This is a genomic window from Pseudomonas sp. WC1, assembly GCF_050586565.1.
Classification (GTDB): domain Bacteria; phylum Pseudomonadota; class Gammaproteobacteria; order Pseudomonadales; family Pseudomonadaceae; genus Aquipseudomonas.
The window spans coordinates 1-103,202 of the sequence record NZ_JBOBDQ010000017.1 but is presented as its reverse complement, the minus strand read 5'-3'; the positions used below and the strand labels follow the sequence as shown (position 1 = coordinate 103,202).

At 64.0% G+C, this 103,202-nt stretch carries 91 protein-coding genes and 2 tRNA genes; 46 read left to right on the top strand and 47 right to left on the bottom strand.

Annotated elements, in window-relative coordinates:
• Window positions 1-141: 141 nt before the first annotated feature.
• From msrQ to mrcB, 9 genes are all read right to left on the bottom strand, one after another.
• Window positions 142-750 (bottom strand): protein-methionine-sulfoxide reductase heme-binding subunit MsrQ, encoded by a 609-nt coding sequence (gene msrQ / locus ACQ4OD_RS10645; protein ID WP_430944259.1) that lies wholly within the window; start codon window positions 748-750, stop codon window positions 142-144.
• The gene (gene msrP / locus ACQ4OD_RS10640; protein WP_430944258.1) at window positions 750-1,763 is read right to left on the bottom strand and encodes a protein-methionine-sulfoxide reductase catalytic subunit MsrP; all 1,014 of its coding nucleotides are present in this window, start codon (window positions 1,761-1,763) and stop codon (window positions 750-752) included. Before msrP ends, msrQ begins: the two co-directional genes overlap by 1 nt.
• A 77-nt stretch (window positions 1,764-1,840) precedes the next feature.
• Window positions 1,841-2,692, bottom strand: a complete 852-nt coding sequence (gene pssA / locus ACQ4OD_RS10635; protein WP_028691215.1) for a CDP-diacylglycerol--serine O-phosphatidyltransferase — start codon at window positions 2,690-2,692, stop codon at window positions 1,841-1,843.
• Window positions 2,693-2,842: 150 nt separating this feature from the next.
• Window positions 2,843-3,859 (bottom strand): ketol-acid reductoisomerase, encoded by a 1,017-nt coding sequence (gene ilvC / locus ACQ4OD_RS10630; RefSeq protein WP_027917653.1) that lies wholly within the window; start codon window positions 3,857-3,859, stop codon window positions 2,843-2,845.
• Window positions 3,860-3,913: 54 nt separating this feature from the next.
• Window positions 3,914-4,405 carry an acetolactate synthase small subunit gene (gene ilvN / locus ACQ4OD_RS10625; RefSeq protein ID WP_003250040.1) on the bottom strand — a complete coding sequence of 164 codons (492 nt, stop codon included), beginning with the start codon at window positions 4,403-4,405 and terminating at the stop codon, window positions 3,914-3,916.
• Between the two features lies 1 nt (window position 4,406).
• A complete protein-coding gene (locus ACQ4OD_RS10620; protein ID WP_102683220.1) occupies window positions 4,407-6,131 on the bottom strand; it encodes an acetolactate synthase 3 large subunit in 1,725 nt (574 codons plus the stop codon).
• A 407-nt stretch (window positions 6,132-6,538) separates the two neighbouring features.
• Window positions 6,539-6,871, bottom strand: a complete 333-nt coding sequence (locus ACQ4OD_RS10615) for a YqcC family protein (RefSeq protein ID WP_430944257.1) — start codon at window positions 6,869-6,871, stop codon at window positions 6,539-6,541.
• Window positions 6,868-7,647, bottom strand: coding sequence for a tetratricopeptide repeat protein (locus ACQ4OD_RS10610; RefSeq protein WP_102683216.1), 780 nt, complete (start codon window positions 7,645-7,647; stop codon window positions 6,868-6,870). The genes ACQ4OD_RS10615 and ACQ4OD_RS10610 overlap by 4 nt, the downstream gene beginning before the upstream one ends.
• Before the next feature lie 26 nt (window positions 7,648-7,673).
• On the bottom strand, window positions 7,674-9,995 hold the full coding sequence (gene mrcB / locus ACQ4OD_RS10605; RefSeq protein WP_102683215.1) for a penicillin-binding protein 1B: 2,322 nt from the start codon (window positions 9,993-9,995) through the stop codon (window positions 7,674-7,676).
• 117 nt (window positions 9,996-10,112) lie between these two features.
• Between mrcB and ACQ4OD_RS10600 the strand changes: the two genes are divergently transcribed.
• The 3 genes from ACQ4OD_RS10600 to ACQ4OD_RS10590 all read left to right on the top strand — a co-directional run bounded on the left by ACQ4OD_RS10600 (window position 10,113) and on the right by ACQ4OD_RS10590 (window position 12,681).
• Window positions 10,113-11,675, top strand: a complete 1,563-nt coding sequence (locus ACQ4OD_RS10600) for an AAA family ATPase (RefSeq protein ID WP_102683214.1) — start codon at window positions 10,113-10,115, stop codon at window positions 11,673-11,675.
• 100 nt (window positions 11,676-11,775) lie between these two features.
• Window positions 11,776-12,129 carry a pentapeptide repeat-containing protein gene (locus tag ACQ4OD_RS10595; RefSeq protein WP_102683213.1) on the top strand — a complete coding sequence of 118 codons (354 nt, stop codon included), beginning with the start codon at window positions 11,776-11,778 and terminating at the stop codon, window positions 12,127-12,129.
• A gap of 267 nt (window positions 12,130-12,396) precedes the next feature.
• Window positions 12,397-12,681, top strand: coding sequence for a TfoX/Sxy family protein (locus ACQ4OD_RS10590; RefSeq protein ID WP_046854091.1), 285 nt, complete (start codon window positions 12,397-12,399; stop codon window positions 12,679-12,681).
• A gap of 171 nt (window positions 12,682-12,852) precedes the next feature.
• On the opposite strand, the gene ACQ4OD_RS10585 is transcribed toward ACQ4OD_RS10590, so the two are convergent.
• The 4 genes from ACQ4OD_RS10585 to ACQ4OD_RS10570 are packed head-to-tail and all read right to left on the bottom strand — an operon-like array spanning window position 12,853 to window position 16,444.
• Complete coding sequence (locus ACQ4OD_RS10585; protein ID WP_430944256.1) at window positions 12,853-13,746, bottom strand: ChaN family lipoprotein; 894 nt, start codon at window positions 13,744-13,746, stop codon at window positions 12,853-12,855.
• 12 nt (window positions 13,747-13,758) lie between these two features.
• A complete protein-coding gene (locus ACQ4OD_RS10580) occupies window positions 13,759-14,526 on the bottom strand; it encodes a heme ABC transporter ATP-binding protein (protein ID WP_198754612.1) in 768 nt (255 codons plus the stop codon).
• Window positions 14,526-15,509, bottom strand: coding sequence for a FecCD family ABC transporter permease (locus ACQ4OD_RS10575; RefSeq protein WP_430944261.1), 984 nt, complete (start codon window positions 15,507-15,509; stop codon window positions 14,526-14,528). The genes ACQ4OD_RS10580 and ACQ4OD_RS10575 overlap by 1 nt, the downstream gene beginning before the upstream one ends.
• 50 nt (window positions 15,510-15,559) lie before the next feature.
• The gene (locus ACQ4OD_RS10570) at window positions 15,560-16,444 is read right to left on the bottom strand and encodes a heme/hemin ABC transporter substrate-binding protein (RefSeq protein WP_139673673.1); all 885 of its coding nucleotides are present in this window, start codon (window positions 16,442-16,444) and stop codon (window positions 15,560-15,562) included.
• A gap of 162 nt (window positions 16,445-16,606) precedes the next feature.
• Here ACQ4OD_RS10570 and ACQ4OD_RS10565 point away from each other — a divergent pair, with 162 nt between their 5' ends.
• Window positions 16,607-16,924 (top strand): Rieske (2Fe-2S) protein, encoded by a 318-nt coding sequence (locus ACQ4OD_RS10565; protein ID WP_139673676.1) that lies wholly within the window; start codon window positions 16,607-16,609, stop codon window positions 16,922-16,924.
• On the opposite strand, the gene sfsA is transcribed toward ACQ4OD_RS10565, so the two are convergent.
• Together sfsA and ACQ4OD_RS10555 are read right to left on the bottom strand one after the other, a co-directional pair.
• Entirely contained in the window at window positions 16,914-17,627 is a 714-nt protein-coding gene (gene sfsA / locus ACQ4OD_RS10560) for a DNA/RNA nuclease SfsA (protein WP_430944255.1), read from the bottom strand. The two genes, ACQ4OD_RS10565 and sfsA, sit on opposite strands and share 11 nt — an antisense overlap.
• A gap of 3 nt (window positions 17,628-17,630) precedes the next feature.
• Window positions 17,631-18,803: a pyridoxal phosphate-dependent aminotransferase gene (locus ACQ4OD_RS10555; RefSeq protein ID WP_198754610.1), complete on the bottom strand. Its 1,173-nt coding sequence runs from the start codon at window positions 18,801-18,803 to the stop codon at window positions 17,631-17,633.
• A gap of 213 nt (window positions 18,804-19,016) precedes the next feature.
• On the opposite strand from ACQ4OD_RS10555, the gene dksA reads away from it, so the two are divergent.
• From dksA to ACQ4OD_RS10475, 16 genes are all read left to right on the top strand, one after another.
• On the top strand, window positions 19,017-19,463 hold the full coding sequence (gene dksA, locus ACQ4OD_RS10550) for an RNA polymerase-binding protein DksA (RefSeq protein WP_046854085.1): 447 nt from the start codon (window positions 19,017-19,019) through the stop codon (window positions 19,461-19,463).
• 99 nt (window positions 19,464-19,562) lie between these two features.
• Entirely contained in the window at window positions 19,563-20,450 is an 888-nt protein-coding gene (gene gluQRS / locus ACQ4OD_RS10545; RefSeq protein ID WP_430944254.1) for a tRNA glutamyl-Q(34) synthetase GluQRS, read from the top strand.
• A 211-nt stretch (window positions 20,451-20,661) separates the two neighbouring features.
• A complete protein-coding gene (locus tag ACQ4OD_RS10540; RefSeq protein ID WP_003250005.1) occupies window positions 20,662-20,838 on the top strand; it encodes a hypothetical protein in 177 nt (58 codons plus the stop codon).
• On the top strand, window positions 20,822-23,797 hold the full coding sequence (locus ACQ4OD_RS10535; protein WP_172670868.1) for a sensor histidine kinase: 2,976 nt from the start codon (window positions 20,822-20,824) through the stop codon (window positions 23,795-23,797). Before ACQ4OD_RS10540 ends, ACQ4OD_RS10535 begins: the two co-directional genes overlap by 17 nt.
• A gap of 4 nt (window positions 23,798-23,801) precedes the next feature.
• Complete coding sequence (locus ACQ4OD_RS10530) at window positions 23,802-25,244, top strand: sigma-54-dependent transcriptional regulator (RefSeq protein ID WP_139673688.1); 1,443 nt, start codon at window positions 23,802-23,804, stop codon at window positions 25,242-25,244.
• A gap of 746 nt (window positions 25,245-25,990) precedes the next feature.
• Window positions 25,991-27,385 (top strand): polynucleotide adenylyltransferase PcnB, encoded by a 1,395-nt coding sequence (locus tag ACQ4OD_RS10525; RefSeq protein WP_046854081.1) that lies wholly within the window; start codon window positions 25,991-25,993, stop codon window positions 27,383-27,385.
• Window positions 27,386-27,387: 2 nt separating this feature from the next.
• Window positions 27,388-27,867, top strand: a complete 480-nt coding sequence (gene folK, locus ACQ4OD_RS10520) for a 2-amino-4-hydroxy-6-hydroxymethyldihydropteridine diphosphokinase (protein WP_139673693.1) — start codon at window positions 27,388-27,390, stop codon at window positions 27,865-27,867.
• 250 nt (window positions 27,868-28,117) lie between these two features.
• Window positions 28,118-28,918: a 3-methyl-2-oxobutanoate hydroxymethyltransferase gene (gene panB, locus ACQ4OD_RS10515; RefSeq protein WP_139673697.1), complete on the top strand. Its 801-nt coding sequence runs from the start codon at window positions 28,118-28,120 to the stop codon at window positions 28,916-28,918.
• The gene (gene panC / locus ACQ4OD_RS10510; RefSeq protein ID WP_198754608.1) at window positions 28,915-29,778 is read left to right on the top strand and encodes a pantoate--beta-alanine ligase; all 864 of its coding nucleotides are present in this window, start codon (window positions 28,915-28,917) and stop codon (window positions 29,776-29,778) included. Before panB ends, panC begins: the two co-directional genes overlap by 4 nt.
• Window positions 29,779-29,968: 190 nt before the next feature.
• Entirely contained in the window at window positions 29,969-31,633 is a 1,665-nt protein-coding gene (pgi, locus tag ACQ4OD_RS10505; protein WP_038706862.1) for a glucose-6-phosphate isomerase, read from the top strand.
• Window positions 31,634-31,789: 156 nt separating this feature from the next.
• Window positions 31,790-33,724 carry an acetate--CoA ligase gene (gene acs, locus ACQ4OD_RS10500; protein ID WP_139673700.1) on the top strand — a complete coding sequence of 645 codons (1,935 nt, stop codon included), beginning with the start codon at window positions 31,790-31,792 and terminating at the stop codon, window positions 33,722-33,724.
• Window positions 33,725-33,803: 79 nt separating this feature from the next.
• A complete protein-coding gene (locus tag ACQ4OD_RS10495; RefSeq protein WP_023631021.1) occupies window positions 33,804-34,106 on the top strand; it encodes an ArsR/SmtB family transcription factor in 303 nt (100 codons plus the stop codon).
• A 170-nt stretch (window positions 34,107-34,276) separates the two neighbouring features.
• The gene (locus ACQ4OD_RS10490) at window positions 34,277-35,260 is read left to right on the top strand and encodes a zinc-dependent alcohol dehydrogenase family protein (protein ID WP_430944253.1); all 984 of its coding nucleotides are present in this window, start codon (window positions 34,277-34,279) and stop codon (window positions 35,258-35,260) included.
• Between the two features lie 35 nt (window positions 35,261-35,295).
• The gene (locus ACQ4OD_RS10485; RefSeq protein ID WP_430944252.1) at window positions 35,296-35,649 is read left to right on the top strand and encodes an antibiotic biosynthesis monooxygenase family protein; all 354 of its coding nucleotides are present in this window, start codon (window positions 35,296-35,298) and stop codon (window positions 35,647-35,649) included.
• A gap of 31 nt (window positions 35,650-35,680) precedes the next feature.
• The gene (locus ACQ4OD_RS10480; protein WP_139673706.1) at window positions 35,681-36,550 is read left to right on the top strand and encodes an oxygenase MpaB family protein; all 870 of its coding nucleotides are present in this window, start codon (window positions 35,681-35,683) and stop codon (window positions 36,548-36,550) included.
• 79 nt (window positions 36,551-36,629) lie between these two features.
• Window positions 36,630-39,566: a DUF748 domain-containing protein gene (locus ACQ4OD_RS10475; RefSeq protein ID WP_430944251.1), complete on the top strand. Its 2,937-nt coding sequence runs from the start codon at window positions 36,630-36,632 to the stop codon at window positions 39,564-39,566.
• Between the two features lie 40 nt (window positions 39,567-39,606).
• On the opposite strand, the gene ACQ4OD_RS10470 is transcribed toward ACQ4OD_RS10475, so the two are convergent.
• Window positions 39,607-40,020 (bottom strand): VOC family protein, encoded by a 414-nt coding sequence (locus ACQ4OD_RS10470; RefSeq protein WP_046854071.1) that lies wholly within the window; start codon window positions 40,018-40,020, stop codon window positions 39,607-39,609.
• Window positions 40,021-40,081: 61 nt separating this feature from the next.
• On the opposite strand from ACQ4OD_RS10470, the gene ACQ4OD_RS10465 reads away from it, so the two are divergent.
• Window positions 40,082-40,384: a putative quinol monooxygenase gene (locus ACQ4OD_RS10465; protein WP_430944250.1), complete on the top strand. Its 303-nt coding sequence runs from the start codon at window positions 40,082-40,084 to the stop codon at window positions 40,382-40,384.
• Window positions 40,385-40,479: 95 nt separating this feature from the next.
• On the opposite strand, the gene ACQ4OD_RS10460 is transcribed toward ACQ4OD_RS10465, so the two are convergent.
• From ACQ4OD_RS10460 to rlmE, 16 genes are all read right to left on the bottom strand, one after another.
• Window positions 40,480-40,830: a BON domain-containing protein gene (locus tag ACQ4OD_RS10460; RefSeq protein ID WP_102683196.1), complete on the bottom strand. Its 351-nt coding sequence runs from the start codon at window positions 40,828-40,830 to the stop codon at window positions 40,480-40,482.
• Window positions 40,831-41,090: 260 nt separating this feature from the next.
• Window positions 41,091-43,196, bottom strand: a complete 2,106-nt coding sequence (gene pnp, locus ACQ4OD_RS10455) for a polyribonucleotide nucleotidyltransferase (protein WP_023629334.1) — start codon at window positions 43,194-43,196, stop codon at window positions 41,091-41,093.
• A gap of 248 nt (window positions 43,197-43,444) precedes the next feature.
• A complete protein-coding gene (rpsO, locus tag ACQ4OD_RS10450) occupies window positions 43,445-43,714 on the bottom strand; it encodes a 30S ribosomal protein S15 (RefSeq protein ID WP_023629335.1) in 270 nt (89 codons plus the stop codon).
• A 150-nt stretch (window positions 43,715-43,864) separates the two neighbouring features.
• Window positions 43,865-44,782, bottom strand: a complete 918-nt coding sequence (gene truB, locus ACQ4OD_RS10445) for a tRNA pseudouridine(55) synthase TruB (RefSeq protein ID WP_046854068.1) — start codon at window positions 44,780-44,782, stop codon at window positions 43,865-43,867.
• Between the two features lie 3 nt (window positions 44,783-44,785).
• Window positions 44,786-45,184, bottom strand: a complete 399-nt coding sequence (gene rbfA / locus ACQ4OD_RS10440; protein ID WP_023629337.1) for a 30S ribosome-binding factor RbfA — start codon at window positions 45,182-45,184, stop codon at window positions 44,786-44,788.
• Window positions 45,185-45,301: 117 nt separating this feature from the next.
• Window positions 45,302-47,833, bottom strand: coding sequence for a translation initiation factor IF-2 (gene infB, locus ACQ4OD_RS10435; RefSeq protein WP_102683195.1), 2,532 nt, complete (start codon window positions 47,831-47,833; stop codon window positions 45,302-45,304).
• 27 nt (window positions 47,834-47,860) lie between these two features.
• Window positions 47,861-49,342 (bottom strand): transcription termination factor NusA, encoded by a 1,482-nt coding sequence (gene nusA / locus ACQ4OD_RS10430; RefSeq protein ID WP_038706865.1) that lies wholly within the window; start codon window positions 49,340-49,342, stop codon window positions 47,861-47,863.
• A gap of 59 nt (window positions 49,343-49,401) precedes the next feature.
• Complete coding sequence (gene rimP, locus ACQ4OD_RS10425; protein ID WP_038707604.1) at window positions 49,402-49,860, bottom strand: ribosome maturation factor RimP; 459 nt, start codon at window positions 49,858-49,860, stop codon at window positions 49,402-49,404.
• Window positions 49,861-49,989: 129 nt separating this feature from the next.
• A tRNA-Met gene (locus tag ACQ4OD_RS10420) sits at window positions 49,990-50,066 on the bottom strand.
• A gap of 98 nt (window positions 50,067-50,164) precedes the next feature.
• Window positions 50,165-50,250, bottom strand: a tRNA-Leu gene (locus tag ACQ4OD_RS10415).
• A gap of 20 nt (window positions 50,251-50,270) precedes the next feature.
• On the bottom strand, window positions 50,271-50,663 hold the full coding sequence (secG, locus tag ACQ4OD_RS10410) for a preprotein translocase subunit SecG (protein WP_430944249.1): 393 nt from the start codon (window positions 50,661-50,663) through the stop codon (window positions 50,271-50,273).
• 3 nt (window positions 50,664-50,666) lie between these two features.
• The gene (gene tpiA / locus ACQ4OD_RS10405; RefSeq protein ID WP_430944248.1) at window positions 50,667-51,422 is read right to left on the bottom strand and encodes a triose-phosphate isomerase; all 756 of its coding nucleotides are present in this window, start codon (window positions 51,420-51,422) and stop codon (window positions 50,667-50,669) included.
• 66 nt (window positions 51,423-51,488) lie between these two features.
• Window positions 51,489-52,829: a phosphoglucosamine mutase gene (glmM, locus tag ACQ4OD_RS10400; RefSeq protein ID WP_110701750.1), complete on the bottom strand. Its 1,341-nt coding sequence runs from the start codon at window positions 52,827-52,829 to the stop codon at window positions 51,489-51,491.
• Window positions 52,830-52,845: 16 nt separating this feature from the next.
• Complete coding sequence (folP, locus tag ACQ4OD_RS10395; RefSeq protein WP_430944247.1) at window positions 52,846-53,697, bottom strand: dihydropteroate synthase; 852 nt, start codon at window positions 53,695-53,697, stop codon at window positions 52,846-52,848.
• Between the two features lie 8 nt (window positions 53,698-53,705).
• The gene (gene ftsH, locus ACQ4OD_RS10390) at window positions 53,706-55,613 is read right to left on the bottom strand and encodes an ATP-dependent zinc metalloprotease FtsH (protein ID WP_038706866.1); all 1,908 of its coding nucleotides are present in this window, start codon (window positions 55,611-55,613) and stop codon (window positions 53,706-53,708) included.
• Window positions 55,614-55,816: 203 nt separating this feature from the next.
• Window positions 55,817-56,443: a 23S rRNA (uridine(2552)-2'-O)-methyltransferase RlmE gene (gene rlmE / locus ACQ4OD_RS10385; protein ID WP_011532133.1), complete on the bottom strand. Its 627-nt coding sequence runs from the start codon at window positions 56,441-56,443 to the stop codon at window positions 55,817-55,819.
• 102 nt (window positions 56,444-56,545) lie between these two features.
• Between rlmE and ACQ4OD_RS10380 the strand changes: the two genes are divergently transcribed.
• Complete coding sequence (locus ACQ4OD_RS10380) at window positions 56,546-56,854, top strand: YhbY family RNA-binding protein (protein ID WP_102683191.1); 309 nt, start codon at window positions 56,546-56,548, stop codon at window positions 56,852-56,854.
• Between the two features lie 24 nt (window positions 56,855-56,878).
• Here ACQ4OD_RS10380 and ACQ4OD_RS10375 read toward each other — a convergent pair whose 3' ends face one another.
• The 8 genes from ACQ4OD_RS10375 to grpE form a co-directional block, all read right to left on the bottom strand.
• Window positions 56,879-57,316: an MFS transporter gene (locus ACQ4OD_RS10375; RefSeq protein ID WP_102683190.1), complete on the bottom strand. Its 438-nt coding sequence runs from the start codon at window positions 57,314-57,316 to the stop codon at window positions 56,879-56,881.
• Complete coding sequence (gene greA / locus ACQ4OD_RS10370) at window positions 57,294-57,776, bottom strand: transcription elongation factor GreA (protein ID WP_011532131.1); 483 nt, start codon at window positions 57,774-57,776, stop codon at window positions 57,294-57,296. The genes ACQ4OD_RS10375 and greA overlap by 23 nt, the downstream gene beginning before the upstream one ends.
• A complete protein-coding gene (gene carB / locus ACQ4OD_RS10365) occupies window positions 57,773-60,994 on the bottom strand; it encodes a carbamoyl-phosphate synthase large subunit (RefSeq protein ID WP_031314636.1) in 3,222 nt (1,073 codons plus the stop codon). Before carB ends, greA begins: the two co-directional genes overlap by 4 nt.
• A 105-nt stretch (window positions 60,995-61,099) precedes the next feature.
• Window positions 61,100-62,236, bottom strand: a complete 1,137-nt coding sequence (carA, locus tag ACQ4OD_RS10360) for a glutamine-hydrolyzing carbamoyl-phosphate synthase small subunit (RefSeq protein WP_430944246.1) — start codon at window positions 62,234-62,236, stop codon at window positions 61,100-61,102.
• Between the two features lie 226 nt (window positions 62,237-62,462).
• Window positions 62,463-63,269 carry a 4-hydroxy-tetrahydrodipicolinate reductase gene (dapB, locus tag ACQ4OD_RS10355; RefSeq protein ID WP_102683187.1) on the bottom strand — a complete coding sequence of 269 codons (807 nt, stop codon included), beginning with the start codon at window positions 63,267-63,269 and terminating at the stop codon, window positions 62,463-62,465.
• Between the two features lie 13 nt (window positions 63,270-63,282).
• Window positions 63,283-64,407, bottom strand: coding sequence for a molecular chaperone DnaJ (dnaJ, locus tag ACQ4OD_RS10350; RefSeq protein ID WP_102683186.1), 1,125 nt, complete (start codon window positions 64,405-64,407; stop codon window positions 63,283-63,285).
• Window positions 64,408-64,619: 212 nt separating this feature from the next.
• On the bottom strand, window positions 64,620-66,545 hold the full coding sequence (gene dnaK / locus ACQ4OD_RS10345; protein WP_102683185.1) for a molecular chaperone DnaK: 1,926 nt from the start codon (window positions 66,543-66,545) through the stop codon (window positions 64,620-64,622).
• Between the two features lie 101 nt (window positions 66,546-66,646).
• Window positions 66,647-67,201 (bottom strand): nucleotide exchange factor GrpE, encoded by a 555-nt coding sequence (gene grpE, locus ACQ4OD_RS10340; RefSeq protein WP_050706997.1) that lies wholly within the window; start codon window positions 67,199-67,201, stop codon window positions 66,647-66,649.
• Window positions 67,202-67,383: 182 nt separating this feature from the next.
• On the opposite strand from grpE, the gene recN reads away from it, so the two are divergent.
• A complete protein-coding gene (gene recN, locus ACQ4OD_RS10335) occupies window positions 67,384-69,057 on the top strand; it encodes a DNA repair protein RecN (RefSeq protein ID WP_430944245.1) in 1,674 nt (557 codons plus the stop codon).
• An 82-nt stretch (window positions 69,058-69,139) separates the two neighbouring features.
• Here recN and fur read toward each other — a convergent pair whose 3' ends face one another.
• Entirely contained in the window at window positions 69,140-69,544 is a 405-nt protein-coding gene (gene fur, locus ACQ4OD_RS10330; RefSeq protein ID WP_110701757.1) for a ferric iron uptake transcriptional regulator, read from the bottom strand.
• Between the two features lie 97 nt (window positions 69,545-69,641).
• On the opposite strand from fur, the gene ACQ4OD_RS10325 reads away from it, so the two are divergent.
• Window positions 69,642-70,160 carry an outer membrane protein assembly factor BamE gene (locus ACQ4OD_RS10325; protein ID WP_046854057.1) on the top strand — a complete coding sequence of 173 codons (519 nt, stop codon included), beginning with the start codon at window positions 69,642-69,644 and terminating at the stop codon, window positions 70,158-70,160.
• Between the two features lie 88 nt (window positions 70,161-70,248).
• On the opposite strand, the gene ACQ4OD_RS10320 is transcribed toward ACQ4OD_RS10325, so the two are convergent.
• On the bottom strand, window positions 70,249-70,683 hold the full coding sequence (locus ACQ4OD_RS10320) for a type II toxin-antitoxin system RatA family toxin (RefSeq protein ID WP_046854056.1): 435 nt from the start codon (window positions 70,681-70,683) through the stop codon (window positions 70,249-70,251).
• 161 nt (window positions 70,684-70,844) lie between these two features.
• On the opposite strand from ACQ4OD_RS10320, the gene smpB reads away from it, so the two are divergent.
• Complete coding sequence (smpB, locus tag ACQ4OD_RS10315) at window positions 70,845-71,327, top strand: SsrA-binding protein SmpB (protein ID WP_023629355.1); 483 nt, start codon at window positions 70,845-70,847, stop codon at window positions 71,325-71,327.
• Window positions 71,328-71,445: 118 nt separating this feature from the next.
• Here smpB and ACQ4OD_RS10310 read toward each other — a convergent pair whose 3' ends face one another.
• Window positions 71,446-72,213, bottom strand: coding sequence for an FCD domain-containing protein (locus tag ACQ4OD_RS10310; protein WP_102683182.1), 768 nt, complete (start codon window positions 72,211-72,213; stop codon window positions 71,446-71,448).
• Window positions 72,214-72,473: 260 nt separating this feature from the next.
• On the opposite strand from ACQ4OD_RS10310, the gene ACQ4OD_RS10305 reads away from it, so the two are divergent.
• The 11 genes from ACQ4OD_RS10305 to ACQ4OD_RS10255 all read left to right on the top strand — a co-directional run bounded on the left by ACQ4OD_RS10305 (window position 72,474) and on the right by ACQ4OD_RS10255 (window position 89,078).
• Window positions 72,474-74,144 carry a lactate permease LctP family transporter gene (locus ACQ4OD_RS10305; protein WP_198754602.1) on the top strand — a complete coding sequence of 557 codons (1,671 nt, stop codon included), beginning with the start codon at window positions 72,474-72,476 and terminating at the stop codon, window positions 74,142-74,144.
• A gap of 63 nt (window positions 74,145-74,207) precedes the next feature.
• Entirely contained in the window at window positions 74,208-75,353 is a 1,146-nt protein-coding gene (lldD, locus tag ACQ4OD_RS10300; protein WP_198754601.1) for an FMN-dependent L-lactate dehydrogenase LldD, read from the top strand.
• A 71-nt stretch (window positions 75,354-75,424) separates the two neighbouring features.
• The gene (locus ACQ4OD_RS10295; RefSeq protein WP_430944244.1) at window positions 75,425-78,235 is read left to right on the top strand and encodes an FAD-binding and (Fe-S)-binding domain-containing protein; all 2,811 of its coding nucleotides are present in this window, start codon (window positions 75,425-75,427) and stop codon (window positions 78,233-78,235) included.
• Between the two features lie 256 nt (window positions 78,236-78,491).
• On the top strand, window positions 78,492-79,370 hold the full coding sequence (gene prmA / locus ACQ4OD_RS10290; protein ID WP_198754599.1) for a 50S ribosomal protein L11 methyltransferase: 879 nt from the start codon (window positions 78,492-78,494) through the stop codon (window positions 79,368-79,370).
• 43 nt (window positions 79,371-79,413) lie between these two features.
• The gene (locus tag ACQ4OD_RS10285) at window positions 79,414-80,745 is read left to right on the top strand and encodes a DUF3426 domain-containing protein (RefSeq protein ID WP_139673733.1); all 1,332 of its coding nucleotides are present in this window, start codon (window positions 79,414-79,416) and stop codon (window positions 80,743-80,745) included.
• A gap of 205 nt (window positions 80,746-80,950) precedes the next feature.
• Window positions 80,951-81,964, top strand: coding sequence for a tRNA dihydrouridine synthase DusB (gene dusB / locus ACQ4OD_RS10280; RefSeq protein ID WP_102683176.1), 1,014 nt, complete (start codon window positions 80,951-80,953; stop codon window positions 81,962-81,964).
• On the top strand, window positions 81,961-82,281 hold the full coding sequence (gene fis, locus ACQ4OD_RS10275; protein ID WP_011535876.1) for a DNA-binding transcriptional regulator Fis: 321 nt from the start codon (window positions 81,961-81,963) through the stop codon (window positions 82,279-82,281). The genes dusB and fis overlap by 4 nt, the downstream gene beginning before the upstream one ends.
• Window positions 82,282-82,359: 78 nt before the next feature.
• Entirely contained in the window at window positions 82,360-83,967 is a 1,608-nt protein-coding gene (gene purH, locus ACQ4OD_RS10270) for a bifunctional phosphoribosylaminoimidazolecarboxamide formyltransferase/IMP cyclohydrolase (protein WP_430944243.1), read from the top strand.
• Between the two features lie 181 nt (window positions 83,968-84,148).
• The gene (gene purD / locus ACQ4OD_RS10265) at window positions 84,149-85,441 is read left to right on the top strand and encodes a phosphoribosylamine--glycine ligase (protein ID WP_198754597.1); all 1,293 of its coding nucleotides are present in this window, start codon (window positions 84,149-84,151) and stop codon (window positions 85,439-85,441) included.
• A gap of 136 nt (window positions 85,442-85,577) precedes the next feature.
• The gene (locus ACQ4OD_RS10260) at window positions 85,578-88,352 is read left to right on the top strand and encodes a hybrid sensor histidine kinase/response regulator (RefSeq protein WP_102683175.1); all 2,775 of its coding nucleotides are present in this window, start codon (window positions 85,578-85,580) and stop codon (window positions 88,350-88,352) included.
• A 129-nt stretch (window positions 88,353-88,481) separates the two neighbouring features.
• Complete coding sequence (locus tag ACQ4OD_RS10255; protein ID WP_023633040.1) at window positions 88,482-89,078, top strand: MarC family protein; 597 nt, start codon at window positions 88,482-88,484, stop codon at window positions 89,076-89,078.
• Between the two features lie 12 nt (window positions 89,079-89,090).
• Here ACQ4OD_RS10255 and cobJ read toward each other — a convergent pair whose 3' ends face one another.
• From cobJ to cobG, 4 genes are read right to left on the bottom strand one after another with little or no spacing between them, the layout of a single operon-like run.
• Window positions 89,091-90,791, bottom strand: a complete 1,701-nt coding sequence (cobJ, locus tag ACQ4OD_RS10250; protein WP_430944242.1) for a precorrin-3B C(17)-methyltransferase — start codon at window positions 90,789-90,791, stop codon at window positions 89,091-89,093.
• On the bottom strand, window positions 90,779-91,513 hold the full coding sequence (locus tag ACQ4OD_RS10245; RefSeq protein WP_102683173.1) for a precorrin-2 C(20)-methyltransferase: 735 nt from the start codon (window positions 91,511-91,513) through the stop codon (window positions 90,779-90,781). The genes cobJ and ACQ4OD_RS10245 overlap by 13 nt, the downstream gene beginning before the upstream one ends.
• A complete protein-coding gene (locus ACQ4OD_RS10240; protein ID WP_046854044.1) occupies window positions 91,510-92,136 on the bottom strand; it encodes a precorrin-8X methylmutase in 627 nt (208 codons plus the stop codon). The genes ACQ4OD_RS10245 and ACQ4OD_RS10240 overlap by 4 nt, the downstream gene beginning before the upstream one ends.
• Window positions 92,129-93,454: a precorrin-3B synthase gene (gene cobG, locus ACQ4OD_RS10235; protein ID WP_430944241.1), complete on the bottom strand. Its 1,326-nt coding sequence runs from the start codon at window positions 93,452-93,454 to the stop codon at window positions 92,129-92,131. Before cobG ends, ACQ4OD_RS10240 begins: the two co-directional genes overlap by 8 nt.
• 111 nt (window positions 93,455-93,565) lie before the next feature.
• Between cobG and cbiE the strand changes: the two genes are divergently transcribed.
• The 10 genes from cbiE to ACQ4OD_RS10185 all read left to right on the top strand — a co-directional run bounded on the left by cbiE (window position 93,566) and on the right by ACQ4OD_RS10185 (window position 103,163).
• Window positions 93,566-94,777, top strand: a complete 1,212-nt coding sequence (gene cbiE, locus ACQ4OD_RS10230; RefSeq protein ID WP_430944260.1) for a precorrin-6y C5,15-methyltransferase (decarboxylating) subunit CbiE — start codon at window positions 93,566-93,568, stop codon at window positions 94,775-94,777.
• Window positions 94,770-95,864 (top strand): cobalt-precorrin-5B (C(1))-methyltransferase, encoded by a 1,095-nt coding sequence (locus tag ACQ4OD_RS10225; protein WP_430944240.1) that lies wholly within the window; start codon window positions 94,770-94,772, stop codon window positions 95,862-95,864. Before cbiE ends, ACQ4OD_RS10225 begins: the two co-directional genes overlap by 8 nt.
• Window positions 95,861-96,580 (top strand): cobalt-precorrin-6A reductase, encoded by a 720-nt coding sequence (locus ACQ4OD_RS10220; protein WP_198754593.1) that lies wholly within the window; start codon window positions 95,861-95,863, stop codon window positions 96,578-96,580. Before ACQ4OD_RS10225 ends, ACQ4OD_RS10220 begins: the two co-directional genes overlap by 4 nt.
• A gap of 117 nt (window positions 96,581-96,697) precedes the next feature.
• The gene (locus tag ACQ4OD_RS10215; protein ID WP_023631113.1) at window positions 96,698-97,135 is read left to right on the top strand and encodes an NfeD family protein; all 438 of its coding nucleotides are present in this window, start codon (window positions 96,698-96,700) and stop codon (window positions 97,133-97,135) included.
• Window positions 97,136-97,162: 27 nt separating this feature from the next.
• The gene (locus tag ACQ4OD_RS10210) at window positions 97,163-98,017 is read left to right on the top strand and encodes an SPFH domain-containing protein (protein ID WP_023631114.1); all 855 of its coding nucleotides are present in this window, start codon (window positions 97,163-97,165) and stop codon (window positions 98,015-98,017) included.
• Window positions 98,018-98,241: 224 nt separating this feature from the next.
• Window positions 98,242-98,631, top strand: coding sequence for a DUF2946 domain-containing protein (locus ACQ4OD_RS10205; protein ID WP_258599775.1), 390 nt, complete (start codon window positions 98,242-98,244; stop codon window positions 98,629-98,631).
• A gap of 47 nt (window positions 98,632-98,678) precedes the next feature.
• Window positions 98,679-99,158, top strand: a complete 480-nt coding sequence (locus ACQ4OD_RS10200; protein ID WP_430944239.1) for a copper chaperone PCu(A)C — start codon at window positions 98,679-98,681, stop codon at window positions 99,156-99,158.
• A gap of 20 nt (window positions 99,159-99,178) precedes the next feature.
• The gene (locus ACQ4OD_RS10195) at window positions 99,179-99,604 is read left to right on the top strand and encodes a DUF2946 domain-containing protein (protein WP_102683975.1); all 426 of its coding nucleotides are present in this window, start codon (window positions 99,179-99,181) and stop codon (window positions 99,602-99,604) included.
• A 69-nt stretch (window positions 99,605-99,673) separates the two neighbouring features.
• Window positions 99,674-101,740: a TonB-dependent copper receptor gene (locus tag ACQ4OD_RS10190; RefSeq protein WP_430944238.1), complete on the top strand. Its 2,067-nt coding sequence runs from the start codon at window positions 99,674-99,676 to the stop codon at window positions 101,738-101,740.
• 58 nt (window positions 101,741-101,798) lie between these two features.
• Window positions 101,799-103,163, top strand: a complete 1,365-nt coding sequence (locus ACQ4OD_RS10185) for a PepSY-associated TM helix domain-containing protein (RefSeq protein ID WP_430944237.1) — start codon at window positions 101,799-101,801, stop codon at window positions 103,161-103,163.
• Window positions 103,164-103,202 lie beyond the last annotated feature (39 nt).

Sequence of the window (103,202 nt, the reverse complement as noted above, 5' to 3'; positions counted from 1 at the left end):
CAGATGACCGAAGCACTTCCGATACCACCTGAAACACTCAACTTATTGATTAACAAGAGGTTTTGCGTTTCGACTACGTCGGAAGTGGGGCGCATTATAAGGGGTTCTGAGAGGGCGTCAACCTTTTATTAAAGAAAGATTTCAGGCCGCCCTCCCCCGCCCCACCAGCCGTGGAACACGCCGCCACACCGGGGGGATACGCAGCACCAAGAGAAAGACCCCGATAGCGGCGTACACCGCCCACTCCTTCAGGTCCGAGCGTACTATCCACAGGAAGTGCAGCAGTCCAAGCCCGAGAATCACATAGACCAGCCGGTGCAGCTTCTTCCACCGCGCCCCAAGGCGCCGCTGGCTATACCGGTTGGACGTGACCGCCAGCGCCAGCAAGCCAAGAAAACCCAATGCACCGACAATGATGTAAGGCCGCTTGCGCAGCTCGACGCCAAACTGCCCCCAGTCCAGCCCCAGGATGAACACCAGGTACGCCGTCAGGTGCAGCACTATATAAGCAAAGCACCACAGCCCCAGTTGCCGCCGTACCACGATCCACCCCGACCACCCCGTCAACCGCTGCAGCGGTGTCATGCTCAGGGTGATCAACAGGAAGACCAGCGCCCCCAGGCCAAGGCGATCGACCATGATCTTTCCCGGATCCGGGCCGAGCGAACCCATGGCTGCCTCATACAACCACCACACGGGAAACAGGCACCCGATCACGAAGATCGCCAGGCGCAGCCGCGGATAGCGCATCAATAGTTCTTCCGCAGGTCGAGGCCGGTATACAGCGACGCCACTTCATCGGCATAGCCATTGAACATCAGCGTATCGCGCACATTGGGGCTGAACAGCCCGCTGGGCAGGCGCCGCTCGCGGGCCTGGGTCCAGCGCGGGTGGTCGACCGTCGGGTTGACGTTGGCATAGAAGCCGTACTCGTCCGGCGCCAAACCCTGCCAGGTAGTCGCAGGCTGCTCGGCCACCAGGCTGATGCGCACGATCGACTTGATGCTCTTGAAGCCGTACTTCCATGGCACCACCAGGCGCAGCGGCGCGCCGTTCTGGTTGGGCAGCTCACGGCCATACATGCCAACCGCCAGAATCGCCAGCGGGTTCATCGCCTCGTCCAGTCGCAAGCCCTCCACATACGGCCAGTCGATCAGGGCGAAGCCGGAGCGCTGCCCAGGCATGCTCTTGGAGTCTTCCAGGGTTTCGAAACGGATATAGCGCGCCTTGGAGGTTGGCTCGACCTGCTTGAGCACCTCGGCCAACGGGAAGCCCAGCCAGGGAATCACCATCGACCAGGCCTCCACGCAGCGCAGGCGATAGACGCGCTCCTCAAGCTGGTAAGGCTTGACGAAATCCTCCAGCGCATAACGCCCGGGCTTGGCCACTTCGCCATCGACCACCAGGCTCCACGGCTCGGTCTTCAGGCTGCCGGCATTGGCCGCCGGGTCGCCCTTGTCGGGCCCGAACTCATAGAAGTTGTTGTAGTGGGTCGCGTCCTTGAACGGCGTGATCGCCTCGCCGCTGACGGTGACCGCCTGCCAGCGCGTGGCGCCGAGCTTGTCGGTGAACCAGCCTGGGGCGCTGCCCGCCTCGACATCGGCATAGCGGGAAACCTCCGCCGCGGCGCCCAATCGGGGCAAGGCGCCCAGGGCTGCACCTGCAAGGCTTGCGCCCAGCAGCTTGCGACGGGAGAGGTAGAAACCTTCGGGGGTGATCTCGGACGACTTGCAGTCGCTGGATCGGGGAAGCTTGATGAGCATGGCGGCTCCACAGTACGGGTAACTGATGTACACGTAAGACTATGGAGCCGGCAGGTTATTCCGCGATTAAATCCTTGTCAGGATTTGCGACGGCGTGCCCGCAACAGAAACTGGATCGGCCCCGATGCAGCATAGGCGAGGAAGATCAGCAGCAGGATGCGCGGCGGATCGCTGAACACCACGGCGAACACCAGCACCACGGCGAGGATCGCGACAAAGGGCACGCGGCCCTTGAGGTCGAGCTCCTTGAAGCTGTTGTACTTGATGTTGCTGACCATCAGCATGCCGGCGGCAGCCACCAGCAAAGCCACCAGGAACGACAGCTTGGAACCCTGGATGCCGTAGTCGCTGAACGCCCAGACGGTACCGGCCACCACGCCGGCCGCCGCCGGGCTGGCCAGGCCGATGAAGTAGCGCTTGTCGGCGGTGCCGACCTGGGTGTTGAAGCGCGCCAGGCGCAGGGCCGCGCCGGCCACATAGATAAAGGCGACCATCCAGCCGACCTTGCCCATGTCGCCCAGGGCCCAGCCGAACGCCAGCAGCGCTGGGGCCACGCCGAAGGCGACCATGTCCGACAGCGAGTCGTACTCGGCACCGAAGGCGCTTTGCGTATTGGTCATGCGCGCCACGCGGCCGTCGAGGCCGTCGAGGACCATGGCGACGAAGATGGCGATGGCGGCGAAGGCGAAGTACTTGCTCGCCTCGCGTGGATCACCCGCGCTCAGGGCGCTCTGCGCGCTCATCGAGCTGATGATGGAATAGAAGCCGGCGAACAGGTTCGCGGTGGTGAACAGGTTGGGCAGCAGATAGATACCGCGGTGACGCACCTTGCGCCCTTCGGCGTCGTGGCCTTCTTCAACGTGCTCATCGACAGGTAGCAGGCTTTCGGCGTCGGAGGGCTTGTTCGGCTCTTCGGGACGTTCGCTCATGAAAAGTACCTTGCAACAGGGTGGAATATGTTCGACATGGGCTCTGCAAAACGGTTCTGACAGCGAGCCACTGGTCGCTTTATACCAGAAGCTGACCGCGCAAACGAAAAAACGCGGCCGAAGCCGCGTTTTTCATTATCGACGCAAGACTCAGTTCTTGGTCTTGTCGACGATCTTGTTGGCCGAGATCCACGGCATCATCGAACGCAGTTGCTCGCCGATGATCTCGATGCCGTGAGCGGCGTTGTTGCGACGCTTGGCGGTCATCGAAGGATAGTTGGTGGCGCCTTCGCTGATGAACATCTTCGCGTACTCGCCGTCCTGGATGCGCTTCAGAGCGTTGCGCATGGCCTTGCGGGATTCTTCGTTGATGACTTCAGGGCCGGTGACGTACTCACCGTACTCGGCGTTGTTGGAGATCGAGTAGTTCATGTTGGCGATACCGCCTTCGTACATGAGGTCAACGATCAGCTTCAGCTCGTGCAGGCACTCGAAGTAGGCCATTTCCGGGGCGTAGCCCGCTTCGACCAGGGTTTCGAAACCGGCCTTGACCAGCTCGACGGTACCGCCGCACAGAACGGCCTGCTCACCGAACAGGTCGGTTTCGGTCTCGTCCTTGAAGGTGGTTTCGATGATGCCGGTACGGCCACCGCCAACGCCAGCGGCGTAGGACAGGGCGACGTTCTTGGCGTTGCCCGAGGCGTCCTGGTAGATGGCGATCAGGTCAGGGATGCCGCCACCTTTGACGAACTCGGAGCGCACGGTGTGGCCCGGGGCCTTCGGCGCGATCATGATCACGTCGAGGTCGGCACGCGGTACGACCTGGTTGTAGTGGATCGAGAAACCGTGGGAGAAGGCCAGGGTGGCGCCTTTCTTGATGTTCGGCTCGATCTCGTTCTTGTACAGCTGGCCCTGGAATTCGTCCGGGGTCAGGATCATGACCAGGTCGGCGGCAGCGACGGCGGTGGCCACGTCGGCTACTTTCAGGCCGTGGGCTTCTGCCTTGGCAACGGTGGCCGAGCCTTTACGCAGACCGACGGTAACGTCCACACCGGAGTCCTTCAGGTTGCACGCCTGGGCGTGACCCTGGGAGCCGTAGCCGATGATGGCGACTTTCTTGCCCTGAATGATGGAGAGGTCGCAGTCTTTGTCGTAGAAAACTTTCATGAAAATACCCCTGGTTATATCTCGGCCCCTGTGGAGCCATCGCTATTTTTGAAGTTAGATGCTGAGCACTTTGTCGCCACGGGCAATGCCGGTGACGCCACTGCGCACGGTTTCGAGAATCGATGCGGTGCCGATGGCCTGGATGAAGCTGTCCAGTTTGTCGCTGGTGCCGCTCAGTTGCACGGTGTACACGCTGGCGGTCACGTCGACGATCTGGCCACGGAAGATATCCGTGGTGCGCTTGATCTCGGCGCGCTGGGCACCGGTGGCCTTGACCTTGACCAGCATCAGTTCGCGCTCGATGTGGGCGCTTTCCGACAGGTCGACAAGCTTGACCACTTCGACCAGCTTGTTGAGGTTCTTGGTGATCTGTTCGATCACTTCGTCATGGCCAACGGTGGTCAGCGTCAGACGCGACAGGGTCGGGTCTTCGGTCGGCGCCACGGTCAGGCTTTCAATGTTGTAGTTGCGCTGGGAGAACAGGCCGACCACGCGAGACAAGGCACCGGGTTCGTTTTCCAGCAGCAGGGAGATGATGTGCCGCATGTCAGGTACGCTCCGTCTTGCTCAGCCACATGTCACGCATCGAGCCGTCCTTGATCTGCATCGGATAGACGTGCTCGGTCCGGTCGACCGCGATGTCGATGAACACCAGGCGGTCCTTCATCGCGAAAGCCTCTTCCAGTTTCGGCTTGAGGTCTTTCAGGCTGGTGATGCGAATGCCCACATGGCCATAGGCCTCGGCCAGCTTGACGAAGTCCGGCAGCGACTCGACATAGGAGTGCGAGTGGCGACCGTTGTAGGACATGTCCTGCCATTGGCGAACCATGCCCAGCACACCGTTGTTCAGGTTGACGATCTTCACCGGCAGGCCGTACTGCATGCAGGTGGACAGCTCCTGGATGTTCATCTGGATGCTGCCTTCACCGGTGACGCAGGCCACGTCCTGGTCGGGGAAGTTGAGCTTGATGCCCATGGCCGCCGGGAAACCGAAGCCCATGGTGCCCAGGCCACCGGAGTTGATCCAGCGGTTGGGTTTGTTGAAGCGGTAGTACTGCGCCGCGAACATCTGGTGCTGGCCCACGTCGGAGGTGACGAAGGCATCGCCCTTGGTCACTTCGCACAGGGTCTCGATGACCTGTTGCGGCTTGATGATGTTGCCGTCGCCCTTGTCGTAGGGGAACAGCTCACCGTCGCCACGCCATTCGTCGATCTGCTTCCACCAGGCGTCGAGCGCCGCCTTGTCGGGCTGCTCGCCGATTTCCTTGAGGATGCCGAGCATTTCGCTCAATACGCTCTCGACCGGACCGACGATCGGTACGTCGGCCTTGATCATTTTCGAGATCGACGCAGGGTCGATGTCGATGTGGATGATCTTGGCATTCGGGCAGAACTTGGCCGGGCCGTTGACCACGCGGTCGTCGAAACGCACACCGACAGCGAAGATCACGTCGGCGTTGTGCATGGCCAGGTTGGCGGTGTAGCTGCCGTGCATGCCGAGCATGCCGAGGAACTGGCGGTCGGTGCCCGGGTAGCCACCAAGGCCCATGAGGGTGTTGGTGACCGGCAGGTTCAACGACTTGGCGATTTCGGTCAGGGCTTCGGAGCCGCCGCCGAGAATGACGCCGCCGCCGGAGTAGACCACCGGGCGCTTGGCCGCGAGGAGCATTTCGGCTGCCTTGCGGATCTGCCCGGAGTGGCCGCGCAGGGCCGGGCTATAGGAACGCAGCTTGACCTTTTTCGGGTAGATGTACTCGAACTTCTCGGCCGGGTTGGTCATATCTTTTGGAATGTCGACCACGACCGGACCGGGACGGCCGGACTGCGCCAGATAGAAGGCTTTTTTCAGGACTTCGGGGATTTCCGAGGCGTGCTTGACCATGAAGCTGTGCTTCACGATCGGCCGGGAGATACCGATCATGTCGGTTTCCTGGAACGCATCGGTGCCGACCATGGTGCTGGGCACCTGGCCAGACAGGATGACCATCGGGATGGAATCCATGTAGGCGGTGGCAATGCCGGTGATGGCATTGGTCGCGCCTGGGCCGGAAGTCACCAGTACCACACCGGCCTTGCCGGTGGCACGGGCGTAACCGTCCGCCATATGGGTGGCGGCCTGCTCGTGACGAACCAGGATGTGCTGGACTTCCGGTTCCTTGAACAAGGCATCGTAAACATGAAGGAGAGCACCGCCAGGGTACCCGTAGATGTGCTTAACGCCTTCGTCGCGCAAAAAGCGGACGACCATTTCAGCGCCGGATAAGAGCTCCACGTTGTTCACCTCTAAAACGCCAGAATACCGCCCTCACTGAGCGGGTCTTATTAGGTTTACTGCCAAGCAGAGCATGAGCGAACGTCAGCACTGACTGAGCAAGTATTGGGAATACCCTGGTGTGTTGCGGGCCTTCCCACCCAGCGCGAGGTAACGCGTTGCGGGGTGTTACAAGTCGGCGCGGGTGTGCGCCTCATGATCTGCTTAGCGGGTCTGCTTCTGGCAGTCCCTCTACAGCGGAATCTGGATTCTTGTGATTCGGCGCTCACAAGTCAAGAGAAATTATTGCCAATTTTTCATCAAGATGAATTCTCACCACCACTAATGGCGCGAGCAGCAGCAGGAAAAATAAGATTTCCATAAAAAAGGGCCACAATCTGCGGCCCTTGAAGGAAAAACGGTAGAAATCAGGCGGAAGGCGCGATCAATTGGTCGAAAGTTGCGAGCAAACGCCGTAGCTCGCGGCTTTGTTCCGGGCGGTCGACGAACACCGTCTCGACCATCACCAAAATGCCCGAGGCGTTGGGCAACGGGTGCCCGTGCTCGAGGATCAGCTTCATGCGCGGCAGGAATATCCACTGCAACCACTGTTCGAAGGCCATGCGGTCCACCGCGAACGGTTCCACGCTGGCCAACGCCTCGGCACTGGGGGTGGCGTCGCTCCACCAGCCCTGGACCTTGAGCTCCTGCTCGATCAACAGCAACTGGTCGGCAATATCGAGAATACGCTGCTCCATCACAGGTTGACCCGCGCCTTCTGCCGCGCCAGGGCGGCACCTGCGCTGTCACCCTGTTTTTCACGGGCCTGGGCGATGGTGTTCCACAGCTGGGCCTGCAGGTCTGGGCGACCGTTGGCGTAGGTCAGGGCACGGCGCGCCAGTTGCTCGGACTGCGCGGCATCGCCCTGGGACAGACGCACCTGGGCCAGGCGGAACAACACCTGCGGCTCACGCGGGGCAATGCGCTGGGCACGCTCCAGGCTCGACGCAGCACCGTTGAAGTCGCCGCTGCCCTGCTGCTGCTGGGCAGTGGTGAGCAAGGCCAGCACCGGGCCGTCTAGCTGCTCGTCGGCCGACAAGCCACCACTGGACGCGTTGCCACGCGGAATACCGGTCGGGGCGCTGGTCACCGGCGCCGGGTTGCTCATCGAGGCGATGTCGAACGGTTCGTCGGCAATCGGGTTGGGGTTGGTCGTGATCGGCCCACTGCTGACCGGGCCCGGGGTGATCGGACCGGTGCTGATCGGTGCGGGGCCCGTGCCTGCCGGGAACGACTGGATCGGCGCCCCGCCTGTCCCTTGCGGGATCATCACGGTGACGCCGGAGTCTTCCGGCAATGACTGGGCCTGGCTGCTGCCGCCGCTGGTCGGATAAGCCGACGTGCGGTTGGCCGAGACGCGCTCGCTGTTGGAGACCCGGGTGCTCGAATCGACCACCGGAATATTGCCACGCGGGACGCTGGTACAGCCGTGCAGAACGGTCACTGCCGCCACGGCAGGAATCCACCACTTGTTCACTTCACACCCTCTTCAGAAGCTCGCGCTCAATTCATCCAGCCCTTGACCCAGTCCATCACCTCTTCGGCCGGGTTCTGCTCGCCGCCACAGGCGGCGCCTGCGGGCGGTTCACTGCCACGAATATACGGCATCTGCACCGCTCCCGGACAGCTGCCGTCGGAACCCTGGCCGCTGTAAGGGTCGATCCAGGCCTGCACCACGTTGTCCGGCTGCGGCATGTCCAGCGGCAGCGGGTCGGCCTTCTTCATGAAGCTGGTCCACACCTGCAGCGCGCCGGTGGCTCCGGTGAACGGCGTCTTGCCGTTGTCGTCGCGGCCCAGCCAGACCACCGCCAGCAGGTCCTGGCTGAAGCCGGAGAACCAGCTGTCGCGCGAGTCGTTGCTGGTGCCGGTCTTGCCGGCCAGGGTCAGCGAACTCGGCAGCACGCTGTATACCGAGCGCCCGGTACCTTCGCGCATCACCCGTTGCATGGCGTTCTGCACCAGGTAGATCGAGCCTGGGTCGAAGGTCTGCTGGATCTGGAACGGGTAGCGCTTGAGCGGCTCGCCTTCGGCGGTGAGCACGCTGCGGATACCGCGCATCGGCGTATTGAAGCCGCCGTTGGCGATGGTCTGGTACATGGTCGCAACCTGCATCGGCGACATGCCGCCGGCGCCCAGCAGCATCGACGGGAACGCTGGCCAATCGACCTGCACGCCCAGCCGACCGATGGTCTTGATCACGTTGGGCACGCCCACTTCAAGGCCCAGCTTGGCGGTGGACAGGTTGTAGGAGTTGGCCAGGCCCTGGTACAGGTAAATGGTGCCATGGGGGCGGCGGTCGTAGTTCTGCGGCCGCCATACCTGGCCATCGGCGCCCTTGACCGAGAACGGCTCGTCCTGCACCCAGCTGGTGAGGGTGAACTTGCTCGGTTGCTCCAGCGCGGTCAGGTAGACCGCCGGCTTGACCAGCGAACCGATCGGCCGCACCGCGTCGATGGCACGGTTGAAACCGGCGAAGCCCGACTGGCGGCTGCCGATAAGCGCCTGCACCTCACCGGTTTCCGGGTTGGTGACGACCATCGCCGACTCGACTTCGTCGGCGCCCTTGCGCCCGGCCAGGCGTTTGAAGGTCTCGCTCATGGCGGTTTCGGCCTTCATCTGCAGGATCGGGTCGAAACTGGTGAAAATGCGCAGGCCTTCTTCGGTAAGGTCTTCGTCGCGGTAGTCCTGGCGCAGCTGACGCTTGACCAGGTCGAGGAAGGCCGGGAACGAACTGTCGGCCAGGCTGCCACGCTTGGTCACGCCCAGGGGCATCTTCTTCGCCGCGTCGACCACGTCCTGAGTGGCCACGCCTTGCTCGGCGAGCAGGTCGAGCACCAGGTTGCGCCGTTGCAGGGCGCGCTCGGGGTGGCGGCGTGGGTTGTAGTAGGACGGGCCCTTGACCATGCCCACCAGCAGGGCGATCTGGTGCAGCTTGAGCTCCTGCAGCGGCTGGCTGAAGAAGAACTGGCTGGCCAGACCGAAGCCGTGCACGGCGCGCTGGCCGTCCTGTCCGATGAACACTTCGTTCAGGTAGGCCTCGAGGATCTCGTGCTTGTCATAGTGCACTTCCAGGAGCAGCGACATCATCGCTTCGGTCAGCTTGCGACTGAGACTGCGCTCGTTGGTGAGGAAGAAGTTTTTCACCAACTGCTGGGTCAGGGTACTGCCGCCCTGGCGCATGGCGCCGGACGAGGTGTTCACCCAGACGGCCCGGGCGATGGACTTGGGCGACACGCCGAAGTGGCTGTAGAAGTCGCGGTCCTCGGTGGCGATCAGGGTTTCCACCAGATACGGCGGCACCTGATCGATCTTGATCAGGATGCGGTCTTCGAGGTTCTTCGGGTAGATGCCGCCGATCATCAGCGGCTCAAGGCGCACCACGTCGAGCTTGCCGCCGTTGGCACCACTGAGGCCCGCGACATAATCGCCGGAGAAGCGCACGCGCACGAACTGCGCCGGCTCCATGCCCTCGTAGAACTGGAAGCCACGGGTATTGAGGTCGACGGTATTGCCGTTGACCGACGCCGCCCCCGGGCCGTTGGCCGCGCTTTCCCGACGGTAGCCGAGGGCATCGAGCTCGGTGAGGAAGTCGTTGCGGCTCAGCTTCTGGCCGACGAACAGCTCCAGCGGCCGGGCATACACCTTGGCCGGGATGGTCCAGCGCTTGCCGGAGAACTTCTCCTGGACAGTGGCGTCGAGGTAGACCGCGAAGCCGGCGATCAGTACCAGGCCGACCAGGCTGAGCTTGAGCGCCCAGCCCAGCCAGGCACGGGCACGGCCGGTCGGGCGTTTTTTAGGAGTGCGGGAATTTCGGGTACGAGTCATGGCGGCGGATTATACGCACTTTGGAAAAGGGAGGCAGACGCCCCTCGGCGGTTTGCAGGGACGGCACCATTGACCATAATGTTCGATTCGAATTCCCTGACCCCTGAAGGATGATCCGTGAGCCAAGCCCTGATCAGCGCGCTACAGAACCCCGCCCTCTATCCGCACCCTGTCGCGGGCTTCGAGCTCATCGAGACGCATATCTCCTGGGTCCTGCTTACCGGCGAGTTTGCCTACAAGATCAAGAAACCGATGAACTTCGGCTTCCTCGACTTCACCGGCCTCGACCAGCGCGGGCATTTTTGTAACGAAGAGCTGCGCCTGAACCAGCGCCTGACCGAAGGTCTGTACCTGGAAGTGCTGCCGATCACCGGTAGCGTCGAAGCGCCGCAGATCGACGGCGAAGGCCCGGCGATCGAATACGCGCTGAAGATGCGCCAGTTCCCCCAGGGCCAGATGCTCAGCACCCTGCAGGCCAACGGCGAGCTGAACGCCGGCCATATCGACCAGATGGCCCGGCAGATCGCCGAGTTCCACCTGCAGGCGCCCAAGGTGCCGGTCGAACACCCCCTGGGCACCCCGGACGCGGTGATGGCACCGGTGGAGCAGAACTTCGAACAGATCCGCCCGTTCCTCAGCGACAAGGCCGACCTGCAGCAACTGGACGCACTGCAAGCCTGGGCCCAGGACAGCTTCAAGCGCCTGCACGGCCTGCTCGAAGCGCGCAAGGCCAATGGCTTCATCCGCGAATGCCACGGTGACATCCACCTGGGCAACGCCACCCTGATCGACGGCCAGGTGGTGATCTTCGACTGCATCGAGTTCAACGAGCCCTTCCGCCTGACCGACGTCTACGCCGACGTCGGCTTCCTGGCCATGGACCTCGAGGACCGCGGCCTGAAGTGCCTGTCGCGGCGCTTCATCAGTCAGTACCTGGAGCTGACCGGCGACTACCAGGGCCTGGAGCTGCTGAACTTCTACAAGGCCTACCGTGCCCTGGTGCGGGCCAAGGTCGCGCTGTTCAGCATGCCGGCCGAAGCCGATGGCGTGCAGCGCGCCACCACCCTGCGCACCTACCGCAACTATGCCAACCTGGCAGAGAGCTACAGCGCCATCCCTTCGCGCCTGCTGGCCATCACCCAGGGCGTCTCGGCGGTGGGCAAGAGCCACGTGGCGATGCGCCTGGTCGAGGCGCTCGGCGCAGTGCGCGTGCGCTCGGACGTCGAGCGCAAGCGCCTGTTCGGCAAGCAATCGGCGGCCGATGCCGGTCATCTGGAGGCCGGCATCTACGACAAGCAGGCCAGCGTTGCCACCTACCAGCGCCTGCACGAGCTGGCAGCGATCATCCTGCACGCCGGGTTCCCGGTGGTACTCGACGCCACCTACCTCAAGCATGAGCAGCGCAAGGCAGCGGCCGAGGTCGCCAGCGAGACCGGCGTGCCGTTCCTGATCCTCGACTGCCAAGCCCCGGACGCGGTGATCGCCAGCTGGCTGGCGCAACGCCAGGCCGAGGCCGTCGACCCGTCGGACGCCACCTTGGAGGTGGTCAAGGCGCAACAGGCCAGCCGCGATCCGCTGGATGCCGAGGAACTGGCGCAAAGCACCCGCGTCGACACCCAGGACGCCAACAACATGAACAAGGTGATCGAGCAGATTCGTCAACGCCTGCCCGGCCTCTGACCCGCCAGGCGTGAAGCAGTCGACAGTTCACGCCTGAAGTCCGGCGCCCCTCCAGTGATGGCATTACAATATCATCACACCCCACGGAGGAGGCGCCGCCATGAATCAACCCCGTCAGCTGGACAACGTACTGTTTGCGATGATCCGCGACGAGAAGATCGCGGCGTTCAACCGCGAGAAGCCCACCGACTCGCTCATCGACTTTCGCGGCGGTGATTTCCGTGGCCTGGACCTGCGCGACCTGGATGTGCGTGGCATCGACTTCACCGATGCCTACTTCCGCGCCGCCGACCTGCGTGGGCTGGACCTGCGGGAAAATGGCCTGGAAGGGGCGAGCCTGGCGCATGCGCAAATCTCCGGGACGTATTTCCCGGCCGAGCTGAGTGCCGACGAGATCCTGATGTCGGTGAAGTTCGGGACGCGGATGCGCTATCGCAGCCCACGCCACGGGTAAGCGCCTGGCCTGCACAAGGCTGTGGCCACGAGCCTTGCGGAACGGATACACGTGGGAGCGGGCTTGCCCCGCGATAGCATCAGCCCCTGCGATCGCCGTCGCGGGGCCAGCCCGCTCCCACGTTTGCCCGCTCCCGCTCAGCCAGAACGCTACATCCCGTCGGCCCCGATGGCAAAAGGCCGCGTAATCCACAACCCCCGCTACACTCCTCATTGACCTGCTCGCGATTTATCCCCACGACCCGTTCAGCCATCGCCAGGAGGCTCGATGAACGATGAATTGCAGCATCTGAAAAACCTTGGCAAGACCTCCGCGCAATGGCTGCATGCTGTCGGCATCCACAGTGCATCGGACCTGCGCCGGCTTGGCGCGGTGGGTGCCTATCAGGCCGTGAGAACGCGAGGGTTCCGGGCTTCGAAGGTGTTGTTGTATGCCATCGAGGGCGCCCTGCTGGACATGCACTGGAATGACCTGCCGGTCGAACGCAAGCAAGCGCTGAACCAGCAGCTCGATGCCAAATGCCCAGCCCAATCACAGAAGAACGAAAAATAATTCTGCAAAAGCATTGACTCCGAAATGAGAATCGTTATGATTATCACAACTGGTCGCGAGACCGGTTGGGTAACCTGAATGCTCCTTGGTTCGGACGCTCAGATTATCTCCTCATCAGGCTAATCACGGTTATTGACCCGGCTTTTTGCCGGGTCTTTTTTTGCCTGCGATTCAGTGGCCCTTGCGCAGTTGGGCGCAGTAGTCCTGTTCCGGTGTCGCCGGTGTGTACCAGACGAAGTCAGCCATGGCCGGCTCGACCGTTTCCCCCACTTCCGCCAGCAACAGCACCCTGTCTTCAGGCTTGGCGTCGAGGTCGGCCAGGTGCAGCGGCACGCCGAGATCCTTGCGCGCATGGTAGCTGCCGGTAAGCAGCAATGCCGGTTGCGGCGCGGCCAGCAGCCGCTCGGCGATGCGCCGGTCGCGCTGCTGCTGCACCGCCAGCATCGCTGGCAGCTGGCTTTCCGGCAGCAGGTTGCAATGCCCGGCACGCACCTGCGCCAGCAGCGCCTGCACCACTACCGGCGCATTGGAGCGCTCGCCAGGTGGTTTCGCTGGCTGGCGATAGGCCTGGCGGACCTCATCGGGCGACAGGTTAGCCGCCAGTAGCGGGTATGGCTGGCCCAGGGCCTCGCGCACGATCGGCCCGTACAGCGCCCAATCCCAGCCGGGCTGCCAGGCGAGCGCCTTCGGTAGGTCTGCTGCAGGCGTTACCTTGCCCTTCTGCGCATCGACCAGCGCCTGCTGTTGCGGCTCAAGCATTTCCAACAGCAGGCTGCCCTGCGCGCGGCGGCTCTCAAGGGCGCGCAGCAACCAGAGCTGCAGGCGGTGGTGGTCGGGGTTGTCGTGCTTTTCACCCACCAGCACGCGTGGCGCATCGGCCAGGCGCTGGACCAACTGCCCAGGGCTCAATGCCTGGCCGGTGGACAACTCGATGATCTGCCCCAACTGGACGTTGTCGCGGCCTTCGACCCCCTGCCAGGCAGGCACGGGTGGCAGGCTCGCCTGGCAACCGCCGAGCGCCAGCGCCAGGCAGATGGACAAGCCGGACAGCAAGGGATAGCGCATGGCGAATGGCTCCTAGCGAGTGATGATCAACGGATGGCCGCGCTCCGGGTGAGGTTGCACCAGGACGTCGATGCCGAACACCGCCCGCAGCGCCGTCGGTGTCAGCACTTGTTGCGGTGTGCCCAGTGCATGGCTGCGGCCCTGCTCCAACAAGAGAATATGGTCACAGTAGCGCGCCGCCAGGTTCAGGTCATGCAGGATCACCAGCACCGACGCGCCACGGTCGGCGAAACTGCGTACCGCCTGCAGCGTGGTGTGCTGATGCAGCGGGTCCAGCGCAGAAGTGGGTTCATCCAGCAACAGCGTGGTGCCGGGCTCGCCCGGCCACAGCTGGGCCAGCACCCGCGCCAGGTGCACGCGCTGGCGTTCCCCACCGGACAGCGCCAGGTAGCTGCGCTCGACCAGGTGCTGGGCATCCGCCGCCTCCAGCGCCGCCTCGATGATTTCCCGGTCGCGCTGACGGCCGCTGGCATGGGGCAGGCGGCCGAGGCCGACCACTTCCGCGACACTGAAGGCAAAGCCAAGGCTGGACACCTGTGGCAATACCGCCAGGCGTTGCGCCCGCGCCTGGCCCGACCAGGCGTCCAGTCCGCGCCCATCGAGCTGCACGCGCCCGGCGCTGGGCGCCAGTTCGCCACACAGGGCGCCGAGCAGGCTACTCTTGCCGGCGCCATTGGGCCCGAGCACACCCAGCACCTGCCCTGGCCGCAACGTGAGGTTGATGTCGTGCAGCACCTGGCTGCCACCGCGCTTGAGGGACAGCCCTTGGACGTCGAGCATCAGTTGCGCACCTTCACCAGCAGGAACAGGAAGAATGGCGCCCCGATAAAGGCGGTGACGATGCCGATCGGCAACTCCGCCGGGGCCAGGGCCAGGCGCGCGACCAGGTCGGCGAACAGTAGCAAGGTACCGCCCGCCAGCAACGAGGCCGGCAGCAGCACCCGATGATCCGGCCCCGCCACCAGCCGCACCAGGTGCGGCACCACCAGGCCGATGAAGCCGATCAGGCCGGCGGCGGCGACCGCCGCCCCCACGCCGAGCGCGGTGCAGAACACCAGCTCGCGCTTGAGCTTTTCGACCTCGATGCCCAGGTGCCGGGCCTCCGACTCCCCCAACAGCAACGCGTTGAGCGCCTGTGCCCGGCGCGGCAGCCACAAGGCCACGGCTGCCGCCATCAGTAGCAACGGCCACAGCCGCTCGTAGCTGGCGCCGTTCAGGCTGCCCAGGTTCCAGAAGGTCAGGGTGCGCAGGGTGGCATCGTCGGCCAGGTAAGTGAACAGGCCCACCGCCGAGCCGCCCAGCGCGGTCATCGCGATACCGGCCAGAAGCATGGTCGCCACGTTGGTCTGGCCGTCGCGCCGCCCCAGGCGATAGACCATCGCGGTCACGCCCAGACCACCGACGAAGGCACACAACGACAATAGATAAGGCGCGAACCAGTCAGGAATGCCGCCCAGCCAACTGCCGCCGACGATCGCCACCGCGGCCCCCAGGGCGGCGCCGCTGGCGACACCGACCAGCCCCGGATCGGCCAGTGGGTTGCGGAACAACCCCTGCATCGCCACGCCGGACAACGCCAGCACGGCGCCGACCGCCAGACCCAGCAGGGTTCGCGGCAGGCGGATCTGGCCGAGGATCATCTCGGCCTGTTCCAGGCCCTCGCCACTGACCGGCAACCCGACCAGGCGCAGGCCGGCGCGCAGGGTATCGAACAACGGCAGGCTGACCGGCCCCAGCGCCAGCGACAGCCACACCGCCAGCAGGCACAACAAGGCCAGGGTAATGAACAACGTACGTGGACGAACCCGCGGCATCATGGATTGAGGCTGGCCTTGGCGGCGGGATAGAAGCTGGCTGCCAGCTCATGCAGGGTGGCCGGCAGGCGCGGGCCGAGGCCGCCGACCAGCAACGTCGGGTCGAGCGACAGCAGGCGCTTGTCGCGCACCGCGCGGGACGTCGCCAGGGCCGGGTTTTCCTTGATCAGTGCCTGCAAGGCCTGTTCACCGCTGAGGGCACGGTCAGAGAACACCACCACGTCCGGATTCAGCGCGGCGAGGGCTTCCACCGAGAAGTTCTTGTAGCCCTGGTGATCGGCAAGATTGCGCCCACCCGCCTGGCGCAGCACCCAGTCCCCGGCAGTGCCCTGCCCGGCGATCATCGGCTTGGCGCCGGCATGCCCGACCAGCAGCAACACCCCAGGCGCCTTCTGCCCGGCCTGGGCCTGCTCGACCTGTTTGTGCAACGCCTCCAGCTGCTGACGGTAATCGGCAGCCAACGTCTTGGCCTTGTGCTCGTCGCCGAGCAATGCCCCCAGGTGCTTGAGGTTCTCGTCAACCGCGCCCACTTCGGCCTTGCTGGAGAACAGCTCGACCCGCACCCCGGCCTTGCGGATCTGCGCCAGCACCGGCGGTGGCCCCATTTCCTCGGTGCCCACCAGCACGTCAGGACGCAGGCTGAGGATGCCTTCGGCCGACAACTGGCGCTGGTAACCGATGCTGGGCAGCGCCTTGAGCGACTCAGGATGCTGGCTGGTGGTGTCGACGCCGACCAGGCGCTGCTCACCGCCCAGGGCGCTGATCCACTCGCTCAAGGCACCGCCGGCGCTTACCCAGCGCTGTGGCAGCTCGGCGGCCATGGTGTGGGTAGACAGGGCAAGAGCGGCGCACAGGGCAATCAAGGCAGCGGGACGGCGCATCATCGGATTCCTTTGCAGAGGGCGGGCAGCACACCTTGTGGCGGGCGGCACAAGTGCGCACCATAGACAGCCTGGCGCGACGAATGCGGGCAATTTGATAATTATTCGCATTGAAGCGTCAAGCCATCCCTTTGTCACACGGCTTAACCGGAAGACTCCGCTGCGATGCATTTTCTCTGCGCCTCCAACGACCTCGCCGAGGGCCACGGCCGCGCCTTCAGCGTAGCCGGCATAGCGCTGTTCGGCGTGCGCCGCCAGGGCACGGTCCACCTCTATCGCAACCGCTGCCCGCACCGGGGCATCCCGCTGAACTGGGCGGCGGACAGCTTTCTCGATGACAGCGCGAGCCTGATCCAGTGCGCCCATCACGGGGCCCAGTTCCTGATAGAAAGCGGCGAATGCATTACTGGCCCCTGCGCGGGCGAATGGCTGGATGCCCTGGACTGCCGGGAAGACAGCCAGGGCATCTGGCTTACGGATTGAGCAAAACCGGCAGCGGTCGGTCGATGACCAGTTGTTGGGCATCCAGGCGCGTGCCGTAGGCCAGCACCTCGACCCCTTCCGCCACCGCGGCGCGCAGCGCCTGGGCGTAGGCGGCGTCGATCTCCTGGGCCGGGCGCACGGCCTCGATGCCGGTCAGGTTCACGCAATACAGCTGCACTGCACGGATGCCCTGGCGTGCCAGGGCGGCCAGCTCGCGCAGGTGCTTGGCGCCGCGCTGGGTGACAGCGTCGGGAAACGCCGCCACGGGGGTATCGGGATAACCGAGGGTCACGCTCTTGACCTCGACGTAGGCCTTGTCGCCACTGGCGAACTCCAGATAGAAGTCGATACGGCTACGTTCCTCGCCATACGCCACTTCGCGCTTGAGCGTGGTGAACCCGGCAAGCTCCGTGATCACCCCGGCCCGCAGCGCTTCCTCCACCACCGCATTGGCGCGCCCGGTGTTGACGCAGGCCAGCCGCCCCTGGGGCGTTTCGCTGATCTCCCAGGTACCGGGCAGCTTGCGCTTGGGATCGTTGGAGCGGCTGAACCATACGTGCCCGCCCTCGCGCATGCAATTGAGCATGGAGCCAGTGTTGGGGCAGTGAATGGTCAACTGCTCGCCAGTTGCCAGCTCGATGTCGGCCAGGAAGCGTTTATAGCGGCGTAGCAGTCGCGCCCGTTCCAGTTGCGGAAACAGCATCCGTCAGCCCTGCCAGCTTTTCAGGCCACGGGCGATGCGCTGCACCGCCTCCTCCAGACGTGGCAGGCTCTGGGTGTAGGCAAAGCGCACGTGGTGGCCGGCCTGGTAACGACCGAAGTCCAGCCCCGGGGTGAATGCCAGGTGCTCGGTTTCGAGGAAGTGCCTGCAGAACGCGAAGGCATCGCCGCCGAACGCGCTGATATCGGCGTACAGATAGAAGGCGCCTTGCGGCTCCACGGCGATGCCGAAGCCCAACTCGCGCAACGCCGGCAACAGGTAGTCGCGGCGGCGGGCAAACTCGGCGCGACGCTCCTCGAGGATGGCCAGGGTTTGCGGCTCGAAGCAGGCCAGCGCGGCATGCTGGGCCATGCTCGGAGCACTGATGTAGAGGTTCTGCGCCAGCTTTTCCAGGTCCGCCACCGCCGACGGCGGCGCCACCAGCCAGCCCAGGCGCCAGCCGGTCATGCCGAAATACTTGGAAAAACTGTTCAACACGAAGGCCTCATCGTCGACTTCCAGCACGCTCGGCGCCTCCATGCCGTAGGTGAGGCCGTGGTAGATCTCGTCCACCACCAGATGCCCATGGCGCTCGCGGGTGGCCTTGGAAAGGCTGGCCAGCTCGTCGCGGTCGAGCACCGTGCCGGTCGGGTTGGCCGGCGACGCCACCAGGGCACCTACCGTGTCCTTGTCCCAGTAACGATCGACCAGATCGGCAGTCAGCTGGTAATTGACCTCCGGCCCCACCGGCACCAGCTGCGCGCCGCCTTCGACCAGGCGCAGGAAGTGGCGGTTGCACGGGTAGCCCGGATCGGCCAACAGCCAGTGCTTGCCCGGGTCGACCAGCAAGCTGCTGGCCAACAGCAAGGCGCCTGAGCCACCCGGGGTAACGAGAACCCGCTCGGGGTCGAGGTCCACACCGTAGCGCTGGCCATAGAACCCGGCAATCGCTTCGCGCAGTTGCGGCAGCCCGCGGGCGGCGGTGTAGCGGGTGTGACCATCGGCCAATGCCTGCTGGCCTGCGGCGACGATGGGTGCGGCGGTGGTGAAGTCCGGCTCGCCGATCTCCAGGTGGATCACATCATGACCGGCGGCCTGCAGCTCGTTGGCGCGCGCCAGCAGGGCCATCACGTGGAAGGGTTCGATGGCGCGACTGCGCGCACTGTGTGGCTGAGCCATGGGCCTTCTCTCAATTGGGTCTAAACTGGTGATTCTACCTGTGCGCCGCAGCGAACGTGCCGCCCGCCCTGCTGTCAATAGCAGGAATAGGGCGGGGTAGCGCACCCCGGATCTATCTGGTAAGTTCGGCGGCTCGCAGTCGCAGGGCCGGCGGGTGCCGGCGATGGAAGCAAGCCTGCGCATTGGATCAGATGAGTGAGAGGCGGTCTATTCATGTCCACCGTAGAAAAGCAAAAAACCAGTCAGTCCATGTACGGTGTAGAGCCCTATAAAGAAACCAAGGGCGAAGAGTACATGGGGGAGCCCATGCGCAAGCACTTCACCAAGCTTCTGGGAGCATGGAAGCTTGAGTTGATGACGAGCGTGGACCAGACCGTGACGCACATGAAGGACGAGGCAGCCAACTTCCCAGACCCGGCTGACCGTGCCAGCCAGGAAGAAGAATTCGCCCTGGAACTGCGCAACCGTGATCGTGAGCGCAAGCTGATCAAGAAGATCGACAAGACCCTGCAGAAGATTCAGGACGAAGAGTACGGCTGGTGCGACTCCTGCGGTATCGAGATCGGCCTGCGCCGCCTCGAAGCCCGCCCGACCGCCGACCTGTGCTTCGACTGCAAGGAAATTGCCGAGAAGAAGGAAAAGACTGTCGGTAAAGGCTGATTCCAGAACCTCGCAGACGGGGCGTACTGGTTGTGGAGGCGGGCTTGCCCGCTCCTGCAATCGGTACGCCCCGTCTTCATTTATATAGCTGTGCAATCCATGAATGACTCCCGCTACATCGGCCGCTTCGCCCCCACCCCCAGCGGCTTTCTGCACTTCGGCTCGCTGGTGGCCGCCCTCGCCTCCTGGCTCGACGCCCGCGCGGTCGATGGCCGCTGGTTGCTGCGCATGGAAGACACCGACCCGCCCCGGGAAATGCCTGGGGCACGCGATGCGATCCTGCAGACCCTGGAGCGCTACGGCCTGGAGTGGGACGGCGAATTAGTGTTCCAGAGCCAGCGCCACGAGGCCTATGCCGCCGTGGTCGACCGTTTGTTCAGCATGGGCCTGGCCTATGCCTGCACCTGCTCGCGCAAGCAACTGGAAGGGTACGACGGTATCTACCCAGGCTTTTGTCGTAACGCCGGGCATCCCCGGCAAGGCGCGGCCATTCGCCTGCGCGTGCCGGAACTGATCTACCGCTTCACGGATCGCGTCCAGGGTAGCTTCGAACAGCACCTGGGACGCGAGGTGGGCGACTTCGTCATCCAGCGCCGTGACGGGCTCTATGCCTACCAATTGGCGGTGGTACTGGACGATGCGTGGCAGGGCGTTACCGACATCGTGCGCGGCGCCGACCTGCTGGACAACACGCCCCGCCAGCTGTACCTGCAGGAGCTGCTGGGGTTCTCGCAGCCGCGTTACCTGCACATTCCGTTGATCGTGCAGCCCGACGGGCACAAGCTGGGCAAGTCGTATCGCTCGCCGCCGCTAGAGGCCGACCAGGCGACGCCGTTGCTGTTGCGAGCCCTGCGGGCATTGGGGCAGCAGACCGATCCGGCACTGGCGGGGGCCAGCCCGGCCGAGGTGCTGGCGGTGGCGCGCCAGCAGTGGCGGCCGGAGCACATTGCGCGGCAGATGACGGTGCCCGAGGCTGATTTGCGCTGAGGCAGTAGCGGCCCTATCGCGGGGCAAGCCCGCTCCCACGCAATCCACTTCGCGGGCTTGCCCTGCGATAGGGCCAGAACAAGCAAAACCAGGCTCAAAAGCCCAACAAATTCAAACCCTTGGCTAACAGCCCCGATTCCCGCTAGCATCGCCCCAGCCATTTGCGCCAATAATAAGTCCAAACCGCAGCGCCCAACCCATCGAGGCCAGCATGTACATCTATCGTTTGGTCCTGCTTCTGGTGGTGGGGATCTACCTGTTCTCCCCCGCCATCATGGACTGGTGGATCGAGCCGACCGGTGCCTGGTACCGTCCCTACCTGCTCTGGCTGATCCTCATCGTCGTCACCTTCATCCTGCAGAGCCAACGAGATGCCGATGAGCTTTAGCCTGACCCAGATGATCCTGATCAGCGCCGCCTACCTGCTGGTGCTGTTCAGCGTGGCCTGGATCAGCGAGCGCGGGCTGATCCCGCGGGCGATCATTCGCCACCCCCTGACCTACACCTTGTCGCTGGGCGTCTACGCCAGTGCCTGGGCCTTCTATGGCTCGGTCGGCCTGGCCTATCAATATGGCTACGGCTTCCTTGCCTGTTACCTGGGGGTGTCCGGGGCCTTCCTGCTGGCCCCGGTGCTGCTCTATCCGATCCTCAAGATCACCCGCACCTACCAGCTCTCCTCACTGGCCGACCTGCTGGCGTTTCGCTTCCGCAGCACCTGGGCCGGCGCGCTGACCACCATCTTCATGCTGATCGGCGTGCTGCCCTTGCTGGCCCTGCAGATCCAGGCCGTGGCCGATTCGATCAGCATCCTCACCGGCGAGCCGGTCAAGGCGCGGGTGGCGTTTGCCTTCTGCGTGCTGATCATCCTGTTCACCATCTTCTTCGGCTCACGCCATATCGCCACCCGCGAAAAGCACGAAGGCCTGGTGTTCGCCATCGCCTTCGAATCGGTGATCAAGCTGTTGGCGCTGGGCGGTATCGGCCTTTATGCGCTGTACGGCGTGTTCGGTGGCCCGCATGGGCTGGAGGTCTGGCTGCTGCAGAACCAGACCGCCCTCGCCGCCCTGCACACCCCGCTGCAGGAAGGCCCCTGGCGCACCCTGCTGCTAGTGTTCTTCGCCTCGGCGATCGTCATGCCGCACATGTACCACATGGCCTTCACCGAAAACCTCAGCCCGCGCTCGCTGGTCAGCGCCAGCTGGGGCCTGCCGCTGTTCCTGCTGCTGATGAGCCTGGCCGTGCCGCTGGTGCTGTGGGCCGGCCTGCGCCTGGGCGCCAGCACCAACCCCGAGTACTTCACCCTGGGCCTGGGCATCGCCGCCAACAACGAAGCGCTGGCGCTGCTGGCCTATGTCGGTGGCTTGTCGGCCGCCAGCGGGCTGATCATCGTCACCACCCTGGCGCTGTCGGGCATGGCCTTGAACCACCTGGTGCTGCCGCTGTACCAGCCGCCGGCCGAAGGCAATATCTACCGCTGGCTGAAGTGGACGCGCCGGGCGCTCATCGTTGCAATCATCACCGCCGGCTTCGTCTTCTACCTCACCCAGAACAACCACCAGAGCCTGGCCAACCTGGGCATCGTCGCCTTCGTCGCCACTTTGCAGTTCCTGCCCGGGGTGCTTTCGGTGCTGTACTGGCCGACCGCCAACCGACGAGGGTTCATCGCCGGCCTGCTGGCCGGCATGCTGGTGTGGATGGTGACCATGCTGCTGCCGCTGCTGGGCAACCTGCAGGGCTTCTACATCCCGTTGCTGGACATGATCTACGTGCTGGACGACACCAGCTGGCACATGGCGGCCATCGCCTCGCTTGCGGCCAACGTCCTGCTGTTCACCCTGATCTCGCTGTTCACCAATGCCAGCAGCGAAGAGGTCAGCGCCGCCGAGGCCTGCGCGGTGGACAACGTGCGCCGCCCGCAACGCCGCGAACTGCATGCCGCCTCGCCCCAGGAGTTCGCCACCCAGCTGGCCAAGCCGCTGGGCGCCAAGGCTGCGCAAAAAGAGGTGGAGCAGGCCCTGCGCGACCTCTACCTGCCCTTCGACGAGCGCCGCCCCTATGCCCTGCGGCGCCTGCGCGACCGCATCGAGGCCAATCTGTCCGGCCTGATGGGGCCGAGCGTGGCGCAGGACATGGTCGAGACCTTCCTGCCGTACAAGTCCGGCAACGAGAACTACGTCACCGAGGACATCCACTTCATCGAGAGCCGCCTCGAGGACTATCACTCGCGCCTGACCGGCCTTGCCGCCGAGCTCGACGCCCTGCGCCGCTATCACCGCCAGACCCTGCAGGAACTGCCCATGGGCGTGTGCTCGCTGGCCAAGGACCAGGAGATCCTGATGTGGAACAAGGCGATGGAGGAGCTCACCGGCATCGCCGCCAAGCATGTGGTCGGCTCACGCCTGGTGACCATCGCCGAACCCTGGCGCGGCCTGCTGCAAGGCTTCATCAACGTGCCCGACGAACACCTGCACAAGCAGCGCCTGGTCCTCGATGGCCAGCCGCGCTGGCTGAACCTGCACAAGGCGGCCATCGACGAGCCGCTGGCCCCGGGCAACAGCGGCCTGGTGCTGCTGGTCGAGGACCTCACCGAGACCCAGGCGCTGGAGGACAAGCTGGTGCATTCCGAGCGCCTGGCCAGCATCGGCCGCCTCGCCGCGGGCGTGGCCCACGAGATCGGCAACCCGATCACCGGCATCGCTTGCCTGGCGCAGAACCTGCGCGAAGAACGCGAGGGCGACGGCGAGATCATCGAACTGTCCAGCCAGATCCTCGAGCAGACCAAGCGCGTGTCGCGCATCGTCCAGTCGCTGATGAGCTTCGCCCACGCCGGCGGCAGCCAGCAGAACAGCGAGGAGCCAGTGTGCCTGGCCGAGGTGGCGCAGGATGCCATTGGTCTGCTGGCGTTGAACCGGCGCAATTTCGAAGTACAGTTCTTCAACCTCTGCGACCCGCAACACTGGGTCGAGGGCGACCCGCAACGCCTGGCCCAGGTGCTGATCAACCTGCTCTCCAACGCCCGCGACGCCTCGCCGCCCGGCAGCGCCGTGCGCGTGCGCAGTGAAATCAACGAGCACACCGTCGACCTGGTGGTCGAGGATGAAGGCAGCGGTATTCCGAAAAGCATCATGGACCGCCTGTTCGAACCCTTCTTCACCACCAAGGACCCGGGCGAAGGAACCGGACTGGGGCTCGCTCTGGTCTATTCCATCGTGGAAGAGCATTATGGGCAAATCACCATCGACAGCCCGGCCGACATCGAGCGCCAACGTGGTACCCGGATCCGCGTGACCCTGCCCCGGCATGTCGTAGCGACGTCCCCTGAAATTCGAGACCGTCGAGAGAATTGAATCAATGCCGCATATTCTGATCGTCGAAGACGAAACCATCATCCGCTCGGCCCTGCGTCGCCTGCTCGAGCGGAACCAGTACCAGGTCAGCGAAGCCGGCTCGGTGCAGGAAGCCCAGGAACGCTTCAGCATTGCCACCTTCGACCTGATCGTCAGTGACCTGCGCCTGCCGGGTGCCCCGGGTACCGAGCTGATCAAGCTCGGCCAGGGCACGCCGGTACTGATCATGACCAGCTACGCCAGCCTGCGCTCGGCAGTGGACTCGATGAAAATGGGCGCGGTGGACTACATCGCCAAGCCCTTCGACCACGACGAGATGCTCCAGGCCGTGGCGCGTATCCTGCGCGACCGGGTGAACGCCCCGGCCTCGGCGCCGGCCGGCGAGCCCCGGACCGCCAATGGCAAGGCCAGCACGGACAAGGCCAGCCCCGCCGCCGCCAACGGCGAGATCGGCATCATCGGCTCCTGCCCGCCGATGCAGGACATGTTCGTGAAGATTCGCAAGGTCGCGCCAACCGACTCCAATGTGCTGATCCAGGGCGAGTCCGGCACCGGTAAAGAGCTGGTCGCCCGCGCCCTGCACAACCTCTCGCGCCGGGCAAAGGCACCGATGATCTCGGTGAACTGCGCGGCGATCCCGGAAACCCTCATCGAGTCGGAACTGTTCGGCCACGAGAAGGGTGCCTTCACCGGCGCCAGCGCGGGCCGTGCGGGGCTGGTCGAAGCCGCCGATGGTGGCACCCTGTTCCTCGACGAGATCGGCGAGCTGCCACTGGAAGCCCAGGCCCGACTGCTGCGGGTGTTGCAGGAAGGCGAGATCCGCCGGGTGGGTTCGGTGCAATCGCAGAAGGTCGACGTGCGCCTGATCGCGGCCACCCACCGCGACCTGAAGAACCTGGCCAAGGCCGGGCAGTTCCGTGAAGACCTGTACTACCGCCTGCATGTGATCGCCCTGAAATTGCCAGCCCTGCGCGAGCGCGGCAGCGACGTCAACGAGATCGCCAATGCCTTCCTTGCCCGCCAGAGCGCACGGATCGGCCGCGACGACCTGCATTTTTCCCACGATGCCGAGCAAGCCATCCGCCATTACAGCTGGCCGGGCAACGTGCGCGAGCTGGAAAACGCGGTGGAGCGCGCGGTAATCCTCAGCGAAAGCGCGGAAATTTCCGCCGACCTGCTGGGCATCGACATCGAGCTTAGCGACCTGGAAGACGACGACATGCTGGACAACCTGCCGGCGCTTGCCAGCAGCAACAGCGCCAGCCATGAGCCGACCGAGGACCTGTCGCTGGAGGATTACTTCCAGCACTTCGTGCTCGAGCACCAGGACCACATGACCGAAACCGAACTGGCCCGCAAGCTGGGCGTCAGCCGCAAATGCCTGTGGGAACGCCGCCAGCGCCTGGGCATCCCGCGGCGCAAGAGCAACGCCACCAGCGACAACTGATTCTGTGTAATCCGATCGCGGGGCAAGCCCGCTCCCACAGCGCGTGGGGGCAGGCTTGCCCCGCGGTCGTTTGGGGGTAACACATCAGTTACCGCAAAAATCTGTTACCTACCCTGCCGGGCGTAACATCCCCCGAGGCGTAAGGTAACGAAATTTCTACATTTGCCCCGCGGCAAAACCTGCCTGAAACGCTGAACCCCCCGATTTCATTGGGTTTTCAAAAGTTGGCACGGCACCTGCTATATGTCTGGTACAAGAACAATAACAAGCACTGCAACTCAGAATAAGAACAAGACGAAACGGCTCACGCACAATAAAAACAAGACGGCGGAGGCGCAGCTAACTGATTCTTTTGGAGAGGCGTTGTGTTTGGGGCTTGCCCCACGATCAGGCAGAGAACAACAAAAACTGCACTCAAAAGCAGCACCTGAACTGATTGGATCGACAGATCAGCATCAACTCGGCGACCAAAGCAATCCGTTTGCTCTTCACCCCCGGTTTGGGGGTCGTCCACAAGCTTCGAGATTTGTGGACAGGGCATTCAACAAAAACAAGAAGCCCGGCAGAAGAACAATAAGAGCACGCAACGACTTGATGGGGAGCTTCGGCTCCCCATGTCGTTTCTCACTTCTGCATCACGCTTGGCACACCGCCTACACCATTCCCCCAGTAAATGCTAGAATCCCCGCCCATCATGCGGCCATTCTCCTATCCTTGGCCGATCATTCCTTCAAACAGTGCATCCCATGCTGAAGAAGCTGTTCCAGTCGTTCCGCCCGCCCGTTCGTGGCCAGCACCACAGGCGCACCACGCCTGAAGTGATCAACAAGAGCCAGCACTCGCTGCAGCGCAGCCAGTTCAGCCGCCATGCCGTGGGCATTGTCGAGCGCCTGCAGGCGGCCGGTTACCAGGCTTATCTGGTCGGTGGCTGCGTGCGCGACCTGCTGCTGGGCATCACGCCCAAGGACTTCGACGTGGCCACCAGCGCCACCCCCGAGCAGATCCGCGCGGAGTTCCGCAACGCCCGTATCATCGGCCGGCGCTTCAAGCTGGTCCACGTGCATTTCGGCCGTGACATCATCGAGGTCGCCACCTTCCGCGCGCCCCACTCCGATGACGACCAGTCCGATAGCCACCGTTCGTCGCACAATGCCAGCGGTCGCATCCTGCGCGACAACGTGTACGGCACTTTGGAAGAAGACGCGCAACGCCGCGACTTCACCATCAACGCCCTGTACTACGACCCGGTCAGCGAGCGCATCCTCGACTACGCCAACGGTGTCCACGACATCCGTAACCGGCTGCTGCGCCTGATCGGCGATCCGACCCACCGTTACCAGGAAGATCCGGTACGCATGCTGCGCGCCGTGCGCTTCGCCGCCAAGCTGGACTTCGGCATCGAGAAGCACACCGTGCAGCCGATCCGCGAGCTGGCGCCGATGCTGCGCGACATCCCACCCGCGCGCCTGTTCGAGGAAAGCCTCAAGCTGTTCCTCAACGGCCAGGGGGCGATCACCTTCGAGATGCTGGTCGACCTGCAACTGTTCGAGCCATTGTTCCCGGCCAGCAGCCATGCCTTGGAAGAACGTCCGAGCTACACCCACAGCTTGATCAGCCAGGCATTGGCCAACACCGACCTGCGCGTCAAGCAGGGCAAGCCGGTGACACCCGCCTTCCTGTTCGCCGCGCTGCTCTGGCCAGCCCTGCCAAGCCGCGTACTGTACCTGCAGAGCCAAGGCGTGCCGCCGATCCCGGCCATGAACGGCGCGGCCCACGACCTGATCGCCGAACAGTGCGCACGCATCGCCATTCCCAAGCGCTTCACCCTGCCGATCCGCGAGATCTGGGACATGCAGGAGCGCCTGCCAAGGCGCAGCGGCAAGCGCGCCGACATGCTGCTCGACAACCCGCGGTTCCGCGCTGGCTACGACTTCCTGCTGCTGCGTGAAAGCGCCGGCGAGGAAACCGACGGGTTGGGCCAATGGTGGACCGACTACCAGGACGCCAACGACAGCCAGCGCCGCGACATGATCCGCGAACTGGGCAACCGTGACGACGCTGCTGGCGCCGGTGCCGGCCCACGCAAGCGCAAGCGCAGTGGCGGCAAGCGCAAGCGTGACGACGAGCAGGCGTGGGACTGAGCATGACCACCCGTGCGTACATCGGCCTGGGCAGCAACCTGGATGAGCCCGCCGAGCAGCTGCGCAGCGCCCTGCAGGCGCTGGACCTGATCGCCGAGACGCGCCTGACGGCGGCCTCGGCGCTCTACACCAGCGATTCGCTGCTGCCGGGCCAGCCACGCTACACCAACGCCGTGGCGGCCATCGACACGGCACTGACACCGCTGGACCTGCTGGACGCCCTGCAGGCCATCGAAAACAGCCAGGGCCGCGTACGCAAGGAGCGCTGGGGCCCACGCACCCTCGACCTGGACATGCTGCTGTTCGGCGACCAGGTCATCGATGCGCCGCGCCTGAAAGTGCCGCACTACCACATGCACGCCCGCCCCTTCGTGCTGTACCCGCTCGCCGAGCTGGTGCCCGCCAGCTTCCGCCTTGCCGACGGCCGCCCCCTCGCGCAACTGCTCGAGGACTGCCCGTTCGTCGGCCTGGAACGCCTGTAAATCGGGCGTTTCAGACGGCGGTAACGCCAGTAACACCCACGCCGTAACAATGCGGTAACACGGCTGGTTGACTTCCCCCACCTCGCTCACGACTATAGGCGTCCCGCGGCGCTACTGTGCCGCAATCACCCATTTAGGCTCGGACGGATCTGTGCCCGAACATCACGACCGATGATGTGCCGCTCCGGAAGATGAATACACGCGTTGTACGCAGTTGTTGTTCACAGCGCCTGAACGAGGACTCCCCTACATGCCTGAAGTAACCCTGACCACCCTGCACGGCCTGAAGGCCAAGGGTGAAAAAATCACCATGCTGACCTGCTACGACGCGACCTTCGCCAAGGCAGCCAGCCAGGCCGGCGTGGAAGTGCTGCTGGTGGGCGACTCCCTGGGCATGGTCCTGCAGGGCCATGACAGCACCCTGCCCGTCACCAACCGTGACATGGCCTACCACACCGCCTGCGTCAAACGCGGCAACGATGGGGCGTTGATTCTCGCCGACCTGCCGTTCATGGCCCACGCCACACCCGAGCAGGCTTTCGCCAACGCCGCCGAACTGATGCGCGCTGGCGCCCACATGCTCAAGATCGAAGGCGCCGCCTGGCTGGGCGAGACCATCCGCCTGCTGGCCGAACGCGGCGTGCCGGTTTGCGCGCACATGGGCCTGACCCCGCAGACGGTCAACGTGCTGGGCGGCTACAAGGTCCAGGGGCGCCAGGAAGCCCAGGCACGGCAGATGCGCGCCGACGCCATCGCCCTGGAACAGTCCGGCGCGGCCATGCTGTTGCTCGAGTGCGTACCCAGCGAGCTGGCCGCGGAAATCTCCCAGGCCGTGAGCATTCCGGTGATCGGCATCGGTGCCGGCAATGCCACTGATGGCCAGGTGCTGGTGCTGCACGACATGCTCGGGCTGTCGCTGAGCGGCCGCGTGCCGAAGTTCGTGAAGAACTTCATGGCCGGCCAGCCGGACATCCAGAGTGCCCTGGCCGCCTATGTCCGCGCGGTCAAGGAAGTCAGCTTCCCCGGCAGCGAACATGGGTTCAGCGCATGAATACCGTCAAGACCGTCCGTGAGCTGCGCGCCGCCGTGGCCCGCGCCCGTGGCGAGGGCAAGCGCATCGCCTTCGTGCCGACCATGGGCAACCTGCACAGCGGCCACGCCGCCCTGGTGACCAAGGCCGCCCAGCGCGCCGACTTCGTGGTCGCCAGCATCTTCGTCAACCCGTTGCAGTTCGGCGCCGGCGAAGACCTGGACAAGTACCCGCGCACCCTCGCCGCCGACCAGGAGAAACTGCTCCAGGCCGGCTGCCACCTGCTGTTCGCCCCTACCGTCGAGGAGATGTACCCCGATGGCATGACCGTGCAGACCCGCGTCAGCGTGCCGCAACTGTCCGAAGGGCTGTGCGGCGCCAGCCGTCCTGGCCACTTCGAAGGCGTGGCGACCGTGGTCAGCAAGCTGTTCAACATGGTCCAGCCGGACCTGGCCGTGTTCGGCGAAAAGGATTTCCAGCAACTGGCGGTGATCCGCGCCATGGTCCGCGACTTGAACATGCCGATCCAGATCATCGGCGAGCCGACTGTGCGCGCCGAGGATGGTCTGGCGCTGTCATCGCGCAATGGCTACCTGACAACAGAACAGCGTGCCGCCGCGCCGGCGCTGTACCGTGTGCTGAGCGCCATGGCCGACGCCTTGCGCCGCGGCCAGCGCGACTACGCGGCGCTGATCGCCGAGGGCCAGGCACAACTCGAAGCCGCCGGGTTCCGTAAGGATTACCTGGAAGTACGCCACGCCGTCACCCTGCGCCCGGCTCAGGTCGATGACCGTGACCTGGTGGTGATCGCCGCAGCTTACCTGGGCAACACCCGGCTGATCGACAATCTCTATCTGCACCTGGAAGAGCAGACCGCCTGAGCTCGACGCGTGGGAGCGGCTCAACGTCGCCCCACGCGTGCCCTGGGTATCAGGCCGGTGACAATTTTTAATCCGCGCCGCCCGCCTCCCCCCATTCCCGCCTTGGCGCCAATGCCTATAATGTCCAGCTTGCAACCGGCAATGACTGCCGCTGTCCAAGCCTGACCATGCAACAAGGAAACCACCCGCAATGGCGTATTACCGTACCCCCCACGATGTGACGGCGCTGCCCGCCTGGCAGGCGCTCCAGCAACACCGCGACGCCATGCAGGGCTTCAGCATGCGCGAAGCCTTCGCCGCCGACGGCAAGCGCTTCGACCAGTTCTCCTTGAGCAGCTGCGGCCTGTTTCTCGACTACTCGAAGAACCTGATCACCGAGCAGACCCGAGACCTGCTGGTCAACCTGGCCAAGGAAGTCGACCTGGAAGCAGCCATCAAGTCGATGTTCAGCGGCGAGATCATCAACGCCTCCGAAGGCCGCCCGGTGCTGCACACCGCCCTGCGCCGCCCGGTCGGCGACAAGCTCAGCGTGAACGGCGTCAACGTGATGCCTGAAGTGCACAAGGTGCTGAACCAGATCACCGAACTGGTCGGGCGCATCCACGACGGCCTGTGGCGCGGCTACAGCGAGAAGCCGATCACCGACGTGGTCAACATCGGCATCGGCGGCTCGTTCCTGGGCCCCGAGCTGGTCTCCGAGGCTCTGCTGCCCTACGCCCAGCGCGGCGTGCGCTGCCACTACCTGGCGAACATCGACGGCAGCGAGTTCCATGAACTGTCGGCCAACCTGCGCGCCGAGACCACCCTGTTCATCGTGTCGTCGAAGTCGTTCAACACCCTCGAAACCCTGAAGAACGCCATGGCCGCGCGTACCTGGTACCTGGCCCAGGGCGGATCGGAAGCCGAGCTGTACCGCCACTTCATCGCCGTGTCGAGCAACAAGGCCGCGGCCGTGGCCTTCGGCATCCGCGAAGAGAACATCTTCCCGATGTGGGACTGGGTGGGCGGGCGTTACTCGCTGTGGTCGGCCATCGGCCTGCCGATCGCCCTGGCCATCGGCACCGCCAACTTCAAGGAGCTGCTGTCCGGCGCCTACACCATGGACCAGCACTTCCAGACCGCGCCGTTCGAGAAGAACATGCCGGTGCTGCTGGCCTTGCTGGGCGTGTGGTACGGCAACTTCTGGGGCGCCCGCAGCCACGCGATCCTGCCGTACGACCACTACCTGCGCAACATCACCAAGCACCTGCAGCAGCTGGACATGGAGTCCAACGGCAAGAGCGTGCTGACCGATGGCACGCCGGTGCAGACCGAAACCGGCCCGGTGATCTGGGGCGGCGTCGGCTGCAACGGCCAACATGCCTACCACCAGTTGCTGCACCAGGGCACCCAGCTGATCCCGGCCGACTTCATCGTGCCTGTAGTGAGCTTCAACCCGGTGGCCGACCATCACCAGTGGCTGTACGCCAACTGCCTGTCGCAGAGCCAGGCACTGATGCTCGGCAAGACCCGCGAGGAAGCCGAGGCCGAACTGCGCGCCAAGGGCCTGAACCAGGACGACATCGCCAAGCTGGCGCCGCACAAGGTGATCCCGGGCAACCGCCCGAGCAACACCCTGGTGGTCGAGCGCATCAGCCCGCGCCGCCTTGGCGCGCTGGTGGCAATGTACGAACACAAGGTGTTCGTGCAAAGCGTGGTCTGGGGCATCAACGCCTTCGACCAGTGGGGCGTGGAGCTGGGCAAGGAACTGGGCAAGGGTGTGTACCAGCGCCTGGTCGGCGCCCAGGAAGACAGCGCCGAGGATGGCTCGACCCAAGGCCTGATCAACTACTTCCGCGGCCGTCATCGCGGCTGATCGACCTGTAGCTGTCAATCGCGGGGCAAATCGCATCGGTGCGCCGATGCGGCTTGCCCCGCGATGCTTTCCGCCCGGGAACACCCCCACCTTCTACACTGTCCATCGAATAGCCGTTGCAGTCCCTCGCCCCTAACAAGAGCAGGACCACCCGCCATGTTCGATATCCGCGACTATCCCGAGGCATTGGCCGTCAGCCAGGCCGCTACACCCTCCGACGCCGACTACCGCCGCCTCTATCGCCAGTCGGTGGACGACCCCGACACCTTCTGGACCGAGCAGGCCAAGCGCCTGGACTGGATCAAGCCCTGGTCGAGCGTGCAGCAATGCGACCTGAAGACCGGCACGGCACGCTGGTTCGACGGCGCCCAGCTGAATGTCAGCCATAACTGCATCGATCGCCACCTGGCCACCCGCGGCGAACAGACCGCCCTGCTCTGGGAGGGCGACGATCCCAAGGACAGCAAGGCCATCAGCTACCGCGAGCTGCACCGCCAGGTGTGCCGGCTGGCCAATGCCCTGAAAGCCCGGGGTGTGAACAAAGGCGATCGGGTGTGCATCTACATGCCGATGATCCCCGAGGCCGCCTACGCGATGCTCGCCTGCACCCGCATCGGCGCCATTCACTCGGTGGTGTTTGGCGGTTTCTCCCCCGATGCCCTGCGCGACCGCATCCTCGACGCCGATTGCCGTACCGTGATCACTGCCGACGAAGGGGTGCGCGGCGGCAAGCGCATACCGCTCAAGCAGAATGTCGACAAGGCGCTGGCCAGCTGCCCGGCCGTCAGCAGCGTGCTCGTGGTCAAGCGCACCGGCGGTGACGTCGGCTGGAGCGAAGGCCGTGACCTCTGGTACCACGAGGCAACGGCAAAGGCCGACGACGACTGTCCGCCCGAACCGATGAGCGCCGAGGACCCGCTGTTCATCCTCTACACCTCCGGCAGCACCGGCAAACCCAAGGGCGTGCTGCACAGCACCGCCGGCTACTTGCTGCAGGCCACGATGACCTTCAAGCTGGTGTTCGATTACCGCGACGGCGAAGTGTTCTGGTGCACCGCCGACGTCGGCTGGGTCACCGGCCACAGCTATATCGTCTATGGCCCGCTGGCCAACGGCGCGATCTCGCTGATGTTCGAAGGCGTGCCCAACTACCCCGACACCTCGCGTTTCTGGCGAGTGGTGGACAAGCATCAGGTGAACATCTTCTACACCGCGCCCACCGCGTTGCGGGCCCTGATGCGTGAAGGCTCCGGCCCGCTGCAGGGCACATCGCGCCAGAGCCTGCGCCTGCTCGGCAGCGTCGGCGAGCCGATAAACCCGGAGGCCTGGGAATGGTACTTCGAGGCGGTCGGGCAGAAACGCTGCCCCATCGTCGACACCTGGTGGCAGACCGAGACCGGCGGCATCATGCTCACGCCCCTTCCCGGCACACAGAGGCTCAAGCCCGGTTGCGCCACCCAACCGATGTTCGGCGTGCAGCCGGTGCTGCTGGATGAAAAAGGCAAGCTCATCGAGGGGCCAGGCGCCGGCCTGCTGGCGATCAAGGCCAGCTGGCCCGGGCAGATCCGCAGCGTCTACGGCGATCACCAGCGCATGGTCGACACCTACTTCAAGCCCATGCCCGGCTATTACTTCACCGGCGACGGCGCCCGCCGCGACGCCGATGGCGACTACTGGATCACCGGGCGCATCGACGATGTGATCAATGTCTCCGGCCACCGTATCGGTACCGCCGAGGTAGAGAGCGCGCTGGTGCTGCACGACAGCGTCGCCGAAGCCGCGGTGGTCGGTTATCCCCATGACCTCAAGGGCCAGGGCGTCTATGCCTTCGTAACCCCCATGAACGGCATAGAACCGGATGATGCGCTCAAGGCCGAACTGCTGGCCCTGGTCAGCAAGGAAATCGGCAGCTTCGCCAAGCCCGAGCTGATCCAGTGGGCGCCCGCCCTGCCCAAGACCCGTTCGGGCAAGATCATGCGGCGCATCCTGCGCAAGATCGCCTGCAACGAACTGGACAACCTGGGGGATACATCCACCCTCGCCGACCCCAGCGTGGTCCAGGGGCTGATAGACAAACGTCTCAACCAGTAGAACCCTCGGGGGCGGCCACCGCCGCCCCGATCATCGTTTACCGCATTGACATATCGGTAAATCCCGATATTATCGCGCCATGGAACTGCTCGACATATTCAAGGCACTCTCGAACCGTACCCGTCTCGAGATCCTCAAAGGCCTGAAAGACCCGGTGAAACACTTTCCTCCCCAGGACGAAGGTGACGTTCATACGGTGGGCGTCTGTGTGAGCAGCATCCAGGAAGGCGTGGGGCTATCGCAGTCGACGGTATCCGATTACCTGGCCACCCTGCAGCGCGCAGGCCTGGTCGAAGTCCGGCGCATTGGCCAGTGGACCTATTACAAGCGTAACGAAGCCGCCATCAGCGCGCTCGCCGAGCTGATCGGGAGTGAGTTGTAGGTTTTACTTTTACCTCTGCATATCGTTTTTTCCCGATATCCCGTTTTATCGAACTCAAGGAGGCAACAACTGCGGCATCTGGCAGGTGCCGAGGCATAGAACAGCATCTTCATTCCACTTTATACATCGATATTTCCCGATATCCCTTTTTACCGAAGCGAGGAAACACCATGAAAGCGTTGATACTGGATTCCTTTGGCGGCACGGACGCATTCGCCTATCGCGATGTTGTCAAACCGGTGCCGCAGGCCGGACAGATACTGGTCCGGGTGCATGCCACCTCCATCAACCCACTGGATTACCAGGTCCGGCGTGGCGACTACCCCGACCTGGTGCCTCTCCCGGCCATTACCGGGCACGATGTGTCCGGCGTCGTCGAAGCCGTCGGGCCGGGTGTGACCGCGTTCAGGCCGGGCGACGAGGTTTGGTACACACCGCAGATCTTCGACGGGGCGGGCAGCTATGCCGAGTACCACGTCGCCGCCGAAGGCATTGTCGGCCTGAAGCCGCCTTCGCTAAGCCATCTGGAGGCGGCCAGCCTGAGCCTGGTAGGCGGTACGGCCTGGGAGGCCCTCGTGGTGCGCGCGGCACTCAGGGTGGGCGAGCGCATCCTGGTTCACGGCGGTGCCGGCGGTGTCGGCCACGTGGCGATCCAACTGGCCAAGGCCATGGGCGCCAGGGTGTTCACCACCGTGCGCGAGGCCAACGCCGAATTCGTGCGGCAAATGGGCGCGGACGTGGTCATCGATTATGAGCATCAGGATTATGTCGAGGTCGTCCTGCGGGAAACCGGGGGCCAAGGTGTCGACGTGGTCTTCGACACCATTGGTGGCGATACCCTGGCACGCAGCCCAGACGTCCTGGCGCAACTGGGGCGCGTGGTGTCGATCGTGGACATCGCGCAACCGCAGAACCTGATCCAGGCCTGGGGCCGCAACGCGAGTTACCACTTCGTCTTCACCCGGCAACACCGCGGCAAGCTCGACGAGTTGAGCGCGCTGGTCGAGCGCGGGCAACTGAAGCCACACGTGGGCGCCGTCTACCCCCTCGCTGAGGTTCCCCTCGCCCATGCCCGGCTGCAAAGCGCCAACAATGGCCTGCAAGGGAAGATCGCCATTGCGGTCGCGCCCATGGCCGATCTCGCCAGCGTTTGAGGCGCCTGCCACCCTTCTCGACTTCAAGGACCGCCATGATCTACGAAATCGCCCTGCTTCCCGTACGCCCAACCCACGTCGACGACTTCCGGCACGCGTTCGCCGAGGTCGCCCCTTTGCTCAGCCGAGCCAAGGGTCACGTCAGCCATATGCTCGCGCAAGGGGTCGAGAGCCCCCATCAATTCAACCTGATCGTGCAATGGCAAACACTCGAGGACCACGCGCCGGGTTTCGAGGCCAGTGAAGACCACCAGGTCTTCATGGCCCGGCTGACACCATATTTTTCCGAGGAGCCTACGGTTTATCATGTGCAGGGCGGCGCGTTCGAAACGCATGCGCCCACCAGCCCGGGCAGTGCCCGACTGGCCGACAATTGCCCAACCTCATAGACGGCCGCCATGGCGGCCAGCACAGGTCGCCATGGAAGCCTTGCGTCGCCGCATCGAAACCCAAGTCATGAGCCTCACCGGGCTGGCCCTAGGCCAGCTCGACCTGGAGTCGCCCAAGGGCGATCCCGGCCTGTTTGGCCCACAGAGCATCAGCTGGCAGGTGCATGGCGACTTCCCCAGCATGCTGGTGGGCGGCATCAGCGCGCTGATGCTGCAACTGCTGCATCCGCTCGCCCTGGCCGGGGTCTGGGACCATTCGAACTTTCGTCAGGACCTGCTCGGCCGCCTGCGGCGCACCAGCCAGTTCATCTCCGGCACCACCTTCGGTTCGACCCGTGATGCCGAGTGGCTGATCGACAAGGTCCGCACCATCCACCTCAAGGTGGTCGGCACCGCCGCCGATGGCCGCCCCTACGCCGCCAGCGACCCCGACCTGCTGACCTGGGTGCATGTGGCTGAAGTCAGCAGCTTCCTCGCCGCCCACCTGCGCTACCGCAATCCTGATCTGCCGCGTAGCGCGCAGGACGCCTACTACAACGAGATCGCCCTGATCGCCGAACGCCTGGGCGCGCGCGACGTGCCCCGCTCCTGTGCCGAGGTGGATGCCTACCTGCAGCGCATGCGCCCGCAGTTGCAGTGCGATGCGCGCAGCCTCGAGGTGGTCGATATCCTGCTCAAGGCCCCGGCCCCCAGCCGCCTCGCCGAGCCGGTGGGCAAGCTGATGCTCAAGGCCGGCATCGACCTGCTGCCGGACTGGGCCAGCGCAATGCTGGGCCTGCACCAGGGCGCGGTCGAGCGGCGCATGATCCGCCTGGGCCTGAGCAATACCGCGCCAGTGCTGCGCTGGGCCATGCGCAATGGCTCGGCGCAGCGCGCCAGGCGGCGCATGGGCGTCGAATGAGGTATTTTGGTCCGTTCATCGGAACCGATTTAACGTGCCATACTCCAAGCACTCCAGCCTGATACAGACGAAGCGACACATGCCCAAAGGATTGACCCGCGCCCTCGGCGCACTCGTGCCCCTCGTGGCCCTGTACAGCCTGCTCGGCTTTTTCATTCTCCCCGGCATCGCCCTGCGCATCGCCAACCAGCAATTGGCGCAGTACGCCACGGTGCCGGCACACCTGCAGCGCATCGAGCTCAATCCGTTCAGCCTCGAGCTGACCCTGTGGGGCCTGCAGATCGGCGAGCCCGGCAAGGAGCAGGTCGGCTTCGAACGTCTCTACGCCAACCTGTCCCTCGACAGCTTATGGACCAAGGCCGTGCGCCTGGACGCGGTGGAGCTGGACAAGCCGCGCACCGAGCTGCTGTTCGCCAAGGACGGCAGCCTCAACCTGGCCCAGCTGTTCAAGCTCCCGCCCAGCGAGCCCAAGGCCGAGGAACCGCCAAGCGACCCGTTCCCGCTGCGCATCGCCAGCATCAAGCTGAGCGAGGGCTACCTGCACTTCCAGGACCTGCGCCCGAGCGAGCCGATCGAGTTTCTCTACGACTCGATGAACCTGGAACTGAAGAACCTCAGCACCCTCCCCGACGACAACGCCGACATGACCCTGGTGGCCAACGGCCCGGCGGGTGGGCGCATCGACTGGACCGGCACTCTCAGCCTGACGCCGATCGCTTCCGAGGGCACGCTGAAAGTCACCGACGGCAAGATGAAGCTCTTCTGGCCTTACGTGCGCGACGCCGTGCCGCTGGTGCTGGAAGACGGCATGGTCAGTCTCGACACCCACTACAAGCTCAACCTTTCCAAGGAAACCGAACTGCTGCTGGACAACACTTCGGTGCGGGTCGCGCCCTTCGCCATCAAGGCCCCGGATGGTCGCCCACTGGCGCGCCTGGCCAGCCTGGAGGTGAGTGAAACCTCCATCGACCTGGCCAAGCAACTGGTCACCGTCGGCAAGATCCGCAGCGACAAGCTGGAAACCTGGGCGGCCCTGGAGAAGGACGGCCAGCTCGACTGGCAGAAGCTGTTCGCCAGCCAGCCGGCCAAGGCCACGCCAAAGGAAAAGGCCGAGCCCGCCGCCGCCGAGCCAACCCCGGAAGAACAGGCTGCCAAAGAGCCGAGCAAGCCCTGGCAGGTCCTGCTCAAGGACGTGCAGGCGCGCAACTACATGGTCCACCTGGCAGACCGTAGCCAGAAAGAGCCCGTGGCCCTGGATGTCGGCCCGCTCAACCTCGACCTGCAGAATTTCGACAGCCTCAACCAGTCGCCCTTCACCCTCAAGCTCGACACTGGCGTGGGCAAGCAGGGCAAGCTGCAGGCCGCAGGCCAGGTCAACCTGGCACCGGTCTCGGCCAAGCTCGACGTTGCCACCCGCGATATCGACCTGCGGGTGGCGCAGGCCTACATCAGCCCGTTCATCCGCCTGGAACTGCGCAGCGGCATGCTTTCCAGCGACCTCAAGGTCGATCTGAAGAGTACCGAGCCACTGGCCTTCAGCATTACCGGCAAGGCCCAGGCCAACCAGTTGCATACACTGGACACCATCAAGAACCGCGACTTCGTCAAATGGCAGCAGGTCAACGTCGATGGCCTGTCGTACGTGCACGGCGACGCCCTGTCCATCGACAAGGTGACACTGCTGCAGCCCTACGCACGCTTTATCATCAACGAAGACCGCACCACCAACGTCGACGACCTGCTGATCCCGCAACCCGCCGACAAGCCTGCCACGGCCCCGAGCAAGCCCGCCGCTGCCGGTAGCGGCAAGGAACTGGGCATCCGCATCGGCCAGATCAGCATCAATGACGGCTCGGCCAACTTCGCCGACCTGACCCTGACACCTAACTTCGCCACCGCGGTACAGCAGCTCAACGGCCAGATCGGCACCATCGACAACCGCAAGCCGCTCCCGGCCAAGGTCGACATCAAGGGCAAGGTGGACCGTTACGCGCCTGTGACCATCAAGGGCGCGCTCAACCCGTTCAACCCACTGGCCAGCCTCGACATCGCCACCAGCTTCAAGCGTGTCGAGCTGACAACCCTGACGCCCTACTCCGGCAAGTTCGCCGGTATGCGCATCCGCAAGGGCAGGTTGAACCTCGATCTGCATTACCTGATCACCAACGGCCAGCTCAAGGCCGAGAACAAGGTGGTGATCGAGCAACTGCAGCTGGGCGAGAAGGTCGACAGCCCGGATGCCGTGGACCTGCCGATCCGCCTGGCGGTGGCCTTGCTCAAGGATACCGAAGGCAGGATTTCCATCGAGCTGCCGGTGTCGGGCGACCTCAACAACCCACAGTTCAGCGTGATGCCGATCGTCTGGCAGACCCTGCGCAACCTGGTGCTGCGCGCGGCGCAGGCGCCGTTCAAGCTGCTTGGCGGGCTGGTCGCCGGTGGCGGCGCGGAAGATCTGGGCAATGTCTCGTTCGCGCCGGGCTCCAGCGACCTCACCCCCGACGTGCAAACATCCCTGGACAAGCTCGCCTCGGCCCTCAAGGAGCGCCCCGAGCTGCGCCTGGAAATCGAAGGCACGGCGGCCCAGAGCAGTGACGGCCCGCTGATTGCCCAGCAGCGCCTGGAGCGCGAGTACCAGGCGACCTGGTACAAGATCCTCCAGCGTCGGGGCGACAAGGTGCCGGCCAATGCTTCGTTGCTGGTGGTGGACGACAGCGATAAGCCGGCGATGCTCGAGGGCATCTACCGTACCCGCCTGAAACAGCAGCCCCCGGCTGAATGGCAGGACCTGGGCCGTGACGAGCGCAGCGCCAAGCTGCGCGAGGCGGTGATCAAGTCCTGGGCGGAAAGCGCCGTGTTGCTGCGCAACCTGGGCCAGGAGCGGGCCAGCAGCATCAAGGACTATCTGGTGGACAAGGGCCAGCTGGAAGATGACCGCGTGTACTTCATCGACACCAACCTCGGCCAGGCCGAGAGCGATGGCCGCGTGGTGACGCCGATGCACCTGGATGCCGAGTAACCCTCGACCGAGTCGCCCTCATCGCCGGCGATAGATACGGTCAGGCCAGCCGCTGCCCCGATACCGCCGGGTGATACAGCGGCTGCACCTTGTTCCCAGCCGGGTCCAGCAAATGGAAGCTGCGCGCGCCATCGCCGTGATTGAACGGGCGATCCAGCAGCGTCACGCCATGGGCTTTGAAGTACTGATACCAGGCCTCCAACTCCTCCACGCTGTCGACGATGAACCCATAATGATCCAAGGTCTGCAGCCCGTTGGCAGCACCTGCGCCGCGCCCGAGCGACAGGTTGTCGTTGCCGCAGGTGAGATAGACCAGGTCTTCATTGGCACGGTTGAGCACCTCCATGCCCAGCACATCCACGTAGAAACGCTCGCACTCCTCCAGGTTGGGGACCAGCAGGGCGATGTGCCGCAAGCCATTGAGACGGCCTGGGCGGGCAGGTAGATCGGACATGAGCGCGGCTCCTTTTTTTGTATACAATTCATAATAGAATTTAAAACAAAAGGAACGTCATGTGTACTGCCTATTTATCAAGACGCGCGTGAAACCCGGCACCGCCGATACCTTCCTGGCAGCCATCAATGCCAACGCCGCAGCGTCGGTCGCCACCGAGCCGGGTTGCCTGGTATTCGATGTCTCGCAGGATCGGGAGAATGCCGATGTCATCTACCTGTACGAGATCTACCAGGACGATGAGGCGTACGAGGCGCATACCCGGACCGCGCATTTTCGGGACAGCCGCCCCTTGGTGGAGCCGCTGATCGAAGAGCAGGTGTGTTTCGAGAGCGATGTGATCGCCCGGAACCCGGTGAACTGAAGCCGCTTTCCTGAATGCCAATAGAAAAGCCCCGGCGATTGCCGGGGCTTTTGCTTGAAGGGGTGGCCAAATCCTTTTGGCCGACGGGACAATCCTTATTCGGCTTTCAGGCCATCAGCCGAGACGGCCTGTACGCCCTTGATCTTCTTGGCGATGGCAACCGCCATTTCCTTCTGCGCATCGGTAATGGCCACGTCCGAGGACAGGGACACTACGCCTTTGTTGGTTTCAACCTTGATGTCACTGCCCGGCACGCCTTTCTCGGTCATCAGGTCAGCCTTCACCTTGGTGGTGATCCAGGTGTCGGAAGTGGCTTCCTTGGCTTTGGTCACCTCACCGGCCGCAAGCGTCATCGGGGCCTGGGTGGACTGGGCAGCAAAAGCTGCGTTAGCCATGGTCAGGGTCAGAGCGGTAGCAGTAGCGGCAGCAATGGCGAACTTCTTCATGTGAGTCACTCCTGTTTTTTCGAAAGGTCTGCGCCTTGGTTCCTGGCGTCAGGTAGTAAGGTAGTTGCAGGGGCTGTGCCAGTTTTTGCACGCCCTATAAAACCTTTGAAATCAATGAGTTAAACAAATCAATCAGAAGTTAGTACCGTGCATTTTGCAATCCCGGGAAAAAAGCCACGTGCAAGATGCATGCTCTCAACTATTTTGCGGCAGGCATAAAAAAAGGACCCCGAAGGGTCCTCCTTTCAGCCTCGAAAGGCTTAGACGCCCGATGCCTTGGCAGCGGCAACGTCCTTGATCGACAGCTTGATACGGCCGCGGTTGTCCACGTCCAGTACCAGTACTTCGACTTCCTGGCCTTCTTTCAGCACGTCGGTAACCTTCTCGACGCGAGCATCGCTCAGCATGGAGATGTGCACCAGGCCGTCCTTGCCCGGCAGGATGTTGACGAAGGCACCGAAGTCGACGATGCGCTCGACCTTGCCGACGTAGATCTTGCCAATCTCGGCTTCGGCGGTGATGCCCAGGATGCGCTGCTTGGCAGCGTCCGCGGCTTCCTTGGTTTCGCCGAAGATCTTGATCGAGCCGTCGTCTTCGATGTCGATCGAAGCCTTGGTCTCTTCGCAGATGGCGCGAATGGTGGCGCCGCCTTTGCCGATGACGTCACGGATCTTGTCGGTGTCGATCTTCATCGCGATCATGGTCGGTGCGTTGGCCGACAGCTCGGTACGCGACTCGCCGATGATCTGGTTCATCTGGCCGAGGATGTTCAGGCGCGCTTCCAGGGCCTGGCCCAGGGCGATTTCCATGATCTCTTCGGTGATGCCGTTGATCTTGATGTCCATCTGCAGCGCGGTGACGCCTTTGGCGGTACCGGCTACCTTGAAGTCCATGTCGCCGAGGTGGTCTTCGTCACCCAGGATGTCGGTCAGTACGGCGAACTTCTCGCCTTCCTTGACCAGGCCCATGGCGATACCGGCAACCGGCGCCTTCATCGGTACGCCCGCGTCCATCAGCGCCAGGGAGGCACCGCAGACCGAAGCCATGGAGCTGGAGCCGTTCGACTCGGTGATTTCCGATACCACGCGGATGGTGTACGGGAACACGTCGGCGGCCGGCAGCATGGCCTGCACCGAACGACGGGCCAGACGGCCGTGGCCGATTTCACGACGGCCAGCACCGCCCATGCGACCACATTCACCTACCGAGAACGGCGGGAAGTTGTAGTGCAGCATGAAGGGGTCTTTCTTCTCGCCTTCGAGGGTGTCCAGCAGCTGGGCGTCACGGGCGGTACCCAGGGTCGCGACGACCAGGGCCTGGGTTTCGCCACGGGTGAACAGGGCCGAACCGTGGGTCTTCGGCAGAACGCCGACTTCGATGTTCAGCGGGCGCACGGTCTTGGTGTCGCGACCGTCGATACGTGGCTTGCCGTTGACGATGTTTTCGCGAACGGTGCGGTATTCGATCTCGCCGAAGATGTCTTTCACTTCGCCAGCCGACGGCTGGCCTTCTTCACCGGAGAACTTGGCGATCGCCTGATCGCGCAGCTCGCCCAGACGCGCGTAGCGGTCGGCCTTGACGGTGATGGTGTAGCCCTGCGACACCGCTTCGCCGAACTCGGCGCGGATGGCGTTGAACAGCTCGGTGTTGGCAACGGCAGGTTTCCAGTCCCAGGTCGGCTTGGCGGCTTCGGCGGCCAGCTCTTTGACAGCCTTGATCACAGCCTGGAATTCGTCGTGGGCGAACAGTACGGCGCCCAGCATCTGGTCTTCGGTCAGCTCTTTGGCTTCCGATTCAACCATCAGTACGGCCGACTCGGTACCGGCAACGACCATGTCCAGGCTCGAGGCGGCCTGCTGCTCGTAGGTCGGGTTCAGCAGGTAGCCGGTGCTTTCGTGGAAGGCAACGCGGGCGGCGCCGATCGGGCCTTCGAACGGAATGCCCGAGATGGCCAGGGCAGCCGAGGTACCGATCATCGCAGCGATGTCCGGATCGGTCTTCTTGCTGGTGGAAACCACGGTGCAGACAACCTGCACTTCGTTCATGAAACCTTCAGGGAACAGCGGGCGGATCGGGCGGTCGATCAGGCGCGAAGTCAGGGTTTCTTTTTCGGATGGGCGGCCTTCACGCTTGAAGAAACCACCTGGGATCTTGCCAGCGGCGTAGGTCTTTTCCTGGTAGTGCACGGACAGCGGGAAGAAGCCTTTGCTCGGGTCGGCATGCTTGGCACCGACCACGGTCACCAGCACGGTGACATCGTTGTCGACGGTGACCAGCACGGCGCCGGTGGCCTGACGGGCAATGCGGCCCGTTTCGAGGGTAACGGTCGATTGACCGAACTGGAATTGCTTGATTACCGGGTTCACGGTTTCCTACCTTTTTCAGTGGCTCTTGGGGGAACTGGTTCTTGCGAATTCTTGGGCAGAACGGGGAATCGGCCCCATTGACCGTCCAGATACAACACGAGGCTGGGAGCCTGGCGCCGGGCGGATAAACCGCTCGGCACACCAGGCTGCCAACCTCGCAGATCGCGCGGCGTGTCCGACGGCGACGCTGGCAGGCAGCGTTGCCGAAGAATGCGACACACCATGCAACACCACTGGCCAGGCCGCTATTAGCGACGCAGGCCCAGGCGACCGATCAGGGCGCTGTAACGAGTGGTGTCTTTACCCTTCAGGTAATCCAGCAGCTTACGACGCTGGTTGACCATACGGATCAGACCACGACGGGAGTGGTGGTCTTTTTCGTTGGCCTTGAAGTGGCCTTGCAGCTTGTTGATGTTGAAGGTCAGCAGGGCAACCTGTACTTCCGGGCTACCGGTGTCGCCGGCGGCTTGCTGATAGTCTGCAACGATCTGAGCTTTTTCTTCGACGCTGAGGGCCATTTGGCTTCTCCTGATAAACGGATCCCGCAAGCGGGGTCCAATAGGCCAGGGACTGGATCCCTGTATTAATAAAAAGAGTAATGACCGTGCCTACTGACAGCCATCCTCGAATCCGCAGGGCAAAGCGTTGACCTCGCCCTGTGGTATCGGTCATTCCGACCGAATCAGTCGACGCGGCGCAATGCGCCCGTCTTCGCTCACCTCACCGATACCGATGAAGCGGGCATTGTGATCCTGTACGCGGACCATGCCGAATTGCGGCGCGTCCGGCGCACGTACTGCCTGGCCATGTAGCCAATAGAACGCGCTGTGCTCGGACAATACCACCAATGGCCAGTCCTGCAAGCCGCTGTCCGAGGGCATCAGGAAGCGATCGAGCGCTTCGTTGCCACCTTCGGCGTGAGCCTGTTCCAGCTCTTCGAGCGTGACAGTCTGGGCCAGCTCGAAGGGGCCGGCCTGGGTGCGGCGTAGCTCGGCGACGTAGGCACCACAGCCCAACGCCTCGCCCATATCCTCCACCAGGGTGCGAATATAGGTTCCCTTGCTGCAGCCAACCGACAGGCGTGCCCGGGTGCCTTCGCACTCCAGCAGGTCCAGCCGGCCAATAGTAACAGAACGCGCCTCGCGCTCCACTACCTCTCCTGCGCGCGCCAGTTTGTACAGCGGCTGGCCGTCGCGTTTGAGGGCCGAGTACATCGGCGGCACCTGCTGGATTTCACCGCGAAAACGCGGGATGACCGCTTCGATGTCGGCGCGACCAACGGTCACGTCGCGGGTCTTCAGCACTTCGCCTTCGGCGTCCCCGGTGGTGGTGGTCTGGCCCATCTGCATCACTGTCTCGTAGCCCTTGTCGGAATCGAGCAGGTACTGCGAGAACTTGGTGGCCTCGCCGAAGCACAGCGGCAGCACGCCGGTGGCCAGCGGGTCGAGGCTGCCGGTGTGGCCGGCCTTCTCTGCGTTGAGCAGCCAGCGGACCTTCTGCAGGGCAGCGTTGGAGGTGAACCCCAGCGGCTTGTCGAGCAGGATGATGCCGCTGACATTGCGGCGGATACGTTTGACCTGGGCCACCGCTTACTCCTTGGTGTCCGGCGCGTCGGCATCCTGGTGCTGGCGGTCTTCGGCCACCGCACGTTCGATCAGCGCCGACAGATGCACACCGCGGCTCACGCTTTCATCGAAGTGGAAATGCAGCTGCGGCACGCTGCGCAGTTGCATCGAGCGCCCCAGGTGCAGACGCAGGAAGCTGGCGGCGCTGTTCAAGGCCTTGAGCGACTGCTTGACGGCGTCCGGGGTTTCTTCGCCCATGACGGTGATGAACACCTTGGCATGGCCGAGGTCACGGCTGACGTCTACGGCGGTGATGGTCACCAGGCCGACACGCGGGTCTTTGACTTCACGGCGGATCAGCTCTGCAAGCTCACGCTGCATCTGATCACCGATACGTTGGGTACGGCTGTATTCTTTTGCCATTCTTGCTACCTGTATCTTAAAGCGGCAAACGCCCGGTCAAGCTCGAAGCCTGACCGGGCGCTACCTTCAGAGGTTCAGGCAACCGCCCTGGGGCGGGGCCTGCACCACGCTCGGCCCTTACAGGGTACGAGCCACCTGGACTTTCTCGAACACTTCGATCTTGTCGCCGACCTTGACGTCGTTGTAGCTCTTGACGCCAATACCGCACTCCATGCCGTTGCGTACTTCGGACGCATCGTCCTTGAAGCGACGCAGCGACTCCAGCTCGCCTTCGAAGATCACCACGTCGTCGCGCAGAACGCGGATCGGACGGTTGCGGTACACGGTACCCTCGATGACCATACAGCCAGCGATGGCGCCGAACTTCGGCGAACGGAACACGTCACGGACTTCGGCGACACCCAGGATGTTCTCGCGAACATCGCTGCCGAGCATGCCGGTCAGGGCTTTCTTGACGTCTTCGATGATGTCGTAGATCACGTTGTAGTAACGCATATCCAGACCTTCCTGCTCGACGATCTTGCGCGCGCCGGCATCGGCACGCACGTTGAAGCCGAACAGTACAGCGTTGGACGCCAGCGCCAGGTTGGCGTCGCTTTCGGTGATACCACCGACGCCGCCACCGATGACGCGAACCTGAACTTCGTCGTTGCCCAGGCCGCCGAGCGAACCTTGCAGCGCCTCGAGGGAACCGCGCACGTCGGTCTTGAGGACGATGTTGAGGGTTTTCTTCTCTTCCTGACCCATGGTCTCGAAGATGTTTTCCAGCTTGCCGGCGTGAGCACGGGCCAGCTTGACCTCACGGAACTTGCCTTGACGGAACAGCGCAACTTCACGCGCTTTCTTCTCGTCGGCAACCACCGACATCTCTTCGCCGGCATCCGGCGTACCGTCCAGGCCGAGGATCTCGACCGGGATCGACGGGCCGGCTTCCTTCACAGGCTTGCCGTTCTCGTCGAGCATGGCACGCACGCGGCCATAGTTGGAGCCGACCAGGACCATGTCGCCCTGACGCAGGGTGCCGTCCTGAACCAGGATGGTCGCCACCGGGCCACGGCCCTTGTCCAGACGCGACTCGACCACGACACCACGACCAGGGGCGGTCGGGGTAGCCTTGAGTTCGAGAATCTCGGCCTGCAACAGGACAGCTTCGAGCAACTCGTCGACGCCGGTACCCATCTTCGCCGAAACCTTGACGAACGGGGTATCACCACCCCACTCCTCGGAGGTCACGCCTTCGACGGACAGCTCGTTACGGATGCGGTCGAGGTCTGCGCCTGGCTTGTCGATCTTGTTCACTGCAACGACCAGCGGTACGCCAGCTGCCTTGGCATGCTGTACGGCTTCGCGGGTCTGTGGCATCACACCGTCGTCCGCCGCCACCACCAGGATGACGATGTCGGTCGCCTTGGCACCACGGGCGCGCATTTGCGTGAACGCAGCGTGGCCAGGGGTGTCGAGGAAGGTGACCATGCCACGGTCGGTTTCGACGTGGTAGGCACCGATGTGCTGGGTGATACCACCGGCCTCGCCAGCAGCAACCTTGGCACGACGGATGTAGTCGAGCAGCGAGGTCTTGCCGTGGTCGACGTGGCCCATGACGGTCACGACCGGCGCACGCGAGGTGGTCTCGCCTTCGAACTTCAGCGATTCGGCCAGGGAGTCTTCCAGGGCAGTGTCGCTGATCAGGGTTACCTTGTGGCCCAGCTCTTCTGCTACCAGCTGAGCGGTTTCCTGGTCGAGCACCTGGTTGATGGTGACCGGAGTCCCCATCTTGAACATGAACTTGACCACTTCAGCGCCCTTGACGGACATCTGGTTAGCCAGATCGGAGACAGTGATGGTCTCGCCGATCGCCACGTCACGGATAACCGGGCCAGTCGGGCTCTGGAAGCCATGCGCATTGCGCTTCTTGCCTTTACCCTTGCCACCGCGACGACGGAAACCATCGCTTTCTTCATCGGTGGTACGCGGCGCGGCGCGCGGAGTCGGAGCCTTTTCCTTCTCCTTGACCTTGACCTTGACCGACATGCGCGGCGCTTCGCCACGGCCGGCGGTAGCTTGGCCACCACCGCGACGATCGTCATCACGGGTGCGGCTTTCGTTACGACGGGTCTCGTCCTTCTTGCGCTCGGCAGCACGCGCAGCAGCGTCTTCGGACACCGGTGCGTTGGCCACTACCGGGGCAGCAGCAGGTTCAGCCTTGGCCACTGGCGCAACGGCCGGAGTTTCAGCGGCCTGACGGCGTGCCTGCTCCTCGTTACGCTGGCGAACTTCGGCTTCAATTTTGTCGCGGGCTGCGTTTTCAGCCGCACGGCGCTCTTCCTGTTCGCGTTTCTGCTCAGCCTGGATCTCTTCCGGGCTGCGCTGCACGAATACCTTCTTCTTGCGTACTTCTACGCTGATGCTTTTGCTACCGGCGACACGCAGAGTGCTGGTGGTCTTGCGCTGCAAGGTAATCTTGCGCGGCTCTTCCGCCTTGCTCTTGTGGCTGCTCTTCAAATGAGTCAGCAGGGTCTGCTTCTCATTGTCGGTCACTACCTGACCGGCGTCGGTGTGCGGCAGACCTGCCTCACGCATCTGCTGCAGCAGGCGCTCTACCGGTGCCTCGACCTCTTGGGCCAGTTCTTTCACCGTGACTTGCGTCATGCACTTCTCTCCTCAGGCCGCGCCTAATTACTCGAACCAGTGGGCTCGGGCGGCCATGATCAACTTGCCGGCACGCTCTTCGTCGATGCCGTCGATGTCGAGCAGGTCGTCGATCGACTGCTCGGCCAGGTCTTCGCGGTTAACCACGCCGCGCACCGCCAGTTCCGCCGCCAGGTCCTTGTCCATGCCCTCAAGGGAGAGCAGGTCTTCGGCCGGATGGGCGTCTGCCAGTTTTTCTTCGGTAGCGATGGCCTTGGTCAACAAACGGTCCTTGGCTCGAGCGCGGAGCTCATTGACGATTTCCTCGTCAAAGCCATCGATGTTGAGCATTTCTTCCAACGGTACGTAGGCAATTTCTTCGAGGCTGGTAAAGCCTTCGTCGACCAGCACTTGTGCCAGCTCCTCGTCGACTTCCAGTTCCTCGACAAAATTACGCAGGATGTCGCCGGTTTCAGCTTGCTGCTTGGCCTGGATGTCCTTCTCGGTCATCACGTTCAGGGTCCATGCGGTCAGCTGGCTGGCCAGGCGGACGTTCTGGCCACCACGGCCAATCGCCTGGGCCAGGTTGTCCTCGGCAACGGCGATATCCATCGCATGGGCGTCCTCGTCAACGATGATCGCGGCAACCTCTGCCGGCGACATGGCGTTGATGACGAACTGCGCCGGGTTCTCGTCCCAGAGGACGATATCCACACGCTCACCACCCAGCTCGCCGGATACGGCCTGGACGCGCGAACCACGCATGCCGATACAGGCACCCTGCGGGTCGATGCGCTTGTCCTTGGAGCGGACGGCGATCTTGGCACGCGAACCCGGATCACGGGAGGCGGCCATGACTTCGATGAGGCCTTCGGCGATTTCCGGCACTTCGATGCGGAACAGCTCGATCAGCATCTGCGGCGCAGTGCGCGACAGGATCAGCTGCGGGCCGCGGTTCTCGGTGCGGATTTCCTTGAGCAGCGCACGCAGGCGCACGCCGACACGGAAGGTCTCACGGGGAATGATGTCTTCACGCGCCAGCAGCGCCTCGGCATTGTTGCCCAGGTCGACGATGACGTTGTCGCGGGTGACCTTCTTGACAGTACCGGAGATGATCTCGCCCACGCGCTCGCGGTAGGCATCGACCACCTGGGCGCGCTCGGCCTCGCGGACCTTCTGCACGATGACCTGTTTGGCGGTCTGCGCGGCGATGCGACCGAACTCGATCGACTCGATCTTCTCTTCGATCACGTCACCGATCTTGGCATCCGGATGCGTGTCCTGGATCTTTTCCAGCCAGGTCTCGATCGCCGGATCATCCAGGTCGTTTTCATCGACCACGGTCCAGCGGCGGAAGGTCTCGTAGCTACCGGTGTGGCGGTTGATTTCCACACGCAGGTCGACTTCGTCCTCAAAACGTTTTTTGGTTGCAGTGGCCAGGGCCACTTCCAGCGCTTCGAAAATGACGCCTGGCGGTACACCTTTCTCGTTGGATACCGATTCAACAACCAGCAGTACTTCTTTGCTCATCGTACGCCTCGCCTTGCGCAAGCCATTGGCCCCGGAACATCCGCCGGGCCCGGCACGTCTCAGTCAAAACTGGGAATAATATTGGCCTTGTCGATCGAGTCGATCGGCAACAGGAACTCGTGCTGGTCTACCTGCACCACCACATCCTGTTCCTCCACACCACGGAGAAGGCCCTGGAAGTTACGACGGCCCTCGAAGGGCGTACGCAGCTTGATCTTCACCTGCTCGCCGGCATGCGCTGCAAACTGTTCTAAGGTGAACAGCGGGCGGTCCATGCCTGGAGAGGACACCTCGAGGGTATATTCAGAGCTGATCGGATCTTCCACATCGAGGATGGCGCTGGCCTGACGGCTGACGGCTTCGCAGTCTTCCACCAGGATGCCGCCTTCCTTGTCGATATAGATACGCAGTACCGAATGCTTGCCTTGGGAGACGTATTCGATCCCCCAGCATTGGTAGCCCAGGCCCTCGACAACCGGGGCCAACAAGGCCTGCAACTGTTCTAGCTTGCTCGACACCTGAACCCCCTCGTGCATGCTGTGCAAATAAAAAATGGGCGAAGCGCCCATCCCTGAAAGCGCCGTTGGACAACGACGCCAAAACTGTTCGGCTAGCAAAAAGCCCCTGAAAAGGGGCTCTGCTGAAGCTGGTTGCGGGGGCTGGATTTGAACCAACGACCTTCGGGTTATGAGCCCGACGAGCTACCAAGCTGCTCCACCCCGCGACAAAGCTGGGGCGAAAGTATAAGACTGAACCCTTTGCTGGGTCAATCCGACCTCCACCTGCAAGAAAGCCCGCTAAAGCGGGCTCTCATGCTTCAATTGGTACCGAGAAGGGGACTCGAACCCCTACACCCTATGGGCACAACCACCTCAAGGTTGCGTGTCTACCAATTCCACCACCTCGGCAATACTACATTTGAAACCCGTTACTGCTGCTCTTTGGCTGGAGGAGGTACATCACCAGAGTTGGTGGTTTCACTCTTCTGCTGCTGGAGCACCGGTACATCATCATTGACTGCCGGCTTTTGCTCTTTGACTTCCAGCACTGCTGGATCTGGCAGACCAGCCTGAGTCAGCTGCTGAGCCTGCTGCTTGGCGAAGTATCCTAACCCAAGTGCAGTCAAAAAGAAAGTGGCGGCAAGTATAGCAGTAACTTTACTCAAAAAGGTAGCGGAACCTTGGCTTCCGAACACAGTATTTGAAGCACCTGCGCCGAAAGATGCACCTGCTTCCGCACCTTTACCCTGCTGCAACAACACCATGACTACCAGTGACAGTGCTGCCAACAGATGAAAAACAACTACGACTGTTTCCAGCATTTTTCAGTTTCCTGCGGCGCGACAAATTGCACCGAATTCGTCTGCATTCAGGGACGCTCCACCAATGAGCCCCCCATCGATATCCGGCATGCCGAACAGTTCGGCCGCATTAGCCGCCTTCACGCTGCCGCCGTAGAGAAGCTGCACCTTGCGGGCAACTTCGGCGTCCTTTTCCGCCAACTGCTTGCGGATGGCTGCATGCACATCCTGCGCTTGCTGGGGCGAGGCCGTCAAACCTGTACCAATGGCCCATACAGGCTCATAGGCAATTACTGCATTGGCAAAAGCGGCGATACCGAACGCGTCGATTACACTGCTTAGTTGACGCCCTACAACTTCGAGCGTCTTGCCTGCTTCACGCTCGGCGAGAGTTTCCCCTACACAGAGCACTGGCGTCAAACCACTTTTCTGTGCGGCTGCAAACTTTTGATTCAGCACTTCGTCACTTTCGCCGATAATCTGGCGACGCTCCGAATGGCCGATCAACACCAACTTGCAACCGACTTCTGACAACTGACTCGGTGCAACTTCACCGGTCAGTGCGCCCTGCTCGGGCTGTACCGCAGAATTCTGTGCTCCAACGATGATCCCCTTGCCTTTCAGCCCATCAACAACTTCATTGATGAACAGGGCCGATGGAAACACCGCGACTTCGATACCGTCGGGAATGAGCATTTTGCCCAAACCCTGAGTCAGCTCAGCGACGCTGGCGCGGGTACCGTGCATCTTCCAGTTACCAGCTACCATGGGGCGACGCATGCTTTACCTCGTCGGTCAAAGTGGGCGCAGATCTTACCCAACCCGATCTGCGCTGGCAAGCCTCTTTCAGGCACAAACTTCTTCAACGAGCTTGGCCAGGGCTTCGGCATGACCGCGCACCTGGGTTTCGTCGTCACCCTCTACCATCACCCGCACCAACGGCTCGGTACCCGACTTGCGCAGCAACACACGGCCGCGCCCCGCCATGGCCTCGGTCGCCTTGGCGCTAGCCTCCTTGACCAAAGGGTTTTCCAAGGGATCGCTCTTGCCCGCGGCGAAACGCACGTTGATCAGCACCTGAGGGCATTTGCGCACCGCCTGGCGTGCCTGGGCAAGGTTCTCGCCTCGGCGCTTGAGCGCCATCAGCACCTGCAGCGCGGCGATGATCGCGTCTCCCGTGGTGGTGTGGCTACCGCAGACGACATGCCCGGAATTTTCGCCACCCAGCAGCCATTCGCGCTCGAGCAGCTCGGCCATCACGTAGCGATCACCCACCTTGGCGCGCACGAACGGAATATCAAGCTCCTTGAACGCCAACTCCAGGCCCAGGTTGCTCATCAACGTACCGACCACGCCGCCTTGCAGCTTGCCGCGCTCCTGCAAGTCGCGGCCAATGATGAACAGCAACTCGTCGCCGTCGACGATAGTGCCGGTGTGGTCGACCATCAGCACACGGTCACCGTCGCCGTCGAAGGCGATGCCGATGTCCGCATGCCCGACCAGCACCGCGGCCTGCAGCGACTCGATATGGGTCGAACCACAGCCCTCGTTGATGTTCAGGCCATCTGGCGCTGCGTGCAGTACCGTGACTTCGGCACCGAGCTCACGGAACACGCTCGGCGCGACCTTGTAGGTGGCGCCGTGCGCGCAGTCCACCACGATCTTGAGGCCATCGAAGCTGGTGCTACTAGGCACGCTGCTCTTGCAGAACTCGATATAGCGCCCCGCCGCGTCGTTGATACGCGAAACCTTGCCCAGCTTGCTGGACTCGACAACGGTCATCGGCTGGTCGAGCAGTTCCTCGATCATCAGCTCGACTTCATCCGGCAGCTTGGTACCGGCGCCGGAGAAAAACTTGATGCCGTTGTCATCATGCGGATTGTGCGAGGCGCTGATGACGATACCCGCTTCAGCATGGAAAGTGCGCGTCAGGTAAGCGATGGCAGGCGTCGGCATCGGCCCGAGCAGCATCACATCGGCGCCGGCCGCAGACAGGCCGGCCTCCAGCGCGGACTCGAACATGTAACCCGAGATACGCGTGTCCTTGCCGACCAGCACTCGGCAATTTCCCTGCTTGCGGAAGGCCATGCCCGCCGCCCAGCCGAGTTTCAGCATGAAGTCCGGGGTGATGGGGAACTGGCCAACGCGACCACGGATACCATCGGTACCAAAGTATTTTCTGCTCATAGTGACTCCAATGTTCTTATTCGGCGTTCTGCACGGCCGCGATCATGCGCACCACGTCGACGGTTTCCGCCACGTCATGCACCCGCAGGATGCTCGCACCCTTGGTCATGGCCAATGCCGCCAGCGCCAGGCTACCGTACAGGCGCTCACCAACGGGGCGACCCAGCGCGAGGCCGATCATGCTCTTGCGCGAGACGCCCACCAGAAGCGGCCTCCCGAGGCGATAGAGCGCTTCCATGTGCTTGAAAAGGCTGAGGTTGTGCTCAAGGGTCTTGGCAAAGCCGAACCCCGGGTCGAGGAGGATGCGTTCAGCCCCGATGCCAGCCGCCGCGCAGGCAGCCATACGCTGTTCAAGATAGCGCGTAACATCGGCTGTCACATCTTCATACTGCGGATTGTCCTGCATGTTGCCCGGCTCGCCGCGCATGTGCATGAGACACACCGGCAAGCCGGTGTCCGCCGCCGCATCCAGCGCACCGTCGCGCTCCAGAGCGCGCACGTCGTTGATCAAGCCAGCGCCGAGGCGCGCGGATTCGCGCATGACCGCGGGCGTGGAGGTATCGACCGAGATGACCACGTCGAGCCGGCTGTTGATCGCTTCGACGATCGGCGCGACGCGCTCCAACTCCTCGAGCGGGGATATCGCTCGCGCACCAGGCCGGGTGGACTCGCCTCCGACATCGATCAGCGTAGCACCCGCTGAAACCATGGCTTCAGCATGACGCAGGGCCTCGTCGCGCTGATTGAAGCGCCCACCATCGGAGAACGAGTCTGGGGTGACGTTGAGAATACCCATGACATGGGTACGGGACAAATCAAGAACCCGGTTGCCACAAGGCAACCGGGCCGGGTACTGCTTAGAGCTCATAGATGCCCTTAGTGTTGAGCCGCTGGACCGCCGATCGGCGACTCCGGACGATCATCCTGGGAAGCCTGCTTGCCAGAGGTCCCGGCATCGTTGTCCCAGTCACGTGGCTCACGCGGAGTGCGGCCAGCCATGATGTCGTCGATCTGGTCGGCATCGATGGTTTCGTACTTCATCAATGCCTCGGCCATGGCGTCGAGCTTGTCGCGATTGTCGGTGAGAATCTGCTTGGCCGTGGCATAGCACTGGTCGATGATGCTGCGCACTTCGGAGTCGATCATCTTCGCCGTCTCGCCGGAAACGCTGGCATGCTGGCTACCCGCGCTGCGGCCGAGGAACACCTCGCCCTCTTCTTCGGCGTACATCAGCGGCCCGAGTTTTTCGGACAGGCCCCACTTGGTGACCATGTTCCGGGCAATCTGGCTCGCACGCATGATGTCGTTGGAGGCGCCAGTGGTCACACCGTCGAAGCCCAGGGTCATCTCTTCAGCGATACGACCGCCGTAAAGCGAGCAGATCTGGCTGATCAGCGCACGCTTGGACAGGCTGTAACGGTCTTCTTCCGGCAGGAACATGGTCACACCCAGGGCACGACCACGCGGAATGATCGATACCTTGTACACCGGATCATGCTCGGGGACGACACGGCCGACGATGGCGTGACCAGCTTCGTGGTAAGCGGTGTTCTGCTTCTCTTTCTCGGACATGACCATGGTCTTGCGCTCGGCGCCCATCATGATCTTGTCCTTGGCCAGCTCGAACTCCTTCATCTCGACCACGCGCTTGCTGGAACGGGCAGCGAACAGCGACGCCTCGTTGACCAGGTTGGCCAGGTCGGCACCGGAGAAGCCAGGGGTACCGCGGGCGATGACCGCCGCGTTGACGTTCTCGCCGATTGGCACCTTGCGCATGTGCACTTTGAGGATCTGCTCACGACCACGGATGTCCGGCAGGCCGACCACCACCTGGCGGTCGAAGCGGCCCGGGCGCAGCAGCGCCGGGTCGAGCACGTCAGGGCGGTTGGTGGCGGCGATGACGATGATGCCATCGTTCATCTCGAAGCCATCCATTTCGACCAGCAACTGGTTCAGGGTCTGCTCACGCTCGTCGTGACCGCCGCCCATGCCGGCGCCACGGTGGCGGCCGACGGCGTCGATCTCGTCGATGAAGATGATGCATGGTGCGTGCTTCTTGGCCTGCTCGAACATGTCGCGCACGCGGCTGGCACCCACGCCGACGAACATCTCGACGAAGTCGGAACCGGAAATGGTGAAGAACGGCACCTTGGCTTCGCCGGCGATGGCCTTGGCCAGCAGGGTCTTACCGGTACCGGGCGGACCGACCATCAGCACACCGCGGGGGATGCGGCCACCCAGGCGCTGGAACTTGCCAGGGTCACGCAGGAACTCGACCAGTTCGCCAACTTCTTCCTTGGCCTCGTCGCAACCGGCAACGTCAGCCAGGGTAGTCTTGACCTGGTCTTCGGACAGCAGGCGCGCCTTGCTCTTGCCGAAGCTCATCGGGCCGCCTTTACCACCGGCACCGCCCTGCATCTGGCGCATGAAGAACATGAACACGGCGATGATCACCAGAATCGGGAAGCTGGCGACCAACAGTTGCGTCCAGATGCTCTGCTGCTCAGGCTGCTTGCCTTCGACGGTGACGTGGTTATCGACCAGGTCACCGATCAGGCCGTTATCCGTGATGGCTGGGCGGACGGTCTTGAAGTTGTCGCCGTCGGTGCGCTTGCCGGTAATGATGTAGCCGTCGACGGTCACGCGCTCGACCTTGCCATCCTTGACCTGCTGGATGAAGTCGGAATAGTTGAGGGTCTGCGGCTCGTTAGGGCTCGAGAAGTTGTTCATCACCGTCACCAGGACGGCGGCGATGATCAACCAGAGGATCAGATTCTTTGCCATGTCGTTCAATTCGCTACCCTCTGAGGCCGGCGCACGACGCAGCCGTGCCTCGCATGATATTCATCGCCCTAACTTACTACATTACCCACGCATCCGCAGGCACCGTCTGTAACCCTTTGTGAAAGCTAGACTACACGAAGTTCGGACGATCCAGACGGAGCCGCCGATTGGAAATAACTATCGGCAACCCCGCAGCACGCCTTTCACGCTCCCTTGAAACCCTTGCCCAACAGGTACTGTTCGCGGGAACGATCCCGCGAGGACGACGGCTTGCGCATCTGCACCTTGTCGAACTTGCTGCGCACGTCCTTCAGGTACATGTCGAAACCCTCGCCCTGGAAGATCTTGATCAGGAAATCCCCGCCGGGCTTGAGCACGCGGGTCGCCAGATCCAGGGCCAGTTCGCAGAGGAACATGGCACGCGGCATGTCCACCGCGGGCGTACCACTCATATTGGGGGCCATATCGGAAATCACAAGGTCTACGTGCGAATCACCGACCGCCTGCAGGATCTGCTGCAGCACTTCGTCCTGGGTAAAGTCGCCCTGGATGAAGGTAACGTCCGGAATCGAGTCCATTTCCAGGATGTCCGAGGCGATCAACCGCCCTTGGCCGCCAATCAGACGACTGGTCACCTGCGACCAGCCACCTGGCGCTGCGCCGAGGTCGATCACGCTCATGCCGGGGCGGATCAGGCGATCTTTCTCCTGGATCTCCAGCAGCTTGTAGCTCGCACGCGAGCGATAACCATCCTTCTGCGCTTGCTTCACAAAAGGGTCGTTGAAATGTTCACGCAGCCAGTTGGCGCTGCTTTTGGAACGTTGTACCACGGGGCACCTCGATGATATGCGTCGTGTTTGACTGGGCGGAGCCAGGGGCCCTCGGGTAAAATGCCCGTCAATTTTACAGAATCAGACGAAAAGGGTCAGATTATGCCGCTCAATAACGAGCAGAAGAAGCAATACAAGTCCATTGGTCATGACCTGAAGCCGGTCCTGATCGTTGCTGGCAACGGTGTGAACGAAGGCGTTGCCGCCGAACTGGAGCGCGCCTTGGCCGATCACGAGCTGATCAAGGTCGAAATCCGTTCGGAAGACCGTGAAGAGCGCGCCGCCGCGATTGCCGAACTGTGCAAGGTCGGCCGCGCCGAACTGGTGCAGACCATCGGCAAGAAAGCGCTGATCTACCGCAAGAACCCACAGCCGAACAAGCAGCTGTCCAACATCCACCGTTACAAGTAACAGTGGCGCCGATCAGTGGCGCGCCTAGCGCGCCCTGACCGGAACCGGCTGGGCCACCAGCACGATGCCGGAGAAGCCCAGCACCAAAAAGCAGAACATCTGCCAGCGTTCACCCACGGAGATCCCGTAGCGCAGGGTGTAGTAGCTGAGACAGGCAGCAAAGCCAAGCAGCAGCATCTGCCCACGGAACTGCCGCCACCAGGCCGCCAGGCCATCCACCCTCGCCAATACCGCCAGCTGGGTCAACAGCCCGAGCAGCGCCACGCCGATCAACCAACGGTCGATCTGCACGGCAATATCCTGCACCAGCAACGGCGCAAGGCCACTGACCTTGAGCGCCGGCACCAACCCCACGTGGAACACCCACAAGCCACCGACCCAGAAAACCTGGGCCAGCTGCCAGAGGATCCCCTCGAGGGATGGCGCCCGCAGGCGCCGGTCAGATGTGCTTGACTTCGACAATCTCGTACTCGACCGTGCCACTTGGCGTCTTGACGACGACAGTATCACCTTCTTCCTTGCCGATGATGGCACGGGCGATCGGCGCACCGCTGGAGAGCTTGCCCTGCTTCACGTCGGCTTCGTCCTCGCCGACGATCTGGTAGGTCACCTCTTCATCGGTCTCGGTGTTCGCCAGCACCACGGTGGTGCCGAAAATCACCTTGCCGGTGTGGGCGATGGTGGTGACGTCGATCACCACCGAGTTCTGCAGGCGGCCTTCGATATCGCGGATACGCGCCTCGACCATGCCCTGCTCCTCACGGGCGGCATGGTATTCGGCGTTTTCCTTGAGGTCGCCCAGCTCGCGAGCTTCGCCGATTGCCTGGCTCAGGCGCGGACGCTCGGTCTTGCTCAGGAACAGATGCTCTTCTTCCAGGGCGCGAGCGCCCTGGACGGTCATCGGATACTTGGTAATGCTCATGCTTTGAGTCCTGCATGCAGATCCTGCAGGCGACGAACGGTCTTTTCCGGACCGAATTTCAGCGCCTCGCAGATGGCTTCACCGGCCGCAATGGTGGTGGTGCAGTAAATCTTGTGCTGCAGCGCATTGCGACGAATCGAGTAGGAGTCGGCAATCGACTGGCGGCCTTCGGTGGTGTTGATGATCAGCGACACTTCGTCGTTCTTGATCATGTCGACCACGTGCGGACGACCCTCGGTCACCTTGTTCACACGGCGTACTTTCAGGCCGGCCGCTTCGATAACCTTGGCGGTGCCTGCAGTTGCAACCACTTCGAAGCCCAGGGCGATCAGGTCGCGAGCAACCCCAGCCACTTGTGGCTTGTCGTCGTCACGCACGCTGATGAACGCGGTACCGCCGGTCGGCAGCACTTCGCTGGCGCCCATCTGGGCCTTGGCAAAGGCTTCACCGAAGCTGTCGCCGACACCCATGACTTCACCGGTGGATTTCATCTCAGGGCCTAGGATCGGGTCAACCCCCGGGAACTTGGCGAACGGGAAGACGGCTTCCTTGACGCTGTAGAAGTTCGGGATGATTTCCTGGGTGAAGCCCAGTTCTTTCAGGGTTTTGCCAGCCATTACGCGCGCGGCGATCATCGCCAGCGAGGTGCCGATGCACTTGGACACGAACGGCACGGTACGCGAGGCGCGCGGGTTGACCTCGATCACGTAGATCTTGTCGCCCTGCAAGGCCAGCTGCACGTTCATCAGGCCGACCACGCCCAGCTCCAGGGCCATTTTCTTGACCTGTACGCGGACTTCGTCCTGCACTTCCTTGCTCAGCGAGTAAGGTGGCAGCGAGCACGCCGAGTCACCGGAGTGAACGCCGGCCTGCTCGATGTGCTGCATGATCGCGCCGATCACCACGTCGGTACCGTCGCAGACCGCATCCACGTCCATCTCGATGGCGCAGTTGAGGAAATGGTCAAGCAGCACCGGGCTGTCGTTGGACACTTGCACCGCTTCACGCAGGTAGCGCTTGAGTTCGTCCAGTTCGTAGACGATCTCCATCGCACGGCCGCCCAGTACGTAGGACGGGCGCACCACCAGCGGGTAGCCGATAGTGCCGGCCGCCTTGATGGCTTCGTCTTCGCTGCGCACGGTGGCGTTTGGCGGCTGCAGCAGGTTCAGGCGCTGAACCATCTGCTGGAAACGCTCGCGGTCTTCGGCGCGGTCGATGGCGTCCGGGCTGGTGCCGATGATTGGCACGCCGGCTTCTTCCAGGGCACGGGCCAGTTTCAGCGGGGTCTGGCCGCCGTAGTGGACGATGACGCCCTTCGGCTTCTCGACGCGGCAGACTTCCAGCACGTCTTCCAGGGTCAGCGGCTCGAAGTACAGACGGTCGGAGGTGTCGTAGTCGGTGGAGACGGTTTCCGGGTTGCAGTTGACCATGATGGTCTCGTAACCGTCTTCACGCAGTGCCAGCGCAGCGTGCACGCAGCAGTAGTCGAACTCGATGCCTTGGCCGATACGGTTCGGGCCACCGCCCAGGATCATGATCTTGTCGCGGGTCGACGGATTGGCCTCGCACTCTTCCTCGTAGGTCGAGTACAGGTAGGCAGTGTCGGTGGCGAACTCGGCGGCGCAGGTGTCGACGCGCTTGTACACCGGGAACACTTCCAGCTTGTGGCGGTGACGGCGCAGGTTCTTGTCGGTGATACCGAGCAGCTTGGCCAGGCGCTGGTCCGAGAAGCCCTTGCGCTTGAGGCGCAGCATGTAGTCCTTGTCGATTGCCGACAGGGCCAGGGTCTTGACCTTCTCTTCTTCCTTGATCAGGTCTTCCATCTGCACCAGGAACCACAGGTCGATGCCGGTCAGCTGGAAGATTTCCTCGATTGTCATGCCCGAACGCATGGCGTCGGCCACGTACCAGATACGCTCGGCACCCGGCACGGTCAGTTCGCGCTTGAGGATGCTGGCCGCTTCCGGGCTGGCCAGGTCGACTTTCGGGTCGAGGCCGCAGGCGCCGACTTCCAGGCCACGCAGGGCTTTCTGCAGGGATTCCTGGAAGGTACGGCCGATGGCCATGACTTCACCGACAGACTTCATCTGGGTGGTCAGGCGAGCATCGGCCTTGGGGAATTTCTCGAAGGCAAAGCGCGGCAGCTTGGTGACGACGTAGTCGATCGACGGCTCGAAGGACGCCGGGGTACGGCCGCCGGTGATGTCGTTCTGCAGTTCGTCGAGGGTGTAGCCGATGGCCAGCTTGGCGGCGATCTTGGCGATCGGGAAACCGGTGGCCTTGGACGCCAGAGCCGAGGAGCGAGAGACGCGCGGGTTCATCTCGATCACGACCATGCGGCCGGTGTTCGGGCAGATGCCGAACTGCACGTTGGAGCCGCCGGTTTCGACACCGATTTCACGCAGCACCGCCAGCGAGGCGTTGCGCATGATCTGGTATTCCTTGTCGGTCAGGGTCTGTGCCGGAGCAACGGTGATCGAGTCACCGGTGTGCACGCCCATCGGATCGAAGTTCTCGATCGAGCAGACGATGATGCAGTTGTCCTTCTTGTCGCGGACCACCTCCATCTCGTATTCCTTCCAACCGATCAGCGATTCGTCGATCAGCAGTTCCTTGGTCGGCGACAGGTCCAGACCACGGGTGCAGATTTCTTCGAACTCTTCACGGTTGTAGGCAATCCCGCCACCGGTGCCGCCCATGGTGAACGATGGGCGGATGATGCACGGGAAGCCGAGCTTCTCGAGGACCGCATTGGCCTCTTCCATGCTGTGGGCGATACCCGAGCGCGGGCACTCCAGGCCGATATCCTTCATGGCCTTGTCGAAGCGCGAGCGGTCTTCGGCCTTGTCGATGGTGTCAGCGTTGGCACCGATCATCTCCACGCCGAACTTTTCCAGAACGCCATGGCGCTCCAGGTCCAGGGCGCAGTTCAGCGCAGTCTGGCCGCCCATGGTCGGCAGGACGGCGTCCGGACGCTCTTTCTCGATGATCTTGGCCACCGATTGCCATTTGATCGGCTCGATGTAGGTGGCGTCGGCCATGGCCGGGTCGGTCATGATGGTGGCTGGGTTGGAGTTCACCAGGATGACGCGGAAACCTTCCTCGCGCAGGGCCTTGCAGGCCTGGGCGCCGGAATAGTCGAACTCACAGGCCTGGCCGATCACGATCGGGCCAGCGCCGAGAATCAGGATGCTTTTGATGTCTGTACGTTTTGGCATGGTGGTCACTCAAATCCGGGGTCAGTCGGCAAGCCGCTTTGAACAATCTGGGTCAGGCGCTTCCGGGCACGGCACAAGCCGGCCCGGGGCCTTGAAGCAGGATGCTCAGCGGCGCTTGGCCATGGCATCGGTGAAACGATCGAACAGTGGCGCGACATCGGTCGGGCCCGGGCTCGCTTCAGGGTGGCCCTGGAAGCTGAACGCGCATTTGTCGGTGCGCTCGATACCCTGCAGGGTGCCGTCGAACAGCGACTTGTGGATGGCGCGGACATTGCCTGGCAGGGTGGCTTCGTCGACGGCAAAGCCGTGGTTCTGGCTGGTGATCATGACCACACCGGTATCCAGGTCCTGGACCGGGTGGTTGGCACCGTGGTGGCCGTGGCCCATCTTCACGGTCTTGGCACCGGAGGCCAGGGCCAGCAGCTGGTGGCCGAGGCAGATACCGAAGACCGGAATCTCGGTCTCGAGGATTTCCTTGATCGCCTGGATGGCGTAGTCGCATGGCTCCGGATCACCAGGGCCGTTGGACAGGAACACACCATCGGGGTTGAGCGCGAGCACTTCGCTGGCCGGGGTCTGGGCAGGCACCACGGTGACGCGGCAACCACGCGCGACCAACATGCGCAGGATGTTCAGCTTGACGCCGTAGTCGAAGGCAACCACGTGGTACGGCAGGTCGGCAGCATCGATGGTCGGGTGGCTGTCGGTCTTCAGCTCCCACACGCTGGAACGCCACTCGTAGCGCTCCTTGGTGGAAACGACCTTGGCCAGGTCCATGCCCTTCAGGCCCGGGAAGGAACGGGCAGCGGCGATGGCCTGCTCTTCGGTGATGTTGTCACCGGCGAGGATGCAGCCGTTCTGGGCGCCCTTTTCACGCAGGATACGGGTCAGGCGACGGGTATCGATACCGGCGATGGCGACAACGTTGTTGGCCTTGAGGTACTCAGGCAGCGACTGGGTGTTGCGCCAGTTGCTGGCCAGCAGCGGCAGGTCGCGGATGACCAGGCCAGCGGACCAGACGCGGTTGGATTCGGCGTCTTCCGGGGTGGTGCCGGTATTGCCGATGTGCGGGTAGGTCAGGGTGACGATTTGCTGCGAGTAGGAAGGGTCTGTAAGGATTTCCTGGTAGCCGGTCATAGCGGTGTTGAATACCACCTCGCCAACGGTCTGACCGTCGGCACCAATGGCTTCACCGCGAAAAATACTGCCGTCGGCAAGGGCGAGTATGGCTGGCTTTGTCAAGAAGACCTCCCGTAAATCAAGCATGAAAGGGCGATCGCAGGTTGCAAAAAAGCGGAGTGACGTATGGACACGTCACCCCGCTTTTAAGTGCTGAATTCAATTCGCTGCGCGCTTTTAGTGGACACACTAAAGCTGTAGCTTACAGAAAAGTGCGTTTTCGGTCTACCGTAGATGTGTCTCTAAAACACACCAATGCGACAAGGGGCTGCCAGGCAGCCCCGCGGCATCAACGCAGCTCGAGCACGTCCTGCATGTCGTACAGGCCAGGCTCACGCCCTTCCAGCCACAGCGCAGCGCGCACGGCGCCCTTTGCGAACGTCATGCGGCTGGAGGCCTTGTGGGTGATCTCCAGGCGCTCGCCTTCGGCGGCGAACAGCACGGTGTGATCACCGACCACATCACCGGCACGCACGGTGGCGAAACCGATGGTCTTGCGATCACGAGCACCGGTCTGGCCTTCACGACCATAAACCGCCACTTCCTGCAGGTCGCGCCCCAACGCATTGGCAACCACTTCACCCATGCGCAGCGCGGTCCCCGACGGCGCGTCGACCTTGTGCCGGTGATGGGCCTCGATGATCTCGATATCCACATCATCGCCCAGCACCCGGGCCGCCATGTCCAACAGCTTGAGACTGAGGTTCACACCCACGCTGAAGTTCGCGGCGAAGACGATCGGGATCTCCTTGCCCGCCTCTGCCAGCAGCTCTTTCTCTTCCGGCGTGAAACCGGTGGTGCCGATAACCATGGCCTTGCCCGCCTTGCGGCAGAACGCCAGGTTCTTCAGGGTCACCGAAGGATGCGTGAAGTCGATCAGCACATCGAACTCGTCGGCAACCTTGGCCAGGTCATCACAGATCGGCACGCCGATACGCCCCAGGGCCGCCAGCTCACCGGCATCAGCCCCGACCAGCGAGCTGTCCGGGCGGTCGATCGCCGCCGTCAGGCCCGTCAGGGGCGCCTGCTGCTGCACGGCCTCGACGAGGGTCTTGCCCATCCGCCCCGCCGCGCCCATTACCGCAATACGTCGCATAGCCTGTTCCTTCTCAGAGATCGCCGAAGAAGCGCTTCATACCCTCGAACCAGCCACTGGCCTTGGGCGAATGGGAGCTGTCACCCTCGAGCGAGTCACGCAGCTCTTCGAGCAGTTCGCGCTGGCGACGGCTGAGGTTGACCGGCGTTTCCACCGCCACGCGGCACAGCAGGTCGCCTGCAGCACCACCGCGCACCGGCGCCACACCCTTGCCACGCAAGCGGAACTGCTTGCCGGTCTGGGTGCCTTCGGGAATTTTCAGCTTCACGCGACCATCGAGGGTCGGCACTTCCAGCTCGCCACCCAGGGCGGCGTCGGTGTAGCTGATCGGCACTTCGCAGTAGAGGTGCTTGCCGTCGCGCTGGAAGATCGGGTGCTCGCGCACATTGACGACCACATACAGGTCACCGGTCGGACCGCCATGGGCACCCGCCTCGCCTTCGCCGGACAGGCGGATGCGATCGCCGGTATCGACGCCAGCCGGCACCTTGACCGACAGGGTCTTGTATTCCTCGACACGACCTTCGCCGTGGCACGAGCCGCAAGGGTCGGTGATGATCTTGCCCTGGCCATGACAGCGGGGGCACGTCTGCTGCACCGCGAAGAAGCCCTGCTGCATGCGCACCTGACCGATACCGCCACAGGTCGGGCAGGTCGACGGGGTCGAGCCCTTCTTGGCGCCGGAGCCGTCGCACGGCTTGCAGTTGACCAGCGTAGGGACGCGGATATTGACCGTGGTACCGCGCACCGCCTCCTCGAGATTGAGCTCGAGGGTGTAGCGCAGGTCACTGCCACGCTGGGCGCCGCCACGACCACCACCACGGCCACCGCCGAAGAAATCACTGAAGACATCACCGAAGATATCGGAGAAGTTGGCACCACCGAAACCGGCACCGCCGCCACCCATGCTCGGGTCGACGCCGGCGTGGCCGTACTGGTCGTACGCCGCACGCTTGCTGGCATCCGACAGCACTTCGTAGGCCTCGTTGGCTTCCTTGAACAGGTCTTCCGACTCTTTATCACCCGGGTTGCGGTCAGGGTGGTACTTCATCGCCAGACGGCGGTAGGCCTTCTTCAGATCACCTTCACTGGCGCCACGCTCGACACCCAGGACTTCATAAAAATCACGCTTTGCCATAGGTCATTTGCACTCTTGGGGGCGTTCGGCATACCTCTGCGCATCGGTGCGCCATGCCGTCAGCACCTGCCGCCATACGCGAATGCGCCCAGACAGATGCTGTAAATAATTCTCGTGTTCCAGACACGCCAACGCGGGAGCAAGCCCCCGCGCGGCGACATCCTACCAGCTCACCGGCAAACGACGGTGAACTGGGCGACAACATGCAGGACTTACTGCTTGTTGTTGTCTTTTACTTCTTCGAACTCGGCGTCAACCACGTCGTCGTGCTTGGCTTCCGGCTCGGCCTGCTGGGCGCCGCCCTGCGGTTGCTCGGCCTGTTGCTCGGCGTACATCTTCTGGGCAACAGGGGCCGAAACCTTGGACAGCTCCTCGACCTTGGCGTCGATGGCAGCCTTGTCGTCGCCCTTGACGGCGGCCTCCAGGGCAACCACGGCGGCCTCGATGGCAGTCTTCTCTTCGGCGGTGACCTTGTCACCCGCTTCAGTGACCATCTTGCGGGTCGAGTGGACCAGCGCATCACCCTGGTTACGGGCGGCGGCCAGCTCTTCGAACTTGCGGTCTTCCTCGGCGTTGGCCTCGGCGTCACGCACCATTTTCTCGATTTCTTCGTCGGACAGACCGGAGTTGGCCTTGATCACGATCGACTGCGCCTTGCCGGTAGCCTTGTCCTTCGCACCGACGTGCAGGATGCCGTTGGCGTCGATGTCGAAGGTCACTTCGATCTGCGGCACGCCGCGTGGAGCCGGCGGGATGTCAGCCAGGTCGAACTTGCCCAGCGACTTGTTCTGCGAAGCTTGCTTGCGCTCGCCCTGCAGCACGTGGATGGTCACGGCGCCCTGGTTGTCGTCGGCGGTCGAGAACACCTGCGACTTCTTGGTCGGGATGGTGGTGTTCTTCTCGATCAGCGCGGTCATCACGCCACCCATGGTTTCGATACCCAGGGTCAGCGGGCTGACGTCCAGCAGCAGCACGTCCTTCACGTCACCGGCCAGAACGGCACCCTGGATGGCGGCACCCATGGCAACGGCTTCGTCCGGGTTGACGTCCTTGCGCGCTTCTTTACCAAAGAAGTCGGCAACGGCTTTCTGCACCATCGGCATACGGGTCTGGCCACCGACCAGGATCACGTCGTCGATCTTGCTGGCATCAATGCCGGCGTCCTTCAGGGCGATGCGGCATGGCTCGATGGTACGGTTGACCAGGTCTTCGACCAGCGACTCCAGCTTGGCGCGGGAGATCTTCACGTTCAGGTGCTTCGGACCAGTTGCATCTGCAGTGATGTACGGCAGATTGACGTCGGTCGACTGAGCCGAGGACAGCTCGATCTTGGCCTTTTCAGCGGCTTCTTTCAGGCGCTGCAGGGCCAGGGGATCGTTCTTCAGGTCCATGCCGGACTCTTTCTTGAACTCGTCGACGAGGTAGTCGATCAGGCGCATGTCAAAGTCTTCGCCACCCAGGAAGGTGTCACCGTTGGTGGCCAGCACTTCGAACTGGTGCTCACCGTCGACTTCGGCGATTTCGATGACCGATACGTCGAAGGTACCACCACCCAGGTCATAGACGATGACGGTATGGTCGCCCTTGCCCTTGTCCATGCCGTAGGCCAGCGCAGCGGCGGTCGGCTCGTTGATGATGCGTTTTACGTCCAGGCCAGCGATGCGGCCGGCGTCCTTGGTCGCCTGGCGCTGGCTGTCGTTGAAGTAGGCCGGCACGGTGATGACCGCTTCGGTGACCGGCTCGCCGAGGTAGTCTTCGGCGGTCTTCTTCATTTTCTTCAGGACTTCGGCGCTGATCTGCGGCGGAGCCATCTGCTTGTCGGCAGCCTCGACCCAGGCGTCACCATTGTTGGCCTTGACGATCTTGTAAGGCACCAGCTTGATGTCTTTCTGTACGACATCTTCTTCGAAGCGGCGGCCGATCAGACGCTTCACCGCGAACAGGGTGTTGTGCGGGTTGGTGACCGCCTGGCGCTTGGCCGACTGGCCAACCAGGATCTCGCCGTCGTTGGCGTAGGCGATGATCGAAGGCGTGGTGCGCGCGCCTTCGGCGTTCTCGATGACCTTGGCAGTGCCGTTTTCCAGCACGGAGACGCAGGAGTTGGTGGTCCCCAGGTCGATACCGATGATTTTACCCATGTTGATTCTCCCGAAACTTGAATTTGGTAGCAGCGACTGCTTTGGCCAACTGCGCTAATACTTGAAGGCTTGACACCTAGATGGGGGTGCCCGAAAAGATTTCAAGCCTTTTCGTTGATCGAAGGCTGCGGGGCGCTCGGCGCCTTGCTGACCACCACCATGGCGGGGCGCAGCAGGCGGCCATTGAGCAGGTAGCCCTTCTGGAACACGTTCAGCACGCTGTTCGGCTCGACATCAGCACTTTCCTGCATGGCCATCGCCTGGTGGTGCTCGGCGTTGAATGGCTGGCCGTGCGGCTCGATGGTCTCGAGGTTGTAGCGCTTGAGGGTGTCCTGGAACATCTTCAGGGTCAGCTCGATGCCTTCGCGCATCGGCTTGATGGTCTCGTCGTCGGCGCTGGACAGCTCCAGACCACGCTCCAGGCTGTCGATGATCGGCAGCAGGTCGCCGGCGAACTTCTCCAGGGCGAACTTGTGGGCCTTCTCGACATCCTGCTCGGCACGGCGGCGGATGTTCTGCAGGTCGGCAGCGGCGCGCAGGGACTGGTCCTTGGCGGCGGCCAGCTGCTCCTCGAGCTCCAGGACACGGGCATCGGCATTCGCGGCGCCTGCTTCTTCGGAATTCAGGTTCTTCTCATCCAGCTGTTCGTCAGCCATTGGGTTTCTCCTCCACGATTTCTGTCGTGCGAGCCAGGCTCGCCATGTCTTGCCGGCTATATGGGGTCGGAAAAACCAGGTTCAAGGGGGAAGGTGCTTTTCCACATTCGTCGACCGGCTATTGGCAGACTCGCGAAAAGCACTGTATAAATATCCAGACAAGACCCTTCGGGAGCCGCCCCATGCTGGTGCACCTGTCCATTCACAACTACGCCATCGTCGAACACCTCGACCTCGAGATCGCCCGCGGCATGTCCGTCATCACCGGCGAGACCGGGGCCGGCAAGTCGATCATGCTCGATGCCCTCGGCCTGGCCTTGGGCGACCGCGCCGACAGCGGCGTGGTGCGCCCGGGTACCGACAAAGCCGACATCCTCGCCACGTTTGACCTGGTCGACATCCCCGAGGCGCACGCCTGGCTCGCCGAGCGCGACCTGGAAAGCGACGGCCCCTGCATCCTGCGCCGGGTGATTACCGCCGAGGGCCGTAGCCGCGGCTACATCAATGGCACCCCTTGTCCGCTGGGAGACCTCAAGGCCCTGGGCGAGCTGCTGATCGATATCCACAGCCAGCACGAACACCAGTCACTGCTGAAAACCGACACCCACCGCCGCCTGGTGGACGAGTATGCCGGCGCCACCGATCTGGCCCGCCAGGTGCAGCTGGCCGCCAAGCGCTGGAACCAGACGCGCCAGGAGCTGGAGCGTCTGAGCAACTCCGGCGACGAGCAGCGGGCGCGCCACCAGTTGCTCAGCTACCAGCTGGAGGAACTCGACAACCTCGGACTGGGCGAAAACGAACTGGAGCAGCTTGAGCAGGAGCACAAGAACCTGACCAACGCCGAGGCACTCTTCGGCATTTGCCGCCAGGTCATCGAACAGTGCAGCGAAAGCGATTCAGGCAACGTGCTGAGTGCCCTGACCATGAGCCTCAACCGCCTCGGCGCGGTAGGCAATGCACCCAAAGCACTGGGCGAGGCGGTCAACCTGATTGCCAGCGCGCAGATCCAGGTGGAGGAGGCCGTCGGCGAACTCAACCGCTTCCTCGACAACTTCGACGCCGACCCGATGCGCCTGCAGACCCTTGAAGAGCGCCTGGACACCATCTACACCCTCGCCCGCAAGCACCGCGTGCATCCCACTGAACTGCCGCACCTGCAACAGCGCCTGATGGAAGAGCTGGAAGGGCTGAACGCCAGCGACGAATCGATCGAGCGACTGGGCGAGGAGCTCGCGGCCTTCGCACAGCATTATAAAGAGAAGGCCATCGAGCTCAGCACCCTGCGCCGGCAGGCGGCCAAACAGCTGGCCACCGCCGTGGAGCAGGAAATCCAACGCCTGGGCATGCCCGGCGGACGCTTCTGCATCGAACTCACCCCCTTCGAAAGCACGGACCTCTCACCCCATGGCCTGGAACAGATCGAACTGCTGGTCAGTGCCAACCCCGGCCAGCCACTCAAGGGCCTGGCCAAAGTGGCCTCGGGCGGCGAACTGTCACGCATCAGCCTGGCGATCCAGGTGATCACCGCACAGACCTCACGCATTCCAACCCTGGTATTCGACGAAGTCGACGTTGGCATCGGCGGCCCGACCGCCGAGATCGTCGGCCAATTGCTTCGCCGCCTCGGCGAGCGCGGCCAGGTGCTGACCGTGACCCACCTGCCACAGGTCGCAGCCCAGGGGCATCACCACCTGTTCGTGCACAAGGTGCGCAACAGCGACACCACGCATACCGCCGTGGCCAGCCTGGGCAAGCGCGAGCGGGTCGAGGAAGTGGCGCGGATGCTGGGCGGCATCGACCTCACCAAAGAGTCGCTGGCCCATGCGCGCAAGATGGTGGTGACCAGCAAGACCTGAGCGGGCCCACCCCACGCACGCTCCCCAGAACGCACAAAGGCGACCCGAAGGTCGCCTTTGTCGTCAATAACGAGATAAATCGTTACTTCTTTTTACGCACATACAGAACCAGATTGTGGTCCACCAGCTCGAAACCGTGCTCGGCAACGATTTCCTTCTGGCGCTTTTCGATCTCGACATCGAAGAACTCGATGACTTCACCGCTGTCCACGTTGACCATGTGGTCGTGGTGGCCGCCGTCAGCCAGCTCGAATACCGCGTGGCCGCCATCGAAGTTATGGCGAACCACCAGACCCGCCGCTTCGAACTGGGTCAGTACGCGATACACGGTCGCCAGACCGACATCCTCGCCAGCCTCCATCAGCGCCTTGTACACATCCTCGGCACTCATGTGACGCTGCTCGGTGGAGTCGAGCATCTGAAGAATCTTTACTCGAGGCAGGGTTACCTTGAGGCCCGCTTTGCGCAATTCGCTATTTTCAACCATGGTCAGCTTTCTCGCCGATGCTGCTTCGCAGCTTCTCTTAATACGGGTATGATCGGGGTTTACGTTGTCCAGCCAAGATAGTGGAAGTCGCCCACCGATGCAAAACACCAAGCTCTTGCTAACCAGCCTCACCCTAGTGGGACTGCTCGCACTCGCCGGTTGCTCGTTTCCCGGGGTTTACAAAATCGACATCCAGCAGGGCAATGTCGTCACGCAGGACATGATAGACCAATTGCGTCCGGGAATGACCCGCCGACAAGTAAGGTTTATCATGGGCAACCCCCTACTGCAGGACACCTTCCACACCAATCGCTGGGATTATCTCTACAGCCTGCAGCCTGGCGGCGGCCAGCGCCAGCAAGAGCGCATGAGCATCTTCTTCAACGAGAACGATCAACTGGTCAACCTTTCTGGCGACTTCATGCCAGGCGTCAGCCGCGACCAGGAAATCCTCGGTGGCAGCGGTGACACCACGGTCAACCCGGACAAGCAGCCGAGCCAACCGGAGAAGCCAGCCAAGCCAGGCTCGCTGGAAGACTCGCTGCAGAAGGAAATCGACAACGTCGAGACCACCCCGGTGCCGACACCAGCACCGCTGGAAACTTCGCCGCAGTAAATGCGCCGATACTAAAAAGCCCGGATCTTGTCCGGGCTTTTTATTGCCTGCATGAATGGCGGGGCTTGCTCACCTGCCACGCGCGCCCTCAACCATTGAGCTGCTTGGCCCGCTGGCAGAAGGCATCGACCATCGTGTTGGCCGCCTGGTTGAACAGCGGCCCCAATGTGGCCCGCACCAGGGCACCTGCGTAGTCGAACGACAGGTCGAGGCTGATCTTGCAGGCCTTCTCTCCCAACGGCTTGAACACCCACAGCCCGTGCAACTGGGTGAACGGCCCCTCCTCCAGGTTCATCTCGATCGACTGCCCCGGCACCAGCACATTGCGCGTGATGAACTGCTGGCTCATGCCACCCTTGGCCACTTCCAGCCTTGCCCGCATGTGCGTGTCACTGGTCTCGAGCACCGTGGACGCCGAGCACCAGGGCAGGAACTCCGGGTAGCTCGCCACATCGTTGACCAGGTCGTAGAGCGCCTGGGCAGGGTACGGCAGCAGAGCGGAGCGTTGAATATGGGTAGTCATCCAGGCGTCACTTCCAAACTGGGCGGCAGCGCTTGTCAGCGCCTTGAAAACGGCTCTGCGCGGCAGAGCGTGGGTTGCATTGTCCGGGATTCACACAACAGGCTCAAGCGCAGCTAAACCCCGTAGCCGAGGACGCGGCGACTGCCTATAATGCCGCCCCTATGGCTAAACAAAAGAAGCATCCGACCGGGACCATCGCGCAGAACAAGAAAGCGCGACACGATTACTTCATCGAACACAAGTTCGAGGCCGGACTGGTCCTGTCCGGCTGGGAAGTAAAAAGCCTGCGGGCCGGCAAGGCGCACCTGACCGACAGCTACGTGCTGCTCAAGGATGGCGAAGCCTGGCTGTTCGGCAGCCACATCACCCCGCTGAACACCGCCAGCACCCACGTCATCGCCGATCCCATCCGCACCCGTAAGCTGCTGCTGAACAAGCGCGAGCTCGAGCGCCTGGAAGCGGCCGTGGCGCAGAAGGGCTACACCTGCGTGGCGATGTCGCTGTACTGGAGCAAGCACCTGATCAAGTGCGAGATCGCACTCGGCAAGGGCAAGAAGGAGTTCGACAAGCGCGATACCGTGCGCGAGCGCGACTCCAACCGCGAGCTGCAGCGCACGATGCGCAACAAGGGCAAGGAAGAGTAGAGCTCGGCCTGACCTTTCCCGTGGGAGCGGGCTTGCCCCGCGATAGCGCCAGGCCAGGCAGTACCGCTGCCCCTGCTAGCGCGATCGCGGGGCATGCCCGCTCCCACGAAGCCCAGAATCAGCGTCCGCTGCGCCGCTCCGCACGCGCCACCCGCTGCGCTTGCTGCTGCGCCTCCTGCAGCACCTCCTGCACATATAGGATGTGCCGGCTGGACACCTCCCGCGCGTCCTCCGCGCGCCCCTCGACAATCGCCAGATACAACTCGCGATGCTGGCTGATCAGCATGTCGCGGGTCTCCGTGCGTTGCTGGTACATACCGCCAATGTTGGTCACCACATTGCGCTTGAGCAGGTCGAACAACCCGCGAATGGTGTGCAACAGCACGGCATTGTGGCTGGCCTCGGCAATGGCCAGATGAAAGCGCGCATCCGCCGCGCCCTCCTCCGCCCGGTCCACTTCACCGACACGGTTGTAGCAGTCCTGCAAGGCGTCGAACGCAGTCTTCAGCCGCTCGCGATCCGGCTCGGTGGCGCGCTGCGCCGCGTAGTAGGCGCAGGACGCCTCCAGCGTATGACGAAACTCCAGCAGGTCACGCTGCGCCTCGGGACTGGATTCGAGAAGTTTCAGCAAGGGGTCGCTGAAGGTCGAGCCCAATGACTCGGCCACATAGTTGCCGCCGCCCTGGCGACTGACCAGCAAGCCCTTGGCCACCAACTTCTGGATCGCCTCGCGCAGCGACGGGCGCGACACGCCGAACTGCTCGGCCAGGGCGCGCTCAGCCGGCAGGCGCTGACCCGAGGTGAGGGTGCCTTCGAGAATCATCCCTTCCAACCGATCGACGATGTCGTCGGACAGGCGCCGCTGGCGGACCTGATCAAAAACCATCACATGCTCTCCACGAACCCCGGGGATGCGAATCCGGGGGCGCCTATTCTGCGCCTATCCGACTTGCGCCGACACCCATCAGGCGGCGTTTTTCCCAGCCATTCAGATGCCCGCTCATCGGCATCCGACCAAAGTTTCCCCCAGGACAAATTGACACACCCGCTGCTGCGCTTTTAACCTAGCGACCAGCCATTGTAAATTGGTCTTACCAATTATCCAATGCCAGTGCCTTGACCAACAACAATTAGGGGCCACCCCATATGCAAACCTGGCAACAACTCTATACCCCGCTTGGTAGCCTTGGCCTGTCCGCGCTGGCGGCGGTCATCCCAATCGTGTTCTTCTTCCTTGCCCTTGCCGTGTTCCGCCTCAAGGGCCACGTCGCCGGCAGCATCACCCTGGCGCTGTCGATCCTGGTGGCGATCTTCGCCTTCCAGATGCCTGTCGACATGGCCCTGGCCGCTGCGGGTTACGGCTTCCTCTATGGCCTCTGGCCAATTGCCTGGATCATCGTTGCCGCGGTGTTCCTCTACAAACTCACGGTCAAGAGTGGCCAGTTCGAGGTCATCCGCAGCTCGGTGCTGTCGATCACCGACGACCAGCGCCTGCAGGTGCTGCTGATTGGCTTCTGCTTCGGCGCCTTCCTCGAAGGCGCGGCCGGCTTCGGCGCACCGGTGGCCATCACCGCCGCGCTGCTGGTGGGCCTGGGCTTCAACCCGCTGTATGCCGCCGGCCTGTGCCTGATCGCCAACACCGCCCCGGTGGCCTTTGGCGCCCTGGGCATCCCGATCATCGTGGCCGGGCAGGTAACCGGCATCGACGCCTTCCACATCGGCGCCATGACCGGACGCCAGCTGCCGCTGCTGTCGCTGTTCGTGCCGTTCTGGCTGGTGTTCATGATGGACGGCGTGCGCGGCGTGAAAGAGACCTGGCCTGCCGCCCTGGTGGCCGGCCTGAGCTTCGCCGTCACCCAGTACTTCACCTCCAACTTCATCGGCCCGGAGCTACCCGACATCACCTCGGCCCTGGCCAGCCTGATCGCCCTGACCCTGTTCCTCAAGGTCTGGCAGCCCAAGCGCGCGTTCGCCGAGGCCAAAGGCAGCGTCGGCGCCGCAGTCGTGCAGTCGAGCGGCAGCCAACCGAGCCCGTACAGCTTTGGCGAGATCTTCAAGGCCTGGTCGCCATTCCTGATCCTCACCGTACTGGTCACCATCTGGACCCTGAAACCGTTCAAGGCAGCCTTCGCCCCGGGCGGCGCGATGTACAACTTCGTGTTCAACTTCGCCATCCCGCACCTCGACCAGCTGGTGGTGAAGACCGCCCCAATCGTCACAGCGCCCATCGCCATGCCGGCGGTGTTCAAGCTCGACCCGATTTCCGCCACCGGCACCGCGATCTTCCTATCGGCACTGATCTCGATGTGGGTGTTGAAGATCAACTTCAAAACTGGTCTGACCACTTTCAAAGAGACCTTCTGGGAACTGCGCTGGCCGATCCTGTCGATCGGCATGGTGCTGGCCTTCGCCTTCGTCACCAACTACTCGGGCATGTCCTCGACCATGGCCCTGGTGCTGGCCGGCACCGGCGCGGCATTCCCGTTCTTCTCGCCGTTCCTCGGCTGGCTGGGCGTGTTCCTGACCGGCTCGGACACTTCGTCCAATGCCCTGTTCAGCTCGCTGCAGGCCACCACCGCGCACCAGATCGGCGTCAGCGACACTCTGCTGGTGGCGGCCAACACCAGCGGAGGCGTGACCGGCAAGATGATCTCGCCGCAGTCGATCGCCGTGGCCTGCGCGGCCACCGGCCTGGTCGGCAAGGAATCCGACCTGTTCCGCTTCACCGTCAAGCACAGCCTGTTCTTCGCCACCATCGTCGGCCTGATCACTCTGGTCCAGGCCTACTGGCTCACTGGCATGCTGGTTCATCACTAAAGTGACAGGGGCCGGGCGCCTTAACGCGCCCGGCATTCCCCACAAGCAACGCTGCGAGAATCCATGATCATTTCCGCCTCCACCGACTATCGCGCCGCGGCCCAACGCAAGCTGCCTCCCTTCCTGTTCCACTACGCCGACGGCGGCGCCTACGCCGAGCACACCCTGCGCCACAATGTCTCGGACCTTGCCGGCATCGCCTTGCGCCAGCGCGTGCTGAAGAACATGTCCGAACTGAGCTTGCAGACAAAACTGTTCGACGAGACTCTGAGCATGCCCGTGGCCCTGGCCCCGGTCGGCCTCACCGGCATGTACGCCCGTCGTGGCGAGGTGCAGGCGGCACGCGCAGCGGCGGCCCATGGCATTCCGTTCACGATGTCGACGGTATCGGTGTGCCCGATCGAAGAAGTGGCCCCGGCCATCGACCGGCCAATGTGGTTCCAGCTGTATGTCCTGAAAGACCGCGGCTTCATGCGCAACGCCTTGGAGCGTGCGAAAGCGGCCGGCGTGAAGACCTTGGTGTTCACCGTCGACATGCCCGTGCCCGGCGCCCGCTACCGCGACGCCCACTCCGGCATGAGCGGCGCCAACGGCCCGCTGCGCCGTGTGCTGCAAGCCATGACTCACCCGCAATGGGCCTGGGACGTCGGCGTGATGGGCCGCCCCCACGACCTGGGCAATATCTCCGCCTACCGCGGCAACCCCACGGGCCTGGCCGACTACATCGGCTGGCTGGGCAACAACTTCGACCCGTCCATCTCCTGGAAAGACCTGGAGTGGATCCGCGAATTCTGGGACGGCCCGATGATCATCAAGGGCATCCTCGACGCCGATGACGCCCGCGACGCGGTCAAGTTCGGCGCCGACGGCATCGTCGTCTCCAACCACGGCGGCCGCCAGCTCGACGGCGTGTTGTCCAGCGCCCGTGCGCTGCCGGCCATCGCCGACGCGGTGAAGGGCGATATCAAGATCCTCGCCGACTCCGGCATCCGCAGCGGACTCGATGTGGTGCGCATGATCGCCCTGGGCGCCGACAGCGTGCTGATCGGCCGCGCCTTCCTCTATGCCCTGGCGACCCACGGCGAGGCCGGGGTGAAGAACCTGCTGGAGCTGTTCGAGAAAGAGATGCGCGTGGCCATGGTGCTGACCGGCGCCAAGTCCATCGGCGAGATCAGCAAAGACTCGCTGGTCCGCGAACTGGGCGCCTGAGCGCGCCCGCCAACGCCTGATTACCCGGGGCACGCCGCGCACCAGACGCCGCGGCCCCGCGAGGAGACTGCATGAGCCTGCCCGCCGCGTTCCTGCGTGATGCCGAGCGCCTGATCCCCGCCGAGCGCCGCTTCGACGACCCGACTTCGACCCTGGCCTTCGGCACCGACGCCAGCTTCTACCGGCTGATCCCCAAGCTGGTGCTGCGCGTGGAGTCCGAGGACGAAGTGGTCGCGCTGATCCAGCTGGCCCAGCGTGACCGGGTAGCGGTGACTTTCCGCGCTGCCGGCACCAGCCTGTCCGGCCAGGCCATCAGCGACTCGGTGCTGATCGTGCTCGGCGACAACTGGAATGGCCGGGAGATTCGCAACCACGGCGAGCAGATCCGCCTGCAGCCCGGCGTGATCGGCGCCCAGGCCAATGCCTGGCTGGCCCCCTATGGGCGCAAGATCGGCCCGGACCCGGCGTCGATCAACGCCTGCAAGATCGGCGGCATCGTCGCCAACAATGCCAGCGGCATGTGCTGCGGCACCGCGCAGAACACCTACCACACCCTCGCCGGCCTGCGCCTGGTGCTGGCCGATGGCACCCGCCTGGACAGCGAAGACCCGGCCAGCGTCGCCACATTCGAGCAAAGCCACGCCAGCCTGCTGGACGAACTGGCCCGCCTTGGCCGCGAGACCCGCGCCAACACCACGCTGGCTGAGCGCATCCGGCACAAGTACCGGCTGAAGAACACCACGGGGCTTTCGCTTAACGCACTGGTGGACTACGACCAGCCGCTCGATATTCTGCAACACTTGCTGGTCGGCTCCGAGGGGACCCTGGGTTTCATCAGCGCCGTCACCTACGACACCGTGCCCGACCACCCGCACAAGGCCAGCGCGCTGCTGGTGTTCCCCAGCGTCGAAAGCTGCTGCCGCGCCGTGACCGTGCTCAAGCGCCAGCCCGTCTCCGCCGTGGAGCTGCTCGACCGACGCAGCCTGCGCTCGGTGCAGGAGATGCCGGGCATGCCGGCGTGGGTCAAGGACCTGTCGACCAACGCCTGCGCCCTGCTGATCGAATGTCGCGCGGCCAGCCAGAGCCTGCTGCACGAGCAACTCGAGCAGGTAATGGCGTCCATCGACGACTACCCGCTGGAGCAGAAGGTCGCGTTCAGCGAAGACCCGGCGGTGTACAACCAGCTGTGGAAGATCCGCAAGGACACCTTCCCCGCCGTCGGCGCCGTGCGCCAGACCGGCACCACGGTGATCATCGAGGACGTGACCTTCCCCATCGAACAACTGGCCGAAGGCGTCAACCGTCTGATCCAGCTGTTCGACAAGCACCGCTACGACGAGGCGATCATTTTCGGCCACGCCCTGGAAGGCAACCTGCACTTCGTCTTCACCCAGGGCTTCAACAGCGCCGAGGAAGTGGCTCGCTACCAGGCCTTCATGGACGACGTGGCGCAGCTGGTGGCGGTGGAGTTCGGTGGCTCGCTCAAGGCCGAGCATGGCACCGGGCGCAACATGGCGCCCTTCGTCGAGCTGGAATGGGGGCATGACGCCTACCAGCTGATGTGGAAGCTCAAGCGCCTGCTCGACCCCAACGGCATCCTCAACCCCGACGTGGTGCTGAGCGAGGACCCTGACATCCACCTGAAGAACCTCAAGCCGCTGCCGGCCGCCGACGAGATCGTCGACAAGTGCATCGAGTGCGGTTTCTGCGAGCCGGTATGTCCGTCGAAAGGGCTTACCTTGAGCCCGCGCCAGCGCATCGTCATGTGGCGCGACATCCAGGCGAAGAAACGCGCCGGCGTTGATACCCGCGAACTGCTGCGCACCTACCAGTACCAGGGCATCAACACCTGCGCCGCCACTGGCCTGTGCGCCCAGCGCTGCCCGGTGGGCATCAACACTGGCGAGCTGGTGAAGAAGCTGCGCGGGCAGGCGGCCGAGCACGGCAAGGCCGCCGACTGGCTGGCCGAACATTTCCACGCCACCCTGCGCGGTGCCCGCTTCACGCTGGCCACCGCCAATGGCGCGCGCAAGCTGCTCGGTGCCCCACGCATGAGTCGGCTCAGCGCCCGCCTGAGCAAGGCCAGCAAAGGCCGCCTGCCACAGTGGACACCCGCCATGCCGCAGCCGTTGCGGGCCGTCGAGCTCCGCACTGCAAACCACGACGACCGCCCTCGCGTAGTCTATCTGGCCGCCTGTGTTTCGCGGGTGATGGGCCCGGCCTATGCCGACCGCGAGCAAAGCTCGCTGCTGGACAAGACCCGCGCCCTGCTGGAAAAGGCCGGCTACCAGGTAGTGTTCCCGGACAACGCCGACAGCCTGTGCTGCGGCCAGCCGTTCGCCTCCAAGGGCTACCCCGAACAAGCCGAGCACAAGCGCCAGGAACTGATCAACGCGCTGCTGCACGCCAGCCGTGGCGGCCTCGACCCGATCTACTGCGACACCAGCCCCTGCACCCTGCGCCTGGTGCAGGACCTGGGCGAATCGCGGCTGGACCTGTACGACCCGGTACGCTTCATCCGCACCCACCTGGTCGACAAGCTGGAGTTCACCCCCCAGGACGAGCCCGTGGCGGTACACGTGACCTGCAGCACCCAGCACCTGGGCGAAAGCCAGGCGCTGATCGACCTGGCGCGGCGCTGCAGCAAGCAGGTGGTGATCCCCGAAGGCATTCATTGCTGCGGCTTCGCCGGCGACAAGGGCTTCACCACACCGGAGCTCAACGCCCATTCGCTGCGCACGCTCAAGGACGCGGTGCAGTATTGCAGCGAGGGGATCTCCACCAGCCGCACCTGCGAGATCGGCCTGTCGAGCCACAGTGGCATCGACTATCACGGGCTGGTCTACCTGGTAGACCGGGTGACGCGGGCGCGCAGTCTCTGAGGGCAGGGCTTTCTCGCACCGGCCTCTCGCCGGCAAGCCGGCTCCCACCCCGACCGCGCTAGCCCAAAGCAATGTGCCATCCTGTGGGAGCCGGCTTGCCGGCGAGAGGCCGGTACAGGCAAACAAGCCAGTAGCTCCCACAGGTATGGCGCATGCCGGCATGCGACTTCTGCACAAACCCCACGCACTCAAGTAAACTGGCGGCCTTTTCGCGCAGCCTCGGGCTGCCCCTGTCGATTTACCAAAGGTGCCCGCCATGCCCTGGCTGCAAGTACGCCTGGCCATCAGCCCGGAACAAGCCGAAACCTACGAAGACGCCCTGCTTGAAGTGGGTGCTGTCTCGGTGACCTTCATGGACGCCGAAGACCAGCCGATCTTCGAACCGGACCTCAACACCACCCCGCTGTGGTCGCACACGCACTTGCTGGCGCTGTTCGAGGCCGATGCCGAGCCCGAGCAGGTGTTCGCCCACCTGCGCCTGCTGACCGGCGCCGAGCTCCCCGAGTACCACGCCGAGGTGATCGAGGACCAGGACTGGGAGCGCAGCTGGATGGACAACTTCCAGCCGATGCGTTTCGGCCAGCGCCTGTGGATCGTGCCGAGCTGGCACGAAGCCCCGGAAAAGAACGCGGTCAACCTGCTGCTCGACCCGGGCCTGGCCTTTGGCACGGGTACCCACCCGACCACCGCGCTGTGCCTGGAATGGCTCGACGGCCAGCAGCTGCAAGGCACGCAAGTGCTCGACTTCGGCTGCGGCTCGGGCATCCTGGCCATTGCCGCGCTGCTGCTCGGTGCCCGCCACGCAGTCGGCACCGACATCGACGTGCAGGCTATCGAGGCCTCGCGTGACAACGCCCAGCGCAACGGCATTGCCGACGACACGTTCGACCTGTACCTGCCCGAGCAGATGCCGGCGATGCAGGCCGACGTGCTGGTCGCCAACATCCTGGCCGGCCCGCTGGTAGCGCTGGCGCCGCAGCTGTCCGGCCTGGTGCGCCCCGGCGGCCTGCTGGCGCTGTCGGGCATCCTCGCCGAACAGGGCGAGGAAGTGGCCGCCGCCTATGCCGCCGACTTCGACCTGGACCCGATCGTCGTGCGCGACGGCTGGGTACGTATCAGTGGTCGCCGCCGCTAAGCGCGCCTAGACTCATCTCCTGCACAGCTTCCCGGACAGCCGCATGACCGACAGTTTCGTCACCCAGTGCCCGCATTGCCAGACCAGCTTTCGCGTCACCCATCACCAGTTGAGCGTGGCCCGCGGCGTGGTGCGCTGCGGCCAATGCCTGCAGGTGTTCAACGCGGCGAAGCAACTGCTGGAGCAGAACCGCGCCACGGCTGGCGAAGGCGACATTCGTGCGCCGGTGCCGGCAGTCGAGCCGGCCGTGCCAGCGCCCGCAGCCGTGCAACCGGAGGCCGCCCCGCCGGCACCGAGCGAGGACAACTGGACGGTCACGGCCGAGGAACTGGACGCCCTCGACCTCGACCAGGAGCTGGCGCGCCTTGAACGGCGCAGCCCGGGTGATCGACGCGCAGCCCCGGCCAAGGGCATGCTCCAGGCCCGCCGCGACGATCAGCTCGGTGATGGGCCTGGCGATGAACCGTTCGGCACGGCCACTGACGGCGACCGTGAGCCGGCGCAGGAGCGCGAGGACGCACCGATGCTGGTCGAGCAGGAGCCGCTGGACCTGGCGCCGGCCGACGACGAGCGCACCGAGCCTACCCTCGGCGCGACCAGCCTCGATCTGGACGATGAACCACCAGTGCGCGATCGGCCACTCGACGACGACCTCGACGAACCCTCGCGGCAGCTGCCCAGCCATGACGAACCCTTGCCGGAAAAGGGCCTTTCGGCGCTCGACGACGAGGTGCACGGCGCGCCGTTCTCGGCCCGCGACGATGACCCCGACGAACATCCCGGGCAGCGCCTGGAACCGAGCCTGGCCGCCAAGCCCGAGCGCTCGCGCAAGGAGCCGTTGGTCGACGTGGTCGACGACCCGTTGCAGCTGGGCTGGGAAAAGCCAGCCCCGAACTGGGGCAAGCGCCTGTTGTGGGGTCTCCTGACCCTGCTGGCCGCGGGCTTGCTGGCATTCCAGTACATCTGGTTCCACTTCGACGAAATGGCCCGCCAGGACCAGTATCGCCCCTGGTTCCAACAGCTGTGTCCGATGCTCGGCTGCCAGGTGCCGACCCGCGTCGACATCTCGCGGATCAAGAGCAGCAACCTGGTGGTGCGCAGCCACCCGGACTTCAAAGGGGCGCTGATCGTCGACGCGATCATCTACAACCGTGCGCCCTTCGCCCAGCCCTTCCCGCTGCTCGAGCTGCGCTTCGCCGACCTCAACGGCCAGTTGATCGCCAGCCGGCGCTTCAAGCCCAGCGAGTACCTGTCGGGCGAACTGGCCGGGCGCGGCGAGATGCCCAGCCAGACGCCGATCCACATCGCCCTGGACATCCTCGACCCTGGGCCGAAGGCGGTTAACTACAGCCTGAGCTTCCGTTCGCCGGAATAAGCGACAGGCGGCACGCTTCAAGCCGCAGGTAAAAGCCTGTCTGCAGGCCTCTTGCAGCTTGAAGCTCGCCACTTGGCACTGGGTGTCATAACGCCGCAACTGTTCAGATTTTATCCAGATTCATCTTTATCCGGTCATCGAGAGCGGGTATCATGCCATCCCTTTTTCGAACTCCAATGATTCGGCCCCACAACAGGGAACACCTATGTCGGCGGTACGCATCGGCCCTTACACACTGCAGAACAACCTGATCCTGGCCCCCATGGCCGGCGTCACGGACCAACCTTTCCGAACGCTGTGCAAACGCCTTGGCGCGGGCATGGTGGTGTCGGAGATGGTTTCCAGCGACATGCGCCTGTGGAACAGCCGCAAGTCGAGCCTGCGCCGCATCCACGAAGGTGATCCCGAGCCACGCTCGGTGCAGATCGCCGGTGGCGACGCGCAGATGATGGCCGAGGCGGCCCGGGCCAACGTCGAGGCCGGCGCGCAGATCATCGATATCAACATGGGTTGCCCGGCGAAAAAAGTCTGCAACAAGGCCGCAGGCTCTGCTTTATTGAGAGATGAAGCCTTGGTCACCGAAATCCTCCATGCCGTCGTCGGCGCCGTGGACGTACCGGTGACGCTGAAGATCCGCACCGGCTGGGACCGGGCGAGCAAGAACGGCCTGAACGTGGCGAAGATCGCCGAACAGGCCGGCATCCAGGCGCTGGCGGTGCATGGCCGCACACGCGCCGACCTGTACACCGGTGACGCCGAGTACGACACCATCGCCGCGATCAAGCAGGCGGTGTCGATCCCGGTATTCGCCAACGGCGACATCACCTCGCCGGAAAAGGCCCGGGCGGTGCTGCATGCCACCGGCGCCGACGGCCTGCTGATCGGCCGTGCCGCCCAGGGGCGGCCGTGGATTTTCCGCGAGGTCGAGCATTACCTGCGCACGGGCGAGCACCTCCCCGCCCCGGCGCTGGACGAAGTAGAACGCATTCTGCTGGAGCACCTGGCCGCGCTGCATGCCTTCTATGGCGATGTGATGGGCGTGCGGATCGCCCGCAAGCACGTTGGCTGGTACCTGGCAACCCGACCTGGCGGCAAGGAGTTCCGCAGCCAGTTCAACGCTTTGCAAGACACACAAGCGCAGTGCGCCAACGTTCAGGCGTTTTTCGCCGAACGTCGACAGAGCCTTGGGACAGAGGACGAACAAGGGGTGGCCGCATGACGATGATGACCGAGACATTAGTGAGTGGAACAACGCCCGTGAGCGACAACGCCAACCTCAAGCAGCACCTGAACACGCCGAGCGAAGAGGGCCAGACCCTGCGCGACAGCGTCGAGAAGGCACTGCACAACTACTTCGCCCACCTGGAAGGCGCTACCGTCACGGACGTGTACAACCTGGTGCTCTCGGAAGTCGAGGCGCCCCTGCTCGAATGCGTGATGAACTACGTCAAGGGCAACCAGACCAAGGCCAGCGAGATGCTCGGGCTCAACCGAGGCACGCTGCGCAAGAAGCTCAAGCAGTACGATCTGTTGTAAGGCCAGAACCCCAACCAAAAAGGCGCTCATGCAAAGAGGCGCCTTTTTTGCTGACTCCACCGCGTTATGGAATCTGAAATGACCGACCAGACTACCCGCCTGCCGATCCGCCGCGCCCTGATCAGCGTCTCCGACAAGACCGGTATCCTCGAATTCGCCCGTGAGCTGCAGCAGCTCGGTGTCGAGATCCTGTCCACCGGCGGCACCTACAAGCTGCTCAAGGACAATGGCGTGAACGCGGTGGAAGTGGCCGACTACACCGGCTTCGCCGAAATGATGGACGGCCGGGTCAAGACCCTGCATCCGAAGATCCACGGCGGCATCCTGGGCCGTCGCGGCACCGACGACGCCATCATGAACGAGCATGGCATCAAGCCGATCGACCTGGTCGCGGTCAACCTGTACCCGTTCGAAGCCACCATCAGCAAGCCGGGCTGCGACCTGCCGACCGCCATCGAGAACATCGACATCGGCGGCCCGACCATGGTCCGTTCCGCGGCGAAGAACCACAAGGACGTGGCCATCGTGGTCAACGCCAGCGATTACGCCGGCATTGTCGAAGGCCTGAAAGCCGGCGGCCTGACCTACGCCCAGCGCTTCGACCTTATGCTCAAGGCCTTCGAGCACACCGCCGCCTACGACGGCATGATCGCCAACTACATGGGCACCATCGACCAGGCCAAGGACACCCTGTCCACAGAAGACCGCAGCGAGTTCCCGCGCACCTTCAACAGCCAGTTCGTCAAGGCCCAGGAAATGCGCTACGGCGAGAACCCGCACCAGAGCGCGGCGTTCTACGTCGAGGCCAAGAAAGGCGAAGCCAGCATCTCCACCGCCATCCAGCTGCAAGGCAAGGAGCTTTCGTTCAACAACGTGGCCGACACCGACGCCGCGCTGGAGTGCGTGAAGAGCTTCGTCAAGCCGGCCTGCGTCATCGTCAAGCACGCCAACCCGTGCGGCGTGGCCGTGGTGCCTGAAGACGAAGGCGGTATCCGCAAGGCCTACGACCTGGCCTACGCCACCGACACCGAGTCGGCGTTCGGCGGCATCATCGCCTTCAACCGCGAGCTGGATGGCGAAACCGCCAAAGCCATCGTCGAGCGCCAGTTCGTCGAAGTGATCATCGCCCCGAAAATCTCCCAGGCCGCCCGCGAAGTCATGGCCGCCAAGCAGAACGTGCGTCTGCTGGAGTGCGGCGAGTGGCCAGCCGAGCGCGCCGCCGGTTGGGACTTCAAGCGCGTCAACGGTGGCCTGCTGGTGCAGAGCCGCGATATCGGCATGATCACTGCCGACGACCTGAAGATCGTCACCAAGCGTGCGCCGACCGAGCAGGAAATCCACGACCTGGTGTTTGCCTGGAAAGTGGCCAAGTTCGTCAAGTCCAATGCCATCGTCTACGCCAAGCAGCGCCAGACCATCGGCGTCGGCGCCGGCCAGATGAGCCGCGTCAACTCCGCGCGCATCGCCGCGATCAAGGCCGAGCATGCCGGTCTGCAAGTGCAGGGCGCGGTAATGGCATCGGATGCATTCTTCCCGTTCCGTGATGGCATCGACAACGCGGCTAAAGTGGGTATCAGCGCCGTGATCCAGCCAGGTGGTTCGATGCGCGATGCCGAAGTCATCGCCGCCGCCGACGAGGCCGGTATCGCCATGGTATTCACCGGCATGCGCCACTTCCGCCACTGATTATGGCAATCGGCCGCACTGAAGCAGGCATCTGCTGCGTTGGGGCCGGTTCCGCTGATGCTCATTGCCATAAGGCAACTGCGCTCATCGGAACCGTCCCCGCCTTGCATCTACCTGTTTCATTGCGACCTCGTACAGCGAGGGGCGCTGCCTCTCGTTCGACAGATTTCGAGGTTTTGACATGAAAGTTTTGATCATCGGCAGCGGCGGTCGTGAACACGCCCTGGCCTGGAAAGTCGCCCAGGACCCACGGGTCGAGAAAATCTTCGTGGCGCCGGGTAACGCCGGCACCGCCAGCGAAGCCAAGTGCGAGAACGTCGCCATTGACGTCACTGCCCTGGAGCAACTGGCCGACTTCGCCGAGAAGAACGTCGACCTGACCATCGTCGGCCCGGAAGCGCCGCTGGTCATCGGTGTCGTGGACCTGTTCCGCAGCCGTGGCCTGGACTGCTTCGGCCCGACCAAGGGCGCGGCCCAGCTGGAAGGCTCCAAGGCCTTCACCAAGGACTTCCTGGCCCGCCACAAGATCCCGACTGCCGACTACCAGAACTTCACCGAGATCGAGCCGGCCCTGGCCTACCTGCGTGAGAAAGGCGCGCCGATCGTGATCAAGGCCGACGGCCTGGCCGCCGGTAAAGGCGTGATCGTCGCCATGACCCTGCAGGAAGCCGAAGACGCCGTGCGCGACATGCTCGCCGGCAATGCCTTCGGTGAAGCCGGTTCGCGCGTGGTGATCGAAGAGTTCCTCGACGGCGAGGAAGCCAGCTTTATCGTCATGGTCGATGGCCACAACGTGCTGCCAATGGCCACCAGCCAGGATCACAAGCGTGTCGGCAACCAGGACACCGGCCCGAACACCGGCGGCATGGGTGCCTACTCCCCAGCGCCAGTGGTCACCGCCGACGTGCACCAGCGCGTGATGGACCAGGTGATCTGGCCAACCGTGCGCGGCATGGCCGAGGAAGGCAACGTCTACACCGGCTTCCTGTATGCCGGCCTGATGATCGACAAGGCGGGCAACCCCAAGGTCATCGAGTTCAACTGCCGCTTCGGCGACCCGGAAACCCAGCCGGTCATGCTGCGCCTGGAGTCGAGCCTGGTGCTGCTGATCGAAGCAGCCTTTGCCAAGGCCCTGGACAAGGTCGAAGCGCAATGGGACCCGCGCCCGAGCCTGGGCGTGGTGCTGGCCGCCGGTGGTTACCCGGGCGACTACGCCAAGGGCGCCGCGATCAGCGGCCTGGACGCCGCCGCCAAGCTGGAAGGCAAGGTGTTCCACGCCGGCACCGCACTGAAGGACGGCCAGGTGGTCACCGCCGGTGGCCGCGTGCTGTGCGCCACCGCCATGGGCGACACCGTCGAAGCCGCCCAGCAGCAGGCCTACCGCCTGGCCGAGCAGGTCAAGTGGGACGCCAGCTTCTACCGCAACGACATCGGCTACCGGGCCATCGCCCGCGAGCGCGGTGAGCAGCAGTAAAAGTGCAGCCAACGGTCGTGGCGCTCCCGGCGCACGGCCTTCGGCTCGTCGTCAAGGCCCCGCCGGGGCCTTGCCTTCGCCTTGGCGCGCCGCGCATAGTGGTTATCCGGCACATTAGCTAAGAAGGGATTTCGTCGTGCGTCGGCTTCGGATTGCCATAGCCCTGTTCGTCAGTCTGCTGACCCTGCTCTGCCTGCTCCCGGCGCACGCCGAACAGGCCGCGGGCTGGTCGGCGCTGCTCGATGAACAGGCCAACCTGCAGCTGTCCGACGTGCGCTCCGAACGCTACCGCAACCAGTTCAGCCCATTGGCCCTCGAAGAACTGGATGCCGCCCTCCCCGACCAGGCCCTGTGGTTGCACTACCGTCTGGATCCGAGCGACCAGGAACAACTGGTTCGTATTTTCGCCCCCGACCTGTCACGCCTGGACCTCTACGCCCTGGAAGGCGGCAAACTGCTGCGCCAGTTGCACCATGGCCGGCAGGGCGACGGCCTCAGCCCCACCCTGCGCGGCAGGGACCACGTGCTGCCACTGCCGCACAGCAACCAACCGCTGGATATCTACCTGCGGCTGGTTTCCGAACACCAACTGCGCCCGGCCATCACGGTCGAGACCACCGCCCACGCCGCCGCCGACCAGCGCCAGTCGTTGCTGTTCGGCCTGTTGTTCGGTGGCCTGGTGATGCTGATCCTGCACAACCTGATCCGTTTTGCCTACACGCGTTCCAGTACCACGCTGGTGCTGGCGCTGTACCACGGCCTGATGTTGCTCAGCGCGCTGATCCTGCTAAACCTCAGCGGGCCCTGGTGGCACCTGTGGCACAGCGCGCAGACCCCGGCGGCCTACCTGACGCTGGTGCTGGCAGGCCTGGCCGGGTTGTATTTCACCCTGCACTTCTTCTCCCCCTGCAGTTCGGCGCGGCTCAACCGCCTGCTGCACCTGGAGATGCTGGTGGCCGCCGTCAGCGGCCTGGTGCTGCTGTTCGTCGACACCCTGCCGCTGAACCTGATGACCTACGCTTTGCTCGCCCTGGGCAGCGTGAGCATGCTGCTGGTCAGCGGCTATCACTGGTACAAGGGCTACGGCCCGGCGCGCCTGTTCGCCGTGGCGATGCTGGTGTTCAACCTCGGCGGCCTGGTGCTGCTGCCGGCCCTGCTGGGCCTCACCCGCACCTCCACGCCCTGGTTGCTGTGCATCCTCATGGCGCTGACCGTGGTCAGCGGCCTGCTGCTCAACCTGGCAGTCAGCGAGCGCCTGCGCCGGATCAGCGAGGAGCGCTTTCGCGCCAGCCGCGCCCTGGCCGCCAGCGATGCCGAGATCAACGCCAAGGCCGAGTTCCTGGCCAAGATCAGCCATGAGATCCGCACCCCCATGAACGGCGTGCTGGGCATGACCGAGTTGCTGCTGGGCACGCCGCTGTCGGTCAAGCAGCGCGACTATGTGCAGACCATCCACAGCGCCGGCAACGAACTGCTCACCCTGATCAACGAAATCCTCGACATCTCCAAGCTCGAGTCGCGGCAGATCGAGCTGGACGACGTGCAGTTCGACCTCAATGCCCTGATCGAGGACTGCCTGAACATCTTCCGGGCCAAGGCCGAACAGCAGAACATCGAGCTGATCAGTTTCACCCAGCCCCAGGTGCCCCGGGTCGTCAGCGGCGATCCGACACGCCTGCGCCAGGCCTTGTCTAGCCTGCTGGACAACGCCCTGAAGAACACCAGCCAGGGCGAGATCCTGCTGGTGGTGGCCCTCGACCAGCGCGGCGACAGCCCACGCCTGCGCATCGCCGTGCAGGACAGCGGCGAGCCCATGCCGCCGGCCGAGCGTGACGCCTTGCTGCAGGCCGAGCTGCACAGCCGCCACTTCCTCTCCAGCAACAAACTCGGTGGCCACCTTGGCCTGGTGATCGCCAAGCAACTGATCGGCCTGATGCAGGGCGAGTTCGGCATCAAGACCAGCACCAGCATGGGCAACACCCTGTGGCTGACCCTGCCGCTTGACCCGCTGCGCCTGGAGCAGCCGCCCACCGACCTCGACGGCCCGCTGCGCGATGCCCGGGTACTGGTGGTGGACGACAACGACACCTGCCGCAAGGTGCTGGTGCAGCAATGCAGCGCCTGGGGCATGAACGTCAGCGCGGTGCCGTCGGGCAAGGAGGCACTGGCCTTGCTGCGCACCAAGGCGCATCTGCGTGACTATTTCGACGCGGTGCTGCTCGACCAGAACATGCCCGGCATGACCGGCATGCAACTGGCAGCGAAGATCAAGGAAGATCCGAGCCTGAACCACGACATCCTGGTGGTCATGCTCACCGGCATCAGCAATGCGCCGAGCAAGATCATCGCCCGCAACGCCGGGGTCAAGCGTATCCTCGCCAAGCCGGTGGCCGGCTACACGCTCAAGACCACCCTTGCCGAGGAGCTCGCCCTGCGCGGCCGCGAGCAGGCCGCACCGCCACTGCCGGTCGGTACCCCGGTGCCGTTGGACCTGCCCGGCGACTTCCGCATCCTGGTGGCCGAGGACAACAGCATCTCGACCAAGGTCATCCGCGGCATGCTCGGCAAGCTCAACCTCGAACCCGATACCGCCAGCAATGGTGAAGAGGCCTTGCAGGCGATGAAGGCCAAGCACTACGACCTGGTGCTGATGGACTGCGAGATGCCGGTGCTCGATGGTTTCTCCGCCACCCAGCAGCTGCGCGCCTGGGAAAGCGCCAACCAGCGCCCGCGTACCCCGGTGGTGGCATTGACCGCGCACATCCTCAACGAACACAAGGAACGCGCGCGCCTGGCTGGCATGGACGGGCACATGGCCAAGCCGGTGGAGTTGTCGCAGTTGCGCGAGCTGGTGCAGTTCTGGGCGGGGCAGCGCCAGGCGGTGTCCGACGACACCACGCAGATCCTGTAGCAGCGGCTTCAGCCGCGAGGCAGCCACCTCAGAATCGGGCACCCGCTTCGCGGGTGATCGTGGCTGAAGCCGCTGCTACAGGTTCCGTGCTATACAGGTGCCACCCATTCCCGCCGCGGACCCAGCGCCATGCTCCATGAGTTGTTCAGCGTTTACCTGAAAATGCTCGTGCTCTACAGCCCGTTCTTCGTGCTCTCATGTTTCATCGGCCTGACTCGCGGCCACTCCAGCAAGGAACGCAAGCAACTGGCCTGGCGTGTAGCCATTGCCACGCTGGTCGCCAGCGTGCTGCTGTACCTGTTCGGGCGGGTGATCTTCGGGGTATTCGGCATCACCGCCGACGCCTTCCGCATCGGCGCCGGCTCGGTGCTGTTCATCTCCGCGCTGGGCATGGCCCAGGGCAAGTCGGCGGTGCAGACCGACAACGTGCAGCAGGACGTGACCATCGTGCCGCTGACCATTCCGCTCACCGTCGGCCCCGGCACCATCGGTGCGTTGCTGGTGATGGGCGTGGGCCAACCGCACTGGGACGACAAGCTGCTGGCCATCGTCAGCATCGCCCTGGCCAGCTTCACCGTGGGCCTGGTGCTGTACCTCTCGCACCGTATCGAACGGATTCTCGGCGACCAGGGCCTGCAGATCGTCAGCCGCCTGATGGGGCTGTTCGTCTGCGCCCTGGCGGCGCAGATCATCTTCACCGGGATCAAGGGCTACCTGCTGCCCTGACCCCGGCTCCGCTCAGGGCTTGGCGGGGTACCAGCGCGGCGTATACACCCACCGGCCGCCATCGGCACGGGGGAAGGTGCAGGTGGTCGAGGAGCCGACCAGCACCATGGTGCGCATGTCGACCATCTCCGGCAGCAGCTCGCCCAAGGTCACCACGCGCAGGGTCTGCCCTGGCCGGCCGATATCACGGCCCAGCACCACGGGGGTGCCTGCACCGCGATGGCGGCGTACCACCTCCAGCGCCATACCCAGCTGATGAGGGCGGGCCTTGGAGATCGGGTTGTAGAACGCCAGCACCAGATCCGCCTGGGCCGCCAGGTCGAGGCGCTTCTCGATGATCGACCAGGGTTTGAGGTTGTCCGACAGCGACATCACGCAAAAATCGTGGCCCAGTGGCGCCCCCGCCTGGGCGGCGGTAGCCAGCGAGGCCGAGACGCCAGGCAGGATCTCCAGCTCGACGCGCTGCCAGGCCGGGTCACTGGACTCGTGGAGCGCTTCGAGCACCGCGGCGGCCATGGCGAACACGCCCGGATCGCCCGACGACACTACCACCACCGAACGCCCTTGCGCCGCCAGCTCGAAGGCATGCCGAGCACGCTGCAACTCTTCGCGGTTGTCGGTGCAGTGCAGCACCTGATCGTCGCGGAAGGGGCCGGCCATGCGCACGTAGGTTTCGTAACCCAGCACATCCTGCGCACGCGCCAGCTCCGCCTTGACCGCCGGCACCATCAGCTCGGCGGCACCAGGGCCCAGGCCGATCACGGCCAGGCGACCACGGCGACGGCCAACGCGGTCGATGTCGACAGGTGCTGCGCAAACACCGTGGGCGAGCCCCGCCGACGAACCTACACGCGCTTGCGGCACTGCATCAGCCAGCATCCGCTCCAGGCTTTCGGCGGCCGGGGCGAAGCGCAGGGCAACATTCAGTGCCCGTGCAGCTTCGTGCAGGGCCGGCTCCGCCATCTCGGCTTCGCTCGCCAGCAGGCAGCCCAGCGCGGGCTCGGCGATGTTCGCCCGCAGCAGTTCCTCGCGTACCTGGTGCGCCAGGTCGGCGCTACCGGCCGTGACCGCCACCACCACGCAACGCGCATGGATCAGCAGTTCGTCACGGCTGGCCGGACGCAGTGCGCTGCCCACGTGGATAGTGCGCTGCGCCTCGTCACTGGCGGGCAGCTGGACGTGTTCGAGCCATGGCGCGTCACCTTCGACACGCACCGCCTCGCCCGCCAGCAGGTCGGAGACGAAGCGCTTGCCCTGCTCCAGGTCCGCCAGTGCGTAACCCTCGGGCGGGTTGAGCAGACAGGTGCCGAAGCGCAGTTCGCCACTGGTGGTGATCGCCGCGCTCACACCCAGCGCCTCACCGATCTCTCGGGCCATGATATTGACCCCACCCAGGCCACCGAGCAGCGGCACCACGGCGCTGCCGTCCTCGGCCACCACCAGTACCGGTGGCTCGACGCCTTTTTCGCTCAACAGCGGCGCCAGGGTGCGAATGACGATACCTGCCGCGCACAGGGCGATGATCGGCGTGTCCTGCTGGTACAGCGCACGCAGGGTGTCGCCAAATGCTGCGTAGTATACGTCCGCCCCTTCCACGCGCCCTTCCAGGCCATGGATCAGCGCCTGTGGATAACAGGCCTGGATACGCCGCGCGGTGGCCAGGCTGCCCGGGCCGAGAATGACGATTGCCGGAGCCTTGTTCATCCCTGCCATTTCTCACCCGGCACGATGATCAGCGAGAAGTATGGCGAGGACTGTGGGTCGACCTCGTCCAGCGCGACGATCTTCTGGTTGGCCATCGTCGCCCGCTCCACGTACAGCGCACGGCTATCCATGCCCAGTTCGGCGAGCACCTGGCGCACCTTGGGGAAGTTGCGTCCCAGTTTCATGATCACTGCGGCGTCGGCATCGGCCAGACGGCGCTTGAGTTCCTCATGGGGCAACACGCCGGAAAGCACGGTGAGGGTCTGGTTGCGATACACCAGCGGCGCTCCGAGCACCGAGGCGCCGCCGAGCATCGAGCACACGCCCGGGATCACCTGGGCCTCATAGCGCGAGGCCAGGCGATCATGCAGATACATGTAGGAGCCGTAGAAGAACGGGTCGCCCTCACAGATCACCGCCACGTCACGGCCGGCATCCAGGTGTTCGGCCACCTGCACGCTGGCTTCGTCGTAGAAGTCGCTGATCACCTGTTCATAGGACAGTGGTGCCGGCAGCGCCTCGGTGGTCACCGGATACACCAGGGGCAACAGGGTCTGTTCGGCTTGCAGGTGCGCTTCGATGATGCCGAAGGCGTTGCCGCGCTTGCCCTTGGCGACGAAGTACGCCACCACCGGCGCCTCGCGCAGCAGGCGCAAGGCCTTGACCGTGATCAGTTCGGGGTCGCCCGGGCCCACGCCCAGGCCCAGCAGTCGTCCGCGTGCCTGCATCATTCCACCTCCGTGGCCAGGGCGTTGACCGCGGCGGCGGCCATCGCGCTGCCGCCCAGGCGGCCCTGCATGATCACGAACGGCACGCCGCGGCTGTCGGCGGCGAGCATCGCCTTGGATTCGGCGGCGCCGACGAAGCCAACCGGGAAGCCAAGGATCAACGCCGGCTTCGGTGCGCCGGCATCGAGCATTTCCAGCAGATAGAACAGCGCGGTCGGCGCGTTGCCGATCACCACAACGCTGCCTTCCAGGTGCGGGCGCCACAGCTCCAGGGCCACGGCGGAACGGGTGTTGCCTTCGGCCTTGGCCAGGTCCGGCACGCTCGGGTCGCGCAGGGTGCAGATCACCGGGTTGTTGGCCGGCAGACGGGCGCGGGTGATGCCTTCGGCGACCATGTGCGCGTCGCAGAGGATCGGCGCGCCCTTGGCCAGGGCCTCGCGGCCGGCACTGCCGGCGCCTTCGGAGAACTGCAGGCCATCGATGGCTTCGACCATGCCGCAGGCATGGATCACGCGCACAGCGAGCTTTTCAAGATCGGCGGGGATCCGCTCGAGCCGGGCTTCCTCGCGGATGATGCGGAAGGAATTGCGATAGATCTCCTGACCATCGCGGATGTAGTCAATCATCAAGGTGCTCCGTCGGCAGGTCGAGCATGGCGCCTGCTTCTTCTGGGGTGAGGTCGGCGCCGCGCAGCCTGCCGAAGCCCGGCTGGCGCGCATCGCGCAAGTAAAGGTCATAGCGGCCCGGGGCGCGGGCCAGCAGGGTGGCCGGGGCCGTATGGGCCATGGCGCAGGAACGTGGGCAGGCGCACAGGTGCACGCTGCCTGGGGCGCCGTGGTGCAGCAAGCCGGCCAGGGTCACGGCATCGGCCTTGGTGTCGGCCTGGCCCTTGGCGCAGCCGCTGGAGCCGGTGCAGGCGACGACCCGCGCCAGCGGGTGCTCGCTGTGACACAGCAGGCCCAGGGCTGCAAGGTGTTCGCGGGCAGGCTCCACATGGGCCGGGTTCAGGTTGGTCAGTACCAGGCTTTGCCAAGGCGTCAGGCGCAAGCTGCCATCGCCCCATTGGCGGACGACATGGGCGGCGCCGCGCAGCATGGCCGGGGTCAGGCGTCCGAGGGGCGGCGCGACGCCAAGGGCCACGCCCTGGCGCTGGGGCAACAGGCCCAGCCAGGCACTTGTCGTTGCCGGGCGCTGCCAAACCAGCAATGAGGTGTCGATTTTCAGGGGCAGCCCTTCAAGGAAGTGCCCCAGCGGGCACACCTGCAGCAATTGACGCATGCGCGACTGCTCGGGCGTCGCCAGGTCGAGGAAGCGCTCCAGCACCGCGCGCACCAACGCCAGCCCCTGCTCCACCGGCACCGCGCCCAGCGCCTGGCTATTCGACAGGCTGCTAGCGAGCCCGAACCGCAACCAGATCCGTCCTTCGCGTTGCATCGCGGACAGCCACAGATCATGGGCGTGCTCGAGCATCGCCAGCGCTTCGCCGCCATCGAGTTGCATGGCGAACTTGGCCGACAGCTTGTGGAACCTGGGTGTACTTTCCAGCAGGTCGAGAATCTGCCCGGCCAACGGTCGGGTGTCGAACACCATCGCCGGATCGAGCCCGGCCAATGGGCTGAGCATGAGATTGCGCACATCGTCACCGGCCGCATCACGCGGGCCGAGCCCTACGGCCAGCAGATGTTCAACCAGCCCGCCATGATCCTGGCCAATGCCGCGAATCTGCAGGTTGGCTCGGTTGGTCGCCTCGATCACGCCTCCGGCAAAACGCTCGGCGGCGTCGGCCACGGCATCGGCCTGGTCGGCCAGCAGCAGGCCACCGGGCAGCTTGATCCGGCAGATGCCACCATCGCGCGCAGCGACGATGCGCCACAACCCCGGGCAGGCCGAGGGACGGGGCGAAACTTCGGGGGGCAGGGGCGGCGTCAAGGGGGCATCCGGCAATCGTGAAAGTGCGCTTCAGTGTAGAAGGCGCGGTATTATGCCTGCTTTGTCCGGCGGCATGAAAAACCGGTGGTCGAACGCCCCGCGATCAATGAACGGTATGAGGAACAGATGGTCCCCTGGCTGACAGTAATAGGCATCGGCGAAGACGGCTTCAGCGGCCTGGGCAAACAGGCCCGGCGCGCCCTGCTAGCGGCCACGCGCATCATCGGTGCCCCGCGCCAGCTGGCCCTGTTGCCCCGCTGTGTGACCGCCGAGCAACTGCACTGGCCCAGCCCCTTCTCCCTGGCCCCGGTCCTGGCCCTGCGCGGTGAGCCGGTATGCGTATTGGCCAGCGGCGACCCGATGTTTTACGGCGTCGGCGCCAGCCTGGCGCGCCAGCTGCCCGCCGAGGAACTGCAGGTACTGCCGATGCCCTCCTCCTGCGCCCTGGCCGCCGCCCGCCTGGGCTGGCCGCTGCAGGACGTGCAGGTGGTCTCGGTGGTCGCCCGCCCGCTGGCGGCGCTCAATGCCCACCTGTACAGCGGCATGCGCCTGCTGGTGCTGAGCAACGACGAAGGCAGCCCGGCGGCCATTGCCGCGCAGCTGCGCGAACGTGGCTTCGGCCCCAGCCGTCTCCAGGTGTTCGAACACCTCGGCGGCCCACAGGAACGAACGCTGAGCGGCACCGCCGACGATTGGCCACATACCGACATCGCCCCGCTCAACCTGGTCGCCATCGAATGCCAGGCCTCGCCTGATACCCCGCGCCTGCCTCGCGTGGCCGGCCTGCCTGACAGCGCCTTCCGTCACGACGGCCAGCTGACCAAGCGCGACGTGCGAGCGATTACCCTGGCCCGCCTGGCACCGCAACCGGGCGAACTGCTGTGGGACGTAGGCGCCGGTTGCGGCTCCATCGGCATCGAATGGATGCGCGCCCACCCCAGCTGCCGCACCCTTGCGATCGAGGCGGACGAAGGCCGCCAGGGCTACATCGAACACAACCGCGACACCCTCGGCGTGCCCGGCCTGCAATTGATCCGCGGCAAGGCACCCGAAGCGTTGGCCGGGCTGGAACGTCCGGACGCGATCTTCATCGGCGGCGGCGTCACCCGCGAAGGCGTGCTCGACCTGTGCTGGGAGCGCCTGCTGCCGGGCGGGCGCCTGGTTGCCAACGCTGTCACGCTGCAAAGCGAGGTCGCCCTGGGGCAATTTCGCGACCAGCATGGCGGCGAGCTGACCCGTATCCATATCGCCCACACCCAGCCGCTGGGCAGTTTCGACACCTGGCGCCAGGCCCTGCCGATCACTTTGCTCGACGTGGTGAAACCCGTCGATGCGTGAAGAAACCCGCGAACAGCCCGCGCCCCTGCGCAGCGGCCTGACCACCGGCAGCTGCGCCACCGCCACCAGCCTGGCGGCGGCGCGCCTGCTGCTGACCGGGCAGCACAACGACGCGGTGCACATCACCCTGCCCAAGGGCAAGGTGGTGGAGATGCGCCTGGAGTTCTGCCATCTCAACGGCGAGACCGCCGAAGCCGGCACCCTGAAAGATGCCGGCGACGACCCCGATGTCACCCATGGCGCCCTGCTCTACAGCCAGGTGCGCCTGCTGGCCGAGCCCGGCATTCGCTTTGTCGCCGGGCAAGGCGTAGGGACCGTGACCCGCCCGGGCCTGGTGCTGGGCGTCGGCGAGCCGGCGATCAACCCGGTACCGCGCAGGATGATCGGCGACCACCTGCGACAGTTGGCCAGCGAATGCGGCTATGGCGGCGGTTTCGAAGTCACGGTCAATGTCCAGGACGGCGAGTCGCTGGCGCTGAAGACCATGAACCCGCGCCTGGGCATCCTCGGCGGGCTGTCGATCCTCGGTACCAGCGGCATCGTCCGGCCGTTTTCCTGCTCGGCCTACATCGCCTCGATCCACCAGGGCATCGACGTCGCCCACACCAATGGCTATACGCACATCGCCGCCTGCACCGGCAACGCCAGCGAAGACACCATGCGCCGGGTCTACAACCTGCCGGAGATCGCCCTGATCGAGATGGGCGACTTCGTCGGCGCCGTGCTCAAGCACCTGCGCAAGGTGCCGGTGCCGCGCCTCACGCTATGCGGTGGCTTCGGCAAGATCAGCAAGCTGGCGGCCGGGCACATGGACCTGCACAGCCGCCATTCGAGCATCGACCTGCCGCAGCTGGCGGGCTGGGCGGCGGCCATTGGCGCCGATACCACCCTGCAACAGGCCATCGTCAGCGCCAACACCAGCCAGCAAGCGCTGGCCCTGGCCCATGCCGCCGGTATCGCCCTGGGCGACGAGGTCTGCCGTCACGCCCTGCTCTTCACCCGCAGCGTGGTGCCTGCCCAGGTGCAGGTCGAAGTGTTCGCCATCGATCGCCAGGGCGGCATCGTCGGCAAGGCGGGCGTGGCATGAACGGGCGGATCCTGCTGCTAGGCGGTGTCACCGAGGCCCTGGCCATCGCTCGCCAGTTGGGGCCGCAGCATGTCTACAGCCTCGCCGGCATCGGCCGTATTCCCCAGGACCTGACCTGCCAGGTGCGAGTCGGCGGCTATGGCGGCGCCGAAGGCCTGGCCGAGTACCTGCGCGCCGAAGGCATCGACCTGCTGATCGACGCCACCCATCCCTATGCCGCGCAGATCAGCCGCAACGCCGCCCTCGCCGCACGCAGCGCTGGCATTCCCTGCTGGGCCCTGCGCCGCCCGGCGTGGCAGGCGCAGCCCGGCGATGACTGGCGCGAAGTCGAGGACTGGGCCGGGTTGATCGAGGCACTCGCCCCGTTCGAGCGCCCCTTGTTCACCCTTGGCCGCGAACCCCTGCGACATCTGGACGAAATCCCCCCACACCAGTTCTGGACCCTGCGCGCCCTCGAAGCGTGTCCCGGCAATGAACGCTGTGAGGTGATCGGTGCGCGCGGACCATTCCTCATCGACGATGAGCGTGTCCTGTTCGAACGTCGACGGATCGACGTGCTGGTGAGCAAGAACAGTGGCAGCACGGCCACCGAGCCGAAGCTGGAGGTGGCGAGAGAGCGAGGTACTCCGGTGTTGATTCTCAAACGCCCAGAGCTTCCCGAGGTCGATCGGTTGTTCAGCTCTGTGACTGAACTGGTATCGGCACTTACGCGCTGACTTCGATGGCCCCTTGGCCCGACCGGAATCTCAGACGCTTCAACCTTCTCCGCAAATGGCCATTTGCCTCTCCACTGCCGTAAACTCTGCCCCCTCCCCCTGGAAGGCCCTGCTCATATGGAAATGCAATGGTGGATCTGGCTCGTCTTCGGCGTGGCCCTGATCCTGCTGGAACTGGTGCTCCCCACCTTCTTCATTCTCTGGTTCGGCATCGGTGCCGTGCTGGTGTCGTTCATTTCGCTGCTTGCTCCCAGCCTGCAACTCGATATGCAGGGCCTGCTGTGGGTGGTGCTCTCATCGATCACCACCGCCCTCTGGTTCAAGGTGTTCCGGCGCAAGAAGCCGGACGTGCGCTGGACCGCCGACAGCGTGATCGGCGAAGTCGGCCTGCTGACCAGCGCCGTGTCGCAGTTCCAGAAAGGCCGCGTGCGCTTCCAGAAGCCGATCCTCGGCAACGAGGAATGGACCTGCGTTGCCGACAGCGACATCCCCGCCGGCGAGCGTGTGCGCCTGGCCGCCATCGAAGGCAACACCGCCCGGGTCACCCGGGCCTGAATCCGCACTAAAAGGAAGTTCGCAAGCATGACCAGCCTCATCGTCGTCGCCACCCTCGCTGTATTCGTCCTGATCACCGTGTTCAAGGGCGTGCGCATCGTGCCCCAGGGCGAGGAATGGATCGTCGAGCGCCTGGGCCGCTACCACAGCACCCTCAAGCCGGGCCTGAACATCGTCATCCCGTACATGGACGTGGTCGCCTACCGCCTGCCGACCAAGGACATCATCCTCGACGTGCAGCAGCAGGAGATCATCACCAAGGACAACGCGGTAATCGTCGCCAATGCCCTGTGCTTCGCCAAGGTGGTCGACCCGCAGAAGGCCTCGTACGGCGTGCAGAACTTCTCGTTCGCTGTCACCAGCCTGACCATGACCTCGCTGCGTGCCATCGTCGGCGCCATGGACCTGGACGAGGCGCTGTCCAGCCGCGAGCAGATCAAGGCGCGCCTGCGCGAGGCGATGTCCGAGCAGACCGAAGACTGGGGCGTGACCGTGCGCTCGGTGGAGATCCAGGACATCAAGCCATCGCCGAGCATGCAGACCGCCATGGAACGCCAGGCGGCCGCCGAGCGTGAACGTAAAGCCGACGTGACCCGCGCCGAGGGCAACAAGCAGGCGGCGATCCTCGAGGCCGAAGCGCGCCTGCAGGCGGCCAAGCTGGATGCCGAGGCCCAGGTGAACCTGGCCGAGGCGTCGGCGCGGGCGATCACCCTGGTCAAGGAAGCGGTGGGCAGCGAGACCGTGCCGGCCATGTACCTGCTGGGTGAGCGTTACATTGGCGCGATGGAGAACCTGGCGGCCAGCGACAATTCGAAAGTCGTGGTGCTGCCGGCTGACCTGCAGGAAACCGTGCGCGGCCTGATGGGGCGCGGCAAAGCTTGATATCGCCGGGGGCGCTTTGCGCCCCTTTTCGCCGCGGTTCGTCGCCACGACAAGCCGGCTCCCACAGGGTTGCCGCAACACCTGTGGGAGCTGGCTTGTCGTGGCGACGAACCGCAGCGAAAGGGCTGCAAAGCAGCCCCAGGTGCGGCACTTCACCGCACCCCGGCTTTTTTACCTATACTCCGCCGTACAATAGCCATCACGATTCCTGACCGGATCTCTCCATGCCCCCACGTCGGCACATTGCCTGGATAGCCTGCCTTGCAGTGCTGTTCAACCTGCTGGCCATGCCGCTGTCTTCGGCCGCGCCCAAGGGCCCGGCCGAGCAGCTGCTGTGGGGGGCTTTCTGCTCCAGCATGGCCAACAAGGCCAAGGTCGATGTCCAGGCCCTGGCCAAGATCGACCTGGGGCCGCAAAGCGACGACAGCGCCAGCATGATGAACTGCTGGTGCTGCCTGGGCGCGGCGCCACTGCTGGCCTTGCCCAGCTACCCGCCACAGTTGCACAACCCGCCGCTTCTGATCGCCGGGCACCTGCCGCACCTCGCCGACTACCAACTCACGCCGCGCCAGCTCTGGCCCGCGCTCAATCCCCGTGCCTCTCCGCTGGTCTGAGTTCACTACGCTGTCCTTCAGAACCTGAACAGACCGGAGACTCACCCATGCTCAAGCAAGCCCTCGTCCTGGCCGCCCTGCTGCTGCCCGGCGCCTACGCCCACGAGTACAACGTCGGCGACCTGCACATCGCCCACCCCTGGTCGCTGGAGCTGCCGCCGAACGCGCCCAACGTCGCCGCCTACTTTGTCGTGCACAACAACGGCAAGGCCGATGACCGCCTGCTTTCGGTGAAAAGCCCCGTCACCGACGACGCCCAGTTGCACGAGCATGTGATGAGCGCCGCCGGCGCCATGAAGATGCAACATGTGCCCAGCGTGTTGGTCCCGGCCGGCAAGGATGTGGTGTTCGCCCCCAGCGCCTACCACGTGATGATCATGCAGCCCAAGGACCGCAGCCTGCTCACCGACGGCAAGCGCTTCCCGCTGACACTGCACTTCGAGAAAGCCGGTGACGTCACGGTCGACGTCGCGGTGCAGAAGCAGCCGCCGGCCGAGCAGGCCGCAGCGCACGAACACACGCACTGACCGACTGACAGGCGCTCGCCATGAGCCTGCCGCGCTACAGCTCCGCCCGCAGCACCCGCCCTGATCGCAGGCGCGTCGGTGGCGGCTGGCTGAGCCTGTTCGCCATGTGGATGATCTTCATCGGCCCGCTGGTTTCCCAGTCGATGCCGATGGAGCACCACGCCGGCATGGCCATGCCCATGGACATGTCGATGAGCATGCCCATGGCCCACGACGAGCACCATGGCCACGGCAACGATGGCCAGCTGCATGTCATGTGGGAGAAGTGCGGCTACTGCAGCCTGCTGTTCAACTGCCCCGCCCTGCCCCAGACCCTCAGCCCGCTGACAGCGGGCAGCCAGATCCCCCCTGTCCACCTCACCAATGCCACGCGCCAGGGCCATGCCCGGCAGGCTGTATTCCCCGGCGCCCGCAGCCGCGCGCCACCCCGTTCGATCGTCGCCTGAACACAACGCGATAAACGCCCGAAGCCAGGAGGCTTCGCGCTGACTCATGACTGATCGACTGGAATCATTATGTCCGGCTGCACCCCTGTTTTTGCACTTTCCCTGCGTGGGACCATCGCCGTACTGTGCGGCTCGCTGCTCGCGCCACTGGCCTTTGCCGTCGAAACCGGCCATGAAGGCCACATCCACGACACTGCCGAGCTGAGCCCGACGGTGATCACCGCCATCGCCCCGAGCTCGCCGCTGACCGTGGTCACCAACCCCAAGGACCCGCGCCAGCCCGTGCCGGCCAGCGACGGCGGCGACTACCTCAAGACCATCCCCGGTTTCTCGGTGATCCGCGCTGGCGGCACCAATGGCGACCCGGTGCTGCGCGGCATGTTCGGCTCGCGCCTGAACATCCTCACCAACGGCGGCATGATGCTGGGTGCCTGCCCTGGCCGCATGGACGCCCCGACCTCGTACATCTCCCCGGAAACCTACGACCGCCTCACCGTGATCAAGGGCCCGCAAAGCGTGATCTGGGGGCCGGGCGGTTCGGCCGGTACCATACTCTTCGAGCGTGACCCGGAGAAATTCGGCGAGCTCGGCAGCCGGGTCAACGGCAGCGTGCTGGCCGGCTCCAACGGTCGCTTCGACAAAGTGCTAGACGCCGCCGCCGGCAACCAGCTCGGCTATGTGCGCTTCGTCGGCAACCAGTCGCACTCGGACGACTTCGAAGACGGCAACGGCGACACCGTGCCTTCGCGCTGGGACAAGTGGAACGGCGATGTCAGCCTCGGCTGGACCCCGGACGCCGACACCCTGCTCGAGCTGACCGCCGGCAAGGGCGACGGCGAGGCCCGCTCCGCCGGGCGTGGCATGGACGGTTCGCAGTTCAAGCGTGAAAGCCTGGGGCTGCGCTTCGAGAAGTCCAACCTCGGCGAGGTGCTCGACAAGGTCGAGGCGCAGGTCTATTACAACTATGCCGACCATGTGATGGACAACTACACCCTGCGCACCCCGTCGGGCAGCGGCATGATGGGCATGCCCATGGTCAGCAACGTCGACCGCCGCACCATGGGTGCGCGGATCAAAGCCACCTGGCGCTGGGCTGATGTGCAACTGATCAGCGGCATCGACGCGCAGACCAACGAGCACCGCCAGCGTGGCGGCATGGGGGTCAACGCGCACAAGGGCCAGCCCTGGACCAAGGATGCCGACTTCCACAACTACGGCGCCTTCGGCGAGCTCACCTGGTATGCGACCGGCGAGGACCGCCTGATCACCGGCGCCCGCCTGGACCGCGCCTCGGCCCGCGACTTCCGCAAGGGCAGCGCCACCGAGGGCGACACCCGCGCCGACACGCTGCCCAGCGGTTTCGTGCGCTACGAGCACGACCTGGCGGCGATCCCCGCCACCACTTACATCGGCCTCGGCCACACCCAGCGCTTCCCCGACTACTGGGAGCTGTTCTCGCCCAAGCGCGCCCCGGCCGGCTCGGTGAACGCCTTCGACGGCATCAAGCCGGAGAAAACCACCCAGCTCGACTTCGGCATCCAGTATCGCGACGAACGTCTGGAAGCCTGGGCATCGGGCTATGTTGGCCAGATCCGCGACTACATCCTGTTCGACTACCAACGCAACATGATGGGCAACCTCACCTCCCAGGCGCAGAACATCGACGCCCGCATCATGGGCGGTGAACTGGGCGCGGCCTACAAGCTGACCGAGAACTGGAAGGCCGACGCCACGCTCGCCTACGCTTGGGGCAAAAACAGCAGTGATGGCAAGGCGCTACCGCAAATGCCGCCCTTGGAAAGCCGCCTGGGCCTGACCTACAGCCGCGACACCTGGAGCGTCGGCGCCCTGTGGCGCCTGGTGGCCGAGCAGAACCGCATCGCCCAGAACCAGGGCAACGTGGTCGGCAAGGACTACGACAAAAGTGCCGGCTTCGGCGTGTTCTCGCTCAATGGTGCCTACAAGGTGAACAACAACCTCAAGCTCAGCGCGGGCGTCGACAACCTGTTCGACAAGGCCTACGCCGAGCACCTGAACCTGGCCGGGAACGCCGGGTTCGGCTACCCGGCCAACAGTACCCAGCCGGTGAACGAGCCAGGCAGGACCTTCTGGACCAAGGTCGACTTCAGCTTCTGACAACAACAAACGGGCGCGGGGCCTGACCGCGCCCAATCAAGGTCTACGGGAGGCTCCCATGAGCAAACCAAACGTTTCCTTCTACAACCTTGCGTGGCGCTGGCATTTCTATGCCGGGCTGTTCGTGGCGCCGTTCATGATCCTGCTGGCAATCACCGGGATCATCTACCTGTTCAAGCCACAACTCGACCCGTTAATGTACCGCGAGCTGATGGTGGTCGAGGCCGGCCATCACCGGCAGGCTGCCGATACGCTGCTGGCCAATGTGCGCCAGGCTTATCCCCAGGGGCAGGTGGGCCAGTACCTGCCAGCGATCAACGCCGAGCGCAGCGCGCAGTTCGTGGTGCATGACGGCGGGCGCGAGCTGAATGTCTTCGTCGACCCGTACAGCGGCAAGGTGCTGGGCGAGCAGGATGGCAAGCAGAACCTGCAGGCCATCGCCCGCGCCCTGCATGGCGAACTGATGGTCGGCACGGTCGGTGACCGGCTGGTGGAACTGGCGGCCGGCTGGGGCATCGTCCTGGTTGTGTCCGGCCTCTATCTCTGGTGGCCACGCGGGCGCAGCAGCGCGGGCGTGCTGTGGCCACGTTTCAGCGCGCGCGGCCGCTTGCTGTGGCGCGACCTGCATGCCGTTACCGGCTTCTGGGGTTCGGCCCTGCTGCTGTTGATGCTGCTCAGCGGCATGACCTGGACCGGGCTGTGGGGCAAGCAGTACGCCGACCTGTGGAACCGCTTCCCGGCGGCCATGTGGAACGACGTGCCGAAGTCCGATAAAGAAGCGCGCGACCTCAACAGCGCCCACCGCCAGACCGTGCCGTGGGCGATGGAGAACACGCCGATGCCGGTGTCCGGCGCCCATGCCGAGCATGCAGGGCATCACATGATGGATCACGCCCCGGCGGCGCCGCAGGTCAGCCTGCAGCAGGTCGAGGATGTCGCCACCCTGCGCAAGGTCGAACCGGGCTACAGCATCACCCTGCCGACCACGGCCGACGGTGTGTTCACCATCGCAGTGTTCGCCGACGATCCGCGCAACGACGCCACCTTGCATGTCGACCAGTATACCGGCCAAGTACTGGCCGACGTGCGCTGGCAGGACTACAGCCCGGTGGCCCGCGCCACGGAGCTGGGGGTGATGCTGCACGAAGGGAAGATGTTCGGGCCGTTGAACCAGCTCGTCATCCTGCTGGTATGCCTGATGATCCTGCTGGGTTCGGTAAGCGGGCTGGTGATGTGGTGGAAGCGCAAACCGGCCGGTGGGCTCGGCGTGCCGCCGCTGCGCCATGACCTACCGCGCTGGAAGACGGCGGTGGGGGTGATGCTGTTGCTGGGCGTCGCCTTCCCGCTGGTGGGGTTGTCCATGGTGGTGATGTGGGTGGTGGATAGCCTGGTGGTGCGGCAACGCAAGGTGGTCCACGCCTGAAACCGCATCGCGGGGGAAGGCGCAACACGATGTTCCAAC

Excerpts from the sequence above, each read along its gene's own strand:
- msrQ (WP_430944259.1), bottom strand. The coding sequence starts at position 750 with ATGCGCTATCCGCGGCTGCGCCTGGCGATCTTCGTGATCGGGTGCCTG.
- msrP (WP_430944258.1), bottom strand. The coding sequence starts at position 1,763 with ATGCTCATCAAGCTTCCCCGATCCAGCGACTGCAAGTCGTCCGAGATC.
- pssA (WP_028691215.1), bottom strand. The coding sequence starts at position 2,692 with ATGAGCGAACGTCCCGAAGAGCCGAACAAGCCCTCCGACGCCGAAAGC.
- ilvC (WP_027917653.1), bottom strand. The coding sequence starts at position 3,859 with ATGAAAGTTTTCTACGACAAAGACTGCGACCTCTCCATCATTCAGGGC.
- ilvN (WP_003250040.1), bottom strand. The coding sequence starts at position 4,405 with ATGCGGCACATCATCTCCCTGCTGCTGGAAAACGAACCCGGTGCCTTG.
- mrcB (WP_102683215.1), bottom strand. The coding sequence starts at position 9,995 with ATGACTCGTACCCGAAATTCCCGCACTCCTAAAAAACGCCCGACCGGC.
- ACQ4OD_RS10595 (WP_102683213.1), top strand. The coding sequence starts at position 11,776 with ATGAATCAACCCCGTCAGCTGGACAACGTACTGTTTGCGATGATCCGC.
- ACQ4OD_RS10590 (WP_046854091.1), top strand. The coding sequence starts at position 12,397 with ATGAACGATGAATTGCAGCATCTGAAAAACCTTGGCAAGACCTCCGCG.
- ACQ4OD_RS10585 (WP_430944256.1), bottom strand. The coding sequence starts at position 13,746 with ATGCGCTATCCCTTGCTGTCCGGCTTGTCCATCTGCCTGGCGCTGGCG.
- ACQ4OD_RS10580 (WP_198754612.1), bottom strand. The coding sequence starts at position 14,526 with ATGCTCGACGTCCAAGGGCTGTCCCTCAAGCGCGGTGGCAGCCAGGTG.
- ACQ4OD_RS10570 (WP_139673673.1), bottom strand. The coding sequence starts at position 16,444 with ATGATGCGCCGTCCCGCTGCCTTGATTGCCCTGTGCGCCGCTCTTGCC.
- ACQ4OD_RS10565 (WP_139673676.1), top strand. The coding sequence starts at position 16,607 with ATGCATTTTCTCTGCGCCTCCAACGACCTCGCCGAGGGCCACGGCCGC.
- sfsA (WP_430944255.1), bottom strand. The coding sequence starts at position 17,627 with ATGCTGTTTCCGCAACTGGAACGGGCGCGACTGCTACGCCGCTATAAA.
- ACQ4OD_RS10555 (WP_198754610.1), bottom strand. The coding sequence starts at position 18,803 with ATGGCTCAGCCACACAGTGCGCGCAGTCGCGCCATCGAACCCTTCCAC.
- dksA (WP_046854085.1), top strand. The coding sequence starts at position 19,017 with ATGTCCACCGTAGAAAAGCAAAAAACCAGTCAGTCCATGTACGGTGTA.
- gluQRS (WP_430944254.1), top strand. The coding sequence starts at position 19,563 with ATGAATGACTCCCGCTACATCGGCCGCTTCGCCCCCACCCCCAGCGGC.
- ACQ4OD_RS10540 (WP_003250005.1), top strand. The coding sequence starts at position 20,662 with ATGTACATCTATCGTTTGGTCCTGCTTCTGGTGGTGGGGATCTACCTG.
- ACQ4OD_RS10535 (WP_172670868.1), top strand. The coding sequence starts at position 20,822 with ATGCCGATGAGCTTTAGCCTGACCCAGATGATCCTGATCAGCGCCGCC.
- ACQ4OD_RS10530 (WP_139673688.1), top strand. The coding sequence starts at position 23,802 with ATGCCGCATATTCTGATCGTCGAAGACGAAACCATCATCCGCTCGGCC.
- ACQ4OD_RS10525 (WP_046854081.1), top strand. The coding sequence starts at position 25,991 with ATGCTGAAGAAGCTGTTCCAGTCGTTCCGCCCGCCCGTTCGTGGCCAG.
- folK (WP_139673693.1), top strand. The coding sequence starts at position 27,388 with ATGACCACCCGTGCGTACATCGGCCTGGGCAGCAACCTGGATGAGCCC.
- panB (WP_139673697.1), top strand. The coding sequence starts at position 28,118 with ATGCCTGAAGTAACCCTGACCACCCTGCACGGCCTGAAGGCCAAGGGT.
- panC (WP_198754608.1), top strand. The coding sequence starts at position 28,915 with ATGAATACCGTCAAGACCGTCCGTGAGCTGCGCGCCGCCGTGGCCCGC.
- pgi (WP_038706862.1), top strand. The coding sequence starts at position 29,969 with ATGGCGTATTACCGTACCCCCCACGATGTGACGGCGCTGCCCGCCTGG.
- acs (WP_139673700.1), top strand. The coding sequence starts at position 31,790 with ATGTTCGATATCCGCGACTATCCCGAGGCATTGGCCGTCAGCCAGGCC.
- ACQ4OD_RS10495 (WP_023631021.1), top strand. The coding sequence starts at position 33,804 with ATGGAACTGCTCGACATATTCAAGGCACTCTCGAACCGTACCCGTCTC.
- ACQ4OD_RS10490 (WP_430944253.1), top strand. The coding sequence starts at position 34,277 with ATGAAAGCGTTGATACTGGATTCCTTTGGCGGCACGGACGCATTCGCC.
- ACQ4OD_RS10485 (WP_430944252.1), top strand. The coding sequence starts at position 35,296 with ATGATCTACGAAATCGCCCTGCTTCCCGTACGCCCAACCCACGTCGAC.
- ACQ4OD_RS10480 (WP_139673706.1), top strand. The coding sequence starts at position 35,681 with ATGGAAGCCTTGCGTCGCCGCATCGAAACCCAAGTCATGAGCCTCACC.
- ACQ4OD_RS10475 (WP_430944251.1), top strand. The coding sequence starts at position 36,630 with ATGCCCAAAGGATTGACCCGCGCCCTCGGCGCACTCGTGCCCCTCGTG.
- ACQ4OD_RS10470 (WP_046854071.1), bottom strand. The coding sequence starts at position 40,020 with ATGTCCGATCTACCTGCCCGCCCAGGCCGTCTCAATGGCTTGCGGCAC.
- ACQ4OD_RS10460 (WP_102683196.1), bottom strand. The coding sequence starts at position 40,830 with ATGAAGAAGTTCGCCATTGCTGCCGCTACTGCTACCGCTCTGACCCTG.
- rpsO (WP_023629335.1), bottom strand. The coding sequence starts at position 43,714 with ATGGCCCTCAGCGTCGAAGAAAAAGCTCAGATCGTTGCAGACTATCAG.
- rbfA (WP_023629337.1), bottom strand. The coding sequence starts at position 45,184 with ATGGCAAAAGAATACAGCCGTACCCAACGTATCGGTGATCAGATGCAG.
- infB (WP_102683195.1), bottom strand. The coding sequence starts at position 47,833 with ATGACGCAAGTCACGGTGAAAGAACTGGCCCAAGAGGTCGAGGCACCG.
- nusA (WP_038706865.1), bottom strand. The coding sequence starts at position 49,342 with ATGAGCAAAGAAGTACTGCTGGTTGTTGAATCGGTATCCAACGAGAAA.
- secG (WP_430944249.1), bottom strand. The coding sequence starts at position 50,663 with ATGCTGGAAACAGTCGTAGTTGTTTTTCATCTGTTGGCAGCACTGTCA.
- tpiA (WP_430944248.1), bottom strand. The coding sequence starts at position 51,422 with ATGCGTCGCCCCATGGTAGCTGGTAACTGGAAGATGCACGGTACCCGC.
- glmM (WP_110701750.1), bottom strand. The coding sequence starts at position 52,829 with ATGAGCAGAAAATACTTTGGTACCGATGGTATCCGTGGTCGCGTTGGC.
- folP (WP_430944247.1), bottom strand. The coding sequence starts at position 53,697 with ATGAGCTCTAAGCAGTACCCGGCCCGGTTGCCTTGTGGCAACCGGGTT.
- ftsH (WP_038706866.1), bottom strand. The coding sequence starts at position 55,613 with ATGGCAAAGAATCTGATCCTCTGGTTGATCATCGCCGCCGTCCTGGTG.
- ACQ4OD_RS10380 (WP_102683191.1), top strand. The coding sequence starts at position 56,546 with ATGCCGCTCAATAACGAGCAGAAGAAGCAATACAAGTCCATTGGTCAT.
- greA (WP_011532131.1), bottom strand. The coding sequence starts at position 57,776 with ATGAGCATTACCAAGTATCCGATGACCGTCCAGGGCGCTCGCGCCCTG.
- carB (WP_031314636.1), bottom strand. The coding sequence starts at position 60,994 with ATGCCAAAACGTACAGACATCAAAAGCATCCTGATTCTCGGCGCTGGC.
- dapB (WP_102683187.1), bottom strand. The coding sequence starts at position 63,269 with ATGCGACGTATTGCGGTAATGGGCGCGGCGGGGCGGATGGGCAAGACC.
- dnaJ (WP_102683186.1), bottom strand. The coding sequence starts at position 64,407 with ATGGCAAAGCGTGATTTTTATGAAGTCCTGGGTGTCGAGCGTGGCGCC.
- dnaK (WP_102683185.1), bottom strand. The coding sequence starts at position 66,545 with ATGGGTAAAATCATCGGTATCGACCTGGGGACCACCAACTCCTGCGTC.
- grpE (WP_050706997.1), bottom strand. The coding sequence starts at position 67,201 with ATGGCTGACGAACAGCTGGATGAGAAGAACCTGAATTCCGAAGAAGCA.
- recN (WP_430944245.1), top strand. The coding sequence starts at position 67,384 with ATGCTGGTGCACCTGTCCATTCACAACTACGCCATCGTCGAACACCTC.
- fur (WP_110701757.1), bottom strand. The coding sequence starts at position 69,544 with ATGGTTGAAAATAGCGAATTGCGCAAAGCGGGCCTCAAGGTAACCCTG.
- ACQ4OD_RS10325 (WP_046854057.1), top strand. The coding sequence starts at position 69,642 with ATGCAAAACACCAAGCTCTTGCTAACCAGCCTCACCCTAGTGGGACTG.
- ACQ4OD_RS10320 (WP_046854056.1), bottom strand. The coding sequence starts at position 70,683 with ATGACTACCCATATTCAACGCTCCGCTCTGCTGCCGTACCCTGCCCAG.
- smpB (WP_023629355.1), top strand. The coding sequence starts at position 70,845 with ATGGCTAAACAAAAGAAGCATCCGACCGGGACCATCGCGCAGAACAAG.
- ACQ4OD_RS10310 (WP_102683182.1), bottom strand. The coding sequence starts at position 72,213 with ATGGTTTTTGATCAGGTCCGCCAGCGGCGCCTGTCCGACGACATCGTC.
- ACQ4OD_RS10305 (WP_198754602.1), top strand. The coding sequence starts at position 72,474 with ATGCAAACCTGGCAACAACTCTATACCCCGCTTGGTAGCCTTGGCCTG.
- lldD (WP_198754601.1), top strand. The coding sequence starts at position 74,208 with ATGATCATTTCCGCCTCCACCGACTATCGCGCCGCGGCCCAACGCAAG.
- ACQ4OD_RS10295 (WP_430944244.1), top strand. The coding sequence starts at position 75,425 with ATGAGCCTGCCCGCCGCGTTCCTGCGTGATGCCGAGCGCCTGATCCCC.
- prmA (WP_198754599.1), top strand. The coding sequence starts at position 78,492 with ATGCCCTGGCTGCAAGTACGCCTGGCCATCAGCCCGGAACAAGCCGAA.
- ACQ4OD_RS10285 (WP_139673733.1), top strand. The coding sequence starts at position 79,414 with ATGACCGACAGTTTCGTCACCCAGTGCCCGCATTGCCAGACCAGCTTT.
- dusB (WP_102683176.1), top strand. The coding sequence starts at position 80,951 with ATGTCGGCGGTACGCATCGGCCCTTACACACTGCAGAACAACCTGATC.
- fis (WP_011535876.1), top strand. The coding sequence starts at position 81,961 with ATGACGATGATGACCGAGACATTAGTGAGTGGAACAACGCCCGTGAGC.
- purH (WP_430944243.1), top strand. The coding sequence starts at position 82,360 with ATGACCGACCAGACTACCCGCCTGCCGATCCGCCGCGCCCTGATCAGC.
- purD (WP_198754597.1), top strand. The coding sequence starts at position 84,149 with ATGAAAGTTTTGATCATCGGCAGCGGCGGTCGTGAACACGCCCTGGCC.
- ACQ4OD_RS10255 (WP_023633040.1), top strand. The coding sequence starts at position 88,482 with ATGCTCCATGAGTTGTTCAGCGTTTACCTGAAAATGCTCGTGCTCTAC.
- cobJ (WP_430944242.1), bottom strand. The coding sequence starts at position 90,791 with ATGGCAGGGATGAACAAGGCTCCGGCAATCGTCATTCTCGGCCCGGGC.
- ACQ4OD_RS10245 (WP_102683173.1), bottom strand. The coding sequence starts at position 91,513 with ATGATGCAGGCACGCGGACGACTGCTGGGCCTGGGCGTGGGCCCGGGC.
- ACQ4OD_RS10240 (WP_046854044.1), bottom strand. The coding sequence starts at position 92,136 with ATGATTGACTACATCCGCGATGGTCAGGAGATCTATCGCAATTCCTTC.
- cbiE (WP_430944260.1), top strand. The coding sequence starts at position 93,566 with ATGGTCCCCTGGCTGACAGTAATAGGCATCGGCGAAGACGGCTTCAGC.
- ACQ4OD_RS10225 (WP_430944240.1), top strand. The coding sequence starts at position 94,770 with ATGCGTGAAGAAACCCGCGAACAGCCCGCGCCCCTGCGCAGCGGCCTG.
- ACQ4OD_RS10220 (WP_198754593.1), top strand. The coding sequence starts at position 95,861 with ATGAACGGGCGGATCCTGCTGCTAGGCGGTGTCACCGAGGCCCTGGCC.
- ACQ4OD_RS10215 (WP_023631113.1), top strand. The coding sequence starts at position 96,698 with ATGGAAATGCAATGGTGGATCTGGCTCGTCTTCGGCGTGGCCCTGATC.
- ACQ4OD_RS10210 (WP_023631114.1), top strand. The coding sequence starts at position 97,163 with ATGACCAGCCTCATCGTCGTCGCCACCCTCGCTGTATTCGTCCTGATC.
- ACQ4OD_RS10205 (WP_258599775.1), top strand. The coding sequence starts at position 98,242 with ATGCCCCCACGTCGGCACATTGCCTGGATAGCCTGCCTTGCAGTGCTG.
- ACQ4OD_RS10200 (WP_430944239.1), top strand. The coding sequence starts at position 98,679 with ATGCTCAAGCAAGCCCTCGTCCTGGCCGCCCTGCTGCTGCCCGGCGCC.
- ACQ4OD_RS10195 (WP_102683975.1), top strand. The coding sequence starts at position 99,179 with ATGAGCCTGCCGCGCTACAGCTCCGCCCGCAGCACCCGCCCTGATCGC.
- ACQ4OD_RS10190 (WP_430944238.1), top strand. The coding sequence starts at position 99,674 with ATGTCCGGCTGCACCCCTGTTTTTGCACTTTCCCTGCGTGGGACCATC.
- ACQ4OD_RS10185 (WP_430944237.1), top strand. The coding sequence starts at position 101,799 with ATGAGCAAACCAAACGTTTCCTTCTACAACCTTGCGTGGCGCTGGCAT.